Origin of the sequence: Edwardsiella anguillarum ET080813, assembly GCF_000264765.2 — a bacterium.
Taxonomy (GTDB): domain Bacteria; phylum Pseudomonadota; class Gammaproteobacteria; order Enterobacterales; family Enterobacteriaceae; genus Edwardsiella; species Edwardsiella anguillarum.
The window spans coordinates 4,014,528-4,129,870 of record NZ_CP006664.1; the positions used below are offsets into that span (position 1 = coordinate 4,014,528).

Sequence of the window (115,343 nt, forward strand, 5' to 3'; positions counted from 1 at the left end):
GGCGCCCGGCGCCGGGGAGCGCCCTTTCCGCCGCGCCCCGCCTGACGGGGCGCGCCTGCCTGCCGTAGTCGCGCCCGATCGGTATAGGGCATCGTCATCGGTGCGAACGATTTATCCCGCCCGTCGCCTTGTCGCCGCTTAAGCCTACGCTACACTGATACGGTAAAGCGCTGTCATCATGCGATGGATCCGGGGAGACTGCCATGCACTTTTATTTTTCACCGTTTGAAGCGCGGCGCCCCCCGCCCCCTCTGATCAACCATCCCTGGATAAGCTTTCTCTGGCAAATGCTGATCGTGGCGGCCCTGCTGCTGGGGGCCAACTATATTCGCTGGCGCTGGATGGACTCCCTCAATTACGATGCGCTCTGGTACTCCGTGCCGCTGGCGCTGGCCGAAACCCTGGCCTATATCGGCACCTGTCTGTTTACCATCAACCTCTGGCAGGTGCGGGATCCCCTGCCGCACCCGGCCCCCAGCGATATCCGCCAGTGTCTGGCCGACCCTGGGGAGATCGCACCGCGCCCGCTGAAGGTCGACCTGTTTATCGCCACCTACTCTGAAGACCCCGAGCTGGTGCGTATCTCCATTCAGGATGCCAAGCGGATCGACTACCCGCACCCCCTGGAGTATAAAATCCACGTGCTGGACGATGGACGCCGCGACGCCATGCGCCAGGTGGCCGAGCAGGAGGGCGTCAACTACCTGACCCGCGACAATAACGCGGGCTTCAAGGCCGGCAACCTGCGTAACGGCATTGAGCAGACCGACGGCGACTTTATCGTCATTTGCGACGCCGACACCCGGGTCTTTCCCACCCTGCTGACGCACACCCTGGGCTATTTCTGCGATCCGAACGTCGCCTGGGTGCAAACCCCGCAGTGGTTTTACGATCTGGCGCAGGGCACGCCGCTGCCGCGCTGGCTGGAGCACCGAGCCGGGCGCGTCGGCGCGCTGACCGGGCGACTGATCGAGCGGCTGGTCGGTCCCCTGCGCGTCGGCGAAGATCCCTTCATGAACGATCCGCAGATGTTTTACGACGTGATCCAGCGTCGCCGCAACTGGGCCTATGCCTCGTTCTGCTGCGGCGCGGCCTCGCTGCACCGGCGTGAGGCCATCATGCAGACCGCCCTGCGCCAATACGCGATGGATATCGAATACGAGATCGATCGCCATACCCACACGGTGACAGATCCGCAGCTACGCCGGGATCTGCAGCAGGCCATGCTACCCCACGTCGCCTATGATATGGAGCTGATGCCCTACCGTTTTCACGTCTCGGAGGATATCTATACCTCGATCATGCTGCACGGCGACCTTGAGCACCCCTGGCGCTCCGTGCTGCACCCGCAGGTCGAGTCCAAAATGCTCTCTCCGCAGGATCTGCAGACCTGGATGATCCAGCGCTTTAAATATGCCGCCGGTTCGCTGGATATTCTGCTGCACGACGGCGTGCTGCACAGCCGGCAAATCCGCCTGTCGCTGGCGCAGAAGCTGCTGTATGGCGCCACCTTCTGGTCCTATCTGGCCTGCCTCTGGAACCTGATTTTCCTGATCGCGCCGCTGATTTATCTGTTCAGCGGGATCCCGCCGCTCTCCACCTACTCCACTCCGTTCTACCTGCACTTCGTGCCATACCTGGTGCTGTGTGAGCTGGCGTTTATGTTCGGCACCTGGGGGATCTCCTCCTGGAACGGCAAAGCCAGCTACCTGGCCCTGTTCTCCATGAATCTCCGGGCGCTGGATACCGTGCTGCGCGGGGAGAAGATCCGCTTTCGCGTCACGCCCAAGGAGCGTCAGCAGGGCAACTTTCTCAGCCTGATCAAGCCACAGTTGGCCATCGTCGCCCTGACCCTACTGGGTCTGGCCTGGGGCGCGCTCCAGCTGACGCTGGGGAACATCCGCGATCCCTCCGGCTATATCATCAATATTTTCTGGGGCGGCATGAATATCCTGGCCATGCTGCCGATGATCAGCGCCGCCCTCTGGCAACCGCCGGCGGAAGACGCCGCCGGCGGGGAGCGCTGATATGACGTTATCGACCCACCTGCAGCGCGCCAGAAGCTATATCGCCACGCTGTGCGGCTTTCTGCTGGCCCTCGCTATCGTGATCCATATCGAGCGCCACCAGCCGCCGCCGCCCATTCCGCTGACCCTGCAGACCCTTGGCAGCGACTTTCCCCAGCTGCCCGCGCCGCGCGGCCTGAGCTTTCAGGAGGCCATCTGGGCGCGCATCGCCTGGCAATACTTCATCAATAACACCCAGCCCAGCGGCCTGGTCAACGCCGTCGATCGCCAGCCCTACGCCAGCCTGTGGAGCAGCGGCGATCAGCTGATGGCGCTGATGGCCGCCCAGCGGCTGGGGATCATCGGACGGGCCGAGCTGGATCGGCGCCTGAACGCGACGCTGCAGGCGCTTGCCGCCCTGCCGCGCTCGGCGCAACGCATGCCCTGGCAGTTCTACCACAGCGCCACCCTGCAGCCCCTGGCGCCGCAGGCAGATGACGGGGTCACCTGGTCCGCCAGCGACATCGGGCGACTGCTCGGCGCGCTGCAGATCTGCGCCGCCCGCTATCCCGAACACGGCGCGGCGATCAACCGTCTGCTCGCCGACTGGCCGCTGGCGCAGATGTTTCGCCAGCGCCCCTATGCCCCCTTCGCCCTGCGCGATACCCCGCGCTGGCGCCTGCTCTCGCTGAATGACCGCCCCGGGCTCGGCTACCGTCTGTACGCCCAGGCGACGCTGGGCGGTATCACCCCCGACGCCGCCATTACGCTGCAGCAGCCGCTGAGCGATCAGCCCACCGTCAATATCGACGGCATGGTGCTGCCCTACGATGCGCTGATCACCCTGCGCCAGACCGACCACCCGCTGATCCTCGTTCAGCCCTACATCCTAGCGGCACTGGAGTATGGATTCAGCCTCGACAATGCGGCGGTCACCTGGCGCACGGTGCTGGCGCAGGAGAGCCGCTATAACCCGCAGACGGGCAAAAACTTTATCTTTGACGATCGCGAGTCGCCCACGCTCGCCGCGCTGAGCGTCCGCCCCACGACCACGCCGCCCCCGCTGCTGTTTTCGGCCAAGGCCGCCTTCGGCTGGTACGCCCTGCTGGGCACCCCGTGGAGCGAACGGCAGCGACAGCAGGTTCTGCCGCTGCTGCAGCCTGGCCGCGGGTGGCATGACGGCCTTCGCCTGGACGGCAGCGTCAGTCCAACCCTGAGCGCCGCCACCAACGCCCTAATCCTGGAAAGTCTGCTATACCAAATACAGGGACCGCTGCGCTGCGCCTACTGCCAGCCCGACGATCCGCCGCTCTCCGCCCCCCCTGCGGGAATACAGATGCAATAAGGAATGCCTATGTCACTGCCCATGCCGCACCCACGTTCCCTCCTGCGCCTGATCGGCTTGCTGTGGCTGGCGCTGCTGCTGATCCTGGGCGGCGCCGCCGCGCGAGCTGAAACCATTCTGCCGGCGGCCGGCTACCCGCCGCGCCACGGCGATCTGACGCCGCAGGAGATGGCGGTCGCCCAGAAGGCCTGGTCCTACTTTGTCACCAACTATCAGCCGGCTACCGGGCTGGTCAACGCGGCCAACGCCTACCCCTCGACCACCATGTGGGATACGGCGTCGTACATGGCGGCGCTGACGGCGGCGCGCGAGCTGGGGCTGGTGGATAAAGCCACCTTCGATCAGCGCATGATTAAGCTGCTGGCCACCCTGAATAACCTGGACCTGTTTCAGGGACAGGCGCCGAATAAGGCCTATAACACCCTGACCGCCCAGAAGGTGAACTATATCAACCAGCCGGGCGAAATCGGCTACTCCGCGCTGGATCTCGGGCGCATGCTAATCTGGCTGAAAATCATCAAAGATCGCTATCCCGAATATGCCAACGATATCGACAATCTGGTGCTACGCTGGGACTTTAGCCATATCATCGATCCCTGCGGTACCCTGTATGGCGCCGTGCTGGACGGCAAAAATCAGCCGCTCTACGTGCAGGAGGGGCGCCTGGGCTACGAGGAGTACGCCGCCGCCGGCTTCCAGCTGTGGGGGTTTAACACCTGTCAGTCCTCCCGCGCAGAGCCCTACCAACTGGCCGATATTTACTGCGTCCTGGTCCCCTACGATGCGCGCGATCCCCGACCGAGCCAGCAGCACAACTATGTCACCACCGAGCCCTATGTGCTGTATGGCATGGAGCTGGGCTGGAATAAGGCCGGCGCCGCGCGCCCGGCCGATGGCAAGGAGAACCACCCGTGGATGCATGACTTCGCCAACCGCGTCTATCAGGCGCAGGAGAACCGCTACCAGATAGCCGGCATCGTGACCGCCCGCTCCGAGCACCAGCTGGATCGCGCGCCCTACTTCGTCTATGACACGGTCTTCTCCGACGGCTACGACTGGAACACCATCACCGACAAAGGGGTATACACGCCGGAGGATGCAGCCGTCTCCCTGAAGGCGGCGCTGGGCATGTGGGCGCTGTGGCAGTCGCCCTATACCGATCTGCTGTTCAGCACCATTGAGAATGCCAACGACGCCGCCAAAGGCTTTTACGAGGGGCTGTACGAAAACGGCAGCGGTCCGATCCGTGAATTCACCGCCAACAACAACGGCATCATGCTGGAGGCCCTACTGTTTAAAAAACAGGGCAGCCTGTTCAGCGCCCCCGCGCCCGCCGGCGGCGATGGCGTCGCCCCGTCGCTGTGGGATAAAACCCTGCTGAACGCCTTTGATGAAAGCAACCGGACCCATAATCGACCCTACCTGTCGGCGACACCCCACCAGAACAGCTGGTGTAAACAGCAGGGGATCGCCCTGCGCGCCGCGCCGGCCTGCCCGAGCTGCCAGTGTGCTGCCTGCACCCTGGACGCCCCCATCCAACTGCCGCCGGTCAGCGCATCATGCTTAAAACCCTGATCGGCGCGGCCGCGATCGCTATCCTGGCGCTGACGGCCTGGTCGCTGTCGGCGCCGCCGACGGCGCTGGAGACGGGCTGGCGCTACCTCAGCCAGGGAGGCTGGCACCACGCGGGCCGGCTGGGGCAGCTTACCCCCGAAGAGCGCCAGTGGGCGACTATCGCCTGGCGCTATTTCCAGAACAACACCCAGCCCGACACCGGGCTGGTCAACGGCCAGGACAACTATCCGCTGACCACCCCAGCGCAGATGGGCGATACCCTGGTGGCGCTGGTCGCGGCGCAGCGGCTGGGGCTGCTGGAGGCCGCGGAGTTTGACCGGCGCCTCTCCGCGCTGCTGGCCACCCTCTCCCGCCTGCCTTTAAACGGCGCCGGATTGCCCAACCGCTACTACGACAGCCAGCGGCTGACCATGGTGAACGGGGCGCGCCAGCCCGCCGACGACGGCTGGTCGGCCGGCGACATCGCCCGCCTGCTGCTGGGGCTGCGGCTGGTCACGCTGGCGGCGCCGCAGTACGGCGGCTTTATCGATCGCATCGTCATGGGGTGGAACTTCTGCCCTATGCTGACCCCGCAGGGGGCGCTGCAGGACGGCGAGCGGCGGCAGAATCGCTGGCAAACCCGCCCTATCGCCAATCTGGCCCAAAGCCAATACGCCGCCGCCGCGATGGGGCTGTGGGGCTTTGATGCCCCGCTCAGCGCAGCGCCGCCCTATAAGCGCGCCATCATCGGCCCCAATCCCATCGCGACGGCAGACCGGGATCCCCGCCTGGGCGGCGGCAACCTCAGCGTCGACTCGACCCCCTATCTGCTGGCCGGTCTGGAGTTCAACTGGTCGCCACCGGGCAAGGCTTCGCTCACCCTGCAGGATCTCAGATCGCGGGCCCAGTCGGTATACCAGGCGCAGGCCTGGCGCTGGCAGCGCGACGGTATCCTGACGGCGCGCGCAGACTATGTGCTCAACCGCGCGCCCTGGCGGGTCGATAACGCCGTCTTCGCCAACGGCTATCCCTGGAACGTCCTGACGGAGGGGGGAGAGTACCGCCCCGAGCTGGCATTGACCGCGACCCGGGCGCTGTTCGGCCTGTGGGTGCTATGGGACAGCCCCTATACCGATGCCCTGATGCAGCTGGGGCGCTGGCCGCGGGACGATCGGCGCGGCTGGTACGAAGGGCGCTTTGAGCGCAGCGGCGAATACAATCCGGTGATGACGCTCAGCACCAACGCCATGGTGCTGGAGTCTCTGCTGTATAAGCAGAACAACGGCCCGCTGATCGACCGCCTGCCGCCGCCCGGCTATCTGGAAAGCCAGCTGCGCGAGCCCCTGAACTGGCCGCGGCGCTGTCTGCCCCAGGAAGGACGTTAACGTTACCACGCCAAGGAGCGCACATGTCCAGAACGCCGATCACCGTGCTGATACTGCTGAGCCTGCTGCCGCGCCCCGGCGCCGGCCAGACGCTGAGCCTAGACGGCGTCTGGCAGACCCACGACGCCAATCCCCCCTTCAGCACGCCCGAGACCCTGCGCCGGCAGGGCGAAGCCTGGCGGACGCTGCGGGTTCCCGCCAACTGGTACAGCCAGGGAGTCGACCACCAGGGCGCCCTCTGGTATCAGCGTGAGTTTACCCTGCCGCCCCTGGCGCCAGACCGCATGGCCACGCTGATCTTTAACGGCGTCGACTATCGGGCCGACGTCTGGCTCAACCGGCGCTACCTAGGCGCCCATCAGGGCTATTTCCAGCGCTTCGCACTGGACGCAGCGCCGGCGCTGCGGCGCCACAACCGCCTGCTGGTGCGCGTCGACAGCCCCTTCGAAACGCCGGGGCGCATCTGGCCGCTGCACAAGCAGAGCATCAAGGGCATCCTGACCCAGCACGACACGCGCCCCGGCGGCGCCTGGTCGGCGCAGGGGCAGGATGCCAACTCCGGCGGCATCTGGCAGTCCGTCAGCTTGAAAATCAGCCGCCGGGCCGCCATCGATAACCTGCTGCTGACCCCGCGTTTCTCCGCCGATGGCCAGCAGGCCTCGCTGGCGCTGCGTCTAGACTATCGCGCCCAGGAGACGCTGCCGGCCACGCTGACGCTGCAGATGACGCCCTACAATTTCGTCGGGCGCACCTACCGCCTGACGCTGCCGCTGACCCTGCGGCGCGACGGCGAGGCCGAGGCCCAGCTGGCGCTGCCGCGGGTCGTCCGCTGGTGGCCCGACGGCTACGGCTATCCCGCGCTGTATCACGTCCGTGTCACGCTGCGCGATGCGCAGGGCGTGATGGACAGCGCATCGCAGATCACCGGCATCCGCCAATTCAGCCAGAATCCGCAGACCAAAGCCTGGTATATCAATGGCAAGCGAATTTTCCTGCGCGGCACCAACTACATCGCCTCGCCCTGGCTCGGCCAGGTCAGCGCCGCGGACTATCGCCGCGATCTGCTGATGATGAAGCGAGCCAACGTCAACACCGTGCGCGTCCACGCCCACGTCGCCGGGCAGGCGCTGTACCGGCAGGCCGACGAGCTGGGCATGATGCTGTGGCAGGATATGCCGCTGCAGTGGGGCTATGACGACTCCGCCGCCTTCGCCGCCGAAGCCGCCCGGCAGGCCACCGCGCTGGTGCGTCAGTTTGGCTCTCATCCCGCCATCATTATCTGGGCCGGACAGAACGAGCCGCCGTTCAACGCCCCGTGGATGAAGGAGATGTTCGCCGACTGGCGCCCTGATCTGAACCGGAATCTGGCTCAGCGGGTCGCCGAGGCGCTGGGACAGGATAGCTCCCGCGGCCTGCACCCTTGGTCGAAGGTCGATGAGCACTTTTGGCAGGGGTGGTACTTCGGTAAGGTCACCGATGTGCTGAAGCCCGCCTACAGCGCCATCATCACCGAATTTGGCGCCCAGGCCCTGCCCTCCCTGCCGACGCTGCAGACCATCATTCCCCCGGCGGATCGCTGGCCGGCCAGCGAGGATGGCCGCGATCCCGCCTGGCGCGTCTGGATGTACCATGACTTCCAGCCCGGCAATACCTTTGGGCTAGCCGGGCTGCACCGGGGCCGCGATCTGGCCGACTTTATCACCCGCACCCAGCAGAATCAGGCGCGCATCATCCAGCTGGCCGCCGAAAGCTATCGCCGCCAACGCTTTCAGCCGGTCACCACCCTGATGCAGTTTATGTTCAGCGAGAGCTGGCCCTCGATCAACTGGGCGGTGGTGGACTACACCCGCCAGCCGAAGCCGGGCTACTTCGCCCTGCAGCGCGCCTTTCAGCCAATTCTGCCCTCCATTGAGCCGATCACCCTGCAGTGGTACCCCGGCCAGCCCGGGCAGATCGCGCTGTGGGCCATTAACGATACCTGGCGCGCCCACCCCGACAGCCGCCTGGTCTGGCAGCTGCGTCAGGGCGGTATCGTGTTACATCAGGGGGCGCTGACCTTCACCCTGCCCGCCGACAGCGGGCAACGGCTGCGCCAGCTGACGGTAACCCCCCGCGACCGGCAGGACATGTGGCTCTACGCCACGCTGTATGATGCGCAGGGGGAACCGCTGGGGAAAAACAGCTACCGTATCGAGGTGCAGGCACCGACCCCGCGCTAGCGACGCGCGGGGCTCAAAACGGCAGCGTCCAGCTCAGGTTGAGGGTGCCCTGACGGAAGTTGGCGTTGCGATCGCCGCGCCAGGCATAGCGCGTGCCGCTGTAGTTATCATAGTGAATCGACAGCGATCCGGGCTCATAGCCAGAGACATAGCCCACGCTGTAGCTGTAGTCGGAGTCCCAGGGCTGCTGCTGCCCGCGGTCTGGATAGTAAAACGCGGAGACCCGCAGAAAGTAGTGCTGCTTCAGGGTATAGCCACAGCTGCCCAGCAGCGTATTTTTGCCCCGCTTCATCTGATTATCCTGCAGGGAGTAGTAGCGCGGGCCATAGCTATAGCCCACCTGGCAGGTCAGGCTGTCCTGGGGGAACAGCAGCAGATGCTTATTCCAGCTCGCCGGCAGGGCGAACTTGTAGGCGGCGGTGATAGTTCCCTGCTCGATATAGGTACGCCGCTGCCCCTGCTGGGGGTAAAAATGGTTGTTATCGCCATAGTTACTGTATACCAGGCTAAAGGTGCCGGGATGCCAGTCGTCATAGCCAAAGCTGTAGACAAAGTCAGTCTGATAGCGGTTGAGATCCTGCAGCGGGACCCGCACCGTCATATTGGCAAAAAAATAGCTCAGCGGTGAATACTGAAAGCTGGCCAGCATGCGCTGATTGACGATATTACGCATCTCGCTCTGGGTATCGTTGAGCGGCACATTTATCCACTGATGAGACAGCGGCGTGCTGTAGGTCAACGCCGTGGAAAACGTCGCCTCGCTGCCGGAGAACAGGCGCGCCCATGGGGTGGTAAACACCTTTACCGGCGGCGGCGTTCCGCCGCCCTGATCGGCCTGCGCCGTCAGCGACGCGATACCGAATAACAATGCCAAACCTACGCTAATACCAACCTGCTTATCCATTATGTTATCCGCCCATTATTCGCCGCGGCGCTCCCTGTTATAAAGGATAGATAACATTTGCCCCCCCTACCAGTTCACCCAATAAAAAATAGAGCGCCATCATTTAGTTAACCGTCGAGCCCGCGGCGCCGCGCCATTAGGGGGAACGACCGTGCCGCCGAGCGCCGCGAAGAGGCAGAGTCGTCAATCTTCTCTATACTCAAATAAGCACTCCTCAGCCTAAGGCAGGACGTCCCGACGATGTTTATCAAATATGTCATGATCGGTATTTTAAATACCGCCTTGCACTGGGCGGTGTTTTTTACCCTGCACAGCCAGGCGGCCCTGTCGCAGTCATTCAGCAACCTGTACGCCTTTATCGTCGCCGTCACCTTTTCGTTTTTCTGTAATGCCCGCTTCACCTTTCAGGATCGCCCCACCCTGAAGCGCTATCTGCTGTTCACCAGTTTTATGGGATTTCTCAGCTGGCTGACCGGTCATATCGGCGATCGGCTGCACATTGTGCCGCTGCTCACCGTCATGGCCTTTTCGCTGATCAGCCTGATCATGGGTTTCTTCTATTCCAAATACATCGTCTTCCGGAGCGCGGCGTAATGAAAATATCCCTGGTAGTCCCGGTATTCAACGAAGAGAGCGCCATTCCCCTGTTTCACGACGCGGTAAGACAGTGTGACGATCTGGCGCCCTACCGCATCGAAATCGTCTTCGTCAACGATGGCAGCAGCGACCGAACGGAAGAGGTCATCTCCGGAATAATCGATGACGATCCGCTGGTCATTATGGTCAACTTTTCACGCAACTTCGGCAAAGAGGCCGCGCTGTTCGCCGGGCTGAAGTACGCCACCGGCGAGGCGATGATCCCTATCGACGTCGATCTGCAGGATCCGATCGAGCTCATTCCACAGCTGATCGCCCGCTGGCGCAACGGCGCGGACGTGGTGCTGGCCAAGCGCATCGATCGCACCTCGGACACGCTGATGAAGCGCCTGACCGCCAGCCTGTTCTACCGGGTACACAACCAGATAGCCAACCCCAAGATCGAAATGAACGTGGGGGACTACCGCCTCATGAGCCGCCAGGTAGTCGATGCGGTGCTGATGCTGCACGAGCGCAACCTGTTTATGAAGGGGCTGCTCAGCTGGGTCGGCTTTAAAACCGCCGTCGTCACCTACGCCCGCCATGAGCGGGTGGCCGGCAGCAGCAAGTTTAACTTTTGGAAGCTCTGGAACCTGGCGCTGGAGGGGATCACCTCATTCAGCACCATCCCTCTGCGGCTGTGGACCTATATCGGCACCTCGATCGCGGCGTTCTCCCTGTGCTACGCGCTGTACGTGATAATCAAAACGCTGATCTTTGACAACCCGGTCCCCGGCTATCCCTCGATTATGGCCGTTATTCTGTTCCTCGGCGGTATCCAGCTGATCGGCATCGGGGTGCTGGGCGAGTATATCGGGCGAATTTACGTGGAGACCAAGCAACGGCCCCGTTTCATTGTCAAAGAGCTTAAGGGAAGAAAATGAACCATCTGCTGAAGCGGCCGCTCTCGAACCGAGATGCCTTTCTGTTTATCCTCACGCTGCTGCTGCTCTACGTGGTGCCGCTCATTCTGGCCAACGTCTATTACCGGGACGACACCGAGCGCATCCTGAACCCGGCCGCGCCGTGGTATACCTTGGGACGCCCGGGCGCCGATCTGCTGATGCGCCTGTTTACCTTCAACCTGTACGAGCTGACCGACACCGCGCCGCTGACCCTGCTCCTCGGGGTGTTGTTCTTCGCCTGGACGCTGGTGTATGTGGCGCGGCGCGCCGAAGGCACCCTCAGCATCGCCGCGCTATCACCCTATATCCTGTTATTTTTTAACCCGTTTTTCCTACAAAACCTCTCCTATAAATACGACAGTTTTCCCATGGTGGTCGCGCTGGCGCTCTCGATCCTGGCCTTTTTCTGCCCGCGCAACCGCGGTCTGCTCAGCTACCTGCTGCCGACCCTGCTGCTGTTTTGCGCCCTGACGCTCTACCAGCCGTGCGCCAATATCTTCATCGGCCTGTACGGCGCCAACCTGATGATCAACTTTTTCAAGGTCGAGCGGAGCCCCCTGCAGGAGACCGTTTGGGCGGCGGTGGTCATGCTGCTCACCAACTCGCTGTACATCCTGATCATCGATCACCTCTTGGCGCTGGGCGGCGGTAACCGCGGCAACATGATCGGCGCCCAGGACGCGCTGTTCTGGCTGACCCAGGACTGGCTGATGCTGAAAAAACTGCTCACCTTTGTCCTCAGCAAGGAGCTGAAGTTCCTGTTCTACCCGGCCCTGCTCTGCGTCATCTGGATCTTTGCCCTGCGCCTGGCGCAGTTCTGGCGCGCCCAGCCCCTGAGGCTCAGTATGCTGCTGTCGCTGCTGCTGATCCTCTGCTCGCCGCTGGTGCTGTTTATCGCCCTGCTGGGCCCGCTGTTCCTGTTGAAAGAGGGGGTGACCGACGTCCGCGTCCTGTGTGGGTTCTCCGCCACCCTGTTCGTGTTTGCCCACGCCGTCTACCAGGTACTGGCGCGCTGGCGACCCGCCTGGCTGCCGCTGTGCACCCTGCCGCTGTTCTATTTCTTGGCCTTCAGCTTTCAGTACGGCAATGCGGTGCGCAATCAGCGCGACTACGAGGCCCGCATCTTTGGCTGGCTGAGCTATGATCTGCTCTCTCTCAACGCCACCGGCCACGGTAAGATCCTGCTCAATAACTACCCCGATACCGCGCCGGTAACCCAGAAGATCGTCGAGCACCAGGCGCTGATCGACATGATGTTCAGCCCGGCCTATAACTGGACTGCCCGGCGCATCATCGCCTCCTACGGCATCAGCAATATCGACGCCGGCTGGGGGCCGGACTACCGCGATCGGCTGAATATCCTCTGCGCAGCGCAAACGGCGCCGCTGCGCGACAATAAGTTTTACGCCATCTACGCCCTGAATGGCGATACCATCGTCTGGCTGAAGAACAAGTACTTCACCGTCTGCGGTCCGGCGCACTGAGACAATGCTCCCGGCGCACAGCGCATGATTTCCGCCGGGAGCACTGAGATTACGCGCGCCGCCATCCCGGCGGCCATTTTACTATAAATAAAAAATGGGCGACCCTTTGGCCGCCCACCGAACATGCTTAACCCCTTATTTTTTCTGGGTCGCTTCGTTGCTCATCATCGTTTTTTCATGCGCGGCTTTCGATTTTTCCGTTGCCATATGAGACTCTTTCTTCGCCTCTTCGTGCTTACCTTCCGCATGCAGCTTGGCGGCTTTCTGATGATGCTTAACCACCGCCTCATGGTGCTGTGCTGCATCCTCATGCTTGACTACCGCAGTGTCTGCGGCCAGCGCTGAAAAGGAAACCACACCGGCGGCCAATGCAGCAACTGCGAATGCCTTTTTAAACATGATAATCTCCTTGTGAAATAAGTCCTGCATTAAAAACCTAGGGAAGGTGCGAACAAGTTCCTGATATGAGATCATCATATTCATCCGGAGCGCATCCCAGAGGGACATCATGAGCCATCAACTCACCTTCGCCGATAGTGAATTCAGCACTAAGCGCCGTCAGACCCGAAAAGAGATTTTCCTCTCCCGCATGGAGCAGATTCTGCCATGGCAGAATATGACCGCTGTCATCGAGCCGTTTTATCCCAAGGCGGGCAATGGCCGACGGCCCTATCCGCTGGAGACCATGCTGCGTATTCACTGCATGCAGCATTGGTACAACCTGAGCGACGGTGCCATGGAAGATGCCCTGTACGAAATCGCCTCCATGCGCCTGTTTGCCCGATTATCCCTGGATAGCGCCCTGCCGGATCGCACCACCATCATGAATTTCCGCCACCTGCTCGAGCAGCATCAACTGGCCCGTCAATTGTTCAAGACCATCAATCGCTGGCTGGCCGAAGCAGGCGTCATGATGACCCAAGGCACTTTGGTGGATGCCACCATCATTGAGGCACCCAGCTCTACCAAGAACAAAGAGCAGCAACGCGATCCGGAGATGCATCAGACCAAGAAAGGCAATCAGTGGCACTTTGGCATGAAGGCCCACATTGGTGTCGATGCCAAGAGTGGCCTGACCCACAGCCTAGTCACCACCGCGGCCAACGAGCATGACCTCAATCAGCTGGGTAATCTGCTTCATGGAGAGGAGCAATTTGTCTCAGCCGATGCCGGCTACCAAGGAGCGCCACAGCGCGAGGAGCTGGCCGAGGTGGATGTGGACTGGCTGATCGCCGAGCGTCCCGGCAAGGTAAAAACCTTGAAGCAGCATCCGCGCAAGAACAAAACGGCCATCAACATCGAATACATGAAAGCCAGCATCCGTGCCAAGGTAGAGCACCCGTTTCGCATCATCAAGCGGCAGTTCGGCTTCGTGAAAGCCAGATACAAGGGGCTGCTGAAAAACGATAACCAACTGGCGATGTTATTCACCCTGGCCAACCTGTTTCGGGTGGACCAAATGATACGTCAGTGGGAGAGATCTCACTAAAAACTGGGGATAACGCCTTAAATGGCGAAGAAACGGTCTAAATAGGCTGATTCAAGGCATTTACGGGAGAAAAAATCGGCTCAAACATGAAGAAATGAAATGACTGAGTCAGCCGAGAAGAATTTCCCCGCTTATTCGCACCTTCCTTAAGTAAGCCGTCTCCTCTGCAATAAATAATGCCCCGCCGGAGCGGGGCATCGCGCGTTCCCGGGGGCGGATCACCGCGTAAGATCGCGCCAACGCGCCCCGTCAGCGCTGGCGCGCCTTAAAGCGGGGATCGCTTTTGCAGATGACATACAGCTTGCCGCGGCGGCGTACGATACGGCAGTCGGGGTGGCGGCGCTTGGCCGTTTTTAGGGAAGAGAGGATCTTCATCGGCTCGCTCCCCCGTCCAACGCGACAGCGCAAATGCCCCGCAGAGGGCGTACATCCGCCGCCGTCATCCGGCGACACGCCAGGTAAATAGGTGTTTTCATTTCGGCTCCTGGAATATGTTATGTTATAACAGCATCATTGTAGTTGAGATCGGATCGCATTCGCAAGCCCCATGCCGCCATCGCCGCCGCCCCCTTACCGACCGGATACGAATGGCGCCCCATCCTCCACAACGCCCCTCAGCCCCCCGCACCAGGCATCGGGCATCAGGCTGCGGTCATCAGACAGCGGGCATCGGGCATTAGGCATTAGGCATTAGGCATTAGGCATTAGGCATTAGGCATTAGGCATTAGGCATTAGGCATTAGGCATTAGGCATTAGGCATTAGGCATTAGGCAGCGGGCATCGGGTAGTACATGCTAATAATTTTCATTTACATCAATATTGATATTGATTAGCGTTATCACTTTACTCATTCCACGGTATTCCAGCCATGAAAACACCCAACGCCATCCGGGGCGCAGCCCCCCGCGCAGCCGACGCACCGCTCAGGCCGGGCGTCGATACCGCCGCCGTCCAGCGCGCCTATCGCCATATCCTGCGACGGCGCCTATGGCTCATCGCCGCGATGCTGACCGCCATCGCCGCCTCGCTGCTGCTCGACTTCACCCTGGGGCCGTCGGATCTGCCGCCTTCCCGCCTGTGGCAGACGCTGTGGCACCCCGCCGCCGCCGAGGCATCGGCGCAGGTCATCGTCTGGGATATCCGCCTGCCCTATGCCCTTATGGCCGTCATCGTCGGCATGATCCTAGGGCTGGCCGGCGCTGAAATGCAGACCATCCTCAATAATCCGCTGGCCAGCCCCTTCACCCTGGGCGTCTCCTCCGCCGCCGCCTTCGGCGCCGCCCTGGCCATCGTGCTGGGGCTCAGCGTTCCGGGACTCCCGGCGCAGTGGGCGATCTCCGCCAATGCGCTGCTGTTCGCCCTGCTCGCCACCCTGCTGCTGTATGGCCTCACCCGCTGGAGCCGCGTCGCCGCCGCCGGCGTCGTGCTGTTTGGGATCGCGCTGGTGTTCACCTTCAACGCGCTGGTCGCCCTGATGCAATTTATCGCCAGCGAGGATACCCTGCAGGGGCTGGTGTTCTGGACCATGGGCAGCCTGGCCCGCGCCTCCTGGACGACGCTGGGGATCCTGGGCGCCGCCCTGATCGTGCTGCTGCCCCTCTCCCTGCGCAGCGCCTGGCAGCTCACCGCCCTACGCCTGGGCGAGGATCGGGCGAGCAGCTTCGGTATCGACGTCCGTCGGCTGCGCCTGGGCACCCTGCTGCGCATCAGTATCCTGTCCGCGCTGGCGGTCGCGTTCGTCGGGCCGATCGGGTTTATCGGCCTGGTCGCGCCCCATATCGCCCGTCTGCTGTTTGGCGAAGATCACCGCTTTTACCTGCCCGGCAGCGCCCTTAGCGGCGCGCTGGTGCTGTCGCTTGCCTCCGTCGCCGCCAAGAACCTCTTTTCCGGCGTCGTCATTCCCGTCGGCATCGTCACCGCGCTGGTCGGCGTGCCGTTTTTCCTCAGCATCCTCTTCCGCCAGCGGGGGCTCCTATAATGTCGGGTCTACAGATAAACGCGCTGAGCACAGGCTACGGCGCACGCCGCGTTATTGACGGCCTCAGCGTCGAGCTGCTGGCGCGCGGTCAGGTCTGCGCGCTGCTGGGCCCCAACGGCTGCGGGAAGTCGACCCTGCTGCGGGCGATGGCCGGCCTACGCCCGGCACGCGGCAGCCTGCTGCTCAACGGATATCAGCTGGTGGGATGCCCTCCGGCCCGCCGCAGCCGTCAGGTGGTCTATCTGCCGCAAACGCTGCCGGAAGGAGTGCGACTGAGCGTACTGGAGTCGGTCATGGTCGCCCGTCACGCCACCGCGGAAGGCGACGCCGACCCGCGCGAGGCGCTGGCGCTGCTGGCGCGGCTGGGGATCGCCCACCTGGCGCTGCACAGCCTGACAACCCTTTCCGGCGGACAAAAGCAGCTGGTTGGGCTGGCGCAATCCCTGATCCGCCGTCCCGCGCTGCTGCTGCTGGATGAGCCCCTCAGCGCGCTGGATCTCAACTACCAGTTTCACGTCATGACGCTACTGCGTGAGGAGACGCAAAAACGTGACATTGTCACCATTGTGGTGCTGCACGATCTGAATATCGCCCTGCGCCACGCCGATCATGCCCTGCTGCTCGCGCAGGGGCGATGTATCGCCGATGGCCCTCCGCAGGCGGTGATCACCCCAGCCCACCTGGCCGGCGTCTACGGCGTCCGCGGCCGAGTGGAGTCCTGCTCCCGCGGATGGCCCCAGCTGATGGTGGATGGGCTCAGCGCCCCGCCGGCCCCCTGACCCGGGCGCCCCTCCTCGTCGCCGTCGCGCCCCGCCGCGGCGACAGGGCGCGGGATAGTCACAATAACCATAATAAACATAGTGTTATAAAACACGCCCACCGTTGCCGACCGCCCTCCCGCACTGACGCATTCAGAAATAATTTGCAACAATTATTCACTATCTCACCACGATCATCCCCGTTAGATTAATTTGAATGAAAATCATTACTATTATCATTAATAATTATGTTGGAATTATCGCTCCCCACCAAGCTGGGTAAACAGCCGGTTTTCGGCATCCTCAATTCGCTGCTCCACCCCCTGCTGGTGGAGATGATCGCCTGCGCCGGGTATGACTTTGTCATCCTGGATATGGAGCATCTGCCCCACGATGAGGAGCGCCTGCAGCACTGTATTCATCTGGCCCAGAGCCACGGCTGTGCGCCGCTGGTGCGCGTTCCCAACGCCGCGACCAAGCGCATTGGCCGCGTGCTGGATCTCGGCGCCCACGGCATCGTCCTGCCGCAGGTCGAGTCCATCGCAGAGGTCACCGCGGCGCGCGACGCCATGCGCTTCCCGCCCCTCGGGCGACGCGGTATCACCGGCGGCGGCGTCACCGGCTTCGGTACCCGGCCGCTGGACGCCTACTGCCGACAGGCCAATCAGGGGCTGATGCTGATCCCGATGATCGAATCGGCCGCCGGGCTGGCCATCCTCGACGACCTGCTGGCGCTCGACGGGGTCGCCATGATCCTGGAGGGGGCGCTGGACATGGCGCTCAGCCTGGGGCTCGGCGCACAGCCTACGCACCCACAGGTGACCCGTCAGCTGCGCCGCATCGCCCGCCGCTGCCGCGCCGCCGGCGTCCCCTTCTGCGCCAACCCCCGCAGCGAACGGCAGCGGGACTACTGGCTGCGCAGCGGGATCGACGCCTGGCTGTGCGGCGAAGATCGCGGCCTGCTGTTCCGCGCATTACGCCAGCGGCGCGACGACCTTCGCACCGCGGCCTCCCGTGGCCCGCGCGCCACCGATCTTTCCCTGTAAAACGGATACCGCCTATGTCTCGCTCCGCACCGCTGGTCATCGTCAGTCACGTGGTCAATGCCGCCACCACCCAGGGCTTTATCCCCGCCGCCCAGCGCCTGGATCTCCCCGTGCTGCTGCTGACCGATCGCGCCGCCGAACACCGCGCCTGCCTCGCCGGGCCGGTGACGGTGGTCGAATGCGATGTCTTTAATCCGCTCGCCATCCTGGATACGCTGACGGCGCTGGGCGTCACGCCCCGCGCCCTCTTCACCAACAGCGACCACCTGCAGAGCGCCTGCGCCATCGCCGCCGCCGCGCTGAATCTGCCGGGAAAACCCTGGCCCATCTGCTATGCGGCCAAGGAGAAGTGGCGTATGCGCCAGCGCCTGGCCCAGCTGGGACTGCCCTCCCTCTGGTCGCGCCTGCTGCTGCCGGAGACCCCCATCGATCCCGACTGGCCCTGGCCGCTGGTACTCAAGCCCAGCCAGGGGGTGGCATCGATGAATGTCACGCGGGTAGAGGATCCCGCGCAGCTGGCCCGGGCGCGCGCCGCCTTCCCTCCCGGCTGCACGCTGCTGCTGGAGCAATACCTCGACGGGGCGCTGTTCACCCTGGAGACCCTGGGCGACGGCGAGCGGCTGATCGCGATCGGCGGCTTCGACGTCACACTCGGCGCCGCGCCTCACTTCATCGAAGCCCAGGCGCGCTGGCCGGGGGCCCTGAGCCAGCGCTGGCAGGCTCAGGCGCTGGCGCAGCTGCAACGCTTCGGTGTCGGCCTGGGTGTGTGCCACAGCGAGTTTATCGCCGACGCGCAGGGACCGCGGCTGGTCGAGATCAACTACCGCAGCATCGGCGATGGGCGCGAGTTCCTGCTGGACAGACTGCTGCCCGGCGGCTGGTTTTCTCCGATTCTGCGCCTGCATCTGGGACAGCCGCTGCCCGACGTCACCCTGCCCGACGCCGCCGCGCTGATCCACTATCTGATCGCGGAAAACAGCGGCACCCTGCACCGTCCGCCGCAGCCCCACTGCCCGCCCGGCGTCAGCTACCGGGCGCTGCACCAACGCGGCGACCGCATTACGCAAACCCACTCCAACAAAGACTACCTGGGCGTGCTTTACCTGCAGGCGGCGGACCCGATGCGGCTGCAGGCCCTGGAGGAGCGCGTCCTGCCATCACTGACCTGGGAGATCGCGCCATGAATCAACGCCGCTACATTACGCAGCGCATTATCGATGCCTGCCTTCGCGAGGATGTCGCCGGGGTGCTGAGCCGCTCGACGCTGCGCAGGGAGGGCGACGCCTACTGGCTGTACGCCTCGCACTTCGCCGTTCCGCTGCGCCTGGCGGTATGCCCCCACGACTACATGCAGTCCTGGCGCGCCGCCGCGCCGCGCTGGCAGGAGCATCACGACGACGGATGGCACGACTGCGAGGGCTACGATGCCTGGCTGGCGCGCCTGACGCCGCCGGACGATCCCGAGGCGCAGCGGCTGTACCTCGCCTACCGCGCCGAAGCCGACGCCGCCTGCGCGCAGGGCGAGCTCTGCCGCGCCATTTTCACCGAGCAGGCCGCCGCGCTGACCCCCGATCTGGCGCGCTGCAGCTGGGGCGAACGCCTGCGCCACGCCGATCGCATGGCCAGCTTCCTCGACCATCCCTACTACCCCACGGCGCGCGCCAAATTTGGCTTCGACGCCGCACAGCTGCGCCGCTACGCCCCGGAGTTCGCCCAGCCCTTCGCGCTGCGCTGGCTCGCCGTGCCGCGCGACGCCGTCACCCTGTGCAGCGAGCAGCCGCGGCCGGCCTGGTGGCCCCACCCCGCGCAGGTCGGACTGCCGCCGCAGATCGCCGACGGCCACTTTCTGCTGCCGGTGCACCCGCTGACCTGGCCCCAGCTCAACGCGCTGCCGCCCGATTTTCTGCCCGCGCCCACCCCGTATCTGGAGGTCTACCCCACGCTGTCGGTCCGCACCCTGCAGCTGGCCGAGCACCCCGATTGCCACCTTAAGGTCCCCCTGGCGATGCGCACCCTGGGACAAAAAAATCTGCGCTTAATCAAGCCCTCCACGCTGTATGACGGGCAGTGGTTCGCCGACGTTCTGCCGCGGCTGGCGCAGCGCGATCCGCTGCTGCGCGGGCGCCTGCGCCACGTCGATGAAAGCGACGGCGGCCACGTAGGCGATGAGATGCTGCTGGCCTTCCTGCTGCGCCGCTATCCGGCCCCCCGCGCCGACGAGACCCTGGCGCCGGTGGCCGCGCTCGGCAGCCCGATGCCCGGCGGCGGTAGCTATCTCGCCTTTATCCTGCGCCAGCCCAACATGCCCACGCTCTACCAATGGTGGCAGTCATACTGCACGCTGATGGCCGAGGTGCACCTGACCCTGTGGCTGCGCTACGGCATCGCGCTGGAGTCTAACCAGCAGAACGCCATGCTCAGCCTGGCTCCCGGCCAACCGCTGACGCTGGTGCTGAAGGACAACGACGCCGCCCGCCTCTGGCCCGCGCGCTTCTGCGCCGCCTGCCCCGACCTGGCCCCACGGCTGGTGCAGCTGCGCGATCCGCGCATCTGCGTAGATGACGAACGGGCGCTGGCGCAGATGTTCATCACCATCACCCTGCAGCTGGATCTGGCCGCGGTGCTGGAGAGCCTGGCCGCCGCCGGCGAGCTTAACCGCGCCGCGGCCTACCACATACTGCGCCAGGCGCTGGCGAACACCCTCACCACCTTGGCGCAGCGCGGCGTCGATACCGCCTTCGCCCGGCGCTGCCTGTTCGAGGATCCCCATCAGCCGGTGAAATACCTGCTGCAAAGCGGCAGCCTGCTCAGCAAGCGGGCCTCCGGCGCGGCGGACATCAACAAGTTTTACGGCCACAGCGGCCCTAACTTCCTGCGCGCCGAGACGACCTGATATGGCGCCGCTGCTGCCCATCGTGCTGGCCTGTCACTTTTTGGCCGCCTTTACCGTCCTTGGCGTGCCGCTGTTTCTACCGACGCTGCTGCGCGGGTTTTCGGTGGCGCCGGACAGCCCCTGGATCGGCCTGATCGCGACGCTGCCGACGGTCCTGATGGCTCTGAGCACCCCCTACTGGGGGCGCTTCGCCGACCGCTACGGCCGCCGCTGCTCGCTGCAGCGGGCGCTGCTGGGACTGACGCTGGCCTTTGCCTGGGCCGGTGCCGCCCCCTCGCTGCCCTGGCTGATCGCAGCCCTGGCGCTGCAGGGGCTGGCCGGCGGCACGCTGGCGGCCGCCAACGGCTATCTTTACCGCGCCTGCCCGGGAGAGAGGCTGGCCAACGCGCTCAACTGGACCCAGTTCTCCGCCCGACTGGCGCTGCTGACGGCCCCGCCGCTGATCGGCGCGGCGCTGGAGTACGCGCCGCTGCAGGCGCAGCGTCTGTGGCTCGGGCTGGCCCTGCTGCCGCTGCTCGCGCTGCTGATCACCCGCTGGCTGCCGGACGATCGCGGCCCGGCGTGGGAAAGCGGCGATGAGCGCCCCCGGCGCGGCGCGGCGGCGTCAACGGCGGCGCCGGCGGGCTATACGCTGCTCAGGGTGCAGCAGATCCTGTTCAGCTTCGCCATGGTCGTCACCTTTCCCTACTTTTTGCCCTACGCCCAGCCGTGGGTCGCCGGTTCGGCGATGGTCGGGGCGCTCTACAGCTGGCCCCACCTGCTCTATTTGCTGCTGCTGCCGCCGCTGCACCGCACGGCCGCGTCCCGTCATCATCTCCCGCTGGGGCTGGCGCTGCTGGCGATCGCCGCCCTGTGGCAATACGCCCTCTCGGGCGCGGCGGCGCTGCTGGCCGCCAGAACCCTGTTCGGCGTGGGCATTCTGCTGGCCTACGCCGGGCTTAACCGACGCATCGCCGAACGCCTTCGCGCCCATGACGCCGCCTACCGCCTGGCGCAGCTGGATGCCGCCGGCAAATGGGCCGGCGTCGGCGCCGGCCTGTGCGCCGCGCTGCTGAGCGCACAGGCTTCGCCGTCGGCCCCCTTTATCGCGTCTGCCGTCGCGGCGCTTGCCGCACTGGCACTCTGTCTCGTTTTTCCCTTTAAGGAGCCCTGCCATGACCACCGATGCCCTGACGCCTAATCCCGAGGTCACCGCCGTCGCCTGTCACGCGACCTTTACCGCGCTGCTGAATTGCTATATTCGCGAGTTTGCTCTGGCGGATGACGGCGTGCGTCTCTGCCCCCACGGCGATATTCCTCAGGCGCTAACCAGCGCGCAGGTGGCGGGCGAGCCCCTGCGCCTGACCCTGCCCGCCAGCGACTGTCTGCTGGCCATCACGGCGCGGCGCTGGAGCCTCTTAGGGCGCGGCGACTTCGACACGGTCCCCTTTGTCAAATCCTTTGGCCGCCCCTGGCGTCCGCTCTCGTCGGCGCAGGCCATCGACCTGCTGCTGTCGGAGATGGCCGCGCGCCTGGACGTGGCGCACAACGATGCGCTAGCGGCGCAAATCGCCAACAGCAGCGCCGTGACGGCGGCGTTTCTCTCCCATGACTTTCGCCCCGGCGCGGACTTTATCGGCAGCGAGCAGGGCCTGATCTGGGGACATCCGCTCCACCCCAGCCCGAAAAGCCGCAGCGGGGTCGACCCTAAGGCGCTGCTGGCCTGCTCGCCAGAGGTCGGCGCCCGCTTTCCGCTGTTCTGGTTTCGCATCGATCCGCGTCTGCTCAGCCAGCGGGGCATCGATGATATCGGCGGCGTACTGAGCGAGCTGGGCGGCGAGCCCCACCTGTACCCCTGTCATCCCTGGGAGACGGCGCACATCATGCGCTCCCCGCTTTATCTGCGCGCCGCGCGTCAGGGGCTGATTACCCCGCTGGGGCCGCGCGGGGCGGCGCTGGCGCCGACCTCCTCGGTGCGCACGCTGTATCACCCCGCGCTGCCGTGGTTCCTCAAGTGCTCTATCCACGTGCGGCTGACCAACTGCATCCGCAAAAACGCCTGGTATGAGCTAGAGAGCGCGGTCACCCTGAGCGCCCTGCTCAATGAGGACTTTCGTCAGCTGGAGCACGCCGTTCCCGGCCTGACCATTCTGCGCGAGCCCAACGCCACCACGCTGGACTTTAGCCCCCTCGCCCGGGCGGATGAGCAGGAGGCAGTGCGCCATCTGCAGGAGTGCTTTGGCATACTGTATCGCCAGGCCCTGCCGCTCAGCGTCCGCGAGGAGGGACAGACCGCGCTGGCGGGGACGCTGTTCGGCCTCGATCGCGACGGCGCCAGCCCGCTGCAGCGCCTGATTCGCGAGCTGGCGGCCACCCGCGCGCTCGACTACCGAGAGACCGCGCTGCTGTGGCTGGATCACTACCTGACGCTGCTGCTGCCCAGCGTCCTCACGGCCTTCTTCGATCGCGGGATCGTCTTTGAACCCCATCTGCAGAATGTGCTTATCGGGCTACAGGATCATCTGCCCTGCCGCCTGTGGCTGCGCGATCTGGAGGGAACCAAGCTCGACAGCGCCCGCTGGGACGCCGCCCGCCTGGCCACCCTCTCCGACGCGGCGCGGCGCTCGGTCAGCTACACCCGCCACCAGGGCTGGCAGCGCACCGCCTACTGCCTGTTCGTCAACCATCTCGCCGAGGCCCTGTTCCGCCTGGCCGACGGCGATCGCACGCTGGAGCAGCGGCTATGGGATCGGCTGGCGCACCACCTGCAGCGCTGGCGTCACCAGCCGGAGATCGCCGCCCTGCTGGAGGGCGCACCGCTGCCCAGCAAAAACAACCTGCGGACGCGCCTGCTGCAGCGCCGCGATCGCCACGCCGACTACACCCCCTTGCCCCACCCGATGAGGAGCCGCCCATGACGCCCTTGGTAACACGTGAAATACAGCGGCTGCAGCAGCGCCATACCCCGTTTTGCGGCTACCTTTACGATCTCTCCGCCCTGCGCGAACGCATCGCGACGATGAAGCGCCTCCTGCCCGAGCACTGTGAGCTGTTTTACGCCGCGAAGGCCAACGCCGAAGCGCCGATCCTGCACACCCTGGCGCCGTGGGTCGATGGCTTTGAGGCGGCCTCCGGCGGCGAGCTGGCCTGGCTGGCGCAGCAGTCGCTGGACAGCCGGCTCCTGTTCGGCGGCCCCGGCAAGCTGACCCGCGAGCTGGAGCAGGCCTGCGATCTGCGCGTCGATGCCCTGCACGTCGAAAGCCTGGGCGAGCTGCGACGCCTGGCGGCGCTGGCCGAACGCCGGCGCCAGACGCTGCCCCTGCTGCTGCGCATGAACATTCCGCTGCCCGGCGGCGCGGAGACGCCGCTGATGATGGGCGGCAAACCGACCCCCTTCGGCCTGGACCCCGCCGATCTGGCGCCGGCGCTGCGGCTCATCGGCGACGCCCGCTGGCTGCGGCTGCGTGGCTTTCACTTTCACCTGCTCTCCCACCAGCTCAGCGTGGACAGCCACCTGGCGCTGATCCAGCACTGCCTGACCCAGGTCCAGCGCTGGTGCCAGCAGTTTCACCTGCAGATAGAGATGGTCAATCTCGGCGGCGGCTTCGGCATTAACTACCGCGATCCCGCCCGCCACTTCGACTGGGCCGACTTTTGCCAGCGGCTGCCCGCCGTTCGCCGCGCCTGTCGGGCCGACCCCTGGCTGCTGCGCTTTGAGTGCGGGCGCTACATCAGCGCCCCCTGCGGCTATTACGTCATGGAGGTGCTGGACATCAAGCGCAATCTGGGCGAGTGGTTCGCCGTCGGCCACGGCGGCACCCATCACTTTCGCACCCCGGCGGCGCAGGGCCATGACCATCCGTTCCAGGTGGTGCGCCGCGACACGCCGCCGGAGATCCGCGATCGACGCGTCACGCTGGTCGGCCAGCTGTGTACCCCCAAGGATGTCCTGGCGCGCCGCCAGCCTATCGCCGCGCTGGCGACGGGCGACTGGCTGGTCTTTCCGCTGGCGGGGGCCTACGCCTGGAACATCTCTCATCGCCACTTTCTGATGCACGCCGAGCCGCACACCGTCTGGCTCGAGTGATGCGAACGGCCCGGCGTCGAGCCCCATTCACCCCTTGAATGAGATCCATTATGAAGCTTATGTTCCTCTCCCTCGCGTTGATGCTGTGCGTCGCCGCGCCGCTGCGCGCCGCCCCCCTGACGCTGACCGATCTGGCGGGGCGTCAGGTCACCCTCAACGCCCCTGCGCAGCGGATCGTGCTGGGCGATAGCCGTCTGCTGCTGGCGCTCAGCCTCCTGCACCCCGATGATCCACTGCGCGGCATCGTCGCCTGGGATGACTCCCTGCGGCGGCGCGCGCCGGACATGGCGCGCCGCTACGCCCAGGCCTACCCGCGCCTGACGCGGATCCCCGTCTTCGCCAACCCCTACCGCAGCGACCTCAGCGTGGAGTTTTTGCTGCCGCTGCGCCCCGATTTAGCGATCTTCGATCTCGGCCTGCTGCCGCGCCTGCGGGAGAGCGGCACCCTGGCGCTGTTGGAAAAAAGCGGCGTCGCGGCGCTGTTTATCGACTTCCGCCGCCGGCCGCTGCACAACACCGTGCCCTCCCTGCGTCTGCTGGGGCAGGCGCTGGGCGAACCCGCCAACGCCGAGCGCTTTATCGCCCGCTATCAACAGCTGCTGCAGCGCGTGCAGCGGCGAGTGGCCGCCATCCCGGACGCCGAACGCCCCGGTGTGGTATTCGAAAACCACGCCGGCATGACCGGCGATACCTGCTGCACCGTCTTTGGCCGCAGCGGCTTCGGCCAGTTTATCGAGGCCGCCGGCGGGCGCAATCTGCTGGCCGACCGCGTTCCCGACGGCGGCGGCGACGTCAATCTGGAGCAGCTGATCGCCGCCCGCCCCGCGCGCTATCTGCTCAGCGGCGCCGACTGGAGCCAGCGCGGCGGCCTCTCCCTGGCGGTGCCCCTGGGCTATCAGGCGACCGAGGCCAGCGCCCGGCCGCGCCTGCGGCGCCTGCTGACGCGCCGCGGCTTCGCGACCCTGCCGGCTATCCGCGACGGACAGGTCATGGCTATCTATCACCAGTTCTACGACAGCCCGTTCAACGTCATCGCGCTGGAGGCCATCGCCGCGTTTCTGCACCCGGCGCGCTTTGGCGATGTCGATCCGCACGCTGACCTGCAAACCCTGTACCGGCAGTTCGCCGGCATGGAGGAGCATGGCCTGTTTTTCCTGCGGGCCGACACGACGCCGTAACCGCCGTCCGGGCGCCGCGCAGCCTGTGCGCCCGGACGGCATGACACGCCATAGCACCGCCATTTTTATCACCAGACTCAATAAGGGATCTTAATGAAAACAGCCTGCCTCTCTCTCAGCCCCATCGCCGCGGCCCTGCTGCTCTCCGGAGCCGGTTTCGCCCATGCGGAAGAACGCGTCGTCGTCAGCGGCAACCTGCTGGGCGACGCCCGGGCCGACGCGGTAAAAACCTACCCCGGCAGCCGCAGCGTCATCAGCAACCAGCAGCTGACCCAGGATGCCAACCGCTCTATCGATGACGCCCTGCAGCGCGTTCCCAACGTGAAAGTACAGGATGAAACCGGCACCGGGATACTGGCGCAGGTCGCCGTGCGCGGTCTGCAGGATAGCCGCAGCGGCTACGTACAGATGCTGCTCGACGGCATACCGCTGGCGCTAGCGCCCTACGGCCAGACCGGCCTCTCCCTCTTTCCGGTCACCTTCCAGACCCTCGACAGGATCGACGTGGTGCGCGGCGGCGCGGCGGTGCAGTATGGCCCCAACAACGTGGGCGGGGTGATCAACCTCATCAGCAAACCGATTCCCTATCGCTGGCAAAACCGGATATCGCAGCGCACCACGCTGGCCGGTCATGGGCGTAATCTGTCTGACACTTATATCAGCAGCGGCGGCATGCTGAATGCGCAGTTCGGCCTGCAGCTCGAGGGCAATCTGGTCAACGGCAGCGCGTTTCGTGAGCACAGCCGGCAACGGGTGCAAAACTACCGGATCAAAGGGCTGTGGAATATCAACGACGACAGCAGCCTGAACCTGACCTATCAGTACTATGATGCCGACGCCCAGCTCCCCGGCGCGCTCTCCGCCGCCGACTATCAGCAGGATCGCACCCAAAGCACCCGGCTGCAGGACGGCTATCAGGGGCGCACCCAGCGCCTAAGCGCGGTCTACAACACCCTGCTGGACAGGGTCGGCCCCTTCGACTCCGGCGAGCTCAACTGGACGCTGTTCGGCCACCTGTCGCACCGCAGCTTCGACGTCGGCCTGAGCCAAGCCCCGGGGATGACCTGGGCGCCGGATCGCCCGGCGGATATCAAGCAGAGCTCGCCGCGTGACTTTAAGGTGTGGGGCACCGAACCGCGCCTGACGCTGTATCACGCCGGGGAGTACCTCAATCAGAAGTTCACCCTGGGCGCCCGGCTGATCGATGAAAACATCGACTATCTGGTCAAACGCCGCTATGTGACCCAGTCTCGCCCGGACGAGGTGACGCGCGACTGGAAGTTCCACAACCAGGGCTGGGCCGGCTACCTCAGCGACGCCGTGATGCTGTTTGACGACAGCCTGACCATCACCCCCGGGATACGCTTTGAGCGAGTTGACGAGCGCTATCGCGATAACCGCAGCGGCCAGACAGTAGAGAACCGGGATCAGCAGTGGCTGCCGGGGCTGACCCTGGGCTATCAGGCGACCCCCGCCTGGTTCCTGTATGCCAACGCGCAAAAGAGCCTGCGTGCCCCGCAGGTGACCCAAATCGTCAAAGGCGACCAGCGCGGCGCCGAACTGGCCTGGAACTACGAGTCCGGCGTACGCTACACCCCCTGGCCGGCGCTCAGCCTGCAGGCCGACTACTACCGCATCGACTACACGGACAGTAAAATCATCTACGACAACGCCAGCGCCAGCTTCGTCAACCTGGGGCGCGCCCGCTATCAGGGCGTCGAAATGGAGGCCTTCTACTCCCCCGCTTTCCTGGAGGGGATGACGCTGCACGCGGGCTATGCCTACCTCGACAGCGAGCAGCTGATCGGGGCCAACGCCGGGCGTCAGATGCCCTACGCCTCCCGTCACCAGCTGGTACTGGATGGCCGCTACCAGTGGCGCGACACCACCTTTGCACTCTCCGGCTACTATTACAGCGCCGCCTTCTCTGACAAGGAGAACACCCGCGATGAAACGGCGAAGGGGGATGCCGGGCGCCTGCCTTCCTACACCGTATGGAACGCACAGGTGACCCAGGCGCTGTACCACGATCGCGACAGCCAGCTCTCCGGCTATATCACAGTGAACAACCTGTTTAACAAGGACTATTATTACCGCGGGATCGATACCAGCCCATGGGGCCGCCAGCCGGCGCCGGGACGCTCCGTCACGCTGGGCGTCGACTATACCTTCTAAATCCCGCGCGGCGCGCGGTAAAACGGTAAAAACGGCGCCCCGCATTGGAGGGGCGCCGCGGTGAGCGTAGCTACTCGGCGGGCGGGATCAGGCGATCCCCGTGGTCAGCCAGAAACTGCGGCTCTGCTGCGGTGCCAGCTGCAGCAGCGTGCCGCTGCGCTGCGCCGCCAGATGCCCCTCTGGACGGCAGGTCGCCGGCAGCGCAAAGGCGGCCACCTGCTGATCGCCGTTGTACAGGATCCAGCGCGTCACGTAGTTAAAGTCATCGCTGGCGAAGCGGGTCACGAAGGTCGTCCCGTCCGGCGCCTGCATCCGAAACTCCTGCCGTTCACCATAGCGATCCAGCCGATCGGCGAAGAAGACGATCTCCGGATCGTAGCACTGCGGCGCATCCAGACGCGTCAGCGTCGCCTCCCCCTGACGCAGGCGTTCGGTGAAGCGCTGCCACTGCGGCGTCGGTACCACGTGGGCCGGTACCGACTCGCGCAGGATCAGCGCCGCGTCCGGGATCGTCTGACTAAACAGCGCATCGGGAACATAGGCGTAGTTCATGTGGCACATGTACTGCAGCGGCATCGGCACCGACGCCAGGTTGGTCACCCGCATCCCGATATCGAACAGCGCGCTCTCCCCGCGCAGCACCACCGTCGGCTGAGCCCGGTAGTGATGGCCGAAGCCCATCACATACTCATAGCTTCCCGTGATACTCAGGCTGTCTCCGTCCAGCTCCAGCCAAGCCTCATCCATCGGCGCACAGGGCATCTCACCGTGCAGCGGGTGGCTGTCCTCCGGCGATGGACAGCCGTTGGCCAGCAGGCCGGAGTGAAAGGCGAAACAGCCGTAGGTCTCGACCACCTGCGTCGCCGCCTTCGGCTGGCGGAACATGTTGCGCATGGTCAGATCGCGCCCATCGAAGCAAGCCTCCCAGATCATCTGCCCCATCCAGGGCAGGATCACCAGGTGCCCGCGGCGGTTCTCGATCCGCAGCCCCTCTACGCCGCTGTCGTAGCGCTGCGCCGTTACGCGAAAATCATCATTGCTCAACAACGTGCGCGGCTGTGCGTCAAACAGCGACCGCCATAGCATGATTTTGCTCTTCATGATGCCTCTCCCTGAACCGCGTCGCGCGCCGTATCCCCCTGCGCCTCGCGGCTCTCACGCCAAAAATAGAGGCCAACATAGATAAAGCAGAGCATCGAGACCAGGAAGGAGAGCTGCAGCGAATGGAACATATCGGCCACATACCCCTGTACCGCCGGCACCACCGCCGCCCCGACAATCGCCATCACGATGACGGCGCCGGCCATCTCGGTATGTTCGTTGTCCACGGTATCCAGCGTGCCGGCATAAATGGTCGCCCAGCAGGGGCCAAACAGGATGCTGACGGTAACCGCGACATACACCGCGCTGAAGCTCGGCGCCAGCGAGACATAGGCCAACAGCAGCGCGCCGATCAGCGAATAGAGCACCAGCACCCGCTGCGGGTTAAAGCGGGTCATCAGGATATTGGCAATAAACTTCCCGATAAAGAAGCAGGCGAAGCTATAGACCATAAAGGTCGAGGCATCACGCTCATTGATATCACCCAGCTCCAGCGCCAGGCGAATGGTGAATGACCAGACGGCGACCTGCATACCGACGTACAGGAACTGCGCGACGATACCGCGGCGGAAGCGGGCGTTGGCCGCTAGATAACGCAGCGTCTCCCCTGCCGAAGGGCGCGGTCGGCCGGCCGTCTGCGCCACCTTACAGGTGGGGAAGCGGGTCAGCAAGAACAGCGCCATCACCACCAGCAGCACCATGATCATATACTTATACGGCTCCAGGGTATTCTCCAGCATGGCCAGCTTAAAGGCATGGATCTGCTCGGCATTCATGCCGGCCATCTGCTTCTCCAGGCTATCGCCCTCGGAAAATACCAGGTATTTCCCCAGCAGGATCCCCGCCGCCGCGCCGATCGGGTAAAAGGTCTGGCTGATATTCAGACGCAGCGTGGCCTGCGCCTGGGGCCCCAGCATCGAGCTGTAGGTGTTCGCCGCGGTCTCCAGAAAGCTCAGCCCGATGGCGATGGCAAATATTGCCGCCAAGAACATCGTATAGGTGGCCATATGCGAGGCGGGGAAAAACAGCGAGCAGCCGGCGATATACAGCGCCAGCCCCATCATAATGGCGATCTTATAGCTGCTTTTCTTAATCACCAGAGAGGCGGGGATGGCAATCAGAAAATATCCACCATAAAAGGCGCTTTGAACTAATGCCGAGGCAAAGTTACTCAATTCGAATACGCTTTTAAATTGCGTGATCAGAATATCGTTCAATGCCGCTGCGCATCCCCAGAGTGGAAATAGACAGGATAATAAAATAAATTGAAACAGAGGTGTTCGATTCAGATAGCCATCTGGCATCTGAATGATGCTTTTATTATTCATAATGAATGCTACCTTGCTATGGTTTTATTATGCGTTCAATGCCAAAAACTCATTGAACTGTTCGATACTGGGATAGGAAGATTGGGTTCCTTTCCCCGTTACGCTGAATGCGGCGAACAGTGATGCCCTCTTCATCGCCGCCTCCACATCGCCGTCCTGCACATAGTAGTGGGCAAAGCAGCCAATAAAGGCATCGCCGGCGCCGCTGGTGTCCACCGCACACACCTTGAATGCAGGCACGTGCACCTCCTGCTCGCGCGTCATCCACAGCGCGCCCTTTTCTCCCATGGTGACAATGATATTATTCAGTCCCTTCTCGATCAGCGTCCTGGCCGCCGCCCGCGTATGCTCATAGGAGTCAACCGGCAGCCCGGTCAAGATCTCCAGTTCGGTTTCATTGGGGACAAAGAAATCACATTTACAGGCATAGGTCATATCCAGCTCACGCAGCGCCGGCGCCGGATTCAGCAACACCTTAATCCCATGCTTTTTGCCAAACTCAATCGCGTGATAGACGGTTTCCAGCTGAACCTCCAGCTGTAATACGATCAGCTGGCATTTCTTTAAATCCTCCGCCGCCCGATCAATATCCTCCGGAGAGAGAAACTTATTGGCGCCCTTGATAATCAGAATGCTGTTACTGGAGTTGGCGTTAACAAAAATCGGCGCGACGCCGCTGCTGGTGCAGGGAACCTTTTCCACGTAGGTGGTATTGATCCCCCAGGACTCCAGGTTACGGATGGTATTGTCCGCAAAAATATCATCGCCGACCTTAGTCAACATCATCACGTCTGAATTGAGCTTTGCCGCCGCCACAGCCTGATTGGCGCCCTTGCCGCCGCAGCCAATTTTAAATGCCGGCGCCTCCAGCGTCTCGCCCTCCTTGGGCATCTGATTGGTATAGGTAATGAGATCAACCATATTAGAACCGATAACTGCAATATCCATGCCCTTACTCCTTAGTAACGCCAATGCAATAATGATATTGAAGTAACATTATCATGTTGCTAAAGCATCATTTGTGATTATGATCGCGATTAATCACTATGAGTTGAAGAGAATGTATACAGTGAGAGCCAGGTCAGAAAAGCGCAGCGCGGCGTGTCATGCCATCGGTCGCAGGCCGCATCGCCATATAAAAACAATAAATAACAATGTGATAAATTGACATTGCGCCGAACCAGGCTTTATTTTTTCCCTATCCGGCTGTATAGTAAGCACATATTTTATATGTTCCCAGACGCGCAAAATGTTATAGAAGAAACATTTTCATCGCCGGGAGCGGAGAAAACCCATGGAAACCAAGCAAAAAGAACGCATCCGTCGTCTGCAGGCCCTGCTGCAAAAATCCGACCGCATCCATTTAAAGGATGCCGCACGCATGCTGGAAGTTTCTGTTATGACCATCCGCCGCGATCTGAGCCCGGATAACCACCCGCAGGGGCTCCCCCTCACCCTGCTCGGCGGCTATATTGTGGCGGTCAACGCGCCGCATCCGCCGACGGCTCACCCCAGGCAAAACAGCCCGCGGCATCATCAGGACGATCTGCCCATCGCGATCCTGGCCGCCGGGCTGATCGCCGACGGCGACGTGGTCTTCTTTGACAACGGGCCGGAAATGCCGCTGGTGGTCAGCCTGATCCCGGAGGATATCCGCTTCACCGGGATCTGCTGCTCACACGCCGTCTTTCTGGCCCTGCGCGACAAGCCCCAGGCCGCCGCCATCCTCTGCGGCGGCAGTTATCGGCCGCAAAACGACACCTTTTACGACAACGCCAACCCCTCCATGCTCGATACGCTGAACCCACGCAAGGTCTTTATCTCCGCCGCCGGCGTAGATGAACGCCATGGCGTCACCTGGCACGAGCTGGACGACGCGGCGACCAAGCGGCGGGCCATCGCCCACGGTATCCGCAGGATCCTGCTGGCCCGCGGCGGGCTGTTCAACGACGTCGCGCCGGTCAATATCGCCCCGCTCTCCGCCTTTGACGTGCTGATCAGCGACTGCGCCCTTCCCGGGGAGTACCCCTCATACTGCCGGGCGGCCGGGATCCGGGTCATTACCCCGGACTCCGACGCGGAGTCCCCGCTCCAGTAGCGCACAGGGAGAACGGGCGTCGACGCCAGACGCCGCTCTTCCCACCCACGCGACCCGTCCCGCCCCGGGCGGCTCTGGGCAAGCGATGACCGCCGGGCCCCGCGCGCCGCCCCTACCTGGTGAAAATCCGGCTATCGCTACGATAGGCGATGGTATAATCACTATACAGTTTACTTATGTTATTAATACCGGGACATCGACCCCCTGACAAAAGGAAGCCGTATGAAGAAAATCTACCTTATCGCCGCCGTATCGGCCTGGATGGTTAACCCGGCGTTCGCCGCGACCGAACAGTGCGCCGGCGCAGATCCGCAGCAAATCGCCGCGCTGTTTGACCAGTGGAATGCGGCGCTAAAGACGGGAGATGCGCAAAAGGTGGTCGATACCTATCTGCCTGACGCGGTTTTACTGCCCACCGTATCCGATAAAACGCGCTATACCCAGGCGGAGCGGCTGGACTACTTCAAGTACTTTCTCGCCAAGAAGCCGGTGGGCGTCATCGATAGCCGCACCATAAAAATAGACTGCAATACCGCCACCGATATTGGCACCTATACCTTTACCTTTGCAGACCGGTCGCGCGCCGCCGCCCGCTATACCTTTACCTACGCCTGGAACGGCCAGGCGTGGAAGATAGCTACCCACCATTCATCGCTGATGCCCTCCTCCTAACCCCATCCGGGCGGGATGGCGGCCAGGCCCGGACGCCATCCCGAAACGCGGCCGCCCCCGAGGGCGGCGATGCGATGGCGTGCCTCTCCCCCCTTCAAAAATGAAACCATAGCAACACATTTGTTACCCATCGCGCGGCGATCGCCGAGGCGAAAAATAAATCATCTTATTTTTCATTGAATTAAAAATATATCCCTCCAGGTAAAAGCTGGCACGCAACCTGCTCCTGCTATGGCGACACTGAGTTAACGCCATAACGGAGAGAGTAACTGCAATGAAGAATCAGACCCTTGGTGATTTAGTGGTACTGGACATGACCCGCGTGCTGGCCGGGCCCTTCAGCGGCATGCTGCTGGCGGATATGGGCGCGCACGTCATCAAAATTGAGACGCCGGAGCACGGCGATGACAGCCGCAGCTTCGCCCCGTTTATTAACGGAGAAAGCGCCTATTACATGAACCTGAACCGTAATAAACAGGGCATCACCCTGAATCTGAAGGATCCCGACGGCGTCGCCCTCTTCCTGCGCCTGGTGGCCAAAGCCGACATTCTGATCGAGAACTTTCGCCCCAACACCATGGAAAAGCTGGGCATCGGCTATGAGAAGCTAAAAGAGATCAACCCGCGTCTGGTGTATGGCTGCGTATCGGGATTCGGCCACTACGGCCCCTATTCGGCGCGCGCCGGCTACGACATCATCGGCCAGGCGATGGGCGGGCTGATGAGTACCACCGGCTGGCCGGACGGCGAGCCGACCCGCTGCGGCACCGCGATCTCTGACGTGCTAGCCGGCATGTTCATGACCATCGGCGTCCTGGCCGCTCACCACCGCGCCAAGATCACCGGCCAGGGGCAGAAGGTCGATGTCGCGCTGGTCGACTCGGTGGTCGCCGGCCTGGAGATCATCAATCAGATCTACCTCAGCACCGGACAGCTGCCGGGGCGCAACGGCAACCGCTACGAATCCATTTATCCCTACGACTCGTTTAAGTGCCAGGACGGCAGCATGGTGATCGGCGCCGGCAACGACAAGCTGTACCACGCGCTGTGCGAACTGATGGAGATGCCCGAACTGATCAGCGACGCGCGCTTCCTGACCAACCCGCTGCGCGTCCAGCACCACCGCGAGCTCAAGGCGCGGGTCGAACAGTGGCTGAGCGATAAAACCATCGATCGGGCCACCGCCATGATCCTGGAGGCCGGCATCCCCGCCGGGCCGATCAACACCATCGACCGGGTGGTCAACGATCCGCATATCGCCGGGGCGCGGCAGATGTTCGTCCCGATGCACCACCCCGTTGCCGGCGAGGTCCGCGTCACCGGCAACCCCATCAAGCTCAGCGACGATCGCTACCTTCCCCCCCGCTCTTCTCCTCAGCTCGGGGAGCATACCGCCGAGATCCTGCAGCGCTACCTGGGGCTGAGCGCGCAGGAGATCGAGCGCCTGGCACGCCAGGGGGCGCTATGAGCCACGCGATACGGAGACGCTGACGATGACCGAAATGCGAATGTGTAGCTGGCCCACTCAGGTTAGCCTGACCGAAGTATGCCCGCGCGACGGGCTGCAGAATCTCTCCGCCTGGATCCCGACGCCGGAGAAGCTGGCGCTAATCGACGGCCTGATGGCCAGCGGCCTGAAGCGGATCGAGGCGACCTCGTTTGTGCATCCGGCGGCGATCCCGCAGATGAAGGATGCCGACATCGTCGCGCGCCATGCGGTGGCGCAGGCCCGCTCGCTGGGGGTGGAGATCGCGGCGCTGGTGCCGAACCTGAAAGGGGCCGAACGGGCGCTGACCTGCGGGATCACCCGAGTCAACTACGTGATCTCCGCCAGCCCGCAGCACAACCTGAAGAACATCAACCGGACGCCGCAGGCGTCGCTGGCGGAGCTGCAGACCCTGCGCCACGCCCTGCCGGAGCTGGAGGTGACGCTGATCGTCGCCACCGCCTTCGGCTGTCCGTTCCAGGGGGCGGTGCCGATCGCCGACGTGGCGGCGCTGCTGCGGGCCGGGCGCGAGATGGGGATCAGCCGCTTCACGCTGTGCGACACCATCGGCGTGGCCAATCCCCGCCAGACCGTACAGCTACTGCAGCAGCTGCGTCTGGCGCTGCCGGAGCTCGATCCCGCTCTGCACATGCACAACACCCACGGCATGGCGCTGGCCAGTATCTATGCGGCCATCGGCCAGGGCGTCACCCGCTTCGAAAGCGCCGCCGGGGGGCTGGGGGGCTGCCCGTTCGCCCCCGGCGCGGCCGGCAACGCGGCGACGGAGGATCTGGTCAACATGCTGAATCGCATGGGCATTGCCCACGGCGTCGATCTGGGGCGGCTGCTGCAGGTGGTGGATCGCCTGCAGGGGCTGGCACCTGCGGCGCTGAGCGGCATGCTGTCGCACGCCCGGCGCTACGACGAATTCGAGTTCAGCCAGCCGTAGGCTTTCCGCGCGGGGGCGGCGCGCCCCCGCCCTTTTCAATGGAGGAGATATGGGTAAAACCGTAGCAGAGAAGATCCTGGCCGCAAAGGCCGGGCTGGCTGAGGTATCGGCCGGCGATGTGGTCTGGGTCGATGTCGATAAGGCGATGATGGATGACATCCTGGGGCCGCGGGTGCAGATCGCCGAGCAGCTGGAAAGCCTGAAGATGCCGATCCGCCACCGCGAGCGGGTGGTGGTCATCGCCGATCACTATACGCCGCCCGCCAACGCGCGCCAGGCGGAGATCGTCAAGTTTACCCGCGACTGGTCTGCCGAACAGGGCATCGATCGCTACTATGAGTTTCAGGGACCGTGCCACCAGATCATGGCGGAGCAGGGACACGTGCTGCCCGGCACCCTGATCCTGGGCACCGACTCCCACACCTGCATGGGCGGCGCGCTGGGGGCATTCGCCACCGGCGTCGGCTCCACCGAGATGGTGGGGATCCTGGCCACCGGCAAAACCTGGCTGAAGGTGCCGGAGAGCCAGCGGGTTGAGTGGAGCGGTCCGCTGCCCCCCGGGGTGATGGCCAAGGATATCGCCCTGAAGACCATCGGCCACATCGGCCACGCCGGGGCGACCTATCAGGCCGTGGAGTTTTGCGGATCCACCTTTGCCGACATGCCTATCGATCAGCGTATGGCCATCGCCAACATGGCGGTAGAGATGGGGGCCAAGGCCGGGCTGATGCCGGTAGACGCGCTGACGGAGGCCTACCTCGCCGCGCAGGGAATCGGCCGTGACGCCTATACGGTCTATCCCCCGGACGATGACGCCAGCTACGTACGCCAGCTGCGCTTTGCGGCACCGGCGCTGACCCCGCAGATTGCCTGTCCGCACAACGTCGATAACGTGACCGATATCGACAACGTGGCCGGCACCCGCATCGATCAGGCCTACCTCGGCTCCTGCACCGGCGGACGCTACAGCGATCTGGTCGCCGCCGCCGGCGTGCTGCGCGGCAAACGGATCGCCCGCGGCGTGCGCCTGCTGGTCTCACCCGCCTCGCAGCAGATCTGGCAGCAGGCCAGCCGCAGCGGCATTCTCAGCCAGCTGGCGGAGGCCGGGGCCACCATTCTGGCGCCGACCTGCGGGGTGTGCGTCGGGCTGCACTCCGGGCTGCTGGCGGGCGGCGAAAACTGCATCTCGGCCAGCAACCGCAACTTCATCGGCCGCATGGGCAGCCGCGATGCCAGCGTCTATCTGGCCTCTCCGCTCTCCGTGGCCGCCGCTGCCCTGACCGGCAGCATCATTTCACCGCAAACGCTCCTGTGAGGTCCCCGATGGATACGCTGCTACACGGCAATGTCTGGAAGTTTGGCGACAATATCAATACCGATATCATCTCGCCGCCGCAGTATATGGAGCTGAGCATCGCCGAGGCCGCCCCTTACTGCATGTCCGCCGTCAATCCCCACTTCGCCGCGCAGGTGCGCCCCGGGGATATTCTGGTGGCCGGCAATAACCTGGGCTCCGGCTCGTCGCGCGAAACCTCGCCGCTCACCCTCAGGTACCTGGGGATCCAGGCGGTGGTGGCCTGCTCCTTCGCCCGGATTTTCTACCGTAACTGCATCAATCTGGGGATCCCGGCGCTCAGCGCGCCGCGCGCCGGCGAGATCCGCCAGGGCGATGCGCTCTCCATCGATATCGCCCAGGGCATCATCCACAATATCACCCAGCAAGAGAGCTATCCCTGCACCCGCCTGCCGGATAACATCATGGCGATGATCCGCGCCGGCGGACTGGTAAACCATCTCAGACAAACCGGAGGTTGTGATGCAAACTGAAGTGACCGCGCTCCCCGTCTCTATCGTACGCGGGGGCACCAGCAAGGGCATCTTCATCATGAAGAACGCCCTCCCCGCCGATCCCGCCCTGCGCGATCGGGTGATCCTCTCCGTCTTTGGCAGCCCGGATCTACGCCAGATCGATGGGCTGGGCGGCGCCGATCCGCTGACCAGCAAGCTGGCCATCATCGCGCCCGCCAGTCGGCCCGACGCGGACGTGGATTACATCTTCGGCCAGGTCAGCCTCAGCGAGGCCTTCATCGACTACGGCGGCAACTGCGGCAACATCTCGGCGGCGGTCGGCGCCTTCGCGATCCAGAAGGGAATGATCGCCGCCGACGCACCGCTGACCCGGGTACGTATCCATATGGTGAACACCGGGCGGGTTCTGATCGCCGATGTGCCGGTCGCCGACGGTATGCCGCGGGTTGAGGGCGACTGCTGTATCGACGGCGTACCGGGCAGCGGCGCCCGCATCGAGATCGACTGGGCCGACTGCGGCGGGGAGACCACCGGCGCGCTGCTGCCCAGCGGAGCGCCCTGCGACACCATTGAGGCAGGCGGGCGGACGTATCAGGTTTCCATCATCGATGCGGGCAACGTCACGGTGTTTATCGACGCCGGGGCGCTGGGGCTGCGCGGCACGGAGACCCCGGCCGAGATCGGCGGCGATGCGCAGCGGATGGCGCTGATCGAAGAGATCCGCGCCAAGGCGGCGCAGCGGATTGGACTGATCGATGACTGGCGCGAGGCGGCGCAGCGGATCCCCTATGCGCCCTTTTTTAGCATTGTCAGTTCACCGCATACGCATGATACCTTTAACGGTAAGCACATTGAGGCGGGCCAGTGCGACATTGTCTCGCGCCTGGTGTTTATGCAGGCGCTGCACAAGGCCCACCCGGTGACGGGCACCGTCGCGCTGGGCGCCGCCGCCCGCATTCCCGGCACTCTGGTATACCAACGGATGGCGCCGGCGGCGCACGCCGGCGATCGCCTGCGCATCGGCCATCCCAGCGGAGTGATCGTGACCGACTGCGCCGTCGAGCGGCAGGGGGAGACATACCGGCTGCGTAAGTCGCGGGTGACCCGCACCGCCCGGATCCTGCTGGACGGACAATTTTACCTGCGAAACAGCCTGTTGGCTCCGACGTCCGACGGGCAATAGCGCCCCACGCCGGGCTGTGCCACGGGGGGCCGCTCACGCGGCCCCTCTGCTGTCAGGCTCACCCGACACCGTTGACCAAGGAGTATCCATGAGCGCCGAATTTCACTTTGCCTTTATCGCCCCCTACCCCCAGCTGGCGACCCTGGCGCGACAGCAGGCGGCGGCGCTGGGCTGCCGCCTGACGGTGATCGACGGCGCCTTTGACGCCGTCGCCCGCCAGATCGCGCGCCTGCCGGACGACATCTCGGCGGTGATCAGCCGCGGTGGCACCGCCGAGAAAATCCGCTTGTATACGCTCAAGCCGGTGGTCTCTATCGAAACCAGCGCCCTCGATCTGCTGACGCTGCTACTGCCGCTGCGGGGAGAGGTCGCGCGGGTCGGCGTGATCAGCTACCGTCAGCCGCTGCCCGGGGTGGCACCGATCGCCCAGGCGCTGGCGATGGAGATCCGCCAGGATGTGTTCGATGCCCACGAGGATATCGATGCGCTGCTGCTCAGCGAGGAGATTCGCGCCCTGGATGTCGTCATCGGCGGCATTCTGGTGGTGCGGGCAGCGCAGCGGCACGGCGTGAGCGCGCGGCTGCTGACCGCCGACGACGACGCCATTTACCGGGCGCTGCATCAGGCGATGCTGCTGGCGCACGCGGAGGATGAGAGTCGCAAGAAGGCCGCGCAGCTGGATACCATGCTGGCGACCATCGCCGAGGCGCTGATCGTCACCGATGCGCAGGATCGCATCATCCAGGTCAATCCGGCGGCGCTGACCATCCTGCGGCGCGAGCTGCCGGCGGTGATCGGCCGCGAGATCCGCACGCTGATCCCGGATTCGCGCACCCGGGATGTGCTGAAGAGTCAGCGCAGCCAGCTGGGACAGGTGGTGGAGGTCAACGGCGATACCTTTATCGTTAACCGGGTACCCATCGTCAGCCAGGGACGCAGCCTCGGGGTCGTCTGTACCCTGTCGGCCTCGCGCCTGATCCGCCACGCCGAGCACCGCCTGCGCCAGCAGGAGGGACGGCGGCAGGGGTTCGTCGCGCGCTATGACTTTGACGATATCCATACCGCCGATCCGGCGATGCAGGATATCAAAACGCTGGCGCGCCACTATGCTGCCACGCAGGCCAACGTCTTAATTCAGGGGGAGTCGGGCACGGGCAAAGAGCTGTTTGCCCAGAGCCTGCACCGCAGCAGCGCGCGGCGCAGCCAGCCCTTTGTGGCGATTAACTGCGCGGCGATCCCGGAGAACCTGCTGGAGAGTGAGCTGTTTGGCTATGTGGACGGCGCCTTCACCGGCGCCAATCGCAGGGGCAAGGCCGGGCTGTTTGAGCTGGCGCACGGCGGCACCCTGTTTCTGGACGAGATCGGCGAGCTGCCGCTGAGTATGCAGACCAAGCTGCTGCGCGCCCTGCAGGAAAAGGAGATCATGCGCATCGGCGGCAGCGAGGTGCTGCCGGTCGACGTGCGTATCATCACCGCCACCAACCAGGATCTGCGGCGCCGGATCGATGAGCGGCTGTTCCGCGGCGATCTGTATTATCGGCTGAATACGCTGCACATCCTGCTGCCGCCGCTGCGTAGCCGCGACGACGACATCCGCCTGCTGGGGTGCCACTTTCTGCAAACCCTGGGGTGCCACCTCGACGGGGATCAGGAGGCGGCGCTGCTGGCGGCCCTGTGCCACCACCCGTTTCACGGCAACGTCCGCGAGCTATGGGCCATCATCGAGCGCTTCGCCATCCTCTACCGGGTGTTCCCCGCCCTGACGCCGACCCAGATCCTGCAGCGCTATTGCCTGCCAGACGAGGCCGACAGCGAGGCGGGCGAGCGCGGCGTCCTGACCTGCCGCATCCCGCTGCTGGATGACTTCAAGCTCATGACCGGCCATTGCCAACGCCAGATCGTGCAATATTATCTGGCGCGCAATCAGCAGAATCAGCAGAGGGCGGCGCGCCAATTAAATATCAGCAAAATGAGTATCTACCGTCATATTCACGGCCAATCCTCGGAGGAGGATCGTCACGACGCGTCCGAGCCATAACAAAGTTGTGACGCTCTACGCCGCGCCTGTTACCCCGGGAAAAATAAAGTGTGACCGGGGCAACAGCAGCGCGACACATCACCTGGATACATTTGATTCATATCACAAAAATAGCCCATTCCCAGCTTGGCACACCTCTTGCTTTTCTCTCATCAATCATAAAAAAGAGGACACACCATGCTGGACATCAACACCCTTATCATCCTAGCCATCGTCGCCTCCATCGCCCTTGGCTACTTTATTAAAATAAATATCGGCATATTCGCCATTATTTTCGCCTTTATCCTGGCCAACATGGCGGGCCTCTCTGGCGGAAAGCAGCTGGCGCTATGGCCGCTAAATCTCTTTTTCATCCTCTTCTCTATCACCTATTTTTATGGCTTTGCCATCGCCAACGGCACGCTGAACCGCGGCGCCCAGCATGCGATATACATGAGCCGCCACTCTCCCTGGCTGATGCCGGTGATCTTCTACCTGTGCGTGGTGGTGTTTTCCGGGATCGGGCCGGGACACTATGCCGCCTTTGCCTTTCTCTCGCCGCTGATCATGCTGATTGCTACCCAGATCCGGATGAGCAAGATGCTGGCGGCGGTGATCGTCTACAGCGGCGCCTGCGCCGGGGGCTTCAACCCCTTTACCCTGGGGGGACGGGTGGTCAACGGGATGCTGGAAAACCTGAACATTCCCGCCCCGCTGGCGCTGCACTATACCTACGCCATCGGGCTGAGCATGTTCTTGGCCCATACGGCGATCTTTGCTGTCAGCTACGTACTGCTCAAGGGATACCGGATTCAGGCCGTGGAAAACATGGCGCGGCCGGCGCCGTTTAGCGCCGAGCAGAAGCGCACGCTGTGGCTGGTCTGCGGGGTCTTCCTGCTGATCATCCTTCCGGCGCTGCTGTCATCGCTGCTGCCGGCCTCGACGGCGCTCAAAGCGGCGACCCAGGCGCTGAACCCAACCTTCCTCTCCTTTATCGGCATCGTCGCCAGCCTGCTGCTGAAGGTGGCCGATGAGCGTAAGGCGATGGAAAATATTCCCTGGTCGATCATTATCATGATCTGTGGCCTGGGAATGCTGATCAACCTGGCAGTCGATCGCGGCGCCGTTGATCAGATAGCCAATTGGGTTAACGGCGTGCAGGGGGAGGACAGCCGCGGCTATGGCGTGGTGTATATCATGGGGGGACTCTCCTCCGCCATGTCGCTGTTTGCCTCCAGCATGGGGGCGGTGATGCCGACCATGTTCCCCATCGCCGCCAAGATCCATACTGAGCATACCGCCCTGCTGTTCTCGGTGATCGCGGCGTTCGCCACCTTTACCGGCTATTCGCCGTTCTCCAGCGGCGGGGCGTTGGTGCTGGCCGGCGTCGGGAACGATGCGGCCGAGAGCCGGCGCCTGTTTGTGCAGCTTATCGTGCTGCCGATCGCCGTTATCATCTGCGCCGCGCTGCTGCTGATGCTGGTACTCTCCCTCTCCTAGCCTGCGCGAACGGCGCGTGGCCATCCACCGGCGACACCGCGGCCGGTGGATGTATCGCCTCCCGGCCGTACCCCGGCGCACCGCATCGTGACACTCCCCCTATGCCGCGTCCGCAGGCCGCAGCCAAATAATCTGGCCGGCCTTGCCGCGATGGCTAATAACCCCGGTTATAGTTCAAAATAAAAATTATCATTAACGCCTATCCCGTTTACCTGGCATTTATTCTTGGCGGAAAAAATTATGTATTATTTATCCTGGCAGATAAATAACACAATTACTCGCGCGCAGTAAAAAAAACACTATTCAGCATTAGCTTTATTTAAGGGGAAGGCCGCCATGAAGGCTAAATGGCTATTCAAAAGGGTGGAGTATCGATTAAAGATACTACGTACCCTGCTGCTCAGCGATAAACGATTTAAAGCCAAGCGTTTCCAATATGACTTCGGCCGCGAAATTCAGCTCTCACCGCCGCAGACGTTTAATGAAAAGATCATATTCCGCATGCTGTTTGATCGCAACCAGCGCTTTACCGCGCTGGCGGACAAGGTCAGCGCCCGGGCATTTATCACCCAACAGATCGGCGAGAAATATGTGGTACCAACGCTAGGAATTTATTCCTCCTTCGATCAGATAGACTTTGCTGCGCTGCCGCAGAAATTCGTTATCAAGTGCTCCCACGATAGCGCCAGCGCCATTATTTGTACCGACAAGGATAAATTTGACATCGCCAGCGCGCGCGAAAAAATAAGCTTTTATTTATCTCGAAACATGTATGTAACTACCCGCGAGAGACACTATAAAAATATAGTTCCGAGAATCATCTGTGAACAGTACCTGGATGTATTCGGCGGCGCTGACCGGGATATTACGCCGGAGCTATTGCGGGTACATTGCTTCGCGGGCCAGCCTAAATTTATCGAGGTGGATTTTACCGACGCCCGCGGCGAGGAGTCCGTCAATATCTATGATCAGGAGTGGCAACGCCAGGAGGTGGCTGTCGGCTATATCGGGACACGCTACCCCAACAATCTCGATGAGCGCATCCGCAGGCCCGCCAGGCTCGATGCGATGCTGACCCTCTCACGCCAGCTCAGCGCCGACTTCGATTATTGCCGGATGGACTGGTTCCTGGTCGGCGATGATATTTACTTCAGCGAGTTCACCTTTACGCCCTGCGCCGGACGGATGCGCTTCTTTCCGGCCAGCTTCGACCGGCGCTTCGGGGAACAGTGGCGGCAGCGGATTCAATCCTGAGCCCACCGGGCCGAAGCCGCGCGGGCGGGGGCGCTCTGCCGCTCATGGGACGCCGCGCCCAGGGGCATCGACGCCGTGAATTGCAAGAGAAATCCGATTAAGCGCCGCGCCGATCCTAGGTTAGAATCAACGCCTTAACCGGCATCAGGAGATACATCAACATGACATGGTCGGCCATCGCGTCAATCGCCCTACTGCTGTCCGCGCTCAGCGCGAGCGCCACCGCCGCCGGCAGGCAGATCGACGTCGTCTTCCCCAAGGGGCATGACAGCGCACGCTACTCCGGCACCATCAGGGGGTACGATTACGACACCTATTTCTTCCGGGCCAGCCGGGATCAGCGCCTGCGCCTCACCCTGCCCAAAGAGACGGTCGCGGCGGTTTTATTCGGCCCGGGGATCGACGATGCGATCGACTTGGGGAAATACTCATCGGCGCTGGATAGCCAGGGGCGCTATACCCTGCCCGCCAGCGGAAAGTATGAGCTTCGGATACTGCAAAGCCGCGCGGAGGCCCGGCGCAAAGAGGTGAAGCCGTACCGCTTCACGCTGCAGATAGCCCCCTGATCCCCACGCGCCAGACGACCTAGGCTGTTGCTCGGCCTCACCAGCCCGTCGATATGCCGGGCGGCCGCTCCCTTTTTGCGTGTTCAGCGGTTTGATGGCCGCCGTCAACGCCTACACACGCGCCATCCCACAGCGCCTGCCCCCTGAGTCTCTCCACCGCGCCCACGCTGTCCACGAGCGGCCCTATCCCGCTTTAATCTGCATGCCGATCCCGGACACCACCAGCCACACCTCCTGCGCCGCCTGCGCCAGCCGTTGGTTCGCCCGGCCGGCGATATCGACAAAGTGGCGCGCCAGTCGGTTCTCCGGGGTGATACTCATGCCCAGCTCATTGGTCACGATATACACCGGCGCCGCCGACTGCCGGCACGCCGCGATCAGATCGTCCACCTGCCGCTGCAGCACCGCCTCAAGCGCAGGGAAGTCCAGGGTCTCCGGCGATGCGCCGCCGCTGGCCTCATAGAGCAGGTTGGCCAGCATGGTGGTGATGCACTCCAGCACCACCCCCTCGCCGGGCCGCACCCGGTGACGAATCACCTCGCCCAGATCGCGGTACCCCTCCCAGGTGCGCCAGTGCGCCGGCCGCTGTGCGCGGTGCTTCTCGATGCGCGCAGCCATCTCGTCATCGGTGACGGTGGAGGTCGCAATATACAGAATGCGCGCGCAGCGCTGAGCCGCCAGCCGCTCGACGTGCGCGCTCTTTCCGCTGCGCGCCCCTCCGGTAACCAAAATCATGCCTCCGCCTCCCGATGCTCGCGCATTATTTTATAAATTTCTTTAATATCAATATGCTCTCTCATTGCACAGGCCAGAAGATCGATCTGTTGGGCTTTGTAGGCCGCATAGTCCAGCGTCCTTTCCAGCGGCGCCAGCCCCTTGCGATGACGCAGGCTGTCCAGTACGGCGTGCGTAAAGGCGTCGCTGTCGAACAGTCCATGCAGGTAGGTGCCGATCACCAGCCCATCGTCGCTGATGGCGCCATCCGCCACCCGCTCGCCGTCTCGCTCGATAAACAGCGCCGGACGGCAGTCGGCCGCCCGCTGCGTTTCCCCCATGTGGATCTCATAGCCTTTCACCGCGGCGCCGGCGGCGGCGTGCAGCCACGCCGGCGGCGTCATCGTCACCTGTGCCACGCGCTGCGCGGTGGTTTTCCGCGGCGCGAAGCGGGTGACGATATTCAGCAGGCCGAGGCCCGGCTGCGTCCCCAGCCCCGATTCCACCTCGTCGATAATGGTGCGGCCCAGCATCTGGTAGCCGCCGCAAATCCCCATCACCGGCACGCGCTGGCGATGGGCCTGCAGCAGCGCAGCGGCCATGCCGCTTTCACGCAGCCAGCCCAGATCGCCCAGCGTATTTTTACTGCCCGGCAAAATCACCAGATCGGCGCCGGCCAGCGCCTGCGGGTGGCTGACATAGCGCACCCGAACATCCGGCTGCGCCGCCAGGGCGTTAACGTCGGTAAAGTTCGAGATATGCGGCAGCTGCACCACGGCGATATCGATATCGCGCGGCGCCGTCTGCCGGTATTTGCCTTTCTGCAGCGCGACGCCATCCTCGTCGTCGAGATCCACATCGAGCCACGGCATCACGCCCAGCACCGGCACCCCCGTCAGCGCCTCAATCTGTTCAATGCCGGAGCGCAGCAGCGCCACATCGCCGCGAAACTTATTGATAATCACCCCTTTCACCCGGGTCCGTTCGTCCTGGCGCAGCAGCGCCAGCGTGCCATAGATAGAGGCGAAGACGCCCCCTTTGTCGATATCCGCCACCAGGATCACCGGGCAGCGTGCCATCTCGGCCATCCCCATGTTGACGATATCGCGATCGCGCAGGTTTATCTCCGCCGGACTGCCGGCCCCCTCCAGCACCAGCGCCTCATACTGCTGCGCCAGGCTCCGGTAGACCGCCAGAATGCGCTCGCGCAGACGCGGCTTGTACTGGTGGTAGCTGACGGCGTCCATGTCGGCCGCCACCTCCCCCATCAGCACCACCTGCGCTTTGCGGTCGCTGGTCGGCTTGAGCAACACCGGGTTCATCCGCACGTCCGGCGCGATGCCCGCCGCCTGCGCCTGAAAAATCTGCGCGCGCCCCATCTCTTTGCCATCCGGCGTGATGCCGGAATTCAGCGCCATATTCTGTGACTTAAAGGGTGCCGTGCGCAGACCGTCCTGATAAAAAATGCGGCACAGCCCCGCCACCAGTACGCTTTTGCCTACGTCAGAGGCGGTCCCCTGCAGCATAATCGCCATCGCCTGCGTCATCGGGCCTCCTTTATTGCTATTGCGTTGTGTCGCATACGTCGGAAAAACGTATCTTCACGCTTACACCGCGGCAGCGCCAGCTGCGTGTGCCGCTTCACCCGCCGGGGCTGCATCAGCCCGGCCTCCCTCATCCGATCGGCGCGGGCGAAGACCTCGCCCGGCGCCAGCGCCTCGCCCTGGCGCAGCACATGGACGGTATCGCTGACGCCGTCGATCAGATCGATGTCATGGCTGGAGATCGCCACAGGGTTCCCCTGCGCCGCGAGCCGGAAAGGCCAGCCTCGGCTGTGCCGGGGTCACCAAGTCGGTCAGCCAATCCACCGGCAGCCCCCCTCCATGATGCGCATCGCAAACGCCTGCTGCGCCGCCAGACCACTGAATGACCGCCGCTTAAGCTGGTGTTCGTGCGCCATCGCGATCCCCCCAGCGTTTATTGACTAAAATGGTCGAAAAATAGGGCAGCGCCTGCCCATCGTCGACCTCATTCAGGTGCCGCCAGCACCGCTCGCCGGGCAGCGTGGCGTCGGACATCATCAGCGCGCACTCCAGCAGCCCGGCCTGCGCCAGCAGCGCCTTAATCCGCGCAAACCGGCCATAGACCTTCATCAGCACCAGCGTGTCATGGTGCAAGAGCGCCTGCGCGATCTCCGCCTCCGGCGCGGTGCACGCCATCACCGCCAGCGACTGCTGCTCCATCGCCAGGGGCGTCCCGGCGCGCGCGGCGATGGCGGCAAACGAGGTCACGCCCGGAACGATCTCCAGCCAGTCGGGGTTGCCGAGACGCTGGAGCAGGAAGACCCAGGTGCTGAACAGCATGGCGTCGCCGAGCGTGATAAATCCAACCCGCTTGCCGGCCTTCACCGCGCCCGCCAGCGCCGCCGCGACCGCATCCCAGACCGCCTCCTTTTCCGCGTCGTCACCGCTCATGGGAAAGTGGCAGCAGCGCACCTCCGTCTGCGGGCCGACATAGTCGCGGACGATGGAGAGCGCCAGGCTGTCGCCGCCTTTGCGTCCCGCCGGGGCGTAGAGGATATCCAGCGAGCCGAGGATCCGCGCGGCGCGGACGGTGATCAGATCGGCGGCGCCCGGCCCCGTGCTCAGGGCGTAGAGTGTGCCGCTCATGCCGCCGCCTCCATGGCGCCGCGCAGCGCCTGCTGCAGGTGCGCCACGAACATCGCCCGCACGGCCGGATTCTCGCCCAGGCCGTTCAGCCACGGCGTCGCCGGGATCCCGGCGGCGTTGAACAGCGTTCGCCAGGAGTCCGCCTCCTCGGAGGCCATGTCATTGATCGCATGATCCCCGGCCACCAGCATCAGCGGCATCAGATGCACCGCGCTGACCCCCTCCCGGCCGAGGCTCTCGATCAGAATCTCGACCTGCGGATAGCTCTCCACCGCACCCACGCAGGCCGGAAAGCCCTGCGCCCGCATCATGTGATCGAGACAGGCATAGGCCGCAAAGGCGTGGTGCGTCGCGCCGTGCCCCATAAACACCACCCTCTCCTGCGGCCCGAGCGGCGGCATCTGCTGCCGCAGCGCCCGCATCAGCAGTTCGTAGTCATCATGGCTGCTCAGCAGCGGTGCCCCCAGCGTCAGGCGGGAGAACAGCGGACGCATGCTCTGCACCTCGCGCACCACCTTCTCATACTCATCGCCGTTAATAATGTGCAGCGACTGAACCGCAACATCCTGATATCCCTGCTCCGCAAGCCGCTGCAGCGCCTGCAGCGGCGTGTCGATCTCAATGCCGTCGCGCTGCCTGAGCTTGCGGATGATCATCCCGGAGGTAAATGCCCGGAACAGATCGCGATCGGGGCAGTGGCCCGCCAGCTCACGTTCGCAGGCCGCGATATTCTTCTCGCCGGTCTCGCGATAGCTGGTGCCAAAGCTGACCACCAGAAGCGCCTTTTTCATCTCATTCTCCTTGAGCCGTGGCCAGCCAGCGCGCCAGACGCCGTTGAAAGTCGGCCAGACTCTCCAGTAACTCCGCGCCCGTCACCAGCGGCGCCGGACGTGTAATAACGATGCAGGGAATACCGGCATCCAGACAGGGCTGCACCTTTTCCTGATAGCCGCCCTCGGCGCCGGAGGCTTTGGTTATCACCACGTCAGCCCGACAGTGGCGATAAAACGCCGCGTTAAACGCCGCGCTAAAGGGGCCGCACAGCGCGAAGATCTGCCCGACGCCAAAGCCGAGCTCGGCGCACTGCGCCATCACCTCCGCCAGCGGCAGCACGCGCACCAGCAGCGTTTTCTCCGGCAGCGCCGCGCGCCAGCGCGCCAAATCCTTGCTGCCGGTGGTTAGCAATACCCGCTCGCCAAAGCGCCGCGCAAGCGCGCTGGCCGCCTCAATACCGGCGACGCGGTGGAGCAGCGGATGGGTCAGATCGCCGAGCTGCTCCGGGCGCTGATAGCGGCTGAGCAGCACCCCCGCCGTTTGACAGGCCTGCGTGATGCTGCGGCTGACCAGCTCGGCATAGGGATGCGACGCGTCGATTACCCAGCGGGTCCGGTGCGCGACAAGCCAGGCGACCATCTCTGCCTGCGTCATGCGCCCGCAGCGCACCCGACCGCGGATCGCGCCGGCGAGCGCCTCGCCGGTCGGCGTCGCCACCGACAAGGTGTAGGCCACCTGTGCCGCATCCAGCTGCTGGCACAGCGCCCGGGCGTCGCTGGTACCGCCGATCACCAGCACCTCGCCCTGGTTCACAGCGCGTAGCCCCGCGGCGTGATCATCAGGCCATCCTGCACGTAGGTGGCTTTATTGCCGACGATCACCAGGCTGGTCATATCCACCGGCGCAAAATCCATCCCGCCCAGGGTGGTCAGCCACTTCTCCTGCTTTTTACGCCCGGCGGACTTCACCACCCCCACCGGGGTTTGCGCGCTTTTGACGGCGGACAGCAGCGCAAAGGCGCGCGCCAGATGCCCCTCGCGACCGCGGCTGCGCGGGTTGTAGAAACAGATCACAAAGTCGGCCTCGCCGGCGGCGACGATGCGCTTTTCGATGACCGGCCAAGGGGTCAGCAGATCGCTCAGGCTGATATGACAGAAATCATGCATCAGCGGCGCCCCGAGCAGCGAGGCGGCGGCGATGCTGGCGGTCATCCCGGGGATCAGGCGCACCTCGACCCCCAGTCCCTGCCGGCTGACCAGCTCCAGCACCAGCCCCGCCATGCCATAGATCCCCGCGTCGCCGCTGCTGATCAGGGCGACGTTATGCCCCGCCTGCGCCAGGTCAATCGCCGTCTGACAGCGTTCGATCTCTTTGCACATGCCGGTCTTGATCACCTGCTTGTCGCCGGTAAAGGCTTTCACCAGGTGGGTATAGGTTTTGTAGCCGACGATGATCTCTGCCGCCTGCAGCGCCTCTACGGCCTCCATCGTCATCATGGCCTGTGAGCCGGGGCCGATCCCAATAACGGTTAACATGCGGATGAAACTCCTAAGGTAATCGTGACGCCCTGCTCCCGCAGGGTGTCGCCTAATAGCTGTCCATGACTCAGCAGCCAGGCCGCCGGTCCCGAGACGCTCCCGACGCCGACCGTGCGGCGTACCAAGGGTGAGATCGAAAAGCGGTGCTCATGCGCGCGCAGCGCGTCGGTGGTAAAGGTGTGAAACGGGATGCACCAGCGGGCGGCGAGCTGGATCAGCCCCGGCTCATCGCGCTTCAGCGCAGCGCTGCCGATCGCCCTCAGCGCCAGCGGATCGAGCCGCTGCGCCTCCAGCTGGCGCGCCAGCAGCGCGGCCAACAGCGGGAAAGGGGTACCCCGCCGACAGCCGATGCCGGCGACCACCCGCTGCGGCACCAGCTTCCAGTGCGGCAGCGGAATTTCCGGCAGATCGCGGCGCAGGGTGATGCACACCAGCGCATCCAGCGCGGGCAGATCCTGCAGGTCGGTCACGGTGATAAATCCCCGCCGATCGCAGCGGCTGACCTCTGCCGCCAGCGCCGGATCCCACCACAGCCCGACCCGCCGCTGACTGACCAGCATCTGATTGACCTCCCTGACCGCCGAGCGGAAGTCGCTCATCCGAGCGTCAAGCTGGAACGCAAGCGTATCCAGCGCGGCCATCCCGTTCACGTCCGTGGCGGTGGTGATCACCGGATCGGCCCCCAGCATGCCCGCCAGATCGCGGGTCAGGGCGTTCGCCCCCCCCGCATGTCCGGAGAGCAGGCTGATCACGTGCTGGCCGCGCTCATCGATCACCACCACGGCCGGATCGCTGAACTTGTCATTGATCAGCGGTGCCAGCACCCGCACGGCGATCCCCGTCGCACCGATAAAAATCAGCGCCGAATAGCGGGTGAACGCACGGCGGGCGGTCTGGGCGAAGCCACCCTCGAACGGGGTAAACCCCGGCTCCCACAGTGCCCCGCTGGTAAAGCAGGTCAGCGGCAGCCGCGTCGCCAGCCGCTTGGCCAGCTGCACGCCGCCGGGGGTCAGGCAAAACAGCGCGATGGATTCAGGCTTTACGGTATTCATGGCTAAAGTCCGCCGCATAGAGCTTTGAGTAGTGATACTCATCGCCGAGGAAGCTGCCGACAAGGATCAGCGCCGTTTTGCGGATCCCCGCAGCGCGGACCCGGTCGCCGATGTCCGCCAGCGTGCCGCGGACGGTGCGACTCTCCGGCCAGGTCGCCTTATAGATAACCGCCACCGGCGTGGTGGCCGGATAGCCCCCCGCGATCAGCCGCTCCGCCACCCGCTGGATCCGCTGGACGGAGAGGTAAATCGCCATCGAGGTCTGATGGCGGGCGAACGACTCCAGCTGCTCACGCGCCGGCACCGGCGTACGCCCCTCGAGGCGGGTAATGATCAGGCTTTGCGCGACGTCGGGCACGGTGTACTCCACGCCGAGTTCCGCCGCCGCGCCGAGAAAGGCGCTGACCCCCGGCACCACCTGCCAGGCGATGCCGCGCTTGGTCAGCGCCTCCCCCTGCTCACGCACGGATCCGTACAGGGAGAGATCGCCCGTCTGCAGACGCACCACGGTTTTCCCGGCCCGTACCCCGGCCTCCATCAGATCGAGGATCTGCGCCAGATGCAGCGCCGCGCTGTCGTGGCACTCGGCCCCGGGCGGACAGTACGCCAGCAGCTCAGGATTGATCAGCGAGCCGGCATAGATGACCACCTGCGCCTGCTGCAGCAGCCGATAGCCCTTGAGGGTAATCAGCTCACGATCGCCGGGCCCCGCGCCGACAAACCACACGCAGCGGGCATCAAAGGTCTCAGACATGATGTTCCTCCTTCTGACAGGCGATAACAAAAACGGGATTATTCGGTTTAAAGTAGTGGCCCTGACCGAGCGGAACCCACGACGCCGTCTGTATCTGCTGACACGTCACGCCCTGCGCTCCCCGCTGCGCCAGATGGGCCAGCGCGCTATGCAGGTTCTCCATCAGGATAAAGGTCATCACCAGGCGCCCGCCGGGATGCAGCTGGGCCATCGACCAGTCCATCAGCGCCGTCAGATGGCCGCCGCTGCCGCCCATAAACACGGCGTCGGCCCGCTCCGCCACCGGCATCGGCGCGCTGCCGGGTAGGATGCGGACGTTGCCGCAGGCAAAGCGCCGGCGGTTCTCTTCGAGCAGGCGCAGCGCCGCGGGGTTTTTCTCGATGGCGGTCACCCGCAGAGAGGGAAACTGCAGCGCGGCCTCAATCGATACGCTGCCGGTTCCCGCCCCGATATCGATCAGATGGCTGGCACGGTGCAGCTCAAGTTTGCTGAGGGCCAGCGCGCGCACCGCCTCTTTGGTCATCGGCACCGTTTCGCCGCGCAGAAAAAGCTCATCGTTCATCGAGGATCACCACCGCGTTCATCTCATAGTCGGCGCGAACCTCACTGACGGGCAGCCAGTGGATCCGCTCTCTCTCCATCGCCAGGTTTTCACCGATCACCATCCAGCGATGCCCCTTCCCCCGCGCCACCAGCTGCGCGGCGATCTCTTTCGGTCCACAGCGCGCGTCGGTGACCATCGCCACCCTGTCATGGCGCGCCAGCTGATCAAAATCGACCCGGCGGCCGTGGCTGCTGGTGAGCCACATCTCGTTCATGTCGATGCCCGCCTGCGCGCAGAGGTACTGCACCGCGCTGATGCCGGGAATGATACGCACATGCTCAATGCCAAAGTGCGCCACGATCCGCGTGCCGATGCCGTAAAACAGCGGATCGCCGGAGGCCATGATCACCACGCGGTGCAGGCGCCGGGCCTCGAGCCAGGCCAACAGCGCCGCGACGTTGGCGCCGAGGGCGAAGATCTCGCCGCGAAAGTCCGGAAACTGCCGTAAATGACGCGCCCCGCCCACCAGGCACTCTGCCTGCGCGATCGCATCGCGCGCCGCGGGAGTTATCAGATGGACGCCCGCGGGGCCCACCCCCACGACCGTCAACACCGCAGATCCGCCACGATGGCGGCGACCGAGCGGTTGCTGCCCAGCGTCTGGTTATCAAACGAGAACAGAATGGCGTCGCAGATCGGCAGATTCTGGGTAAAACGCAGCCGCTCTATCACGCGCTGGCAGATGCGAGCAGCGAGATGGTCATACAGCGACTGAAAGCCGTAGGCGTCGATATGCTCCATCGCCGCCTCGGTCGTGTCGCAGTCGCGCACCCGCGTCAGCAGCGCCAGCGGCGCGCCCAGCAGCGCCAGATGCGCCACCAGCGTCTCCATGCGCGCATCGGCCATATGGCTGTGGGTGTGGAAGATCCCGGCGGCGACCTTGATCAGCTTGCCCGGGTGGCCGACCAGCACGATCTGGCGAAACCCCAGACGCACCGCCTCCTCGACCATATAGCCGACGAAGTTGCTCATCGTCACCACCGCATCGGCCGCGATCCCCATCTGCTCCCGCACAAAGCGCTCGCCGTGGTTGCCCGGCACCAGCACCACCCGCGTCATCCCGGCGGCGCGCTTCATCTCCAGGGTCAGCGCCAGCGAACGCTTCCAGCTCTCCTCCGACATCGGCGTCACGATGCCCGTGGTGCCGATAATCGAGATGCCGCCCAGGATACCCAGGCGGGCGTTATAGGTTTTCTGCGCCCGCGCGACGCCCTCCGGCGCAAAGATCTCGACCGCGGCGCCGCGCGTCGGGCCGATCGCCTCGCGCACCGCCGACTCAATGGTGTGGCGGGGCGTGCGGTTGATCGCCGCGCTGCCGATGGGCAGGCCAATGCCCTTGCGCGTCACGGTGCCGATCCCCTCGCCCCCCGACAGCGAGATCGCGCCGCTGTCGTTGAGCGTGACCCGCGCGAAAATCAGCATACCGTGGGTCGCATCGACATCATCGCCGCCGTCTTTGCGAATGGCGGCGATGGCCTGCTCCCCCTCGATATGCGGGGATTCAACGCTCAGGTTCAGCGTGACGCCGGAGGGAGTCACGATGGCGACCTGATGGATCAGCTGCTGGCGCAGCGCCATCAGCGCGGCGACCTTGGCGGCCGCGGTGGCGCAGGAGCCGGTGGTATAGCCCTTGCGCAGCGCCTTTCCGTGGTGCCACACCGGCGTATCAAAGGCCCGATCGCTCATGTTGCCCCCCGCAGGTGGTACAGCACGGCGTTAACGATCGCCGCCGCCACGTTGCTGCCGCCCTTGCGCCCCAGCGCCGCAATGGCGGGCAAGCCGCTGTGCGTCAGCGCCGCTTTCGACTCCGCCGCGCCGACAAACCCCACCGGCACCCCCACCACGCCGCCGACGGCGATATCGTGCTCCAGCAGGCGGAATAGCGCCGTCGGCGCATTGCCAAAGACGAACACCGGGCGCTCCGCCTCCGCCACCGCCCGATCGACCGCCGCCATGGAGCGGGTGATCCCCTGCGCCTGCGCCTGCGCCACCACCCGCGCATCGCTGATATAGCAGCGGCACTCGCCGCCAAACGTGGCCAGCAGGGGCTTGTTGATCCCCGAGAGGGCCATCGTCGTATCGGTGTAGATGACGGACGGGCGGCTCAGCGCCGCGCACAGCTGCGTCAGCGCATCCGGGGAAAACCAGAGGATATCCAGCCAGTCAAAATCGGCGGTGGTGTGGATAACCCGCGTGACGATCGCCTCGTGCAGCGGGCTGGCGAACCGATACGCCGGGCGCGTCTCACGGATGATCTCGCCGATGATGTCGAAGCTTTTGGCCTCAATCGCCCGGGGTTGCTGGATATATTGCATGCTCTCGTCTCCTCAGGCCGCGCCGGCCACCAGCCAGCGCACCGCCATCAACAGCGCCAGCGCCAGGGCTGACGCGACCCACATCAGTCGAATCGTTCGGGAAATATCGTCCGGGGTAACCGCGCGGCGCGCATCGCCGATCCAGGGCTTCTCCACCCGCTGGCCGAAGTAGTCGTTCGGCCCCCCCAGCCGGATCCCCAACGCGCCGGCCACGGTCGCCTCTGACCACGCGCAGTTGGGGCTGCTGTGGCAGCGGCGATCGCGCCAGCCGATGCGCAGCGCGCGGGAAAAATCGTCGCGGCACAGCCACGCCGCCGCGCTCAGCAGCAGCCAGCTCAGCCGCGCGGGCAGGTAGTTCGCCGCATCATCCATCCGGGCGCTCACCATGCCGATCGCTCGGTACTTCTCATGCTTGTAGCCCACCATCGAATCGAGGGTATTGACCGCCTTGTAGGCCATCGCCAGCGGCGCGCCGCCCAGCAGCAGGAAGAACAGCGGTGCGATGATGCCATCCACCGTATTCTCGGCAACGGTCTCCACCACCGCCCGGTTGATCTGCGGCGGCTGCAGCTGCGAGGTATCGCGGCCCACGATCCAGGAGAGCTTTTCGCGGCTCTCGGCGAGCGCGCCGGCGCGCAGCGGCCGTTCGACCTCCCGGGCGGCGTCCGCCAGGCAGCGGCCGGCCAGCGTGGTAAAGATCATCCAGACCTCGACCGCCCACCCCAGCCACGGATGGATCGCCCGCGCCAGCGTCACGCCCCCCCAGGCCACGCCCCACGTCCCCCCCACCACCGTCAGCCACATCAGGCCGCCGCCGATGCGCAGCGCACCCTCGCTGCGGCAGCGACGGCGTACGCACCGCTGCAGGGCGGTGATCAGCAGCCCCATCCAGCGTACCGGGTGCGGCCAGCGCGGCGGATCGCCGATCGCGGCGTCGAGGATCCAGGCGAGGCACCAGGCCAGGAGCGTCATAGGGCCGCCCTGGCGGCCGCCAGCCAGCGATTCAGCATCTGCGGGCGCTGGGCAAAATGAACGTGCAGATAGCTGGCAAAGGCGCTGCCTGCCTGCCATCCCCCCTCCCACGCCTGGGTGGTCACCCCATCGCGCACTTTGCGGCACGCCAGCAGCGCGGGGGTTTGCGGTGAAAAGTCAGAGTAGTGGAACTCATGCCCGCGCAGCGTTTCGCCGCGCTCCGCCAGCAGCGTCGGCTGGCGCGCCTGAGCCTCGCAGTAGCCAAAGCGGGTCAGCCGCCGCCCCATTTTACTGTGACCGGGAATAATATTGGCCATGGGGTGGATCTCACCGTCGGCATCCTCCAGCGTGCTGCCAAGATACATCAGCCCGCCGCACTCGGCGTAGATCGCCGCGCCGCGCCGGTGCGCCGCGCGCAGGCTCGCCAGCATCGGTGCGTTGGCCGCCAGCCTCCCGGCATACAGCTCCGGGTAGCCGCCGCCTAGCCACACCATCTGGCAGTCGGGCAGCCGGGCGTCATGCAGAGGGCTAAAGCGGACGATCTCGACGCCCGTGCGTTCGAGCAGCGCCACGTTGTCCGGGTAGTAGAAGTTGAACGCCTCGTCCTCGGCCATGGCCAGCGTCAAGCCGCGGCCGGCGTCGGCGGCGGGCAGCGCAGGCCAGGCGCCCGGCGGCAGCGACGCCATCTGGCACAGGGAGAGCAAACGATCGATATCCAGGGTACGTTCGAGCGCGGCGGCAAACGCCTGCCAGGGCTGCGTCCGCACGACGGACTCTCGGGCCGTCACCAGGCCGAGGTGGCGCTCGGGCAAGGAAATCCCCGCCATCTGCGGGATATAGCCGAGCACGGGAATGGCGCAGTAGCGTTCGATGGCCGTTTTAAGCAGCGCGAAATGCGCCTCGCTGTTGACGCGATTCACCATCACGCCCGCGATATTCAACGTGGGATCAAAGCGCTGAAAGCCCATCACCGTGGCGGCGATGGAGGTGGAGACCGCCTTGCCATCCACCAGGAGGATCACCGGACAGCGCAGCTGCTTGGCCATCCCCGCGCTGCTGCAGTAGTCCGGATCGGTGCCGTAGCCATCATACAGCCCCATCACCCCCTCGATGACCGCGACGTCGGCCCGCTGCATCCGTTCGCTAAACAGCGCGTTGAGCGTCGGTTCGGGTAGCATAAAGCTATCGAGGTTGCAGGAGGCGCTGCCGCACACGGCCGTATGCCAGCCGGTATCGAGGTAGTCCGGCCCCACTTTGTACGGCTGAACGCGCAGCCCACGCTGTTTCAATAGACTCAGCAACCCCAGCGTCAGCGTGGTTTTGCCACAGCCGCTGCCGGTGCCCGCCAGAACGAACGCGTACTGCTGTGCCGCCATGCCCCTGATCCTGTTCAGGGTGGTTGGAGGGTATAGATACACCGCTACCCAGTCTTGCGACTGTAGGCATCAGATCAACCCACTTCCCACCGAAGTTGTTGGTAGTTACCGACGGGCAGGTCTTCTGGCTTAGCGTCCTCCTCGCCCGTCCTTCCCAATCTTGCGATCAGTGGTGTACACGGGGTCGTCAGCATCACAGCAGCGGGGGCTGCGGGGGATTTACACCCCCTTCCCTACCATTAATATGGCAAACCTGTCGGCTTAAATGATGAGCGGGCAACGCTCGCCCATCATCACAAATAGATATTCATACTCACTCCTGCGCGGCCCTCGTCGCCCGTCGCAGAAGAAAAGACGGCGCAATTTAGCATAAAAACAGCATGATGGTACGTCATTCCACCCGTTATTATCATGCCAATAGATTCGCCACCGATCATCAGACTATCACCATAGCACGCTTTTCTCCCGCAATCCCTCCGGCGCGGCAGGGCTAGGGTGAAAAGCGTGGCTTTCCTGCCGTCGTCATGCCACTATGCGGCGAAATTATCGGTTCAAAAGGTGAAGGCGTGGCGGTTGCGCAGTGCCCCGCATCATGCGGAGAGCTCATTCAAGGCTGGATTTTAGGCAGCGAGAAGTTGGTCTCCTGCCCCGTCGCCTGGTACAGCACGGTCGAAGTCTGCGACGGCGCGCCGCGGGCGCAGGAGCGCCCGCTCTCCCGAATGATGATCGAACGCCTGCTGCACCACTGGGGCTACCCGGCGCAGATGAGCCAAGCGTTGCGCATCGAGACTCACTCGACCATCCCCCTGGCCAAGGGAATGGCCAGCAGCACGGCGGACATCGCCGCCACCGCCGTAGCGGCCGCGCACCACCTGGGGCGACGGCTGGACGAACCGACGCTGGCGGCGCTGTGTGTCTCGCTGGAGCCCACCGACAGCACCCTGTTTCGCCAGCTAACCCTGTTCGATCATAACGATGCCTCCACCCAGGTAGCCTGCGGCAGCGCGCCTGAACTGGATGTGTTGCTGCTCGAAAGCCCGCTGACCCTGCGCACCGCCGACTACCACCGCCGCGCGCGCCAGAGGGCGTTACTGGCGGAGGCGCCAGCGCTGCAACGCGCCTGGCGACGGCTGCAGGAGGGATGTCAGCGCCAAGATCCTTACCGCCTGGGAGAGGCGGCCACCCTCAGCGCCATCGCCAGCCAGCGGCTGTTGCCGAAGGCGGATTTCCCCGCGCTGCTGGCCATGGTGGAGACGTTCGGCCTATTTGGCGTCAACGTGGCGCACAGCGGCAGCGTGGTGGGACTGCTGCTGGATCGTCGCCGGCACGATGTCGAGGCGCTGAGGCGCCACCTCATGCAGCACGGGTTAACGCGCCACTGGCCCACCCAGCATCTGCTCAAACTGGTCGGCGGCGGCGTCAGGCTGCGCTGAGGCGCGGCCGCTGGACAGGCCTCATCGTGAGCTCAGAATTTGTCTACTACCGTGGGGCAGTCCAGGTTATATGTTATGCCTGGTGGCGACAATAATGAATTACTCACAGTTACGGCGTACCCATCAATAGACACGCGATGCCAGCAGACGGTAAATGCGTGGTGTAGGCAGCGTTCTTCCACGATGGACTGAATGGACTGGATGGACTGGATGGACTGGATGGACTGGATGGACTGGATGGACTGGATGGACTGGATGGACTGGATGGACTGCCCCCAGAACCGTCTACCGGGGTGGGGCAGTCCACTTCTCCACCTCTAATTATATCAATTCTGATTCAAACTCTACATCATTCGTTTCTGCCTCTGCTCCATCAATTAATGCCAAGACAGGATCAAGAAAGCGTTGTGCTTCTTGTAAATCTGTTGCTTGCCGCAGGTAATGGGGTATTCGTTCAACAAACTCAGAGCGAGATAGAGGCTGATGTTCCAGCAAAGCCTCAAGCATAGCGGGCCGCAACAAACGATGATCCTCATCGACGTCGGGAAGCGCAACCTCAATGACATGTTTGGCAAAATACTTAAGTTGTTCCTTAAGACCCGAGTCTGGCATAAGAGAATCGATTGATTCAGATGCTACTTCAGCACTTGATTCAATTTTTTCCACATACTCGAAGGAAGGGATGACAACTTCTGGAGACAATGTTTTAATCTCATTGAGTTTCCGGATAATCGGGGACAGAACCTCATCAGGGTTACTAAACCAATCAGTGGACCAAATACGGCTAATTCTCCAACCCAAACGTTCCAAAACATCTTGACGCAAGCGATCGCGATCACGAGCAGATTTAGCAGAGTGATAAGCTGCACCATCACACTCGATGCCCATTAAGTATCGGCCAGGACAACCTGGATCTTTCACCGCTAGATCAATAAAGAATCCTGCGACACCCACCTGAGGTTCACACTCAAACCCCGCGTGATTGAGTGCTTCCATGACAGCAACTTCAAAGTCACTATCTGGAGCCCTACCGGTATGAGTCGTTAGAGAATCCAGTTTGCCTCTTTCGGCAAACTGTAAAAAACCTTTCAACGAAATAACCCCAAGCTTACTGGTTTCACTCGTCAATACATCTTCAGAACGCATTGAACTAAACACATGCATCCGTTTCTTTGAACGAGTAAAAAGCACATTCAAGCGACGCCAGCCGACATTGGAATTGATAGGCCCAAAGCGTTGATAAACCTTTCCACCATACTCAGAAGGTCCATAGGTAAAGGAAATAAAGATTACATCACGCTCATCCCCTTGGACATTCTCAAGGTTTTTCACAAAAAGTGGCTCTTCCATAGCATATAAGCCATCGATTGCATCGTTGAATTCAGGGCGGTTTCGGCGCAGTTCATCGATAGCTCGCTCAATCTGATCGCGTTGCTTGGAACTCATGGCCACCACCCCGAGTGATTCACCCGGCCTGTATTGTGCATGTTGAAGCACAGCCTCGGCAACTGCTTGGGCTTCTTCAATATTGTGTTGATTGGAGAAACGCCCTTTCGATACATAGGTAAATTTGATCCCATACTCTGGCGACTCGGCATTTGGGGAGGGGAATATCACCAAATCACTGTTATAAAAATGACGGTTAGAGTATGCAATCAACTTTTCGTGCCGTGAACGATAGTGCCAACGCAAACGTCTCATAGGAAACAGAGGTAAAGCCGCATCCAAAATACTGTCGGTATCACTCAAAGCAGCGGCATCATCGTCATCTTCTCCGTCGGCACTTCGATCAAAGAAACTGGTTGGTGGTAGTTGTTTCGGGTCGCCAACGACCACTAGTTGCTTGCCCCTCGCGATGACACCCAATGCATCCTCTGGCTTCACCTGAGATGCTTCGTCCATCACCACCAGGTCAAACTCCATCCGTCCAGGTTCCAGGTAATGTGCCGCTGACATTGGTCCCATCATGAAGCAAGGTTTAATTGCGACTAAAGCATTACACGCTCGATTAATCAATTGCCTGATAGGGATATGTCTGGTCTTTTTACCCAGTTCATTTTTGATCAAGGCGAGTTCCGTATATTCGCTTTTCTTACCCCCAGAATTTCCTTCTGGTATATTGCGACAAGCAACTTTTGCAGCAATCCGTTGACGTTGCAGTTCAATTAGCTTTTTATCGTATTCTTTGAATGAATTCTGCAGAGCATTGCGTTGTGAACCTGAAACCCTCATCAATTCAGGGTGGATGTGAATAACCTCTCGAGCCAGCTGATCATGAATTGCTAATGCTAAACCCAATTCAACTTTTTCAATCGGAAGTGACCCAGTAATTACAGCCGACCAGATTCGCTGCAATCCATTTTCATGCATCTGCTCGTAACAACGGATAAAGTTAATCCACCCATTCAGCCAACGAGGTTGTTGTATTGCCCTTTCGTTCCGCTCAGCTAATGCACTAAGGGAACCATTGGTCGATTTGAGCCATTGTTCTCTATCCAACATCGTCTCTTGCGCATACAACGAGGCATGCTGAATCTGTTCACGCCATTTCAAACCGATTTGCGCACCATCGTGACGGAATAAATCGTAATCATTGCTACTTGCCAGATGCCTAACTCGAGTAGCCAAGGCTACACAATTTATTTTATCAACCAGTTGCTCGGCAAAATCCGCTGTACAGTTAATAATACGTAACGTCTGTTGATTGTCTTTATTTACCCCAAAGGTCAGTGAATTTGAGCGTAAAAATCCCCCTAGCTGCGACTTGTCATTTTCGAGAGATGCCTGCAGCACATGCATGTTTTGCACAAGCTCAGAGAAGTGAGCCATCTGCCCTAATGACATATCTGGACTGATAAACCATCTCTGCAAGGCAATGAGAGTCTCTCGCACCTGTTGGTAACATTGCATCAATATACCTTGCTCACCTAACCAAGATGTAGACTCTCCCAATAGGCTAGAAATACGCGGTAATAACTTAGCCTCGAGCTCTACATGCTGAACCAAGGTCATTAATCTCGAGCTAATCTGCGATTTCTCGATCAAATGCACACCTTTAATGATCTCGCCATCTAGGTTAAACAATCCAGAGCCTATCGCAACTCGCTTTCCAAAACCTATACCGTAATGAGATCGGACCTTCTTATACCAATCTCGCAATTGCATTAACTGCTCACAGTCGGTTTCCAATCCTCGATATACGTTACCGAGTTGATCGCCAAAGTCACTTTGTTCGAACCGTTGCAACAGTTCCGAGTACTTAAGCAAATCAGCTAATCTACTCTTTAACTTAGCAAATTTAGTGCTAGGTTGTCGAGACAGCGCCATGAGCAATGCCTTGGCATTACGCCAATCACGCTTTAACCATGCAAATCCCCCCCCTGCTGGATAACAGAAACAGCATGCGTGAGCATCTCTTGAGAAGGCAACTGATCCAGTTGATACAAAGTAGATAGGTTATCTCTTAAAGGACGCAACGTTTCGATTTGACTCACTAAATCATGCAGTACTGCATCAATATTATCATCATCAAAAAGAGGATCTCGAACGCTGATAAGCTCGGTCGGCAAGGCTCCAAGAATCGACAACAACTCTGCGCAGAATATCAATCCAGCTTGCGAATCATCAAAATACGAAGCAATACCATCAGGTAAGGCATTTTTGAAATCGCTTAATTGCTCATAAATAGATGATAACTCATCATAGCTTAATTGGATGGACTCAAGCCACCTGATCAAATCACGTAGGGTGAAATCCTCTGCCACACCATATTTTTCCAACTCTTCACGAGGAAAATCGGACGATTGACCTCGTTCTAAAAGTCGAAGTATTCGAGGTTCGATAACTTGGCTCAACGTCTCATAATGACCTTGTAGCAAATCAAACCGATTTAAATAACAACGTACCCGTGCGATGGCATCCGATGAGTCTAACTCAGGAAGTGCCGAAAATAGCTCTGAGCCACATAGAACTGGAAGAGTCGCCTGATCCTCTACCAATTGATCAATATCATGAAGCGTATTAAGACACTCTTCCTCTAAAGCCCACTTATCAAGATATTCTTGATAAGTGTGGCGAAAATCGATAATTGACACCTGCCAAGCTTGTAATAAATCTACTATACGAGCACTGTCAAACAGTTGAATTTGAGTGTTATTTACACCACTCCAAGGGTGCTCATATATTTCTGCATTAGCCCCCACCTGCTCGCGCACCTCCTTGTAGATGCGGCTAAACTCTACTACTTGGTCACTCAGTCGTAATTGAGTCACCTTATCCAGTAGTTTTCCAGAGAATTTTTCGATATGAAGCGCAGTTGCATCAATATCTAATTTGTGACGATAACGGGTTGCACCACTCAATATCTGATGGATCGTTTTCCCTGTTTGCTCCCATTGGGTATTAATCAATATGGCATACTCATTGAGCTGTTGCTTAAGATCTTCATAACGTAAGATCCGGGCATCAATCTCCTCTATCGTCGGCATCATCGCCTGACTCACCAAGCGAGCGTTAATATCATCCAACACCTTACGCTTATGGGTTTTATGACTGTGCAACTCTAAGCAAAATTGCCCCAGCCCTGCACGATCTAAGCGACGCTTAACGACCTCCAGAGCAGCCATTTTCTCTGCCACAAACAGGACCTTTTTACCGTTGAGCAAGGCTGCTGCGATCAAGTTAGTAATCGTCTGTGATTTACCACTACCAGGAGGCCCCTCAATGACCAGGTTTTTCCCACGGATAGCATCGATTAATGCACTGTGCTGCGAACTATCAGCATCATCTATTAACGGAACCTTATCATGAATTTCTGGATAACTATCGATACAATACTCATGCTGACCGAAACCACCTGGTGAAACTGTATTCTCTTTTCCACAGCTCTGGCTGGTGAAAAAACGACGTATCACTTCATGAGACAAAATATTGCGTTGGTCATGGGGCCAACGAGCTGGATCGAGGTCAAGATACATCATCATCTTGCCAAAATTGAGCAAGCTGAGCGCACCATAACGCACCACTGACCACTTAGGTTTATGCTGCTCGACAACCTTCTTAACAGCAGCAAGATAAGACTCGGGAGTTTCCTCTTCATTAAATAAGGGAAGAGCGAGGCCAAAGTCAGCCTGAAGCTTTTCCTTCAAAGAGAGGTTTGGCAAAATATCCTCACCCGTATAATAAAGTTGAAACTTATAAAGCCCATCCTTAGGATCTAATTTTCCACGTTCACATCTCACAGGAATCGTAAATAAAGGAGCATAACGCGCCTTATCCGATGAGTCTCTCTCATACCACTTGAGAAATCCTAATGTCAAATATAGGATATTAGCGCCACTCTCCTCCAAAGCAGTTTGAGCCTTACCGTAAATAGCGCGCAAACAAGCTTCAAGTTCATTTGGATAAAGCAGAGCCTGTATCCGATTATCGTCATGACAGGGATTGGAAGAGAATATAGTAATCTCATTCCCTGCCTTTGCCTGCCGTTCAAAATCCTCAAGCCCTTCATAGCCCGCTACGCAGCAGGCCACCTTCAGTGCTGATAAAGAGATACCTTGATTAGCGTATTCTGTACGAACCCCTGTTAGTTCTCCATCCTGGTCTTGGGCATATTGCAAGATAAACTGGTGGGCTTGCTCCAATAGCTCCCTATCTGCATCAGAAACAACCGTTTTATGGCTATCAGGCAAGTCAAAATCTGTATCGATTCCCAAGACTTGTGCCCAATCCTTGGCACTAGGATGAGCTCTTAACTGTATATCTTTACCATCCGGACCGACCTTAAGATAACCATGGTCTAACAATTGCTGCCTGGTTGGATCAGGAACAGGAGCAAACTCCATCGGCATTTCCGAACAGAGAGTTTCATAAAGCTGCTCAGGCAATTCGTCAACAATACGCAGTAAAGACCCTTTGTGGGTGATAGGAAAATTCAAGAGTCGATTCCGGGACGTAAGATCCAATAACTTCTTACGCATAATCTCGAGGGAGGTTAGGACAAAATCCGAAGTTCCTTGATTGAGATCTTCTGCTGTAGAGGTCTCTACAGTCAACATAACATTCTCCATTTCTTGGTAAAAACAGATAAAACACTTTATACTGATACAGCATCATAAAATGCTGGAAACCACTGTAAACAGGAGGGTCTTTAGCCCCCTATTGTATCAACCTGATCGTACTATCAACTTAACGACTATTCATTGATGATGGCCAAACTTAATAGATAGACTCAAGTTATCATTACAATACTTATTGAATAATAATGCCTGTAATATTTCTGATTGATACATAGATCGCCCTTATATTTCCATATCCTTTTTATCACTTAATCCATTACTGTCTCGACACCGCAGATATTCACGAAGCTCTCTGCCATTCCGTTGCTTTCCGGGCTGCGTACTGCCGTATATTTAGGCTCCAGTTCCACCATTCTGGCGAACTGACGCGTATGATGAGAGCGGTAGGCTGAGTCGTTGTCTGTCAGCCATTCAGCGGGGATGTCGGCAGATTGTTACCGAAGCGACGTTCCACCGCACCTAGCATGACGTCCTGCACGGTTTCGCTGTCATATCAATCAATACTGGCCGCACAGTGCAGGGCTTCACGATCGCAGCAGTCCAGCTGCGTACGTTACACGCAGTTTTTCGCCATTATCACAGTTGAACTCGAAGCCTTCAGAACACCACCACCGGTTACTTTCCCCCGATGGCACTCTCCCTGTATACGCCCATTTCGGGGCGGTATCGCAGATTTACGCTCAAGCAGCAGCGTATTCTGACGCATGATACGTTATACGCGTTTGGCATTGATAATAGTCATGTCGTCAGTTTCTGATTGCCTGCGTAGCAGTGCCCATACCCGACGATAACCATACGTTGGCGAATCGCCGATAACGGTTGAATGCGGTCCAGTGCTTCAACTTACGCTTGCGTCGACGAGCCATGGCGTGCAGTTGCGCACGTAAGATCCGGAGGCAACGACTGATAAGGCTTATTCACCATCCTCCGTCAACAAGGGCACGTGCACTGAACAAAATAACGAAGGAAGGAATGTCAGAAAGTGTGCGTATTGCCTGACAGCAGCAACCGCCTGCGGGACGCTTATCCCTAATCTGATTTATTCAGCAAAGCTGGTTATCCCGTACAGGAGCGTGCGATCCATACTGCCGCGCTCCCCCAGACCGCCGCCGCCGGCGGATAAGCAGGGGCGCCGAGGCGCCCCAAAGTCCAGGATGGCGCGCCTAGCTTAAGGAGAAGAAGATGCCGGCGATGACGGCGCTCATCAGGTTGGAGCAGGTGGCGGCCAGCACGGTTCGTAGACCGTAACGGGCGATAAAGGCGGAGCGGGAGGGGCAAAGCGTGCCGAGGCCGCCGATCAGGATCCCCATGGAGGCCAGGTTGGCAAAGCCGCATAGGGCAAAACTGATGATCACCTTGGATTTCTCCTCCAGCACCTGCAGGCCGGCCGCGCTCACCACACTGCTCTCCTTGAGATAGGGGGCGAGATCGCTGTAGGCCACAAACTCGTTCACCACCAGCTTCTTGCCGATCATGGCCCCGGCGATGCCGATGTCCGCCAAGGGTACCCCGAGCAGGAACGCGAGCGGCGAGAAGATCCAGCCGAGGATCAGCTCAAGCGAGAGCGGCATACCCACCATCTCCCCCGCCCCCGCCAGCAGCGTGTTGACCAGCGTCACCAAGCCGATCATCGCGATCAGCATGGCGCCGATGGCGGCCGCCAGCTTGAGGCCGCTGCTGGCCCCCTCGCCCGCCGCCGCCAGCAGGTTCTCCGGCTTATGGCCATCAAACTGGATGCTGTTGTCGAAGGCATAGTTCGGCTGCGTGGTCTCGGGAACGATCAGCTTGGCAAACAGCAGCCCGCCCGGCGCCGCCATAAAGGAGGCGGCCAGCAGATATTGCATGTTCACGCCCATCATGGCGTAACCCGCCAGCACGGTACCCGAGACCGAGGCCATGCCGCCGCACATCACCGCGAAAAACTCAGAGTCGCTCATTTTGGACATGTAGGGCTTGACCACCAGCGGCGCCTCGCTCTGACCGACGAAGACGTTGGCCACCGCCGACATGGATTCGGTCTGGGAGGTGCCGAGCAGGCGAGCCATGGCGCCGCCGATGAAACGGATCACCATTTGCATGACGCCCAGGTAGTAGAGCACGGCAATCAGCGCCGAGAAGAAGACCACCAGCGGCAACACATTCAGGGCAAAGACAAAGCCGATGCCCTCTACCGAGAAGTTGACCAGGTTGCCAAACAGGAAGTGAATGCCCGACTTGCCGCTTGCCAACACCGCCTCGACGCCATGCGCCATCCCCTCCAGCGCCCGCCGTCCCTGCGGCACGTACAGCACCAGAGCACCGATGGCGACCTGCAAGAGCAGGGCCAGCCCCACCGTGCGCAGGCGAATGGCCCGGCGGTTGGTCGATGCGAGCACGGCGATAAGGATTAGCGCCGCGATACCGAGAAATCCTGCTGCAAACATAGCTGGCCTCCTTGTCTTGCTCTACCTACTGGAAATGGTGGCGGATAAACGCATCGATGAGGCGAATAAAATCCGTTTCCGCCAGCTTGGCGCACCTGAGGGTCTGCTCATGGGAAAGCTGCACGTCGCCGAGCCCCTCCGCCATGTTGGTGATGGCGCAGATGGCCAACACCGCTAAACCGCAATGGGCGGCGCTCACCACCTCGGGCACCACCGACATGCCGACCACGTCGCCGCCCATCCGCTGCATCATGCGGATCTCGGCGGCGGTCTCGAAGCAGGGGCCACTGTAGGAGACGAACACGCCCTGATTGACGGCAATCCCCTCCCGCTCGGCCAGGGCCAAGGCCTCGCCGCGCAAGGTCTTATCATAGGCGTTAGCCAGGCTGAAAAAGCGTGGACCGTAGGCCTCGTCGTTAGCGCCGGTCATCGGGGTTCCCGGCATGGTATTGATATGATCGTTAAAAATGACCAGCGAACCGACGCCGATGCGCTCCGGCCGCAGAGAGCCGGCGGCGTTGGTCACCAGCAGTAACTCGCAGCCGAGGCGTTTAAAGGTGCGCACCGGGGTGGTCATCACCTTCATGGTTTCGTGTTCGTAGTAATGGCCGCGCCCCTTCATGCAGATCACCTCCACCCCGTGCAGCTTACCCAGAACCAGTTCGCCGCTATGTCCGGCGACGGTACTGACCGGGAAGCCATCCAGCGCCTCGTAGGGGATGACGACCTTCTCCTCTAGCGCATCGGCTAGCACGCCGAGGCCGGAGCCGAGGATCATGGCCGCGCGGGGGGCGAAGCCGGGTTTATGCTCGAGAATGGTGGCGACGGCGTTGAGAACCGGATCGTGTGACATGCGCTATACCTCTTGAGGGTGTAAATGAGACGTTGAGCTCACTCTAGGAGAGGTACTGGCAGATAAAAATCGCTAAAATCGGTCTAACTATCCTGATTTTCGGCACAATAAAGCCACGGAGAGCGGCCGAAAATGGGATTGACACGCCAAGGTTGGGCTGATGGGGGCCGTTTGGCGGCCATTTATCCCCGGATTGCAGAAAGAGTTAAGTAAAAAACGCAGGCAACGGTGTGAGGCGGAGCGGGAATCGCCCGCGCACCGATCCGCGAACCGACGCCCTCGGCGCTGCGATCTTTGACCGGGATCGCACCGGCGTCCCCCATCCACGAGAGCAGGAGAGCCGTCCATTGTCCCTCGACAACCACTGGCGCGATCGCGTCTCCCTCAAGATGCTACGCTACTTTCACGCGGTGGCCAGCCACGGCCACTTCAGCCGTGCCGCCGAGCGGCTCAATGTCTCCAAGTCGCCGCTTAGCGCCCAGATCCGGGAGCTCGAATCCCTGCTGGGGGCGGCGCTGTTCGATCGCCATACCCGCCAGGTGAGCCTCACGCCGACCGGCCATCTGCTGCTGGCCGAATGCACCCTGTTGTTCGACATGCTGGAGAGTAGCCTCAACCGGGTGGTACAGGCGGGTCGCAGAGAGCGCAACCAGATCCGCATCGGGCTGATCAGCACCGTTTTCTGGGCCGGCTTTGGTGAGGTGATCCGCCAGTGTCACCAATGCTACCCCGAGTTGCAGATCAGCTTTACCGAGCTCTCTCCTGAGCGGCAAAAGCAGGCGCTGCTCAGCAGGGAGATCGATCTCGGCCTCGCCCGTTTCGCCGACACCATCAATATTCACCCGCTGTTGGCCGAGAGCCTCTATCGCGAATCGATGATAGTAGTGGTATCGGACGAGCATCCCCTACGCGATCGCAAGCGCGTCTCCTTGACCGAGCTCGCGGAGGAAGCCTTCGTATTGATGAGTCGCGCCAACTCCGCCTCGACCAACCTCATCATCAACTCTTGCCTGATGGAGGGCTTCTACCCCCGGCTCAATCAGGAGGTGGTCGAACCCAACACCTTGATGGCGGTGGTGGCCACCAGCCAGCAGGTGGCGCTGGTACCGGCCAGCTACAGCCGCCAGAAATGGCCCCATGTGCGTTTTATCCGCCTCCAACAAGCCATTCCCGCCGACCTCTGCGTGCTCTACTCTCCCCCCGGCGAGACGCCGCCGGCGGCAACGGCGCTGCGACACGTCATCGACACCATGGATGAGCTCATCAATTCGGGGGAGCGCCGGGGCGCACTCTAACGATCGCCGCCTAGGGCGTGTCCCGTAACTGTGCGCGGCGTCGACGCTCACGACCCGTTACGGGACACAGGCCACCCCACGCTGAGCGTCTGATGGCCATCGCTCAGAGACCTGACGCCGACGCCGAGACGGCTGCGGCGCCTCGCACCCGCCCAGCAATCCCCAGCGGCCGGCGGGCCGCCTCTCTCCCCCTGCCATCGCGGCATCCCCGCGGCGCGGCGCCGCCGCACATATGTGCCGCACTTGCCGGAACATGATGCGCCGCTGAGAAACCGCCGGCGCAAACGTCGATAATGGGGGTTTGCCTACGCCGAGCCACCGGGATACCTGCATGCGCTTTTTAAGAGGGTTATACCCACGACGATTACGCAATCAAATGATACTCATGGCGATCCTGATGGTCATCGTGCCGACGCTGTCGATTGGCTATATCGTCGAGATCGAGGGGCGCTCCGCGGTGCTGGCCGAAAAAGAGAAAAAGCTGGCCGCCGTCGTCCAGCTGCTCGACCAGGCGCTGGGCGAACGCCTAGACTCTTTCGCGGCGCTGCCGCGCGCTGAGCGTATCCGGGCGCTGAATGTCGAGCTTAGCCCCATCACCGAGCACATCACCCAGGCGTTTCCCGGCATCGGCGCGGGCTACTACAGCAAAACGCTGGATGCGATTATTACCTATGCCCCGTTCGCGCTGTATCAAAGCAACGTCGGCGTGACCATTGCCGCCGACCACCCCGGGCGCGAAGTGATGCGCAGCGATATACCGCTCGTCTTTTCCGGCCGCCAGGTGCGCGGCGATATTCTCAACTCGATGCGTCCCATTCGGCGAGACGGCGAGGTGACGGGCTACATCTGGGCCAACGAGCTGACGCAGGATATTCACCGTCAGGCCAGGCAAATGGATCTGCGCATCATGGCGGCGCTGGCGACGGGCCTGCTGTGTAGCCTGCTGCTGATCGTCCTCTTTTCACGGCGCTTCAGCGCCAATATCGACATCATCACCGAGGGGCTCTCGACGCTGGCGCATAAAACGCCGGCGCCGCTCCCCGAGCTGCCCGGCGAACTGGGGCAAATCAGTCGCAGCGTCAACGCGCTGGCGCAAACGCTGCGTGAGACCAAGACCCTTAACGATCTGATCATTGAAAACGCCGCCGACGGGGTGATCGCCATCGACAGGCTGGGCGCGGTCACCACCATCAATCCGGCGGCAGAGGCCATCACCGGCTATACGCTGGATGAGCTGGTCGGGCAGCCCTACGCCGCCCTGTTCTCCGATTCTCATTTCGCCAGTCCGGTGCTGGATACCCTGGCGCACGGTACCGCACACCTGGCGCAAGAGGTCAGCTTCCCGGCGCGTCATCGAACCATCGAACTCAGCGTTACCACCAGCCGCATCCACAATCCCCATGGCGAACTGATGGGGGCGTTGGTGATTTTTTCCGACCTGACCGCCCGCAAAGAGACCCAGCGCCGCCTGGCGCAAACCGAAAGGCTTGCCACGCTGGGCGAGCTGATGGCCGGCGTCGCCCATGAGGTGCGCAATCCGCTGACCGCCATCCGCGGCTACGTACAGATCATCCGTTCGCAGACCGCCCTGCCTGCGCATCAGGAGTACCTGTCCGTGGTACTGAAAGAGATTGACTCCATTAATAAAGTCATTCAGCAGCTGCTCGACTTCTCCCGGCCGCGGCAAAGCCAGTGGCAGCGGGTGTCGCTCAATGCGCTGATCGAAGAGGCGCTGATCCTGGTGCAAACCTCCGGGGTTCAGGCGCGGGTCGCCTTCCACTGCGCGCTAGACAGGACGCTGCCGGCGATCGTGGCCGATCGCGAGCTGCTCAAGCAGGTGCTGCTGAACATCTTAATCAATGCGGTGCAGGCCATCAGCGCGCGCGGCGAGATTCGCATACGCACCTGGCAACCCACCCCCGCGCAGCAGGCGGTGGCGATAGAGGACAGCGGCTGCGGCATCGATATCGCGCTACAGAAGAAAATCTTCGATCCCTTCTTCACCACCAAGGCCTCGGGGACCGGCCTGGGACTGGCGCTGAGCCAGCGCATCATCAACGCCCACCGGGGGGATATTGACGTGGTCAGCACGCCGGGAGGCGGTTCGACCTTTATCCTCACGTTACCGCTCAATCCACCGGAGAGCCCAGCAGAATGAAAGCCCACTACCGTATTCTCATCGTGGATGACGAAGATAATGTGCGCCGCATGCTCACCACCGCGTTGACGCTCCAGGGACATGAAACACTCACCGCCAGCCACGGCGCCGAGGCGCTGCAGCGCTTTGCCGACGCGCCGCCGGACGTGGTGCTGATGGATATCCGCATGCCGACCATGAACGGGATCGACGCCCTGAAAGTCATGCGCACCCGGCAGCCGCGCACGCCCGTCATTCTGATGACCGCCTACGCCGAGGTAGAGACCGCCGTCGAGGCGCTGCGCAGCGGCGCATTCGATTATGTGATCAAACCCTTCGATCTGGATGAGCTGAACTTACTGATCCAGCGCGCGCTGCAGCTGCAGGCGATGAAGCAGGAGATCCGCAGCCTGCATCAGGCCCTGAGTACCCACTGGCAGTGGGGGCATATCCTGACCAACAGCCCGCGCATGATGGAGATTTGCAAAGACACCGCGAAAATTGCCCTTTCGCAGGCCAACGTTCTGATCAGCGGAGAGAGCGGAACCGGCAAGGAGCTGATTGCCCGCGCCATTCACTATGGCTCGCGCCGTGCAAACGGCCCCTTTATCAAGATCAACTGCGCCGCCCTGCCGGAGTCGCTGCTGGAAAGCGAGCTGTTCGGCCATGAGAAGGGGGCATTCACCGGCGCACAGGCCCTGCGCCAGGGCCTGTTTGAGCGCGCCCACCGGGGTACCCTGCTACTGGATGAAATCGGCGAAATGCCGCTGCCGCTGCAGGCCAAGCTGCTGCGGATCCTGCAGGAAAGGGAGTTCGAGCGCGTGGGGGGACATCAAACCATTCAGGTGGATATCCGCATCGTGGCCGCCACCAACCGAGATTTGCAGGCAATGGTGCGCGAGGGCAGCTTCCGTAACGATCTCTTCTATCGCCTGAACGTCATTCATCTGCAGCTGCCGCCGCTGCGCGAACGGCGGCAGGACATCGCCCTGCTCGCCAACCATTTCTTACAAAAGTTCAGCGCGGAGAATCAGCGCGACATGATTGAGATCGATCCTGCCGCCCTGTCGCTGCTCAACGACTGGCCCTGGCCGGGCAATATCCGCGAGCTCTCCAACGTCATTGAGCGCGCGGTGGTGATGAGCACCGGCGCGGTCATTTTTGCCGACGATCTGCCGTCCCTGCTGCAGCGGCCCCTCAGCGGCGTCAGCAGCATCGGCGTCGGCACCAACACTCCCCCGCCCGGCGAACGCAATCTGAAAGAGGAGATCAAGCGCGAGGAGCGGCGCATCATCAGCGAAGTGCTCGAGCAGCAGGAGGGAAACCGCACCCGCACCGCCCTCATGCTTGGCATCAGCCGCCGCGCCCTGATGTACAAACTGCAGGAGTACGGCATCGATCCGGCCGGGAGCTAGGACGTGACCCGTAACTGTGCGCGGCGTCGACGCTCACGACCCGTTACGGGACTCGCCCTAGGCGCCGCCCATAGCGACGGCGCGCCGAGCGCGACCAGAATCTGCTATGCAGAATTTTGCACAGTGCGCAAAGCGCTGCACAGTACCTCTGCTCACCGCCGCGCGGCGACATCAAATATAATTCATATTATTCAACAAGATATTCAATAACCCTCTCCTCCGGCCACTCTGGCATCCGGCTTGCTATTCCCTTTAGGTACCTAAATTAAAGTACGTAACAGGGAACAATAATGAAAACCAAGCTGATTACCTTACAGAGTGCCGCCGCGCTGTTTCGCGACGGCATGACCATTATGGTGGGCGGTTTTATGGGCGTAGGCAGCCCACCCCGCCTGATCTCGGCCCTGCTGGAGTCCGGCGTCAGGGACCTGACCCTGATCGCCAACGATACCGCCTTTGTCGATACGGGCATCGGCCCGCTGATCGTCAACGGGCGGGTCAGCCGCGTCATCGCCTCCCACATCGGCACCAACCCGGAAACCGGGCGGCGCATGATTGCCGGGGAGATGGCGGTTCAGCTGGTTCCACAGGGCACCCTGATTGAACAGATCCGCTGCGGCGGCGCCGGACTCGGCGGTTTTCTGACCCCCACCGGCGTCGGCACCGTCGTCGCCGAGGGCAAACAGGCCCTAGAGCTCGACGGCAAAACCTGGCTGCTGGAGCGTCCGCTGCGCGCCGATCTGGCGCTGATCCGCGCCCATCGCGCCGACCCCCTGGGTAACCTGACCTATCAGCTCAGCGCCCGCAACTTTAACCCGCTGATCGCCCTCGCCGCCGACGTCACCCTGGCTGAGCCGGACGAGCTGGTGGAGACCGGCGCCCTGCTGCCTGACCACATCGTGACGCCCGGCGCGGTCATCGACCATATCGTCCTGCCTCAGGAGAATAAATAATGGATGCGAAACTGCGTATTGCGCGCCGCGTGGCGCGAGAGCTGCACGATGGCGACATCGTCAATCTGGGCATTGGCCTGCCGACAATGGTCGCCAACCATCTGCCGCAGGGCATCCACATCACCCTGCAATCGGAAAACGGATTCCTGGGGCTGGGGCCGGTCACCGCCGCCCACCCCGACCTGGTGAACGCCGGGGGACAGCCCTGCGGGATCCTGCCGGGCGCAGCCATGTTCGACAGCGCGCTGTCGTTCGCCCTGATCCGCGGCGGCCACGTGGACGCCTGCGTACTGGGCGGGCTGCAGGTCGATGAACAGGCCAGCCTCGCCAACTGGGTAGTTCCCGGCAAAATGGTGCCGGGCATGGGGGGGGCGATGGATCTGGTCACCGGAGCACGCAGGGTGATCATCGCGATGGAGCACTGCGCCAAGGATGGATCGGCCAAAATTCTCCGCCGCTGCACCATGCCCCTCACCGCCCGCCATGCGGTGCATGTGCTGGTTACCGAGCTGGCGGTATTCCGCTTTACGGACGGTAAAATGTGGCTGACCGAACTCGCCGCAGGGTGCGATCTGGCCACCCTGCGCGCGAAGACCGAGGCCCATTTTGACGTCGCCGCCGATCTGCTGATCATGCGAGGTGACGCATGATTGGCCGCATCTCACGCTTTATGGCGCGCTTCGTCAGCCGCTGGCTGCCCGATCCGCTGATTTTCGCCATGCTGCTGACCCTGCTGACCTTCGGCATCGCGCTGTGGCTGACGCCGCAAACGCCGCTCAGCATGGTGCGCTTCTGGGGCGACGGCTTCTGGAACCTGCTGGCGTTCGGCATGCAGATGGCGCTGATCATCGTGACGGGCCACGCGCTGGCGAGCTCCGCCCCGGTGAAAAGCCTACTGCGCACCGCCGCGTCGGCCGCCAAAACCCCCGCCCAGGGCGTGATGCTGGTGACCTTTTTCGGCTCCGTCGCCTGCGTCATCAACTGGGGATTTGGGCTGGTGGTGGGGGCGATGTTTGCCCGCGAAGTCGCCCGCCGCGTGCCGGGCTCCGACTACCCGCTGCTGATCGCCTGCGCCTACATCGGCTTTCTGACCTGGGGCGGCGGCTTTTCCGGCTCGATGCCCCTGCTGGCGGCCACCCCGGGTAACCCGGTGGAGCACGTCGCCGGGTTAATTCCGGTCAGCGATACCCTCTTCACCGGCTTTAACCTGTTTATCACCCTCGCCCTGATCGTGGTGATGCCCTTTATTACCCGCCTGATGACCCCCAGGCCGTCGGAGGTCGTCAGCATCGATCCGGCCCTGCTGCAGGAGGAGGCCGATTTCCAAAAAAGATTACCGGCCGACGCCCCCCCGTCGGAGAAGCTGGAAGAGAGCCGGACGCTGGCGCTGATCATCGGCGCGCTGGGCATCGCCTATCTGGGGATCTACTTCGTCGAGAAGGGGTTCAACATCACCATCAACACCGTCAACATGATGTTTATGATCGCCGGTCTGCTGCTGCACAAAACGCCGATGGCCTATATGCGCGCCATCAGCGCCGCCGCGCGTAGCACCGCCGGCATTCTGATTCAGTTCCCGTTCTACGCCGGGATCCAGCTGATGATGGAGCACTCCGGCCTCGGTGGCCTGATCACCGAGTTCTTCATCAACGTGGCCAATAAGGACACCTTCCCGCTGATGACCTTCTTCAGCTCTGCGCTGATCAACTTTGCCGTGCCCTCCGGCGGCGGCCACTGGGTCATTCAGGGGCCGTTCGTCCTACCCGCCGCGCAAACCCTGGGGGCCGATCTCGGTAAATCGGTGATGGCCATCGCCTACGGCGAGCAGTGGATGAACATGGCGCAGCCCTTCTGGGCGCTCCCCGCCCTGGCCATCGCCGGGCTCGGGGTGCGCGACATCATGGGCTACTGCATCACCGCCCTGCTGTTCTCCGGCGTCATTTTTGTCATCGGTCTGACCCTGTTCTGACCGCGCCCTCTCCCCGTTTTTAAGGAAAAGAAGATGAAAAATTGTGTCATCGTCAGCGCGGTACGCACCGCCATCGGCAGCTTCAACGGCGCCCTGTCTCAGATGGGTGCCGTCGATCTGGGTGCCACGGTCATCAGGGCCGCCCTGGAACGCGCCCGCCTCGACCCGCAGCGGGTGGATGAGGTGATCATGGGCAACGTGCTGCAGGCCGGCCTGGGGCAAAACCCGGCGCGCCAGGCGCTGCTGCGGGCCGGCCTCAGCGAGGCGGTCTGCGGTTTTACCGTCAACAAGGTCTGCGGATCGGGGCTTAAGAGCGTGGCGCTGGCCGCCCAGGCCATTCAGGCGGGGCAGGCGCTGGCGCTGGTCGCCGGCGGCATGGAAAACATGAGTCAGGCGCCGTACCTGCTGAGTGCAAAGGCGCGCTGGGGCTACCGCCTCGGCGACGGCACGCTGACCGACGTCATCCTGCAGGATGGTCTGCTGTGCGCCACCCACGGCTACCCGATGGGGATCACCGCCGAAAACATCGCCCGCGAATACGGCATCAGCCGTGAGATGCAGGACGCGCTGGCCCTGCACTCCCAGCAAAAGGCGGCCCGCGCCCTCCAGCGCGGCGCGTTTCAGGCCGAGATCGTCCCGGTCAGCGTGACATCGCGTAAAAAAACCACCCTCGTTGAGCGCGACGAATTCCCCAAAGCCGACTCCACGGCGGAAGGGCTTTCCACCCTGCGCCCGGCGTTCGATAAAGCCGGCAGCGTCACCGCCGGCAACGCCTCGGGGATCAACGACGGCGCGGCGGCGCTGGTGGTGATGGAGGAAAGCGCCGCCCGGGCGGCGGGGCTGACGCCGCTGGCGCGGATTAAGGGCTATGCCAGCGCCGGCGTCGCGCCGGCGCTGATGGGGATGGGGCCGGTCCCCGCCGCCCAGAAGGCGCTGCGCCAGTGTGGGCTGCAGATAGCCGACATCGATCTGATCGAGGCCAATGAAGCCTTTGCCGCGCAATTCCTGGCCGTCGGCAAGACGCTGGGGCTGGATGCCGAGAAGGTGAACGTCAACGGCGGCGCCATCGCGCTGGGTCACCCCATCGGCGCCAGCGGCGCCCGGATCCTGGTCACCCTGCTGCACGCGCTCGCCGCCCGAGACAAAACCCTGGGGCTGGCGACGCTGTGCATCGGCGGCGGCCAGGGGATCGCCCTGATCGTGGAGAGGATCGGCTAAAACCGGAGCGGGCGCGCGTCGGCGCGCCCATCGGCCTGCCCGTTATCCCCCAGCCAGCGACACGCTTCAGCCTGGATGCCCCCCACCCCGCGCAGGCGCGCCCCACGCCGCCATCGCCGCGGCCGCACATTGCCGCACCAAAGAACGCGCCCCTGCGGCCCGGGGCCACCCCGCCAAGAGGGTCATACGCTTCAAGAGCACGGCCCCTAGCCTACCCCCGCCCTTGCCCCTAACCGGCCCGCCGCCATTGGCCGCCCGGGGCGGCGCTATCCGTGCCTCAGCGCCGGGGGCGTAGCGTGCCCTAGTTCAAGATAGAGTGATCTGTCAATGGATTACCTGCACGTCCCCTGCAACAGGCGAGCGCTATCTGGTATCATAAACCGCAAATTGACTGATTCATCGTGGATACTAAGTGATGGCTAAAGCTCCAGCAAACAACGCCAAAAAAAACGCCAATAAGAAAGGCTTTGAAGAGACCCTGTGGGATACCGCTAACCAGCTACGCGGCAGCGTTGAATCCTCCGAATACAAGCACGTGGTGCTCAGCCTGGTGTTCCTTAAATTTATCACCGATAAGTTTGAGGCCAAGCGGAAACAGCTGATTGCCAACGGGCAAGAAGCCTTTGTCGATATGGATGTGTTCTACCAGCAGGATAACGTGTTTTTCCTGCCGGAGGTGGCACGCTGGTCCTATGTGAAGGCGCGCGCCAAGCAGGACGATATCGCGGTGATTATTGATAGCGCGCTTGCCACCATTGAAAAAAGCAACAGCGCGCTAACCGGCGCACTGCCGGATAACTACTTCTCCCGTCAGGGGTTAGAGGTGAAGAAGCTGGCCTCGCTGATCGATACCATCGAGAATATCGATACGCTGGCCAGCGAATGCCAGCTAAGCGAAGAGGACCTGGTGGGCCGGGTGTATGAATACTTCCTCGGCCGCTTTGCCGCCAGCGAGGGAAAAGGCGGCGGCGAATTCTACACGCCCAAGTCGGTGGTTACGCTGCTGGCGGAGATGCTGGAGCCCTATGAGGGCAAAATCTATGACCCCTGCTGCGGCTCCGGCGGCATGTTCGTGCAGTCGCTCAAGTTTGTCGAAAGCCATCAGGGCAAGAGCAAAGATATTGCCATCTATGGCCAAGAGCTGACCACCACCACCTACAAGCTGGCCAAGATGAACCTGGCGATCCGCGGGCTGATCGGTAATCTGGGGGAGCGCCCGGCGGATACCTTCTTTGCCGATCAGCACCCCGATCTGAAGGCCGACTTTATCATGGCCAACCCGCCGTTTAACCTCAAAGAGTGGCGCAGCGAGTCCGAGCTAACCGATGATCCGCGCTTTGCCGGCTTTCGAACCCCGCCGACCGGCAACGCCAACTATGCCTGGATTTTGCACATGCTCGCCAAGCTGAGTGTCGACGGCACCGCCGGTTTTGTGCTGGCCAACGGCGCAATGAGCTCCAACACCAGCGGCGAAGGGGAAATCCGCCAAAAGCTGATTGAAGATGACCGCATTGAATGCATGATCGCCCTGCCGGGGCAGCTGTTCTACACCACCCAGATTCCGGTATGCCTGTGGTTTATCAGCAAAAGCAAACAGGCCAACTCCCGCTACGGCTACCGTGCCCGCAGCGGTGAAACCCTGTTTATCGATGCCCGCGAGCTGGGCACCATGGTGAGCCGCACCAACAAAGAGTTGACCGCCGCCGATATCGCCCGTATTGCCGATACCTTCCATGCCTGGCGCTGCTCAGAAAGCGAACTGAAGCGTCGCGTTAAGGCGGGCGAAATCAGTATCAGTGAATACCAGGATCACGCCGGTTTTTGCAAGGTCGCCACCCTGGATGAGATAAAGGCCAATGACTTTGTGCTGACCCCGGGGCGCTATGTGGGGGCCGCCGAGGTGGCAGATGATGGCGTCGCCTTTGAAACCAAGATGCGAGAGCTGACGCAAACCCTGTATCGCCAGATAAATGAGGCGCAGGCACTGGATGCGGCGATCCGCGCCAATATGGAGGCGCTGGGTTATGGGGAGTAAGTGGCCTTTAATTAAGCTTGGTGATTTTGTTCAAATCGTTACTGGGCATCCATTTAAAAGTAAAGATTACTCCGAGGTTGATGGTGTCAAGCTTCTTCGTGGAGATAATATTGCGCAAGGAACATTGAACTGGCAAAACGTCAAAATGCTTCCAGACGATAAAATAGGTTCTAAAGAGCGAAATTATTATCTTCGCACTGGTGACGTCATTTTAGCTATGGATCGCCCTTGGATAGAAGCTGGATTGAAAACAGCTCAGATTAATGAAAATGACTTACCTTGCTTATTGGTTCAACGAGTAGCTTGTCTACGTTGTGAAGATTCATCAGATCAGGATTTTATCCGATATATTATTTCTTCTTATAGTTTTGTTCAGTATGTAAAACTAATTCAGACAGGTACTGCAGTTCCGCACATTAGTGGTAAACAAATTAAAAACTTTGAGTTCAGGCTTCCTCCCAAAAATGTTCGAAAGGTCATTGGGGAAGTGATTAAAAGGCTTGACGATAAAGCGCACATCAATCGCCAAATCAACCAAACCCTCGAACAAATGGCGCAGGCGCTGTTTAAGTCATGGTTTGTCGACTTTGATCCGGTGGTAGATAACGCACTGGATGCCGGTTTCTTTGCAGAGCACAGCGATCTGCCCGAAGCGCTGCTGCGCCGCGCCGAGCAGCGCAAAATTGTGCGCGGGCAGCCAGATTTTACGCCATTACCGGCTGAAACTCGTCAGTTATTCCCTGCCGCCTTTGAAGCGTGCGAAGAGCCCTCATTAGGGCTTGGTGGATGGGTGCCGCAGGGGTGGTCAGGTCGTTCAGTTTCTAAGGCGATTACTGTTAATCCCAAGGTAAAATTAGCCAAAGGTGAGATGGCTGCATTTGTTGATATGAAGTCTCTTCCTGTAACAGGCTATTCAATTGAAGATGTGGATAGAAAAGCGTTTTCTGGCGGAGCAAAGTTCAAGCAGCATGATGTGTTATTTGCTCGTATCACCCCATGTTTGCAAAATGGGAAAACAGGATTTGTTGATTTTCTCTCTGATGATGAAAGTGGCTTTGGCTCAACTGAATTTATCGTGCTACGCGGCAATGAGTTTGTTGATTGCACTTATGTAGCCTGTTTATCTAGAGACGAAAAATTTAGACAGCACGCTATGCAAAGTATGGTCGGCTCATCTGGGCGTCAGCGTGTTCAAAATAGTTGCTTCGATGATTATTTTATTGTGATACCGCCACAAAATATTATGAATAAGTTTGCGGGTATAGTTTCAACATCGTTTAAGAAATTAAAAACTAACTCAGATGAAATTATTTCACTAGCCAATGTCAGAGACACGCTACTCCCTAAACTGATCTCCGGCGAACTGCGCCTTAGTGATGACGGCACACTTGCCGACGGCGATACCGACTGTTAACCCTGTCAGACTGCCATGCCCAGCGTATGGCAGCCTTCTGACCTTACGATAGAAAGACAACGCCATGAGCCATATTTTCACGGAAGCCAAGCTGGAACAGGCCATTATCGACCTGCTCGGCGAGCACCAGGATGCGCAGGGTAAGGCCTATTACCCGCATCACCTTGGTGAGACGGTGCCGCGCAGCAGCAAGAGAGAGGTACTGATTGAGGCCGACCTGCGCCACTATCTGGCCTGCCGCTATCAGGATGACGGCATTACCGAGAATGAAATCACCCGTATCCTCAGGCAGCTTAAAAGCCTGTCGGCCAGTGACCTCTACGCCAGTAACAAAACCTTCTGCCAGTGGCTCAGCAATGGCTTTCTGTTTAAGCGCGATGACGCTGAACAAAAAGATCTCTATATCGAGCTGCTGGATACCCGCGCGCTGGAGGCCGGGCTGGCGGCGCTGTTCTGCGGTGCTCCCCTGCCCCCCGCAGCCCCCCGCAACCGCTGCCGGCTGGTGAATCAGCTGGAGATTGAGGGCCAGAGCCGCGACGGCGGTGCCCAGACCCGCATCCCCGATGCGATCTTGTATATCAACGGGCTGCCGCTGGTGGTGTTCGAGTTTAAATCGGCGGTGCGTGAAGCGGCGGCCACCCCCCATGATGCGTGGCGGCAGCTGTGCGTACGCTACCGGCGCGATATCCCGCAGCTGTTTGTCTATAACGCCCTGTGTATTGTCAGTGACGGGGTGAACTCCAGGCTGGGTAACCTGTTTGCCCCGTATCCGTTTTTCTACGCCTGGCGCAAAATCAGCGGCAGCGAGTCGAACGAGAAAGAGGGAATTAACGCCCTGTACACCCTGATTCAGGGGCTGTTCCACCCCCTGCGCCTGCTTGATGTGCTGAAAAACTTTATCTTCTTCCCCGATACCGCTAAGCGCGAGATCAAAATCTGCTGCCGCTATCCGCAGTATTACGCCGCCCGTAAGCTCTACTACAACATCAAGAAAGAGCGTAAGCAGCTTAATGAACAGGGCGTCAATATCGGCGGCAGTGGCAAGGGCGGCACCTACTTTGGCGCCACCGGCTGTGGCAAGAGCTACACCATGCTGTTTTTGGCGCGCCTGCTGATGAAAAGCGTCGAGTTCTCAAGCCCGACCTTAATTCTGATCACCGACCGTACCGATCTGGATGAGCAGCTGGCCAGGCAATTCTGCAACGCCAGCGGCTATATCGGTGATGCGCACATCGTGAAGGTGGCAAGCCGCCAGGATCTGCGCGAACAGCTGGCCGGGCGGGCCAGCGGCGGGGTCTTTCTCACCACCATTCATAAGTTTACCGAAGATATCCAACGGCTTTCTGAGCGCAGCAATATCATCTGTATCTCCGATGAGGCGCACCGCAGCCAGGTCAACCTTGATCAGAAGGTGCGCCTGGACCTTAACGCCAATACCTACAAAAAAAGCTACGGCTTTGCCAAATACCTGCACGACTCTCTGCCCAATGCCACCTATGTGGGGTTCACCGGCACCCCGATTGATGCCACGCTGGCGGTGTTCGGCCCGGCCATCGACAGCTACACCATGACCGAATCGGTCAATGATGGCATCACGGTGCGCATTGTCTATGAAGGGCGCGCGGCCAAAGTGGCGCTGGATAACGGCAAGCTAGAGGAGATAGAGCGTTACTACCAGGCGTGTGAGGCGCAGGGGGCCAGCGAGTACCAGATAGAAGAGAGCAAGAAGGCCACGGCCAGTATGCACGCCATTCTAGGCGATCCCGACCGGCTGGCGGCGCTGGCCAATGACGTTGTCGCCCACTACGAGGAGCGGGTGCGCGAAGGCGCCACCGTGACCGGCAAGGCGATGTTTGTCTGTGCCAGCCGGGAAATTGCCTATGACCTCTACCAGTGCATAAAGGCGCTGCGCCCGGCGTGGTTTGCAGCCAAACAGGCCATGGACGGGGTTAAGCTTAGCGCCAAAGAGCGGGAAACTCTGCTGGCCTTGCCGATGGTCAACCTGGTGATGACCCGTGGCAAAGATGACGATGCGCCGATGTATAACCTGCTGGGCAGCAAAGAGTACCGCAAGGAGCTGGACAAGCAGTTCAAGAACCCGCAGTCCAACTTCAAAATCGCCATTGTGGTGGATATGTGGCTGACCGGCTTTGATGTGCCGGAGCTCGATACCCTTTACATCGATAAACCGCTGCAAAAGCATAACCTGATCCAGACCATCTCGCGGGTCAACCGCAAGTTTGAAGGGAAAGAGAAAGGGCTGGTGGTGGATTACATCGGGATTAAATCACGCATGAACATGGCGCTGGCGATGTACGCGAAGGCGGATGAGGCCAATATCGAAGATATTGGGCAATCCCTGATTGAAGTGCGTAATCACCTCGACCTGTTGGCCACGCTGTTTCACCCCTTTGACAGCGGCGATTACTTTAGCGGTGAACCGACACGGCAGTTGGCCTGCCTCAACCGCGCGGCGGAGTTTGTACTGCAAACCAAACAGCGGGAGCGGCGCTATATGGGGCTGGTGAAACGCCTCAAAGCGGCTTATGACATTTGTGTCGGCAGTGAGTCGATTAGCCCAGCGCAGCGGGACCATATTCACTTCTACATTGCCGTGCGCTCCATCGTGTACAAGCTCACCAAGGGCGATGCGCCGGACACCGCGCAGATGAACCAACGGGTACGCGAAATGATTGCCGAGGCGCTCCGCGCCGATGGGGTTGAGGCCATTTTTACGCTGGGCGATAGCGCTGCCGAGTCGATTGATATCTTTGATGACGACTATCTGGCGCGCATCGACAAAATCAAGCTGCCGAATACCAAAATGCAGCTGCTGCAAAAGATGCTGGGCAAGGCCATCAGCGAGTTCAAGAAGGTGAACCAGCTGCAGGGGATTAACTTCTCCAAACGCTTTACCGCGCTGGTGGAGCAATACAATGAGCGTAAGGAAAATGACGTGCTCAATGGCGCAGAGTTTGATGCCTTTACCCAGCAAGTCACCGATATGATTTATGACATTAAAACGGAAATGCTGTCATTTACCGATCTCGGCATCGATATGGAGGAGAAGGCCTTTCTCGATATCTTGAATCATATGTGTGAGAAGTATCAATTTACCTATGATGAGACAAAGATGCTGGCGCTGGCCAAGGCCATGAAGGTCACCGTCGATGACTCCACCCAGTATCCGGACTGGAGCAACCGCGATGACATCAAAGCCAAGCTGAAGGTGGATTTGATCCTGCTGCTGCACCGCTTCGGCTTCCCGCCCGTCGCCAATGATGAGGTGTATAAAAGCGTGCTGGAGCAGGCGGAGAATTTTAAGAAATATCAGCCGGTGTGATGTGTGGCGCCATTGCGCCGCGGTTATGCCCTTAGGGTGTGAATGAATCTACCAGGTTGCCTTCTATCGGGCGGTATTCCGGGCCATGGAGGGCAAAAACAGCGTTAAGGATTGCATTGAATGGCTACTATTACTCAAACATCTGCCAATTTTACCAATGAAAATTTTGACCGTTTGCTGGCTCACCTCAAACAAATGGGGGATGCCGCAAACGTCCACAGTGAGTTGAGTGAGAAATATCAGCAATTTATCTCATTATTTCCGTTAGCGTCACTCCCCAGGTTAACACTGGATCAATACTGCATCGGCAAAGGGAATAGCTCATCTTTTTGCTGGTGGATTGAACGGGGACTACAGCCGGTATTGGCCCGCTATATGCCGGGGACATCTAAAGGCCACCTGCTATATTTTTTGTCAAATGACACTGTTTACAAGAATAAAAAGCTGGCAGATTTAAGTGATGAAGATGCCTTGGCGTACACGCTCAAAATACAGCACTGCATTGCGGCGGCTGATCCTGATGAGGATATGAGCTGGGTAGATGACGATAACCAAATTTATCAGCGGGCTGGAGTCGAACCACGGGTTACGGTGAGCAATGGCAGAAAATTGCGGCTATTGACCTGTTACCAGCCGACTAAATTGCTGCCAATCTCATCGACGAATCATCTTGGTCATTTTTTAAATGTTTTAGGATGGCCTCAAGATGATATTCCGGGTGAAAGCCAGCCAATCGCGCGCATGCAGCGTTTGATCAACTATTATCACCTTGCCCGGCAGTCACTGCCGGCATTAACGCCATACGGTTTTATGCTGGGGCTATATGCAGAAGCGTTGGGCCTTGCGCCGATGAAAGAGACGCTGAGTGACGATAAAGTCGACATGCACGAACGAGATGAAACCATGATAAATCAGCATGATAGAAAAGCACACGGCCCGTGCAATCAGATTTTCTACGGCCCGCCGGGCACAGGAAAAACCTATAGATTGCAACAGCTGCAGGCAACCTATACCAGTACACCGGCACACCCTGATAAGTTACTGTGGTTGCAGGAGAAAATAGCCCCCCTGACCTGGATGCAGGTGCTGGTGTTGTCATTACTCGACCTGGGCAGGCAGGCCAAGGTTGCAGACATTGTGAATAACCAGTACTTCCAGACAAAAGCCAAAATCAATAAGCGTGAGAGTAATCTTCGTGCTACTGCTTGGAGCTATTTACAGAAGTTCACCGTGCCTGAGTCTGAAACGGTCAATTATAAAGGGCGTAGTGAGCCGGCGGTTTTCGACAAAATGGCCGATTCTGTATGGGTTTTACTCGATGATAAATTAGAGCTGGTGGACGATCTGGTGCAGCTGTATGCCGAGCTGGAGCGCGGCCCACAATCGGGGATGCAGGTTAAGCGTTACAGCACCCTCACCTTCCATCAGTCATATGGCTATGAAGAGTTTATCGAGGGTTTAAAGGCAGCGACGGATGATGAGGGTAATGTCCATTACTCGGTAGAGGCCGGGGCGTTTTTAACGCTGTGTCGCCGGGCAGAGCAGGATCCAGAGCATCAGTACGCCATCTTCATTGATGAAATTAACCGGGGCAATATCTCCAAAATTTTTGGTGAGCTGATCTCGCTGATTGAGATTGATAAACGGGCACAGGGCAAACACCCGATGGCCATTAGTCTGGCCTACAGTAAGCAATCATTCAGCGTACCGTCGAATGTCGACATTATCGGTACGATGAATACCGCCGATCGTTCGTTGGCGCTGATGGATACCGCGCTACGTCGCCGTTTTGAGTTTATCGAGATGATGCCCGACCCCGCGCTGTTCTCCGGATCACTTGGCATTACGTGCAGCAACGACGTGACGATCAATCTGCAGCGACTGCTCAGCACGCTAAACGCACGGATTGCGGCGCTGTATGACCGGGAGCACACCCTGGGCCACGCCTTCTTCTTTCCGGCATATCATGCAGCGCAAAGCGGCGATTATGCTCAGGCGTTCCACGCGCTAAAGGCGGCATTCCAGACCAAAATTTTACCCTTGCTGCAGGAGTACTTCTATGACGATTGGAGCAAGATCCATCTGGTGCTGGGGGATAATCAAAAACCGGAGGCGCTGCAGTTTATCCACCAGCAGAAAGTGGATTATCACGCGTTATTCGGCAGCCATTATCAGGCGGATGACGTTACCCATGAAGGGCAATACGTACTGATAGATAACGCCGCCGCCGTGTGGGATAACGCGCTGGCGTATCTGGCCATCTACGCCCCGCAGGAGGCAAACCAACGCAGCCAGCAGCAAGTACCCGGCGCCCCCGACCAAGCGGATGCAGAATAGAATGTGTCGATCCGTGTATAAAGATATTACGCTGTTTGAGTACGCTCATTTAGTCAGCGAAGAGCATGCTATTACGCCGACCCCGCATCAGGTCGCCGTGATATCAGCGGCGGCCTTTGCCTACTTGAAGAAAATGGCGCTCAGCCCAACAAAAGAGCGCCGATTATTTCGCTTATGCTCAAAAGATGGCGTAGAAGCCCTGCAGACGCAGAACTACGCCGGGGTGATTTTTACCCCTGACGGTACGCAGATTGAAGTATTGCCCAAGCTGGGTCTCCCCTCACCCGCCGACGCCTCGCCCAACGGTGCGTTAAATCACGCCTCCGGCGACAAGGCGGGCTATGCTGATGCGCGTAATGCCCTGCTGATCATGCTGCGGGCCCTAAAAGCGTTTGCGCATATTCAGACTGACTCGGCCAATATCCGCCGTCAGAAGATGCCGTTGCTCGATGTGTTTATCAGCCAGTTTCTGGACTCGGTCAATACGCTGGTCAAAAAGGGGATCCGCAGCGATTACCTGTGCCGCGAAGATAACATTAACTACTTAAAGGGTAAGCTCAACACCACCCGGCACCTGCGCAAAAACATCATCCATAAACAGCGCTTCTTCTGCGAATATGATGCGTTTCTGACCGACAGACCGGCGAATCGTTTGCTGCATTCGGCGCTCAATCGCGTAGTGAGGATCACGCGGCATGCCGCGAATCAAAAGCGCCTGCAAGAGCTACTCCATTTTTTCGACAATGTGCCACTGAGCCTCGATTACAACCGCGATTTCTCGCGTTTGCGTATTGATAGAGGTATGAACCACTATCAGGCGCCGTTAGCATGGGCAAAGCTGATTTTAGATGGCTTTTCACCACAAACCATGAAAGGCGATAACCGGGCCTTCTCACTATTGTTTCCCATGGAGAGGGTATTTGAAAGCTACGTGGCGCAGACCCTGCGTGAGCAGTATGCGCCGCAGGTCGCGGTTCACGCACAGGTTCAGAGCAAGAGCCTGGTCACCCATGCGAATGCGCAGTGGTTCAGGCTTAAACCCGACATGGTGATGATACAGGATAAGCAGGTGATCGCCGTTCTGGATACCAAGTGGAAGCTGCTTGATCCCACCTTGGCCAATGGCTCTGATAAATATGCGCTGCAGCAGGGCGATTTCTATCAGATGTTTGCCTATGGTCATCATTATTTTGATCAGCACATTACGGTGCGAGAGATGTTCCTGGTCTACCCGGCACATGCCAATTTTACCGCGCCTATCGCGCAGCATTTTGCGTTCCCTACGTCAGGTAAGCAGCCTTTGCGCTTATGGGTGGTCCCTTTTGTCATCGATAAGGTTAATCCACGCCTGGCGCTACCCGAGGCGAGCCGGTTGTATCAGGCTTGCACCGTTACGGGAGCCGTATCGCTATCCGTGAGCGAATGATAGCCTGCGCCCATCGCTCATCCACGGACAGCGGGCATACATGGGAATGGCGGCCGCGGTGATCAACAGCGTGAAAGAGCCTGCGAATGAAAGGCGATGATTCAGACAGCAGGTTGCCTTTCAGGGCTCTGAAAATCGGGCGCTGAAAGAGAACACCGAGCAAACGCAAAAGCCAGCCGTAACCTATAATCCCATGAGAAATCACTGAATGGCTCGGCGCCGGAAGCGGCGCGCCAGTGAGGCTAAACCCACGGACACCGTAAAAAGCGGGTGGCCCAAAGCGGGTATGCCGGCAGGGGGAGCGTCACCGGACGCCCACCCCGCGCGGGCGCAATCCACTTCGCCATCGCCGCGGCCGGCGCGGTTTGGGAAAAATAGACCATGGCGGGGAATATGGAATAAACTACGCCCTCGCCGCCAATTATTTTCATTTAGCTTCGAAATTCGCAATTAATATTTCAATCACTGACGATATAGGGTTAAATAGAAAGCGTTCTGCCGCGACAGTATAGGAGCCCGACATCATTTACCTGCCAATAGGCGTCGCACGGAAGCGGCGCGCCAAATTATTATCACACCAATAGCGTACCGGCGGGGAAATATCATCCGCAAGACACGATGACGGACGTGGCCGTAACCCATCTTATAAATCTATTAGTAATAGAATCAATATAAATAATAATTATTGGTTGGTACTAAAAAGACAAAAGTCGATGGATTTAACAGCGAAGTGCTTGCATACTAGGCGCCGAATATTGTCATGGAGGACCCCATATTGAAATATAAGGCTGTCGTTACAGATTTAGATGGTACGTTATTGAATCCGCAGGGCCAACTTTCTACGCATACCCTCGTCATATTAAAAAAGCTCAGCGCGTTAGGAATAACGCTGGTATTCGCCACGGGACGCCATCCCCGGGATGCCCAAAAAATAGCGCAGGCGCTGGCGCCGCGCCCCCATATTGTCGGACTTAATGGCTCGCTGACGCTATGTCCGCAGAGCGACGCCATCCTTTGCGAGCATATTATCGAGCAGGATATTATCGCCGACATAATGCGCTGCAGCGCGCCATATCACATTCATCTCAGTGCGTTCGATAGCCATGGCTGGAAGCTCTACGAAGTCAACGACATGGCCGACGACTACGTCAAGCTCTCCGGATTCCGCTACCAGCAGATCGCACCGTCAGATATTTTTTCATTAAAAATTAATAAATTATTACTGTGGAGTCCCAGCGACATCGCGCCGCTGGAGCAGCGACTGCAACAGCAGTTCGGGCAGCATTTAGCGTGTTATCGCACCTCTGCGCAGCAGTTGGAGATCGGCCCCAGAGGTATCTCCAAAGCCAGCGCCGTCACGGCGCTACTCGCAGAGAAAGGGATCGACTTTCAGCGTCAGGCCATCGCATTCGGCGATGGGCATAATGATACGGAGATGCTACGTCAGGCGGGCTTAGGGATTGTCATGGACAATGCGCCGCACGAATTAAAAATACAGCTGGAGACCCTACCCATCGCGCAGAGTAATGCTGACGATGGCGTCGCTCAGATGCTGCAGCATATTTTTAAAATATAATCTCTTTATTTGAAGGCTCCCCTTATGAAATTGTTAGCTTCGCGCTACGAGAAGTCGTTCTATATTGAAGCGTTGACCGAAAGCCATAACGTTATATCCAACTCCTTCCTGACCCTGGACATTGAGGGCGCGTGCGACTCCGCATTAATGCAGCAGGCCATGCACCATGTATTCAGCCACCCTGAATTCCATGTGCGCTACGAGCTGCAGGGTGAACATCTGTATAAATTCGCCAATCGCCAAGAGTACACCATACCGCTCATTGACTTAACCACACAGCGTGATCCCGAATCAGCGTTCCAACAATTACTGACGACCTATTACAGTGAAAAGCTAACCTTCGGAGATTCCCTGCTCTTTAAGGCCTGCCTCTGCCAAATCGCACCGGCCCATCACCGGGCGATTATCATGGTTCACCATATTTGCCTGGACGGTACGGGCTTCCAGCGATTTTTCGACGAGTTAACCCAGAGCTATGGCCGGCTGCGCCGGGGCGAGACGCTGGCCCCCATCGCCGCCCCGTTAGCCCAGGAGCAGGCGCCGCCGCTGTCCGACGCCCTGCAGCAGGAGGCATTGGCATTCTGGACCCGCGCCCTCGACGGGCAGCCCGTGCGCACCGACTTTAACCACGCCATTAACTCAGAGCAGCGCCGCGCCTGCACAGAGAAATGCGCGTTGGGCACCGAGCTCAGCCAGCGGGTCAAGGCCTACTGCCGACGCAGCGGACTAACGCCAAATCTGTTCTTCAAAGGACTATATGCCCTTCTCGTCGGCCGCATGGCAAATCAGCGCATGATTGCCATCAGCTCGCCAATGGACAGGCGCAGCAAGGCGATGCGGCGACAGCTCGGCTGCTTCGTCAATACCCGTCTGGATCTCTTCGACCTGCGCAGCATCGCCACGCTCAGCGCCTATTGGGCGCAGATCAGGCAGTTTAATAAGGCGACCAAGCCGTACGCCGAGCTGCCCTATGCCCAGCTGGTGCACGCCCTGCAGAAGCAGAGCCCGGATCCCGGAGCAATGCTCAGCAACGTTGTTTTTGGCAGCACCGTGGGGATTGGCGAAACCTATCCGCTGGATGCGCAGTGCCGCATCGCCCAGGACTACCGCTTTATCGATCTCAACGCCGATCTGCAGCTCCTGTTCTGTGAGTCCAGCCAGCACAGCTTCAATTTCCGCTTCGACTATCTGCAAGGCTTTCAGCCGTGCGGCCTGTTCACCGGCTTCCTGGCGCGTTTCCAGCGCTTGATCGAATGGGCGCTAGCGCAGGATGACGGTGAGATGGCGCAGATGCCCTTTCTCGGGCGCGCGGAGCTGGACAGACTGACGCAGCTGAATCAGCGGCGCCAGCCCTACCCGGATGACAGCCTGGCGCAACGGGTCCACCGCTGGGTACAGGAGACACCCGCGGCGACGGCGCTGATCGATAGTGAGCATAATCAGGCGATCGGCTACGCGCAGCTGCATGAGCGGGTCTCGGCTATCGCCCACTACCTCTCGACGCTGACCCCGGCGGATCACCGCGGGCAGGGCTGCGTCGTCATTAACCTGACGAGCCTGGTGGATACCGTCGTCGCGATCCTGGCGACGCAATACTGCGGCCTCGCCTTTACCTGTGTCGATGCCAGCGCCCCGATGGCCAGAAAGCAGCTGATCATGGAGCAGCTCTCGCCGTTACTCCTGATCGGCGACGCGATCCCCGGCGCGCAGGCGAGCCACACCCACCATCTCGCCGCGCTGGAACACATCCCACCGGCGCCCGGTCGATATCTACCGCACGCCGGCGCCGCCGAGCAGATCAGCCAGTATATCTTTACCTCCGGCACCACCGGCCAGCCCAAGGCGGTCGCGCTGACGCACCGCGCCTTGGTCAGTACCCTGTATCAGAATGACGCGATCCCGGTGGGAGAGCGCCTGCTCTATTCCGCCAATGAGGCCTTCGACGCGGCGTCCCTACAGCTCTGGCTCGCCTTGCTGCATGGGCGGACGTTGGTGATCCCCCAGCGGGGCGATATCGCCAACCCACACGCCATGACCCGGCTGCTGCTGCAGCATCAGATAGACCACCTCTTTCTGACCACCGGGCTGTTTGAAACCTACATGGCCTCCGCCAAGCGCGAGATCTTCGGCCAGCTGGAGATCCTGTGCTTTGGGGGCGACAGCGTCTCGCAGCAGGCGGTAGCGCAGGGACTCGAATGCAATATCCGACATCTGATCAACCTGTATGGCCCGACCGAGACCAGCATCTATGTTACCGCCCACCGCTGCGGCCCCCGGGATCTGGCGGCGGGGGTCATCCCCATCGGTAAGCCCCGGCCGAACGCCCAAACCTGGATTGTCGACGATCGCGATAACCTGTTAGGCATCGGCATGGTCGGCCATATCATCGTCAGCGGCGACGGGCTGGCGCAGGGCTATCTGGGGCAGCCGCAGCATGAGGCGTTCTCGTCTATCCGGCTCGCCGATGCGACGGGCGAATCCACGCGCCGGATCTACCGTACCGGCGACTATGGCTACTGGCGGGAAGATGGCGAGCTGGTCTTCTGCGGGCGGCGCGACCACCAAGTCAAGCTGCGGGGCTACCGCATCGAGCTGGGTGAGATCCGCCAGGCGCTGGAGCAGATCGACGGGGTGACGATGGCCATCGCGGTGCTCAGCCGCAAGGGCCAGCACAAACGGCTGCTGGGTTACTACCAGGCGGCGCAGCCGCTGGACAATCAGTACCTCTGCCAGCAGCTGCAGCAGCGTCTGCCGAGCTATATGGTTCCCGCGCAGCTGATTTATCTGGAGCAGCTCCCGCTCAACCGCAATGGGAAACTGGATCGCCAGGCCCTGCCCGAGCCGGAGCTCATCGTCGAGCAGGATGACAGCCTGACGCCGCTACAGCAGGCGCTGCTCGCCCAGGCCGCCAGCGTTTTATCACTGCCCTCCCTGACTCTCGGTGACGACTTCGTCGCGCAGGGCGGAGACTCCATCTCTGCCATCCTGTTCTCGGTCGGGTTAGAGGAGCAAGGGATCCGACTCTCCACCGCCGATATTATGAAATATCGCTGCTTTGCCGATATGGCCCGCCAGGCCTCATGGGTCGCCAGCGCTCAAACCTGCCTCGGCAAACAGACGGGGGATGTCGCGCTGCTTCCCGCCCAACGCTGGTTCTTCGCGCAGGCGTTCGACGCGCCGGCGCACTTTAACCAGGCGATAACCCTGAGGCTACCCGCGCCGGTGGATGATGCGCGCCTGGCGTCGGCGCTTGAGCTGCTGACCCGCTATCACGACAGCTTCTGGCTGCGCTTTACGCCGGACGGACGGCAATTTTTTGCCGACCCCGGGGCGGCCCACGTCACCCTGGCGACCCTTGACGCCGTCGGCTGGTCGCAGGTCGAGCGGCAGGCCGCGGAGATGAACGCCGCATTCCAACTGCGGCATGGCCCCTTACTCCAGGCACTGCGCTTCACCCTGGCGGACGATGGTGCGACCTATCTCTATCTTTGCGCCCATCATCTGATTGTGGACGGCGTATCCTGGCGCCGTATCGCCGCGGATCTGCAGAGCTACTATGAACAGGGGGCGGCATTCACCCCCGCCCCCTACTCGAACACCCAGTGCTACCGCAGCCAGTGGGAGACATTCCAGCCTGGCGCTCAAGAGGTCGATTATTGGCTACGCCATGCCGACGCCATCGCCGCCTGCCGTACCGGCGCCGCCGATAGCCGGCTCCAGCGCCGCCAGATCAGCCTGACGCCGCAGCAGACTCAGGCGCTGCTCGGCCAGGCCAACCACCCCTATGGCACCCAGATCAATGAGCTGTTAATCAGCGCGCTGTATCGCCTCTTGCACCATCCCGAGCACGGTCTGGGGCTCCTGCTGGAGGGACATGGTCGTAAAGCGTTCGGCGACACGATCCGCAGCGAGGCGACGGTTGGCTGGTTTACCAGCATCTTCCCCCTCCACCTTCCGCCGCACGCCGGCGGCTGGGATTCGCTGATCAAGCAAACCAAGCAGACGCTGCGCACCCTCCCCGACAAGGGGGAGAACTACCTGCACATCGCCTATCACCATCCAGATCCGGGCGTTCAGCAGTCGCTGCAGGCGATGCTACAGCTCCCCGTCAGCTTCAACTTCCTGGGCCGCTTCGGCCACGGCGGCGAGGGAGAATGGGCGATCGAGCATCACTTTAACCACCATCTGGTGGCCGCATCGAATAAGCCGCTGCGCGATCTGGATATCAATGCCTGGATTAGCGCAGATCGGCTCTATATCGACGTTGAGATGGCCGGCGTAGAGGTCGCCGGGATGACCTTAGCGCAGCTCTGCGAGCGCTTTGGCCAGATTGTAGACCAACTGCTGACGCACTGCTGCGCCCCCCGCTGCCGCGGAGGACTGGTGCCCTGCGATCTGGAGGACGTGGCCTTGGATCAGGCGACCATCGCGCGCTTAGAGCATCAGGTCGGCCCGCTGGATACGATCTACCCCGCCACCGACTTTCAACGCGAGCTGCTCTATTTTAACCGTGCCAACCCCGACTATCAGATAGATCAGCTCGTTTTCCAGCTGGAGGGCGCGCTGGATCGGCAGGCCTTTGCCGACGCCTGGCGCCGCGTGCTGGCCCGCTACGACATGCTGCGGGCCGGGTTTAGCGACAGCGTCGATCCGGGGCAGCCGCTGGCGCTGATAGCGCGCCAGGTGCCGCTGCCGCTGCACATCATGAATTGGGAGGGGCAGGACAGCGAGCGTCTCCTGCAGCAGTGCATCATCGAGGAGCGGCAGCGCCCGTTCGACTGGAGCAAACCGCCGCTCCTGCGCCTGGCGCTGGCCCGGCTGAGCGATCGGCGCCATCTGCTGCTGTTCACCTTCCATCATGTGCTGTTCGATGGCTGGTCCATGCAGATCTTCCTGCGCGAAATCAGGCAGGACTATGAGCGCCTCACGCGCGGGGAGCGCATCCCCCTGCCGCCGAGCAGCTTTGCCGCCTTTCCGCGCTGGTTGGCCGCGCAGGATACACGGGCCGCCGCCGACTTCTGGGGCGCCTATCTGGCCGATGCCCCGATGAATATGCGCATTCCCGCCGACGTCTGCGACGACGGCGGCCATGCCCTGCGCGTTCAGTCGGTCAAGTGCCGCCTGGAGGAGCAGCACGGCGCGCCGCTGCAGGCCTTTGCGCGCCGGTACGGCCTGACGCTGAACCAGCTCTGCCAGTTAGCCTGGGCCATTACGCTGGCAAAATATACCCACAGCCGCGATATCGTGTTCGGCACAACCTTGACCCGGCGCCCGGTGGAGATTAGCCGGGTTACCGACCTGGTCGGGCTGTTTGTCGCCACCCCGCCGCTTCGGGTCAAACTCACGGAAAGCCTGGACGCAGTGGCACAGCAGCTGATCGACGCCGCCGAGCCGCGCACAGAGCATGCCTTCCACGATCTGAACCGCTATGACGAACGCTGGCGCCCCACCGCCCCCTTTGGCACCCTGTTTGTGTTTGAGAACTACCCGGAGCAGAAAAGCCAGGAGCACGACCTGGTGCAGTACCACCATCGGGGCACCGTCAGCGGCAGTAACCACCAGATCGTGCTGTGTCAGTTTCCCGCCGACAGCATGCCGTTCAGCCTGTTCTATGACAGCGCAGAGCTCTCTGCCGCGTTAGCCGAACGCATTGCGCATGACTATCGCACCACCCTGCAGCTGCTGCCCGCCAGCCAGCAGCTAAGCGATCTGTTGCCTCGCGCATAACCCTCCGCCCACGGGATACCGCTTATCCCGTGGGCCCCACCGTTGTTCCCCCGCCCCTCCGCCCGTACGAATAAACGCGCAGCAGCATGTATCCCCGCTACCAATGCCGGCCAAACCGGTCATCCGGACGCCCACCGCCGCTCAGCCGGTAAACGCCCCTTCCGTTTTAGGCACCGCGCCGCGACCTGAGGCTGCAGCGATGCAAACGGCGGCCTGACGCGCCATACCCCATGATGGGACCTCTCTCGTATGTATCGAGAGGATGAGGGAATGAGGGAATGAGGGGATAATATATTGACGCCCGGCGAGAATCGGCCAGCGGGTCAGGGCTCGCGGCCTGGAATAACCCCGAGCAGTAATAAACTGACAGGAATCAATAGTATTATATCTTCCTGTCAGTTTGGTTCTAACATGACAACCTACCTCAATTACGCTTATTCAAAGGGGAATATCTCCGCCTGCGGCGAGAATACGGTCCCCCAGCTTTTTATCAGCTGGCTTTTGAAGTTGTCCGGGAACAAGAGTTTAAAGGTTTTAAACCCCTCCAGATCGAGCTGCACAAATATCGTGCAGCGCTCTGATCCGACCGTAGGAATCTGGACATCTGTTGAGATACCAACAGAAACCTGGCTGCTATCGATGGTGTGGGTCTCGCCCTGCTGATCGATATAGACCACCTGAATCCTGGCTACGTATCCTCCGCCATTGTAAAATCGATAGGTGACGACCGGATCTAAACCAACGTCATCCATCGCTTCAACGAGAATGTGTTCCGCTATTTTATCTTTGTGTCCAGATTGACTGTATATTCTGTAGATATCGCCGGCGAAGTCCTCCAACTTCATATTTTTACTAAACACTTTAGTTCTTAAATCATAAAACAAATCATATGCTCTACTGAGTGCCACCCGAATCGTCAGCGTTTCTGATAACTTTTTCACAAGTTGATGAAAGAAGTATCGAATAAATCCACCTTTTTGATAGCGATTCATATTGGATGTGATTTGTTCTACTCGCGTTGTTGACTTTGGCGTGTCATTCTCAGGGTGATCCAATGAACGAATCTTATCTGAGCCAAAGCTTGGGTATACATACCCAGTCCCAATAGACCAATCGATTTCGTCAAAGCTATTTACATTTTGATTAACAAAGAAGCATGCAAATATATCACACCAGGCCTCAGCAAATGCAGCGGGGAAGTTTTCTTCCGCGAATAAGCCTTGATAATTTATCGCATGCCCAACCTCATGATAAATAATACTTCTATCGGTTAGTGTTTTGAGTGAAAAGGTATCTTTTCCGACTCTTACTGAGATCCTCCTCTCTTTTTCCTCCCAGCTTGTCGCTGCGATTTGATATATTGACGTATCCTTGTCAAGCAACAGCGTAATTAATCCATCAAAAAGCCGGCTACCATAATAATTAAGGTATTTATCCAGGATCTCAGTGGCATATGTAAATGCCTCGCCAAATGGCTCGCGGATACCGTTGATACTGCCTTCCACGATCTTGGCATCCTTTTCATCGTCGATGTGATACTCGGGAAGATAAGGCTCGCCTGCGCCCGGGTTGTGAATTCGCCCCTCAATATAATTATTCAGGGCAAAGAACACTTTATTCTCTGCAAAATAGTCAACGCTCGCCGCCAGTTCAACGGCAGGCTGAGATAAAGCACCGCCGATCGTTTTTGCCGTAATCCTTTTGAAATTACTGTCAGATGGCTTTTTCATAATGACCTCGTCTTTTGGTTGGTGACAATAACAAATATAACCAAGCAAATTAAACAATCATGCAACAAAGTCGGCTGATCCGAGGCGCTGGCAATTTTTAGGACGATTTCTATTTTGTTTAAAAATATTTCAGTGACCTGGATAAATAAATATTCCCAGGCCGCGTAAATTAATTCTATGCGTACACTAACAACTTGTTTCGGCGATATATTTAATCCTGGGGCGCTACGGATTTTCCTCTCTGAACGGCGTGGCCTTGAGTCAGACGGCCAGGGCGTCAGGTCGACTCACTAGGCAGCCTCTCCTCCGCCCGCGATCACCTACGCACGCGGCGCTCTTTTTTGGCCGCACTCTTCCCGGCGCTCAGAGAGCTCTGCGCGTTTCTCGCTGGGACGCTCGCCGGCGCAGCGCGCCTTCACCGCGTCGGCCCATCGACCCCGCGCTAACAGTAAATCAAGGTGACGATCGCCTCATCATCGGCCTGAAACTGCCCGAGGAAGCAGCGACCGGCCGGATAGTCCGGCGCCAGCGGCGTCAGCAGGGTAAGCTGAAAGGTCTGCTGGCGCCAGTCGATGGCCGTCAGCTGGGCGTCATGAAAGTCAAACCACCGATTGACCTCGGGGTACAGGGCCTTAAAGAGACTCTCTTTGGCCGAAAAGATCAGCGTGATGAGCCGACTGAAATCCGGTGCGCGAGCGCGCAGATCCGCCAGCTCGTGCGAAGAGGCGATCGCCGGCTGAACGGTGCGCGCGCGCGACGGCGCAAGCCAGGCTTCGACGTCGATCCCCACGCCGCCGCGGCGGGAGGTCGGGTGCGCGGCACACAGCGCCATCCCGGCTGAGTGGCTAATCGAACCGGCAATCCCCGGCGGCCACTGCGGGGCGTGATCCGAACCGCGGGCAATCACGCCATCGCGCACCCCGAGCACCGCCATCACCTGGCGGGCGACCCAGCGTCCCGCAATAAACTCGGCCTGCCGCTTCGGCGCAGCATGCCGGAGCGGCGGCGGTAGCACAATCCCTTGATATTCACCCTCATCGCGATAGCGGCTGAGCGAGAAGCGGCAGGCGCCTATCCAACCGGGATAACCGGGGAAGGCGAGCCAGGTAACGCCCTGAATAAAACCCGCATCCCCCCTCTGCGCCGCCCCATCGCGGGACAGTCGGGGCGCAATACTTTTGGCGGAAGAGTGCATAAAAACCTCATAATGGCTAGGACACCATGGATATCGGCGCTCTATTGTAGCAGCGGAGTGCGCTCTCTCTCACGCTCTGTGACCCCTTCCTATATCAGTAAACGAGCAAAACCGCCCCATCCCGGCGCTAAATGGTGAAGGCCCATCGCCCGCCGGTGTTCATATGATGCGCCGCCCATAGGCGTCCGGCCTGCGGTGCTGTAGATACTGACGGCTGTAAAGGCTGAATGAGAACATTAACTTGAAATCATCCAATAAGGGAACTTGACGGATCAGCGCATCGCCCTCTTCAGCTCCGTTTTTTCATCTATGCCCGAGGCCTCCTCGATCAGGCAATAACGCTGCAGAGATCGCACCGGCGAGCGAGCCGGAAACATACGCTCGAGAATAGAAAAGCGTTCCATGCTGGCCCGCCGCTCGAACTCGGGTCAACAACGGTACCCGCCATCAACATATGGCAACGGATCGCGGGAAAATGACGCCATCCGGCATCCCGGGACAGCAGCCCCTTAAGCACGCGGCGCACCAAAGGCCCGCGTCTAACGAGCTGGGCTACGTCGCTTATTGAAAGGATGAAAAAGGCGTCACCGGAAAACGGTCGCGGCTTATGAAAGAGATCCCTACTGGTGTTATATTTTTAAGGGCCACCGGTGTGGTAGCCCTTAGTCACATGCTTTTACTTAAAGCTAAAGCTGGCTCCTGCGCCGACAACAGCATACTTACCGGTTAAGGAAACACCACCTTTAATCGCAACGCCAGTCTCAAAGTATTTAGATGCACCAACGGCAAAGGCATTTTGGTTATCGTAATAGCCATATCCGATACCAAGAGAGAGCCCACCATCCATTGGGGTAGGAATATTAGCCATGGCGGCTACACCCGCAATACCTCTAGATGATACCTTTCTATTTTCTGCAGTCACTCTCTCTAAGTCGTTAATGCGATTATTCGCCATACCCTGCCACTCTTGTAAATAATCCATCCTTCCTGAAAGATTCTGTACAACCTTAGCGTTGGAAGTATTAACCGTGTTGTTTAACTCCTCCAGCTGCTGACGATGAACCTCCAGCGTCACGCCGGTGATCTGATCAAACTGCTGCTGCCGATCAAGACGCCCTTTTGCCGCGGCGATCTCTGTGTTCGCCGCGCTAAGCCCCTCATGATTTTGCTGAATGGCGGCACCGGCCGCCCCTAGGTTGGCATTAGCCGCGGCGATCTCGGCTTGATGGGCGGCCAGCCGCTGACGGTTCGCCTCCAGCGTCACGCCGGTGACCTGATCAAACTGCTGCTGCCGATCAAGACGCCCTTTTGCCGCGGCGATCTCTGTGTTCGCCGCGCTAAGCCCCTCATGATTTTGCTGAATGGCGGCACCGGCCGCCCCTAGATTGGCATTGATGGGCTGAATAACATTATTTGCAATTCCCGTAATAGAAGCAGATATTACCTCCGGCGTTACTTTTAAACCACCGACAATATTATTGACAATGGTTGCAATATCAGTAGATAAATCATTTGTTACCGGCAAAGCGCCTTCATCTGCAGCAATCGATATGAATGGAACACCTATAATACTTAATATTAATACTTTAGAAACAGAGCGCATTTATAACCCCTTGTTTTAATTATAGATCCGTTATAGATATACACAGGATATGGTTTTGTGATATTATTCGATAAATAAATAATATTAACCACAGGGGATTATATTAAGTAATGTTTTGACAATATTAATACCATTGGGGTTGCTATATTTGAAATGGCGACCTTCATATTTTCAACTGATAAGCGTCGAGCGCCAGCGGAATTTTACCGATGGGAGCAACCATGCCGAGTTATATTTCAAGATGGGGCGGTTAAATTAATTTACAATAATATGCGTTTAATCAATAGAACCGTCGTGGTGAAAGGGCCCCGAGGCGAGGGTATAGCTGACGCATACCACGCGTGAATCACCTCACCGTTCAGCCAGAAAGTGATGACGCCGCGGTTGACGGGCGCGTTGTTGTCGCTGCGCCAGTGGGCGATCCCGAAGCTCTGCGTTGCCGCGAGACGACCTGTGCTGCAGGATGATGCGTGATCTGATTTCCCCAACTCAGCCAACGTTCACGTTATTCCACCAAGCGATACGATGACAGAATGCGGGGGAGCGGCCTACTGACCCGCGGTCACCGCCGAGTAGTTCGCGATAAGCTGCTTCAGGTGCTGCTCTGTCTGGCTTTTTTGCGTAGCCGGGATCATCTCTGGGCTTTCCCGCATACTCATCTGCCGCAGCTGCTCTTCGACAGGCACTGTTTGGCTAAATGCCTGGATAGCAGCAAACAGCTGTGATTTCAGCTCGCTGACAGTAATATACTTTCCTTTTTGCCCATCCAGGGCATGTAGCTGTGTCGTCAGCGCCTGCAGCTTGCGCATCCCCTCATGCCAGCCGTTCATTGCATCCGCGGACAGCGCTGATGCGCGTATCTGCTGCTGCCGCTGTTGTATCAGGGCGAGAGTCTCCTCCGGCCACAGCGTCTGAGCCTGTTCTGCCAGCTTTCTGCCGTAGGTGATATTCCAGTCAGGAGGTAATTTATCCAGCAGGGCAAGCTGCTGCTGAGCTTGGGCGATAAAACGCTTTGGCAACGCAGTTTGCTGACGCAATACATCCAGCTGCGCAGGCGTGAGCATTGTGGGTAACGGAGCCAGCGATACAGCAAACTGAGTCTGTAGCGGGTCTGGCCGGTAAATATACTGCCAGCCCCATACCGCGGCGGCGCTGATCACCAGCATGGTACACATCCCGGCGGCAAAGGATTTCCACTTTTTTACCGGGGTGGGTACTGCCGCAAGGACTTCCACATTCGCCTGGTGTCCCGGCGGCGCGACGTATACCCACTTCACCGCGCTGTCTGGCGCGCTATTCTCTTCAGGAGGCGGAGCTGTCAGGGCCCCCGCTGACGTTCGCGCGCCATTCATTACGCTGGCGGGCAACACGATACCAGACAGCATGTTCGGCCCGGTGCCGGCTGTATCATTGCTGTTTTCCAGCCGGACAGCACGGCTGTGTATCAGGGTTCGCAACGTATCAAGCTGACTCAGATGCCTAAGCTCCAGGCGCTGCAACACCGCCTCCAGACCGGTAAGCAGTTGCTCCGCCCGATACCACTGACTGAGCTCACCGTCATTCAGCGGGAGCAAGCGTATCTGTTGCTGAAGACGCTGACTCAGGCCGCTGAGGATTTCCACGCGGGCATGAACAGGATGCGGCCAAAGTACGCCCCACTGCTGACTTATCAGCGCCTCCAGTATCGCCAGGCCTTCATTGAGGCCGAATAATCCGGCACGCTGCATACGGGCCAGCGTGTACCAGGCGCCGGTCTGTAACTCCACACCGTTCTGCTCAAACAGTGAGAGACAGCGCGTTTCGACATATCGCCAGTTCACCTCCGGGCGCGCCGGATGGGTCAGTCTGCTGATTTCATCACACAGGGCGGCGTAGTCCGGTAGCGTACGCGGATCGCCACCCGTTTTGAACGTTTTATATCTGGTCATCCTGTCGCTCCTGCTGGTCTATGTCAGTAAAGCTATCTCCGATAGTTCTCGATGATCATGCCATCTCTTTCCCGTACGGGGGGCACCATCTCAGGAGCTCATGGCATGAACGTCAACATCAAACGGCGCGGCGGCGCCCCATGAGCGCCAGCCATCGGGTCAGTCCGAGGATGGCGCCTTTTCACCGGCAGCGCCGTAACGGGTACCGTCCGTTTCTCCATATTCAGTCCGGTATCCACCAGCCACGCCGCCATCCGCTTATGCAGCGACTCCCTTCTCAGACGCAGCATGGCGATATCCGCCGATGCCTATCGTCAGACGAGGCCGGGACGGGCTGCCTGGCCTGAAGCCTGTTGAGGCTCAGTGGCTTTATCGATATGGGGTTATCGGGCCTGACATGCGGGCTGCGGTGTCGAGATACCGCTGGTTCTTAAGGTGTCGAAGTAACACCCGTCCTTCCGGCATAAACGCCGTACCGTAGCGTACCAGTCCGATATCTTTGACTTCAGCATCAATGGCATAGCGCAGCTTCCCGGGCGTCTCTTGTTCCTGCAGGACCACGGCTATCGTTTTCAGGCGCGGTTCATACTTGAGCAGCACAGCCGATAAGGTGCCCATCAGCTCATGGGCCGTACCGGGCATCCCCTGGAGGATTTTGGTCATGTCAGGCAGTCCATAGTCCGGCAGATGCGCCAGCGTCCCGGCGCGACAGTTAAGAATGCGCTGCATATTATCCAGCACCGACAGGATGACCTGATTCTCCTCGCTGGCTTGATGAAGGTCGAGGCCACCGGAAAAATGACCGATGAGCATCTCATACAGCGAAGGCGTGATATGTTCCCGGGACATCACTCCTCCTTCTGCGGTAGCAGCGTCAACCGATTGTTCCCCGCTTCCAGAACACGTGGCTTATCCGGATCGAGCTCTTCGCGTTGAATCACCTGCTGCCAGGCGTTGTTGATCATATCCGGATCGCGAAACAGCCCCACCACGGCCACGAACTGCGCCGCGTCTTCCAGCGGCATATCCAGATTGACATCGCCGCCCGGCGTCACCACCACATCACGGCTGGCCAGCAGGTCGGCTTTCAGAATACTGCTGTCATCCTGGAGCAGCTGCTGATAGACCGTCTTGTCAAAGATCTTGCGGTCTCTTAGCTGGTAAATCCGCACCACCAGCGGTTCAGACAGCGTGTTACTCTCACGGGAGTCGGTGTTCAACGCCTCACGCGCGGTGAAATCCAGGTGCAGCACCTTAATCTTTTTGTAGAACACGGCGTTAAACGCCGATTGGGTACCCTCGGTGACGCGTTGTGTCACCCCGCATCCCGCCAGGCTGAAGGCCATCAGCAGCATCAGCCAGCGCGCGGTTTTAGTAAAACTGATACGTAACACGTCGGTTTCCTTGTCGTGGTGTCGCGGGCTGCAGGCCGGTGTAGTAACCCAGCTCCGTCGTAAAGGTCTGCGGGATATCGTCCGGGAGATCTGCACCTTCGGCACCCAGAACGCCGTTCATTCCCAGCCAGAAAGGAGCTATGCCCAGCGGCGGCACAGCCAGCAGGCGGGCAGACGTGGTCAGGGTAATCCGGGCGTTGAAACGCCAGCCGAGATACACCCGCAGCATTACCAGAAAGTCTTGGTACAGCCGGCCATCCGGCTTCCACCCTTTCGCCTCCCATTCGTTATCCGTCGTGAGCGCAACCAGCAGCTGGCTGCCCGCATCCATCGCTTCGTCCCCCAGCGGCGTATTGCCGTCCAGCAGAAAATCGTCATTATCGTAAAAACCTAGCGGCTGGCTGATCTCCACCGGCCGCAGGCAATACGGACTGACCAGTACCGTAGTATCGGGTGCCAGCAGGCTGACCAGCGCCTGCATCCCCTCCTGGGTTTTACCTGGCTGACGCAGTACGCCAAGCAGCGCCAGAAAACGCGACACCGGCGTGGCGATATGCTCTGCCGTACCGGGAATGCCCAGGCCCACCAGCCCCAGCAACGAGCGCGAGATGCTGTCGGTACCGCCTGGCTCAAACGTGGCCGGGTAGGAGTACTTACGCCAGATGCGGTAAAACTGCGTCAGGATGCGATGGCCGAAGATATCCAGAAACCCCTGAAGAGCCTCATGCCCCTCCCGGCGCTGGGTGATGTCATCGAGATACGCCGTCGGCAAAGGCGAGTCGACGCCGTATATCCCCATAAAGGTGGTGCGGATAACCGGCGGCTTACCGTCGTCGTCCTCGTCATATTCAACGGCCTTCAGTTCGCTGACCGGAAATCCCATCCCCGGATGCGGTGCAAACCGCACCGGATCATCCGTGAGATGGCTGGTCGATCCCATCAGCGGCCCGCCCGGATTACGTTTCTCCAGCAGCTGACATAAACGGTAAAAGTTGATGCGGTGCAGGTCGGCTTCCAGCCGCGGAGTCAGCCGGGAATGCGGCGGTTGTGCTTCTCTTGCCATTCCAGGCGCTCTCCGGTCGGTTGCAGAATGATAATCAGGCGGTTAAACAAGTAGATGTCGGTGTAGAGTGCGAAGAAGCGGCTCAGCATCTCGCCAAACAGGCAGATATCGCCGCGTCCGGCAAAGCCGTGGCTGTCCAACGTGACGTCAATCTGCACGCCACGCAGCAGGTAGCCCTGCTCGAAGCGTTCTATTTCGCTGTGCTTCACGTCGATAATCGCCTCCAGGCGACGGCGGTTCATCTCGCTGTCGGTCCACTCGTACAGCGCCAGGGTGCCGCGCAGCACCTCGGCGTTATCCATCATCGACAGAAACCCGCTGCCGAGGTGGCTCAGCACGCGCCAGTGGAAACGATCCCGCGCCGGTGGATAGCAGGGCAGCGTCGGCGCGCACAGGTTGCGCACGGCGATGCTGGCCGAGGTGGTTTGCATCACCGTATCGAGCACGGTACTCTGCAGCGCACGCCGCGGCAGCTGGCCGTTGGTGCCGGTGAGCGTCAGGGACAGGCTTTCGTCCTCCGGTACGGTGTGATTATCGAACGCCTCACCGCCGAGGATAAGCCAGGTGTTATGCAGCCCGGACGGGCCTCGGCGCACGCGGGTGTGGTAGTAATATTCCGGCGCTTCGTGACGCATCATTCCCCCCTTGTGGCGGAAGCTCGAAAACGGCACGTAGGTATGCTGGCTCGAGGACATCACCGAATCCACGGCGTAAATCTCGGTATGACCATCCTGTACGCGCATCGGACGCAGCATGTATTCGGTCTGCAGGGAGTTGAGCGTCAGGGGGTCAGACTCCAGCGGGAACAGGTTAATCACCGGCACACAGTGCAGGCGCAGATGTTTTTCGGTAAAGCGGAAATCATGCTCCCAGCGTTCCGCCAGCGCCACGTCGATTTCAAACCAGGAGAGCTCAGCCGGGAAGGCCACGGTCTCCAGCCCGCGCAGGCCGGTGAACATGAACTTCTCACGGAAGGTGAAATACTCCAGCAGCAGCTGATAGCCGCGAAAGCTGCTGCTTCCCTTCGGCCACAGATCATCGTCATTGCCAAAGCCGAGCGCGCTGAAATACCCGTCCAGCGGCCTTCTCTCCATATCACCCGGCATCCGCAGCCAAAGGCGTGCAGCGTTGATGGTAAAGGCTTCGTGCATGGCACAGGCCAGCGGCGCATCGGCGTTAAAGTAAAACGGGATCTGGCTGAGGTCGACACGGCTCCAGTCGGCAAGAGGGCTGCAGTTGAAGCGCAGCGTGATGACCGAACCCCCATCAGGGTCGGTCGACAGGCGGGCGTACTCCAGCGACAGCGGCTGAAGGGTGATCTCTTTGGTCGTGGTGTACCGACAGCACGTACCCTTCTCACCGATCGGCCGCGAGTTCACCCCGAAGCCTTTGACAATACGCATCGGCTCCTTCATCCCGCGCCAGTCGGGGGTGATCTCCACCACCGACATTGACGGAATGGTGCGCAGGTAATGCGGCCACAGCAGGCTGACCAGCCCTTCGGTGAGCTCCGGCAAGTCATCATCGAGCTTCTCACGCAGGCGCCCCATCAGGAAGGCAAAGCCCTCGAACAGGCGTTCCACGTACGGATCGCGCGCGCCCGCCTTATCGAGATTGAGCATGGCCGCCTGCTCGGGGTGAGCGCGGGCAAACTCTTCACCAGCCTCCAGTAGGTAGCGCATTTCAGCGTCATAGTAACGCAGGGTTAAGTCGTCCATTAATAAGCCCAACGGATAATAAATCAATAAACGGAGAAACCAATAGGATTAAAACTCGCTTCTTTTATTTACCAGAATAACTGGAGGCGACTTCATTCGTTTTGATAGTTTCTCAGCAAGTAATATATGAAAAGGGTTGTTATTGTCATCAAGATGCGCATCTCCTATTGAAATCAGCCGGGTTAAATCCGGCGCCTTGGTGATCTCTTCCGCTAAACGTTCGGCTAAGTCTTCATTCACAAACAGGTCTCGCCATTGCCCCGAGATAATACTCACCAGCGCCATAACATCCTGCTCCGGCAAGGGGCCTGCTGCCGCGACGAGATTATTGATATGTTTTCTGACCGTTACCGCCAGGTCTGGAGTGATGGCGTTCAATCCGTCTGCAAATTGTTGTCCCTGCAATTTTAATTTTTTCGCCTCTGCCGCTGTAAGCGGTGTCAGACCGCCTATTTTTTCAATTAATTTTTCATATATCGCCGTTGAGGACTCCCCCATCACCTCATTCTCCCATGGGGTGACAATGTCTTTTTTAAAGAAGCTTTTCTTTTGCGTAAGATATGGCGGCAACGCCCCGGGTGTTTTGTTCCGAAGAGACCACCCTGACTGCGTATATTCGACATACAACCGCAGCTTCCCTTTGCTAAAGGCGGAAAGGACACCGGGCATATGCTGAGAATAGATGAAAGGAGGTTTCCGATGCCCGTCACCCGCAATGATCACTTTGGGTACATCGGAGTCGACAAAACTCCGGAAAGCCAGGTTTTTAAGCGGCTGCATATCCGTACCGTAATAAGCCAGCCAGCCGCTGAGTTGCTCATCAGGCTTATCGGCCTCAGCGCTGACACACGGTTCCGGGCCAGCCGTCACGGCTGGGCTTACCGTCGCCTCTGCTTTTTCCTCGGCTGCGTTCGTGGCTATGCCCGAACCCGATGATTTCTCATAGGTATCCTGCATCATCGACGGAATAAACCTCGCCTTGCAGGGGCAGGTGCTGTAGCTGTCGAGGGTTCCGGCCATCCGCCTGCCGTGAATGGTATCGTTGTCGATGCCGCCGGCTATCCTATACAGTCCCACATATTTTCCACAGGTCACGCTGTCCTGCTCGCGGGCAACAGGTTTATCAAACAGCGTGTGATCCTCTGCGCCCGTGGTGATCCTCCCGCCGCAGGTCGTTTTATCGCCCTGCACCAGATAATAGCCTGTTACCGGCATATGTTTCCCCTTTCGCTGAATTCACTCCGGGTTACCCGCAAAGCACCGCACTGCTGACCGGATCGAGCGCAATCAGGCCGGACAGAAGCAAATCCATCTCGGGCTGAAGCCGCAATTTATCGGTTTCGCTGCGGGTGGCTTTCATGCGCAGCAGCCTGAGGCGACGCGATTTCACCTCAAACAACAGCGCCGGTATCCACTGCGTGAGCGTGATGGCCTGTGCGGTACTCTCAAGCTCACCCAGCAGATGCAGTGCCAGCTCATTCCGGCCCCTCTGCTCCGCCACGCGCGCCATCAGCAGGCGCAGCAGCCATTTGCCTTTTGTGGAGTCCGCGCCTGGGCGTGTCTGTAGCCAGTGGAGCGTGGCATCCAGACCCTCCGTGTCCGCTTTCTCCAGCGCCTCCGGCTCAAGGGCCAGGATATCGTTATCCGTCTCACTGACGGCGCTGACCGGCGCCTCACGCCAGCCGGATATACCGTCCAGCACGCTCTGGTTTATCCAGTTCAGGGTGATCTCATCGGCAAACGGCGTACCGTCATTAAAGGCCAGCGTTTCAAGCCCGGAGAGCCGGCGCAGCAGCCCTTTCAGATCGGCGGTGATAATCTCGGCCAGCACCTCCTGCCCTGACTTCACCAGGGCCTGGTGGGTATACCACTGCAAATCCAGCCAGAGGTGATTGGCGCCGCGCGAGAAGGTGCTGTCCACCTGCGCCAGCATCTCCGGCCAGCTCTGCTGCAGGTACAGGCGTTTGAGCATGGCTCGCTGGTCAGCCCGCGGCGGCTCAATGCGCGTTTTCCCCTCGGCATCCGGCGCCGGGATAGCGCTCAGCGTGTCATGGCGCAGGCTTTTCATCAGCCGGTGTGCGGCGAGCCAGCCCGCGGGCTGTTCTCGCAGATACTCCGCCAGGGTGCGGGCCTGAGCCAGCAAATCCTGACCGGAGGTGATACGGCTCAGGCGCGGTGCGTCAGGCTCGGCCGTGTGTAATGGGGGCGGCGGCGGAGCCTGATGAGCGGCATTCTGCGGCACCACGGCATCCACGCCACCGGCTTTCATCAGGCGAGACTCCAGCGCGCGGTACAGGGCACTCAGCTCCGGCCGTGACGCCTCCGGCTCGGCCTCCAGGCTGTCGCGGATAAGCAGCAACACACCGACAGTGCGCAGGGCCTCGTCGCGTACCACCTCCGGCCAGCGTGACAGGCCGTCGAGAACACGGGGGCCTGCAAGCCACTCCAGCGCCGATTTACGGCTCCGCTCACGCTGCGGATGAAGCTGCGCGCCATAGCGCTGCAGTAACCCCGCCAGCAGTGCAAGCCCCTCAGCGAAGCCGGCTTCGCCGTCCCGGTGCAGACGTGCCCAGCAATAATAGGTCGCGACCCGGATATCTTGCGCCGTGCGGGTCAACAGCCTCTCGGCCAGCTGGCAAATCAGCCCGGTATCAACGCCGGAAAGCCTGTCGACCTCCTCACGGATGCGCTGAAAATCATCGTCATATCCCGGATCCTCTCCTGTTGGACGGCTATCGCTGACCGGGGCAAGCCAGGGGTGCCAGCTTTCCGTGAGCGCCTGCGCCTGCTGTCGCAGCTGAACTTCATCCACCTGACAGGCGGCGATCAGATTCGGCAGCGTGCCCATTATTCGACTCCGTCCATGTCACTCTCTTCCGCGTCGGCCATCCGCGCCGGAGCCGTGGCCACGCTGTCGACGTTGAAGATCTGATCCGGCAGCGTGAAGTTGCGCAGTGCCAGTAACGCCAGTGGACCGCTGCCCAGCTGCGAGCGCAGCACCCACCGTAGGGTGGAGCCATCCGGCGCGCTGAAGCTCATCATCCACCGGCTGCGGTCCAGCGGCTGTCGTTTACCCTCTCCCAGCCAGCGAATAAAGCCCCAGGTTCCACTGTAGTCCCCGAACAGACGCGCTCCGGCGCTGACGGTGGTCCAGGTCAGCATGGTGCCCGGCGTGTAAGTGTCTCCCGGCCAGCGGAAGGGCTGCCAGTCGGCCATCTGGTTAAAGTAGTGCAGCTTTTGTCCGTCGATGATCAGCTGAGTCTCCACCACCTGCGGCGCCGGGCGTGCCTGCAGTTCAAAGCTGATGCCCTGACCGCCGTCGGTAAACAGGATGTCCGACAGCTGGCTCAGCTGGTTAATGGCGCGCAGGAAGGCCGGATTAAAGCTTAGCCCCTGGCTGTTGACCTTATCCGCTACCCATCGGCTGCCCTCTTTGTGCAGCACGCCGCTGAGCTCTGCGGTCAGGAAGCGTTCAATACGGCCGCTGTCTTTGCGCACAAACTCGGCCAGCATCGGTAAAGAGGCATCACTTTTGCTGTCAGCAAACGGGAAACGGCCGTCGAATGCCGTGTGCCAGTTCGCCACCACGGCGCGGCGCCATTTGTCATTCAGGCTCGCCGCCGACGGCTGAAGCACGGTCTCCCAGGCCTGGGTCAGCGGCTGAACAAACACGGTGCTGCCAAAACCGCTCCACGCTTCGCCCAGGCTTGCCGCAATCAGGCTGCCATATTGCTGGGTGTCGCTCAAGTCCACGCTTTTGCCCTGGAATACGGTCTGCGCCAGGGTTTGTAGCATCGCCTGCGGGTCGGAGGCGCTGGCCACCTGTTGCAGGCGCAGACGCACGCGGGTGATGCGGGTCAGATACGTCTGCAGGCTCAGTGAGTTGTCGGCCGACATGAGGTTGCTGCCGTTGTTTTTACCCAGCAGCTGAAGCAGCGGACCGAAGGTGTCATCCAATGGCCCCTGCAACTCCGTGGCAGACGGGTCAATCGCTGGTGTCTCTTCCCCCCCCATCAGCGCCTTAGCCGATGAGACGATGGAACTCGAAAGGCCTTCACTTTGCTGGCCGGCCTGCCCCTGCCAGGCGACGGTATTCATCAGGGCAATCAGTGGCGACTGGCGGACATCGCTCATCAGCGCCAGCTGGTCTGCGACGTCCGCAATGTTGTTCGCCGGGTTAAGCCGCAGACTGTTGAGAAAGTTCAGCCAGCTGCCGGCGAAGTCGGTGAAGTAACGTTGCAGCAGGCGCGTTTTCAGCGCTTCCGGCGCCAGCTCAGCGGGTACTGACGTAGCGGCATCGCTCAACACCCAGTCGATTGCATCGCGTCGGGAAGTCGCGGCTTTCTCGATGGCCTGCTGTATCCCCCCTTCCCACGCCTGACGAGTGAACATGCCCGGCACCACCGCCTCGGTGGTGAAGAGTCGGCGCGCATCGGTGCCGCGAGTCATGTCTTCCAGTGACACGTCGGCGAAGTTACGACGCACCGAGTTGAGCATGTTCTCATACAGCGTGCCGTCGGCGTTGCGCCGTCCAATTTGCTGCAGCAGCACCTGACGGCTCTGGCTGACCCGTTGCGCATCCGGCGCGATTTTCCACCGTGGCTGCTCGGGCAGTTCGGCGATGTAGAATGCCCACAAAGTCGGCGACAGGCTTTGCCACAGGCCGGTTGAGATGCCCATGCGCGTCGGCTGCACGGATTGCATGGTCTGCGCGAAAAACGCACCGTCGGCTTTATCCGGACGGGACATCATCAGCCAGGCTTTCAGCTGGTCATAGCCCGGCTTTGCCAGCTGTGCCCGCAGGGCGCTGCTGGGCGCTGAGTTTACCAGCGCGCTGAGCTTCTGCATCAGGGCGGCATATGCCGGGTCGCGTATCAGGCGGTTGTTCGCCACGCCGTACCAGGGCAGCATCGCGTCGAGCAGCTGCGGGCTATGGTTCAGGCCGAAGCGCTGATACCATGGCGTCTCCTCCCGGACATGATGCAGCAGGCGACCGGCGTCATTACGCAGATCGTGCAAGGCCACCAGCTGTGCATCGGAGACGGAAGGATGCGCCACCAGGTATCGGGCTTTTGCCGCCACGGAAGATATCTGGCCGGAGTTCAGCGCAAAGGCGAGCAGCAGCCCGGCGCCCCAGACGCCGATGATCGCCATCATGGCCCAGGCCAGCGTCTGTTCCCACGCCCTACCGACCCGGCGACCACGAATACGGGTGCAGCGGTCAACGATACCCTGCCAGGTCACCGGCAGGGTCAGCGCATGGCGTTGTGACTCCGGGACATATTTCTCAGCGCCGGCGCTTCTCTCGAAAATATCAGCGGGTTTATTCTCCGGCAGGCTGAACATCAGGCCCCGCAGCGAAACGCGCTGCTGAGCGTCGGAGAGCCATGGCCGCAGTTGCTGAGCCCAGCGGGCGATACCGCCGTCTTTCAGGCGCTGCCCCAGGCGCAGCAGGAAGTCGTGGCTATCGTTATCAGCGATCTGACTCACCCCCTGCGCCCGCAGCGTCGGCAGCATCAATTCAAGCTGGCGGGTAATATCTTCGGCTTTCGCACGTAGCGGAAAACAGGCCCCTACCGTCTGTTCTGTGCGGTTAGTCTGCGACCATGGACTGTCGCACAGTTGCCACAGCCAGACCGGTGCGGAATAACGCAGCAGCTCGCTGATTTTTTCCAGCCCGCGTAAATCGTTGTCACTGATGTGTGGTGTCAGGTGAAGCGACGCCGGCATGACACGGACAATACCGTCCAGCGGGCGTCCGCGACGCAGCCTGCGCAGCGCCGCGTATTTTTCATGGTCGGGCTCCGATATCAGACTGCCGCCATAAATCAGAACGGTACGGTTACCCTCAAGCCACTGCCGCTGCTGCAGGCCGGGAACCAGTTGCTCAATCGCGGCGGCGTCGCCCGTCACCAACAACAGGCGGGCTTTTCCACGCCAGTAAAAGCCAACCCGTGAGCGTAGGTGGGCCCGTATCGCTCCAGACATCACCCCCGCCGGAGACTCAGGGGGGTGTTCACTTTCCCTTTTCGCCCCCTCGTCATCGCCATTTGTCGCGTCGACGAGAGCATCAAACGCCGTTTTGCCGGCACTGAGCGCGGCCCACAGGAGCGTAACCAGCATAATAAATGTGCATCCGCTAATGCAGCACCCGCCAATAAGCCAGTAAGTCTGCTGCGGACTCCCCCTCTCCAGCCCGGCGATGTCCGGATACCGCCAGACCATAAACGTCATTGCGGCAAGGAGTAAAAAGAGAATGAATACGCCAGAAAGATAGCGCCCTTCCGTCGTCTTCGGTGCCAAAGGTAGCGTCACGGATCCATCTCCTGTCGGGAAGCCATCGGGGTAATGAGCGTGCTCCACAGCGCATTCTGCGTGGTGTCGCCGCAGATAATCATCTGGGGTGACTGCGTTTGCCGTGCGATTTCAGTGGCGGCCGCGATGGCCAACCAGGGCGCAGCGGCGCCGGCATATCCCATCGACATATCGAGTGAAATCACGGCTTCGTCCTCTACGGACTGCGCAGGATGCGCATTCTGGCACGCGATCACTTCTGCGCGCTGCGCCCCCGTCAGCCCGGCAAGCCATAAATTTTTCACGATATTCTCTTTGAGCGGGACGTTATAGGCGGCCATGTTCATCCCCCCGCACAGCTCACCCGGAGGGGCCGCATCTGGCCGGTGCAGCAGCGCGAGGGGGTCAATAGCCTGCTGCGTCAGGCGGTTGCCCAGAAGCAGGGCAACGGCGGCTTCCGCCGTGTTGTTCGATATAACCGGATCAACCTGGAGGCCAATAATCAACAACATCGCCTCATCTTGGATTCGGTGATCCAGCCAGTGGCTGACGCCCCCCGGACCACGGCTGTCCACATACTCAACCGCGCAGGCTATGCCGCTCTCCTGCCAGGCTTTCTGCCAAATCGCCCGAACAGTAGGGCATGACAGAGATGACGAGACATCAAGGATGACCGCCAGCGCGGCATTTTCAGGAAACTGGTCGACGGGCAGATCGGCAATGAGCGCTGAAAGCAGGCGTGAGACGAGCCGCTCAGGCGTCTCATCCGGTCCCGCCCCGATGCGGCTCATCCTGTTACTCTTCTCGTTTTTCCAGTCCGACTGAGAAATGATAATGCTGTGGTTATTGCGCATTTCAACGGCGACAGAACCTGGTTCGCTCTCCTGATGGGCTGTGATAAATGTCGTATTCAGTATCTGAAGCGCACGGCGCGCTCGGCGGGTCTCACGCAAGATCCATTGTTCCCGACGTCGGTCAAAAGCATTCGCTTTACTGTCCTGTAATGACCAGCCCCACAGACGAATACTGAAACTCACGATCCACACCACGACAGGGGTCCCCATAGCAATCAACCCGAAGTGCTTGTTATCGATATAAACTCCCAATATCCGCATGAGGATCACGACAATGACCAACGGTATCGCCAGAGCCGCAAGCCAACGTGATATTTTCGGTGGTGCCGATCGAGGATGACATTCGGGAGGATTTTTCAGGGAATACGGCATTTCTCTTGCAACTCATCTTTGTCGTAACCATAAGTGTTATCTGATTCATCCCATATCAGATTGGGTTTATCGGCGTTGAGGTTCTGCGGTGCCAGATCGCGTCTGGCGACGCGTGTGCGCAGTGAAACGATGAACGCCTCCGCAATCGCTCGCACGCGCTCGGCCGCGCCTCCTGCGGCAGTCTGGCAAATGTAGCTCCCGCCCTGCCACGCGCCATGAGCGTGAACCGGGTACCCACGACGATGAACGTCAGTCATGCCCCTTTCGAGGCAGGCCGCATCCGTTACATGGGCCGCTCTCGCCTTCAGAGGCGGTGGGCCGATCATCATCGGCCAACACCCCGTCATGAAAAGCTGCATTTACTGGAGGACTCTGCGGTTTCAGGCGCCATGCTCGGAAACGCTACCTGCTTGCTGGCCTTTTCTTTTCGTCCGTAATACCCGGCCTTGGTCAGGTATTCACCCTGAGTGGCTGATTCAATGCCATTGGCATCGAGGGTGATATAGCTTCCGCCCCCGTTAATCGTGACCTGTTTTTTGGCAATGATTTCGATGCGATCTTCGGTGCTGACGACGCGGATCTCTCCACGGGCGAGCAGCTCCATCAACGCATTCTGCGCCTGGATCCTCACCGGCCCCTGGTTGGCGATGAGCTTGATCCCCAGCTTACGAACGAACACACTCAGGGCATTACCGACCCCGATAAACAGATTTTTCACCACGCTGACGTCCGCATTTTTACCGGCAGTGGCAATCAGATTCTGGCCGGCCGATACCTGTAGGTGCTGTCCGCTGGTCAGCGCCACACCATCCGGCGCGCTGAGCAGCAGCACCGATTTTTTGAGATCTGTCAGCTGCTGCTCCAGCAGTGTGATTTGCGCCCGGAGATCCGCCGGGGTCGCGGCCGCCTTCTGCGCGTCATCGGAGATGGAGGTCATCTGCTCCCGGGCATCGCCCAGATTGCTGACCGCCGGCTGCATCTCCAGCGCCGCCCCCTGCGCCATCGTCTGACCGTCAGCGCTGATAAACATCCCCTTCTGTGCCCGGATAGCGCCCCAGCTGTCGCTTCTGAGCTCAAAACCCTCGCCACGTGGCTGTTTCTCGCTGTCGACCAGGTGACCGAGATTGAGCTGACTCTTACCACCGTACTCCGTGCTGACCTTGATATGCTCTTTCCCGCGCGCATCGTCGAGGCGGATTTTGTTGTTCGCCGGGGTGCGCAGGACGTTGCGTTTGTAGTTCTGAATGGTGACGTGGTCACCGTGCGCCGAGTCATGAAGTACGCCGGAGATGTACGGCCGGTCCGGGTTACCGTCCTCAAAGCTAATCGCCACTTCGGTGCCCGCCAGCAGCGGCAGGTGCAGGCCATAGGTATCACCGGCATAGGGGCGCGACTGGCGCACCCACAGGCTTTCAAAACCGGTCTCCCAGTTATCGCGGTCGAACAGCATGTTGACGCGGTAGCGGCCATCGCGGTCGATATGGCCGTAGGCGTCATTTTCGGTGGTGCTGGTAACGCGGGCCGGCAGCGTGCCGGCCATCACCGGACGGGCGCCGGGGGCCGGGCGGAAGCCAAAATCCGAGCTGTCCGGGATACCCTCAAAATTCACACCAAAATCTTCATCACGGCGCGCATGGCTGCGCATCACGGTGATGACCACGCCCTGCGCAAACACGTCTGCCACCTCATAGCCGCCGGTGACCTTTAACAGCATACCCGGGAACAGCGTCGGGCAACTGGTGATGGCGTGGGTCTGCGTCTGCCCATTCAGGTAACGCTCATGCCGGATACGGGCATAGAACGCCCCGGATTCCGGGGCCGGATGGCGGTCGTATTTACTGCCCGGCGTCAGGTAATTGTCGGCATAGTGATAGGCATCACCGTAGGTAGTGGCGTCCCCCCGGGTCACATCGACCTGGGTGTTCATGTCCTCGTTTGCCGCACGGTAGTTGTAATCACAGGTGCTGACCTGCTTCTGCACCACGTGATGATGGGTCTCCATTCCCCACACCGAGTCCACGCCTTTTGAGTGCTGGCCCGACGGCGGCACCGACGGCAGGGTCAGCCCTTTCTCATAGCCCTGCGGGCCGTCGTAAAACTCCACCACATCGATATTGAGGCGCATATCGGTGGTAAAGCGGAACCAGATGCCCACCTCACCCAGCAGTCGGGTGATGAAATGCAGATCGTCCTCGCCGTACTGCATCACCTGCTCGCGGCGCGGATATTCCTGCGTCAGCGAGAACAGAAAATCTTGGCCGCGCATGCTGTGGCGCTCGCGCAGAATTTTTTCAACAATCTGCGGAACCGACATGTCCTGATAAATGGCGTTCTGGTGTGAACGGCTGAGCAACGCCAGGCGCGGGGTCAGCGTCAGGGCGTAATGGGTTTCATCTTTTGAGGTACCGAGGCGTTCAAAACCGCTGACTACCCCCTGAATCACGCGAACGGCCTGTTGCACCTTAATGCCGTAGCCCTGATCCACCGGTGCCTGCAGCGTCAGGGAGGCCGCTTTCATCAGCATCATTTCCTTGCTGATGGCATGATCGCCACTGGTGAACTCAATACGGTAGCTAAACGGTTGACTCAGGGCTTCGTGCCCCTCAAAGGCCAGGACGTCCAGCCCGGACTCACAGCCTTTTACCGAAAGCCCGTGATGATTGTGGCTGAAGCGGATTTTGAGATTCGTGCTCATGCGTCAGTTCCTTCTGGTTCAGTGGCTGGGGTATCAAACGCCAGCACAATGCCCTCATCGTCGTGCCATTCCAGCGTCAGTAATTTGGGCTTCTGCTTCGCAGCCATATGGGT

At 60.5% G+C, this 115,343-nt stretch carries 83 protein-coding genes, 3 pseudogenes and 1 riboswitch (1 of these 87 only partly in view); of the genes and pseudogenes, 45 read left to right on the top strand and 41 right to left on the bottom strand.

The window, feature by feature from the left end:
* The first annotated feature begins 203 nt into the window (after positions 1 to 203).
* Genes ETEE_RS17985 through ETEE_RS18005 form a run of 5 tightly spaced genes read left to right on the top strand, consistent with a single transcriptional unit; the run spans position 204 to position 8,509 of the window.
* A complete protein-coding gene (locus tag ETEE_RS17985) occupies positions 204 to 2,027 on the top strand; it encodes a glycosyltransferase (RefSeq protein ID WP_034165669.1) in 1,824 nt (607 codons plus the stop codon).
* 1 nt (position 2,028) lies between these two features.
* Positions 2,029 to 3,351: a DUF3131 domain-containing protein gene (locus ETEE_RS17990; RefSeq protein ID WP_034165671.1), complete on the top strand. Its 1,323-nt coding sequence runs from the start codon at positions 2,029 to 2,031 to the stop codon at positions 3,349 to 3,351.
* A 9-nt stretch (positions 3,352 to 3,360) separates the two neighbouring features.
* Entirely contained in the window at positions 3,361 to 4,926 is a 1,566-nt protein-coding gene (locus ETEE_RS17995) for a DUF3131 domain-containing protein (RefSeq protein WP_034165672.1), read from the top strand.
* The gene (locus ETEE_RS18000) at positions 4,911 to 6,290 is read left to right on the top strand and encodes a DUF3131 domain-containing protein (RefSeq protein ID WP_034165680.1); all 1,380 of its coding nucleotides are present in this window, start codon (positions 4,911 to 4,913) and stop codon (positions 6,288 to 6,290) included. Before ETEE_RS17995 ends, ETEE_RS18000 begins: the two co-directional genes overlap by 16 nt.
* Positions 6,291 to 6,313: 23 nt before the next feature.
* The gene (locus tag ETEE_RS18005; protein WP_034165673.1) at positions 6,314 to 8,509 is read left to right on the top strand and encodes a glycoside hydrolase family 2 protein; all 2,196 of its coding nucleotides are present in this window, start codon (positions 6,314 to 6,316) and stop codon (positions 8,507 to 8,509) included.
* A gap of 13 nt (positions 8,510 to 8,522) precedes the next feature.
* On the opposite strand, the gene ETEE_RS18010 is transcribed toward ETEE_RS18005, so the two are convergent.
* Positions 8,523 to 9,413: a hypothetical protein gene (locus ETEE_RS18010; protein WP_034165675.1), complete on the bottom strand. Its 891-nt coding sequence runs from the start codon at positions 9,411 to 9,413 to the stop codon at positions 8,523 to 8,525.
* 240 nt (positions 9,414 to 9,653) lie between these two features.
* Here ETEE_RS18010 and ETEE_RS18015 point away from each other — a divergent pair, with 240 nt between their 5' ends.
* The 3 genes from ETEE_RS18015 to ETEE_RS18025 are packed head-to-tail and all read left to right on the top strand — an operon-like array spanning position 9,654 to position 12,438.
* Positions 9,654 to 10,007 carry a GtrA family protein gene (locus tag ETEE_RS18015; protein ID WP_034165676.1) on the top strand — a complete coding sequence of 118 codons (354 nt, stop codon included), beginning with the start codon at positions 9,654 to 9,656 and terminating at the stop codon, positions 10,005 to 10,007.
* A complete protein-coding gene (locus ETEE_RS18020) occupies positions 10,007 to 10,933 on the top strand; it encodes a glycosyltransferase family 2 protein (protein ID WP_034165677.1) in 927 nt (308 codons plus the stop codon). Before ETEE_RS18015 ends, ETEE_RS18020 begins: the two co-directional genes overlap by 1 nt.
* Positions 10,930 to 12,438: a glucosyltransferase domain-containing protein gene (locus ETEE_RS18025; RefSeq protein WP_034165678.1), complete on the top strand. Its 1,509-nt coding sequence runs from the start codon at positions 10,930 to 10,932 to the stop codon at positions 12,436 to 12,438. Before ETEE_RS18020 ends, ETEE_RS18025 begins: the two co-directional genes overlap by 4 nt.
* Positions 12,439 to 12,573: 135 nt before the next feature.
* Here ETEE_RS18025 and ETEE_RS18030 read toward each other — a convergent pair whose 3' ends face one another.
* Positions 12,574 to 12,921, bottom strand: coding sequence for a hypothetical protein (locus ETEE_RS18030; RefSeq protein WP_227625192.1), 348 nt, complete (start codon positions 12,919 to 12,921; stop codon positions 12,574 to 12,576).
* Between the two features lie 25 nt (positions 12,922 to 12,946).
* Between ETEE_RS18030 and ETEE_RS18035 the strand changes: the two genes are divergently transcribed.
* On the top strand, positions 12,947 to 13,927 hold the full coding sequence (locus tag ETEE_RS18035) for an IS5-like element ISKpn26 family transposase (protein WP_000019440.1): 981 nt from the start codon (positions 12,947 to 12,949) through the stop codon (positions 13,925 to 13,927).
* A 249-nt stretch (positions 13,928 to 14,176) separates the two neighbouring features.
* Here ETEE_RS18035 and ykgO read toward each other — a convergent pair whose 3' ends face one another.
* Positions 14,177 to 14,302 (bottom strand): type B 50S ribosomal protein L36, encoded by a 126-nt coding sequence (ykgO, locus tag ETEE_RS18040; RefSeq protein ID WP_034164918.1) that lies wholly within the window; start codon positions 14,300 to 14,302, stop codon positions 14,177 to 14,179.
* Between the two features lie 494 nt (positions 14,303 to 14,796).
* On the opposite strand from ykgO, the gene ETEE_RS18045 reads away from it, so the two are divergent.
* From ETEE_RS18045 to ETEE_RS18090, 10 genes are all read left to right on the top strand, one after another.
* Positions 14,797 to 15,906, top strand: coding sequence for a FecCD family ABC transporter permease (locus ETEE_RS18045; protein ID WP_034164917.1), 1,110 nt, complete (start codon positions 14,797 to 14,799; stop codon positions 15,904 to 15,906).
* The gene (locus ETEE_RS18050) at positions 15,906 to 16,685 is read left to right on the top strand and encodes an ABC transporter ATP-binding protein (RefSeq protein ID WP_034164916.1); all 780 of its coding nucleotides are present in this window, start codon (positions 15,906 to 15,908) and stop codon (positions 16,683 to 16,685) included. Before ETEE_RS18045 ends, ETEE_RS18050 begins: the two co-directional genes overlap by 1 nt.
* A gap of 227 nt (positions 16,686 to 16,912) precedes the next feature.
* Positions 16,913 to 17,710, top strand: coding sequence for an HpcH/HpaI aldolase family protein (locus tag ETEE_RS18055; protein ID WP_034164915.1), 798 nt, complete (start codon positions 16,913 to 16,915; stop codon positions 17,708 to 17,710).
* Between the two features lie 14 nt (positions 17,711 to 17,724).
* Positions 17,725 to 18,894, top strand: a complete 1,170-nt coding sequence (locus ETEE_RS18060; protein WP_034164913.1) for an ATP-grasp domain-containing protein — start codon at positions 17,725 to 17,727, stop codon at positions 18,892 to 18,894.
* A complete protein-coding gene (locus ETEE_RS18065; protein WP_034164911.1) occupies positions 18,891 to 20,603 on the top strand; it encodes an IucA/IucC family protein in 1,713 nt (570 codons plus the stop codon). The genes ETEE_RS18060 and ETEE_RS18065 overlap by 4 nt, the downstream gene beginning before the upstream one ends.
* A gap of 1 nt (position 20,604) precedes the next feature.
* The gene (locus ETEE_RS18070; RefSeq protein WP_034164910.1) at positions 20,605 to 21,783 is read left to right on the top strand and encodes an MFS transporter; all 1,179 of its coding nucleotides are present in this window, start codon (positions 20,605 to 20,607) and stop codon (positions 21,781 to 21,783) included.
* Complete coding sequence (locus tag ETEE_RS18075; RefSeq protein ID WP_034164909.1) at positions 21,758 to 23,500, top strand: IucA/IucC family protein; 1,743 nt, start codon at positions 21,758 to 21,760, stop codon at positions 23,498 to 23,500. The genes ETEE_RS18070 and ETEE_RS18075 overlap by 26 nt, the downstream gene beginning before the upstream one ends.
* Positions 23,497 to 24,669, top strand: a complete 1,173-nt coding sequence (locus ETEE_RS18080) for a type III PLP-dependent enzyme (RefSeq protein ID WP_012848809.1) — start codon at positions 23,497 to 23,499, stop codon at positions 24,667 to 24,669. Before ETEE_RS18075 ends, ETEE_RS18080 begins: the two co-directional genes overlap by 4 nt.
* Positions 24,670 to 24,719: 50 nt before the next feature.
* Positions 24,720 to 25,847 carry an ABC transporter substrate-binding protein gene (locus ETEE_RS18085; RefSeq protein ID WP_049648806.1) on the top strand — a complete coding sequence of 376 codons (1,128 nt, stop codon included), beginning with the start codon at positions 24,720 to 24,722 and terminating at the stop codon, positions 25,845 to 25,847.
* A gap of 93 nt (positions 25,848 to 25,940) precedes the next feature.
* Positions 25,941 to 28,022, top strand: a complete 2,082-nt coding sequence (locus ETEE_RS18090; RefSeq protein WP_034164907.1) for a TonB-dependent receptor family protein — start codon at positions 25,941 to 25,943, stop codon at positions 28,020 to 28,022.
* A gap of 87 nt (positions 28,023 to 28,109) precedes the next feature.
* Here ETEE_RS18090 and ETEE_RS18095 read toward each other — a convergent pair whose 3' ends face one another.
* From ETEE_RS18095 to rbsK, 3 genes are read right to left on the bottom strand one after another with little or no spacing between them, the layout of a single operon-like run.
* The gene (locus ETEE_RS18095) at positions 28,110 to 29,123 is read right to left on the bottom strand and encodes an aldose 1-epimerase family protein (protein WP_034164905.1); all 1,014 of its coding nucleotides are present in this window, start codon (positions 29,121 to 29,123) and stop codon (positions 28,110 to 28,112) included.
* The gene (fucP, locus tag ETEE_RS18100) at positions 29,120 to 30,451 is read right to left on the bottom strand and encodes an L-fucose:H+ symporter permease (RefSeq protein ID WP_034164904.1); all 1,332 of its coding nucleotides are present in this window, start codon (positions 30,449 to 30,451) and stop codon (positions 29,120 to 29,122) included. Before fucP ends, ETEE_RS18095 begins: the two co-directional genes overlap by 4 nt.
* Before the next feature lie 27 nt (positions 30,452 to 30,478).
* Complete coding sequence (gene rbsK / locus ETEE_RS18105; RefSeq protein ID WP_034164903.1) at positions 30,479 to 31,399, bottom strand: ribokinase; 921 nt, start codon at positions 31,397 to 31,399, stop codon at positions 30,479 to 30,481.
* Between the two features lie 346 nt (positions 31,400 to 31,745).
* Between rbsK and ETEE_RS18110 the strand changes: the two genes are divergently transcribed.
* The 11 genes from ETEE_RS18110 (at position 31,746) to ETEE_RS18160 (ending at position 43,985) form a co-directional block, all read left to right on the top strand.
* Positions 31,746 to 32,549, top strand: a complete 804-nt coding sequence (locus ETEE_RS18110) for a DeoR family transcriptional regulator (RefSeq protein WP_034164901.1) — start codon at positions 31,746 to 31,748, stop codon at positions 32,547 to 32,549.
* Positions 32,550 to 32,771: 222 nt separating this feature from the next.
* Positions 32,772 to 33,221, top strand: coding sequence for an SgcJ/EcaC family oxidoreductase (locus ETEE_RS18115; RefSeq protein ID WP_034164900.1), 450 nt, complete (start codon positions 32,772 to 32,774; stop codon positions 33,219 to 33,221).
* Positions 33,222 to 33,495: 274 nt separating this feature from the next.
* The gene (locus ETEE_RS18120) at positions 33,496 to 34,689 is read left to right on the top strand and encodes a CaiB/BaiF CoA transferase family protein (protein ID WP_034164898.1); all 1,194 of its coding nucleotides are present in this window, start codon (positions 33,496 to 33,498) and stop codon (positions 34,687 to 34,689) included.
* A gap of 25 nt (positions 34,690 to 34,714) precedes the next feature.
* Positions 34,715 to 35,656 carry a hydroxymethylglutaryl-CoA lyase gene (locus ETEE_RS18125; RefSeq protein ID WP_095666568.1) on the top strand — a complete coding sequence of 314 codons (942 nt, stop codon included), beginning with the start codon at positions 34,715 to 34,717 and terminating at the stop codon, positions 35,654 to 35,656.
* A 49-nt stretch (positions 35,657 to 35,705) separates the two neighbouring features.
* On the top strand, positions 35,706 to 36,971 hold the full coding sequence (locus ETEE_RS18130; RefSeq protein ID WP_034164897.1) for a 3-isopropylmalate dehydratase large subunit: 1,266 nt from the start codon (positions 35,706 to 35,708) through the stop codon (positions 36,969 to 36,971).
* 8 nt (positions 36,972 to 36,979) lie between these two features.
* Positions 36,980 to 37,483, top strand: coding sequence for a LeuD/DmdB family oxidoreductase small subunit (locus ETEE_RS18135; RefSeq protein WP_034164896.1), 504 nt, complete (start codon positions 36,980 to 36,982; stop codon positions 37,481 to 37,483).
* Complete coding sequence (locus ETEE_RS18140) at positions 37,473 to 38,648, top strand: 2-methylaconitate cis-trans isomerase PrpF family protein (protein ID WP_034164894.1); 1,176 nt, start codon at positions 37,473 to 37,475, stop codon at positions 38,646 to 38,648. Before ETEE_RS18135 ends, ETEE_RS18140 begins: the two co-directional genes overlap by 11 nt.
* A gap of 88 nt (positions 38,649 to 38,736) precedes the next feature.
* Positions 38,737 to 40,686, top strand: a complete 1,950-nt coding sequence (locus ETEE_RS18145; RefSeq protein WP_034164892.1) for a sigma 54-interacting transcriptional regulator — start codon at positions 38,737 to 38,739, stop codon at positions 40,684 to 40,686.
* 177 nt (positions 40,687 to 40,863) lie between these two features.
* Positions 40,864 to 42,165, top strand: a complete 1,302-nt coding sequence (locus tag ETEE_RS18150) for an SLC13 family permease (protein WP_034164891.1) — start codon at positions 40,864 to 40,866, stop codon at positions 42,163 to 42,165.
* Positions 42,166 to 42,501: 336 nt separating this feature from the next.
* Positions 42,502 to 43,419 (top strand): ATP-grasp fold amidoligase family protein, encoded by a 918-nt coding sequence (locus ETEE_RS18155; RefSeq protein ID WP_034164890.1) that lies wholly within the window; start codon positions 42,502 to 42,504, stop codon positions 43,417 to 43,419.
* Between the two features lie 161 nt (positions 43,420 to 43,580).
* Positions 43,581 to 43,985: a PPC domain-containing protein gene (locus ETEE_RS18160; RefSeq protein WP_034164888.1), complete on the top strand. Its 405-nt coding sequence runs from the start codon at positions 43,581 to 43,583 to the stop codon at positions 43,983 to 43,985.
* A 183-nt stretch (positions 43,986 to 44,168) separates the two neighbouring features.
* Here the strand turns inward: ETEE_RS18160 and cobU are convergent, their stop codons facing one another.
* From cobU to ETEE_RS18235, 15 genes and pseudogenes are all read right to left on the bottom strand, one after another.
* Positions 44,169 to 44,720 carry a bifunctional adenosylcobinamide kinase/adenosylcobinamide-phosphate guanylyltransferase gene (gene cobU / locus ETEE_RS18165; RefSeq protein ID WP_034164886.1) on the bottom strand — a complete coding sequence of 184 codons (552 nt, stop codon included), beginning with the start codon at positions 44,718 to 44,720 and terminating at the stop codon, positions 44,169 to 44,171.
* Entirely contained in the window at positions 44,717 to 46,246 is a 1,530-nt protein-coding gene (locus ETEE_RS18170) for a cobyric acid synthase (protein ID WP_034164885.1), read from the bottom strand. Before ETEE_RS18170 ends, cobU begins: the two co-directional genes overlap by 4 nt.
* Positions 46,243 to 46,515, bottom strand: a pseudogene (locus ETEE_RS18175) (energy-coupling factor ABC transporter ATP-binding protein); the annotation flags it as partial. The gene ETEE_RS18170 and the pseudogene ETEE_RS18175, both read right to left, overlap by 4 nt.
* A 121-nt stretch (positions 46,516 to 46,636) precedes the next feature.
* Positions 46,637 to 47,368, bottom strand: coding sequence for a cobalt-factor II C(20)-methyltransferase (locus ETEE_RS18180; RefSeq protein ID WP_034164884.1), 732 nt, complete (start codon positions 47,366 to 47,368; stop codon positions 46,637 to 46,639).
* A complete protein-coding gene (gene cbiK / locus ETEE_RS18185; RefSeq protein WP_034164882.1) occupies positions 47,365 to 48,159 on the bottom strand; it encodes a sirohydrochlorin cobaltochelatase in 795 nt (264 codons plus the stop codon). The genes ETEE_RS18180 and cbiK overlap by 4 nt, the downstream gene beginning before the upstream one ends.
* Position 48,160: 1 nt before the next feature.
* Positions 48,161 to 48,955, bottom strand: a complete 795-nt coding sequence (locus tag ETEE_RS18190; RefSeq protein WP_034164881.1) for a cobalt-precorrin-6A reductase — start codon at positions 48,953 to 48,955, stop codon at positions 48,161 to 48,163.
* Positions 48,952 to 49,677 (bottom strand): precorrin-3B C(17)-methyltransferase, encoded by a 726-nt coding sequence (locus ETEE_RS18195; protein ID WP_034164880.1) that lies wholly within the window; start codon positions 49,675 to 49,677, stop codon positions 48,952 to 48,954. Before ETEE_RS18195 ends, ETEE_RS18190 begins: the two co-directional genes overlap by 4 nt.
* Positions 49,671 to 50,732 (bottom strand): cobalt-precorrin 5A hydrolase, encoded by a 1,062-nt coding sequence (gene cbiG / locus ETEE_RS18200; RefSeq protein ID WP_034164878.1) that lies wholly within the window; start codon positions 50,730 to 50,732, stop codon positions 49,671 to 49,673. Before cbiG ends, ETEE_RS18195 begins: the two co-directional genes overlap by 7 nt.
* Positions 50,713 to 51,486 carry a cobalt-precorrin-4 methyltransferase gene (locus tag ETEE_RS18205; RefSeq protein ID WP_034164877.1) on the bottom strand — a complete coding sequence of 258 codons (774 nt, stop codon included), beginning with the start codon at positions 51,484 to 51,486 and terminating at the stop codon, positions 50,713 to 50,715. The genes cbiG and ETEE_RS18205 overlap by 20 nt, the downstream gene beginning before the upstream one ends.
* Positions 51,479 to 52,048, bottom strand: coding sequence for a decarboxylating cobalt-precorrin-6B (C(15))-methyltransferase (locus tag ETEE_RS18210; protein ID WP_015871489.1), 570 nt, complete (start codon positions 52,046 to 52,048; stop codon positions 51,479 to 51,481). The genes ETEE_RS18205 and ETEE_RS18210 overlap by 8 nt, the downstream gene beginning before the upstream one ends.
* Entirely contained in the window at positions 52,038 to 52,643 is a 606-nt protein-coding gene (locus tag ETEE_RS18215) for a cobalt-precorrin-7 (C(5))-methyltransferase (RefSeq protein ID WP_034164875.1), read from the bottom strand. The genes ETEE_RS18210 and ETEE_RS18215 overlap by 11 nt, the downstream gene beginning before the upstream one ends.
* Entirely contained in the window at positions 52,637 to 53,776 is a 1,140-nt protein-coding gene (gene cbiD, locus ETEE_RS18220; RefSeq protein WP_034164874.1) for a cobalt-precorrin-5B (C(1))-methyltransferase CbiD, read from the bottom strand. The genes ETEE_RS18215 and cbiD overlap by 7 nt, the downstream gene beginning before the upstream one ends.
* Positions 53,773 to 54,405, bottom strand: a complete 633-nt coding sequence (locus ETEE_RS18225) for a cobalt-precorrin-8 methylmutase (RefSeq protein ID WP_034164873.1) — start codon at positions 54,403 to 54,405, stop codon at positions 53,773 to 53,775. Before ETEE_RS18225 ends, cbiD begins: the two co-directional genes overlap by 4 nt.
* 12 nt (positions 54,406 to 54,417) lie before the next feature.
* A complete protein-coding gene (gene cbiB / locus ETEE_RS18230; RefSeq protein ID WP_034164872.1) occupies positions 54,418 to 55,377 on the bottom strand; it encodes an adenosylcobinamide-phosphate synthase CbiB in 960 nt (319 codons plus the stop codon).
* Positions 55,374 to 56,753 (bottom strand): cobyrinic acid a,c-diamide synthase CobB, encoded by a 1,380-nt coding sequence (locus ETEE_RS18235; protein WP_034164871.1) that lies wholly within the window; start codon positions 56,751 to 56,753, stop codon positions 55,374 to 55,376. The genes cbiB and ETEE_RS18235 overlap by 4 nt, the downstream gene beginning before the upstream one ends.
* 97 nt (positions 56,754 to 56,850) lie before the next feature.
* Positions 56,851 to 57,025, bottom strand: a riboswitch (cobalamin riboswitch).
* Positions 57,026 to 57,319: 294 nt separating this feature from the next.
* Here ETEE_RS18235 and ETEE_RS18240 point away from each other — a divergent pair.
* Positions 57,320 to 58,186 (top strand): GHMP family kinase ATP-binding protein, encoded by an 867-nt coding sequence (locus ETEE_RS18240; RefSeq protein ID WP_034164870.1) that lies wholly within the window; start codon positions 57,320 to 57,322, stop codon positions 58,184 to 58,186.
* 321 nt (positions 58,187 to 58,507) lie between these two features.
* On the opposite strand, the pseudogene hhe reads toward ETEE_RS18240, so the two are convergent.
* The 4 genes and pseudogenes from hhe to xapA form a co-directional block, all read right to left on the bottom strand.
* Positions 58,508 to 64,242, bottom strand: a pseudogene (gene hhe / locus ETEE_RS18250) (DUF4011 domain-containing anti-phage protein Hhe).
* Positions 64,243 to 64,544: 302 nt separating this feature from the next.
* A pseudogene (locus tag ETEE_RS20520) lies at positions 64,545 to 65,213 on the bottom strand (DDE-type integrase/transposase/recombinase); the annotation flags it as partial.
* A 213-nt stretch (positions 65,214 to 65,426) separates the two neighbouring features.
* On the bottom strand, positions 65,427 to 66,686 hold the full coding sequence (locus ETEE_RS18255; RefSeq protein WP_034164868.1) for a NupC/NupG family nucleoside CNT transporter: 1,260 nt from the start codon (positions 66,684 to 66,686) through the stop codon (positions 65,427 to 65,429).
* 25 nt (positions 66,687 to 66,711) lie between these two features.
* Positions 66,712 to 67,539, bottom strand: a complete 828-nt coding sequence (gene xapA / locus ETEE_RS18260; protein WP_034164867.1) for a xanthosine phosphorylase — start codon at positions 67,537 to 67,539, stop codon at positions 66,712 to 66,714.
* Positions 67,540 to 67,769: 230 nt separating this feature from the next.
* Here xapA and ETEE_RS18265 point away from each other — a divergent pair, with 230 nt between their 5' ends.
* The 14 genes from ETEE_RS18265 (at position 67,770) to ETEE_RS18330 (ending at position 94,384) form a co-directional block, all read left to right on the top strand.
* On the top strand, positions 67,770 to 68,834 hold the full coding sequence (locus ETEE_RS18265) for a LysR family transcriptional regulator (RefSeq protein WP_225865074.1): 1,065 nt from the start codon (positions 67,770 to 67,772) through the stop codon (positions 68,832 to 68,834).
* 331 nt (positions 68,835 to 69,165) lie between these two features.
* Complete coding sequence (atoS, locus tag ETEE_RS18270) at positions 69,166 to 70,992, top strand: two-component system sensor histidine kinase AtoS (RefSeq protein ID WP_071881933.1); 1,827 nt, start codon at positions 69,166 to 69,168, stop codon at positions 70,990 to 70,992.
* Positions 70,989 to 72,386, top strand: coding sequence for an acetoacetate metabolism transcriptional regulator AtoC (gene atoC / locus ETEE_RS18275; protein ID WP_034164864.1), 1,398 nt, complete (start codon positions 70,989 to 70,991; stop codon positions 72,384 to 72,386). Before atoS ends, atoC begins: the two co-directional genes overlap by 4 nt.
* A 290-nt stretch (positions 72,387 to 72,676) precedes the next feature.
* A complete protein-coding gene (atoD, locus tag ETEE_RS18280; RefSeq protein ID WP_034164862.1) occupies positions 72,677 to 73,339 on the top strand; it encodes an acetate CoA-transferase subunit alpha in 663 nt (220 codons plus the stop codon).
* Positions 73,339 to 73,989 (top strand): 3-oxoacid CoA-transferase subunit B, encoded by a 651-nt coding sequence (locus ETEE_RS18285; protein ID WP_034164861.1) that lies wholly within the window; start codon positions 73,339 to 73,341, stop codon positions 73,987 to 73,989. The genes atoD and ETEE_RS18285 overlap by 1 nt, the downstream gene beginning before the upstream one ends.
* On the top strand, positions 73,986 to 75,308 hold the full coding sequence (locus tag ETEE_RS18290) for a TIGR00366 family protein (protein WP_034164860.1): 1,323 nt from the start codon (positions 73,986 to 73,988) through the stop codon (positions 75,306 to 75,308). Before ETEE_RS18285 ends, ETEE_RS18290 begins: the two co-directional genes overlap by 4 nt.
* A gap of 33 nt (positions 75,309 to 75,341) precedes the next feature.
* Positions 75,342 to 76,526, top strand: coding sequence for an acetyl-CoA C-acetyltransferase (locus ETEE_RS18295; RefSeq protein WP_034164858.1), 1,185 nt, complete (start codon positions 75,342 to 75,344; stop codon positions 76,524 to 76,526).
* A 415-nt stretch (positions 76,527 to 76,941) separates the two neighbouring features.
* Entirely contained in the window at positions 76,942 to 78,561 is a 1,620-nt protein-coding gene (locus ETEE_RS18300) for a class I SAM-dependent DNA methyltransferase (protein ID WP_034164857.1), read from the top strand.
* Positions 78,551 to 79,975: a restriction endonuclease subunit S gene (locus tag ETEE_RS18305; RefSeq protein WP_049703810.1), complete on the top strand. Its 1,425-nt coding sequence runs from the start codon at positions 78,551 to 78,553 to the stop codon at positions 79,973 to 79,975. The genes ETEE_RS18300 and ETEE_RS18305 overlap by 11 nt, the downstream gene beginning before the upstream one ends.
* Positions 79,976 to 80,039: 64 nt before the next feature.
* A complete protein-coding gene (locus tag ETEE_RS18310; protein ID WP_034164856.1) occupies positions 80,040 to 83,318 on the top strand; it encodes a type I restriction endonuclease subunit R in 3,279 nt (1,092 codons plus the stop codon).
* 120 nt (positions 83,319 to 83,438) lie between these two features.
* Positions 83,439 to 85,655: an McrB family protein gene (locus tag ETEE_RS22115; RefSeq protein ID WP_227625193.1), complete on the top strand. Its 2,217-nt coding sequence runs from the start codon at positions 83,439 to 83,441 to the stop codon at positions 85,653 to 85,655.
* Positions 85,656 to 85,668: 13 nt separating this feature from the next.
* On the top strand, positions 85,669 to 87,081 hold the full coding sequence (locus ETEE_RS18320) for an McrC family protein (RefSeq protein WP_225865077.1): 1,413 nt from the start codon (positions 85,669 to 85,671) through the stop codon (positions 87,079 to 87,081).
* Positions 87,082 to 87,856: 775 nt separating this feature from the next.
* Positions 87,857 to 88,657, top strand: coding sequence for a Cof-type HAD-IIB family hydrolase (locus ETEE_RS18325; protein ID WP_227625194.1), 801 nt, complete (start codon positions 87,857 to 87,859; stop codon positions 88,655 to 88,657).
* Between the two features lie 24 nt (positions 88,658 to 88,681).
* Positions 88,682 to 94,384: a condensation domain-containing protein gene (locus ETEE_RS18330; protein ID WP_034164851.1), complete on the top strand. Its 5,703-nt coding sequence runs from the start codon at positions 88,682 to 88,684 to the stop codon at positions 94,382 to 94,384.
* 434 nt (positions 94,385 to 94,818) lie between these two features.
* Here ETEE_RS18330 and ETEE_RS18335 read toward each other — a convergent pair whose 3' ends face one another.
* The 16 genes from ETEE_RS18335 to tssH all read right to left on the bottom strand — a co-directional run.
* A complete protein-coding gene (locus ETEE_RS18335) occupies positions 94,819 to 96,114 on the bottom strand; it encodes a M4 family metallopeptidase (protein WP_034164850.1) in 1,296 nt (431 codons plus the stop codon).
* 442 nt (positions 96,115 to 96,556) lie between these two features.
* Positions 96,557 to 97,309, bottom strand: coding sequence for a 4'-phosphopantetheinyl transferase family protein (locus ETEE_RS18340; protein WP_225865078.1), 753 nt, complete (start codon positions 97,307 to 97,309; stop codon positions 96,557 to 96,559).
* A 676-nt stretch (positions 97,310 to 97,985) separates the two neighbouring features.
* On the bottom strand, positions 97,986 to 98,912 hold the full coding sequence (locus ETEE_RS18345) for a YadA C-terminal domain-containing protein (protein ID WP_038631647.1): 927 nt from the start codon (positions 98,910 to 98,912) through the stop codon (positions 97,986 to 97,988).
* 548 nt (positions 98,913 to 99,460) lie between these two features.
* Positions 99,461 to 100,840, bottom strand: coding sequence for a VasL domain-containing protein (locus tag ETEE_RS18350; protein ID WP_034165889.1), 1,380 nt, complete (start codon positions 100,838 to 100,840; stop codon positions 99,461 to 99,463).
* Between the two features lie 98 nt (positions 100,841 to 100,938).
* Positions 100,939 to 101,130: a hypothetical protein gene (locus ETEE_RS22120; protein WP_034165888.1), complete on the bottom strand. Its 192-nt coding sequence runs from the start codon at positions 101,128 to 101,130 to the stop codon at positions 100,939 to 100,941.
* Between the two features lie 79 nt (positions 101,131 to 101,209).
* Positions 101,210 to 101,689 carry a type VI secretion system baseplate subunit TssE gene (gene tssE / locus ETEE_RS18355; protein WP_034165887.1) on the bottom strand — a complete coding sequence of 160 codons (480 nt, stop codon included), beginning with the start codon at positions 101,687 to 101,689 and terminating at the stop codon, positions 101,210 to 101,212.
* Entirely contained in the window at positions 101,689 to 102,234 is a 546-nt protein-coding gene (gene tssJ, locus ETEE_RS18360) for a type VI secretion system lipoprotein TssJ (protein ID WP_034165886.1), read from the bottom strand. Before tssJ ends, tssE begins: the two co-directional genes overlap by 1 nt.
* Complete coding sequence (tssG, locus tag ETEE_RS18365; RefSeq protein WP_034165885.1) at positions 102,212 to 103,297, bottom strand: type VI secretion system baseplate subunit TssG; 1,086 nt, start codon at positions 103,295 to 103,297, stop codon at positions 102,212 to 102,214. Before tssG ends, tssJ begins: the two co-directional genes overlap by 23 nt.
* Positions 103,261 to 105,015, bottom strand: a complete 1,755-nt coding sequence (gene tssF, locus ETEE_RS18370) for a type VI secretion system baseplate subunit TssF (protein WP_034165884.1) — start codon at positions 105,013 to 105,015, stop codon at positions 103,261 to 103,263. The genes tssG and tssF overlap by 37 nt, the downstream gene beginning before the upstream one ends.
* 48 nt (positions 105,016 to 105,063) lie before the next feature.
* A complete protein-coding gene (locus ETEE_RS22125) occupies positions 105,064 to 106,230 on the bottom strand; it encodes a PAAR domain-containing protein (RefSeq protein WP_051905109.1) in 1,167 nt (388 codons plus the stop codon).
* Positions 106,231 to 106,261: 31 nt separating this feature from the next.
* Positions 106,262 to 107,863, bottom strand: coding sequence for a type VI secretion system protein TssA (gene tssA, locus ETEE_RS18380; RefSeq protein WP_034165883.1), 1,602 nt, complete (start codon positions 107,861 to 107,863; stop codon positions 106,262 to 106,264).
* A complete protein-coding gene (locus tag ETEE_RS18385) occupies positions 107,863 to 111,330 on the bottom strand; it encodes an ImcF-related family protein (protein WP_034165882.1) in 3,468 nt (1,155 codons plus the stop codon). Before ETEE_RS18385 ends, tssA begins: the two co-directional genes overlap by 1 nt.
* Complete coding sequence (locus tag ETEE_RS18390) at positions 111,327 to 112,535, bottom strand: hypothetical protein (RefSeq protein WP_034165881.1); 1,209 nt, start codon at positions 112,533 to 112,535, stop codon at positions 111,327 to 111,329. Before ETEE_RS18390 ends, ETEE_RS18385 begins: the two co-directional genes overlap by 4 nt.
* On the bottom strand, positions 112,520 to 112,792 hold the full coding sequence (locus ETEE_RS18395; RefSeq protein WP_144242841.1) for a hypothetical protein: 273 nt from the start codon (positions 112,790 to 112,792) through the stop codon (positions 112,520 to 112,522). Before ETEE_RS18395 ends, ETEE_RS18390 begins: the two co-directional genes overlap by 16 nt.
* An 86-nt stretch (positions 112,793 to 112,878) precedes the next feature.
* A complete protein-coding gene (locus tag ETEE_RS18400; protein WP_038631656.1) occupies positions 112,879 to 115,230 on the bottom strand; it encodes a type VI secretion system Vgr family protein in 2,352 nt (783 codons plus the stop codon).
* Positions 115,227 to 115,343, bottom strand: partial view of a type VI secretion system ATPase TssH gene (gene tssH / locus ETEE_RS18405; RefSeq protein ID WP_038631659.1) — the final stretch only. The gene runs 2,547 nt beyond the window's last position; the window shows 117 of its 2,664 coding nt (coding positions 2,548-2,664); its start codon lies beyond the right edge, outside the window — the gene reads right to left on this strand; it ends in the stop codon at positions 115,227 to 115,229. The genes ETEE_RS18400 and tssH overlap by 4 nt, the downstream gene beginning before the upstream one ends.

Bases quoted from the DNA above. Each gene is read 5' to 3' on its own strand.
- ETEE_RS18025 (WP_034165678.1), top strand. From the start codon at position 10,930: ATGAACCATCTGCTGAAGCGGCCGCTCTCGAACCGAGATGCCTTTCTG.
- atoD (WP_034164862.1), top strand. From the start codon at position 72,677: ATGAAAACCAAGCTGATTACCTTACAGAGTGCCGCCGCGCTGTTTCGC.
- ETEE_RS18205 (WP_034164877.1), bottom strand. From the start codon at position 51,486: ATGTCTGAGACCTTTGATGCCCGCTGCGTGTGGTTTGTCGGCGCGGGG.
- ETEE_RS18210 (WP_015871489.1), bottom strand. From the start codon at position 52,048: ATGAACGATGAGCTTTTTCTGCGCGGCGAAACGGTGCCGATGACCAAA.
- ETEE_RS18000 (WP_034165680.1), top strand. From the start codon at position 4,911: ATGCTTAAAACCCTGATCGGCGCGGCCGCGATCGCTATCCTGGCGCTG.
- ETEE_RS18070 (WP_034164910.1), top strand. From the start codon at position 20,605: ATGGCGCCGCTGCTGCCCATCGTGCTGGCCTGTCACTTTTTGGCCGCC.
- ETEE_RS22115 (WP_227625193.1), top strand. From the start codon at position 83,439: ATGGCTACTATTACTCAAACATCTGCCAATTTTACCAATGAAAATTTT.
- atoS (WP_071881933.1), top strand. From the start codon at position 69,166: ATGCGCTTTTTAAGAGGGTTATACCCACGACGATTACGCAATCAAATG.
- cbiK (WP_034164882.1), bottom strand. From the start codon at position 48,159: ATGAAAAAGGCGCTTCTGGTGGTCAGCTTTGGCACCAGCTATCGCGAG.
- ETEE_RS18345 (WP_038631647.1), bottom strand. From the start codon at position 98,912: ATGCGCTCTGTTTCTAAAGTATTAATATTAAGTATTATAGGTGTTCCA.
- ETEE_RS18285 (WP_034164861.1), top strand. From the start codon at position 73,339: ATGGATGCGAAACTGCGTATTGCGCGCCGCGTGGCGCGAGAGCTGCAC.
- cbiG (WP_034164878.1), bottom strand. From the start codon at position 50,732: ATGAATACCGTAAAGCCTGAATCCATCGCGCTGTTTTGCCTGACCCCC.
- ETEE_RS18150 (WP_034164891.1), top strand. From the start codon at position 40,864: ATGCTGGACATCAACACCCTTATCATCCTAGCCATCGTCGCCTCCATC.
- ETEE_RS18055 (WP_034164915.1), top strand. From the start codon at position 16,913: ATGTTGGAATTATCGCTCCCCACCAAGCTGGGTAAACAGCCGGTTTTC.
- ETEE_RS18195 (WP_034164880.1), bottom strand. From the start codon at position 49,677: ATGTTAACCGTTATTGGGATCGGCCCCGGCTCACAGGCCATGATGACG.
- ETEE_RS18395 (WP_144242841.1), bottom strand. From the start codon at position 112,792: ATGACTGACGTTCATCGTCGTGGGTACCCGGTTCACGCTCATGGCGCG.
- ETEE_RS18020 (WP_034165677.1), top strand. From the start codon at position 10,007: ATGAAAATATCCCTGGTAGTCCCGGTATTCAACGAAGAGAGCGCCATT.
- ETEE_RS17995 (WP_034165672.1), top strand. From the start codon at position 3,361: ATGTCACTGCCCATGCCGCACCCACGTTCCCTCCTGCGCCTGATCGGC.
- ETEE_RS22120 (WP_034165888.1), bottom strand. From the start codon at position 101,130: ATGCTGCGTCTGAGAAGGGAGTCGCTGCATAAGCGGATGGCGGCGTGG.
- rbsK (WP_034164903.1), bottom strand. From the start codon at position 31,399: ATGGATATTGCAGTTATCGGTTCTAATATGGTTGATCTCATTACCTAT.
- cbiB (WP_034164872.1), bottom strand. From the start codon at position 55,377: ATGACGCTCCTGGCCTGGTGCCTCGCCTGGATCCTCGACGCCGCGATC.
- ETEE_RS18065 (WP_034164911.1), top strand. From the start codon at position 18,891: ATGAATCAACGCCGCTACATTACGCAGCGCATTATCGATGCCTGCCTT.
- ETEE_RS18050 (WP_034164916.1), top strand. From the start codon at position 15,906: ATGTCGGGTCTACAGATAAACGCGCTGAGCACAGGCTACGGCGCACGC.
- tssF (WP_034165884.1), bottom strand. From the start codon at position 105,015: ATGGACGACTTAACCCTGCGTTACTATGACGCTGAAATGCGCTACCTA.
- ETEE_RS18045 (WP_034164917.1), top strand. From the start codon at position 14,797: ATGAAAACACCCAACGCCATCCGGGGCGCAGCCCCCCGCGCAGCCGAC.
- fucP (WP_034164904.1), bottom strand. From the start codon at position 30,451: ATGAATAATAAAAGCATCATTCAGATGCCAGATGGCTATCTGAATCGA.
- ETEE_RS18155 (WP_034164890.1), top strand. From the start codon at position 42,502: ATGAAGGCTAAATGGCTATTCAAAAGGGTGGAGTATCGATTAAAGATA.
- tssA (WP_034165883.1), bottom strand. From the start codon at position 107,863: ATGGGCACGCTGCCGAATCTGATCGCCGCCTGTCAGGTGGATGAAGTT.
- ETEE_RS17985 (WP_034165669.1), top strand. From the start codon at position 204: ATGCACTTTTATTTTTCACCGTTTGAAGCGCGGCGCCCCCCGCCCCCT.
- ETEE_RS18145 (WP_034164892.1), top strand. From the start codon at position 38,737: ATGAGCGCCGAATTTCACTTTGCCTTTATCGCCCCCTACCCCCAGCTG.
- ETEE_RS18120 (WP_034164898.1), top strand. From the start codon at position 33,496: ATGAAGAATCAGACCCTTGGTGATTTAGTGGTACTGGACATGACCCGC.
- ETEE_RS18400 (WP_038631656.1), bottom strand. From the start codon at position 115,230: ATGAGCACGAATCTCAAAATCCGCTTCAGCCACAATCATCACGGGCTT.
- ETEE_RS18035 (WP_000019440.1), top strand. From the start codon at position 12,947: ATGAGCCATCAACTCACCTTCGCCGATAGTGAATTCAGCACTAAGCGC.
- ETEE_RS18090 (WP_034164907.1), top strand. From the start codon at position 25,941: ATGAAAACAGCCTGCCTCTCTCTCAGCCCCATCGCCGCGGCCCTGCTG.
- cobU (WP_034164886.1), bottom strand. From the start codon at position 44,720: ATGATTTTGGTTACCGGAGGGGCGCGCAGCGGAAAGAGCGCGCACGTC.
- ETEE_RS18030 (WP_227625192.1), bottom strand. From the start codon at position 12,921: ATGAATATGATGATCTCATATCAGGAACTTGTTCGCACCTTCCCTAGG.
- ETEE_RS17990 (WP_034165671.1), top strand. From the start codon at position 2,029: ATGACGTTATCGACCCACCTGCAGCGCGCCAGAAGCTATATCGCCACG.
- tssE (WP_034165887.1), bottom strand. From the start codon at position 101,689: ATGTCCCGGGAACATATCACGCCTTCGCTGTATGAGATGCTCATCGGT.
- ETEE_RS18300 (WP_034164857.1), top strand. From the start codon at position 76,942: ATGGCTAAAGCTCCAGCAAACAACGCCAAAAAAAACGCCAATAAGAAA.
- cbiD (WP_034164874.1), bottom strand. From the start codon at position 53,776: ATGAGCGATCGGGCCTTTGATACGCCGGTGTGGCACCACGGAAAGGCG.
- ETEE_RS18075 (WP_034164909.1), top strand. From the start codon at position 21,758: ATGACCACCGATGCCCTGACGCCTAATCCCGAGGTCACCGCCGTCGCC.
- ETEE_RS18310 (WP_034164856.1), top strand. From the start codon at position 80,040: ATGAGCCATATTTTCACGGAAGCCAAGCTGGAACAGGCCATTATCGAC.
- ETEE_RS18005 (WP_034165673.1), top strand. From the start codon at position 6,314: ATGTCCAGAACGCCGATCACCGTGCTGATACTGCTGAGCCTGCTGCCG.
- ETEE_RS18115 (WP_034164900.1), top strand. From the start codon at position 32,772: ATGAAGAAAATCTACCTTATCGCCGCCGTATCGGCCTGGATGGTTAAC.
- ETEE_RS18290 (WP_034164860.1), top strand. From the start codon at position 73,986: ATGATTGGCCGCATCTCACGCTTTATGGCGCGCTTCGTCAGCCGCTGG.
- ETEE_RS18160 (WP_034164888.1), top strand. From the start codon at position 43,581: ATGACATGGTCGGCCATCGCGTCAATCGCCCTACTGCTGTCCGCGCTC.
- ETEE_RS18130 (WP_034164897.1), top strand. From the start codon at position 35,706: ATGGGTAAAACCGTAGCAGAGAAGATCCTGGCCGCAAAGGCCGGGCTG.
- ETEE_RS18110 (WP_034164901.1), top strand. From the start codon at position 31,746: ATGGAAACCAAGCAAAAAGAACGCATCCGTCGTCTGCAGGCCCTGCTG.
- ETEE_RS18135 (WP_034164896.1), top strand. From the start codon at position 36,980: ATGGATACGCTGCTACACGGCAATGTCTGGAAGTTTGGCGACAATATC.
- ETEE_RS18340 (WP_225865078.1), bottom strand. From the start codon at position 97,309: ATGCACTCTTCCGCCAAAAGTATTGCGCCCCGACTGTCCCGCGATGGG.
- ykgO (WP_034164918.1), bottom strand. From the start codon at position 14,302: ATGAAGATCCTCTCTTCCCTAAAAACGGCCAAGCGCCGCCACCCCGAC.
- ETEE_RS18255 (WP_034164868.1), bottom strand. From the start codon at position 66,686: ATGTTTGCAGCAGGATTTCTCGGTATCGCGGCGCTAATCCTTATCGCC.
- ETEE_RS18350 (WP_034165889.1), bottom strand. From the start codon at position 100,840: ATGACCAGATATAAAACGTTCAAAACGGGTGGCGATCCGCGTACGCTA.
- xapA (WP_034164867.1), bottom strand. From the start codon at position 67,539: ATGTCACACGATCCGGTTCTCAACGCCGTCGCCACCATTCTCGAGCAT.
- ETEE_RS18140 (WP_034164894.1), top strand. From the start codon at position 37,473: ATGCAAACTGAAGTGACCGCGCTCCCCGTCTCTATCGTACGCGGGGGC.
- ETEE_RS18335 (WP_034164850.1), bottom strand. From the start codon at position 96,114: ATGAAAAAGCCATCTGACAGTAATTTCAAAAGGATTACGGCAAAAACG.
- ETEE_RS18010 (WP_034165675.1), bottom strand. From the start codon at position 9,413: ATGGATAAGCAGGTTGGTATTAGCGTAGGTTTGGCATTGTTATTCGGT.
- ETEE_RS18125 (WP_095666568.1), top strand. From the start codon at position 34,715: ATGACCGAAATGCGAATGTGTAGCTGGCCCACTCAGGTTAGCCTGACC.
- ETEE_RS18180 (WP_034164884.1), bottom strand. From the start codon at position 47,368: ATGAGCGGCACACTCTACGCCCTGAGCACGGGGCCGGGCGCCGCCGAT.
- ETEE_RS18235 (WP_034164871.1), bottom strand. From the start codon at position 56,753: ATGGCGGCACAGCAGTACGCGTTCGTTCTGGCGGGCACCGGCAGCGGC.
- ETEE_RS22125 (WP_051905109.1), bottom strand. From the start codon at position 106,230: ATGCCGGTAACAGGCTATTATCTGGTGCAGGGCGATAAAACGACCTGC.
- ETEE_RS18085 (WP_049648806.1), top strand. From the start codon at position 24,720: ATGAAGCTTATGTTCCTCTCCCTCGCGTTGATGCTGTGCGTCGCCGCG.
- ETEE_RS18080 (WP_012848809.1), top strand. From the start codon at position 23,497: ATGACGCCCTTGGTAACACGTGAAATACAGCGGCTGCAGCAGCGCCAT.
- ETEE_RS18225 (WP_034164873.1), bottom strand. From the start codon at position 54,405: ATGCAATATATCCAGCAACCCCGGGCGATTGAGGCCAAAAGCTTCGAC.
- atoC (WP_034164864.1), top strand. From the start codon at position 70,989: ATGAAAGCCCACTACCGTATTCTCATCGTGGATGACGAAGATAATGTG.
- ETEE_RS18305 (WP_049703810.1), top strand. From the start codon at position 78,551: ATGGGGAGTAAGTGGCCTTTAATTAAGCTTGGTGATTTTGTTCAAATC.
- ETEE_RS18170 (WP_034164885.1), bottom strand. From the start codon at position 46,246: ATGACGCAGGCGATGGCGATTATGCTGCAGGGGACCGCCTCTGACGTA.
- ETEE_RS18015 (WP_034165676.1), top strand. From the start codon at position 9,654: ATGTTTATCAAATATGTCATGATCGGTATTTTAAATACCGCCTTGCAC.
- ETEE_RS18390 (WP_034165881.1), bottom strand. From the start codon at position 112,535: ATGCCGTATTCCCTGAAAAATCCTCCCGAATGTCATCCTCGATCGGCA.
- ETEE_RS18095 (WP_034164905.1), bottom strand. From the start codon at position 29,123: ATGAAGAGCAAAATCATGCTATGGCGGTCGCTGTTTGACGCACAGCCG.
- ETEE_RS18060 (WP_034164913.1), top strand. From the start codon at position 17,725: ATGTCTCGCTCCGCACCGCTGGTCATCGTCAGTCACGTGGTCAATGCC.
- ETEE_RS18330 (WP_034164851.1), top strand. From the start codon at position 88,682: ATGAAATTGTTAGCTTCGCGCTACGAGAAGTCGTTCTATATTGAAGCG.
- tssG (WP_034165885.1), bottom strand. From the start codon at position 103,297: ATGGCAAGAGAAGCACAACCGCCGCATTCCCGGCTGACTCCGCGGCTG.
- ETEE_RS18295 (WP_034164858.1), top strand. From the start codon at position 75,342: ATGAAAAATTGTGTCATCGTCAGCGCGGTACGCACCGCCATCGGCAGC.